At 37.0% G+C, this 104,746-nt stretch carries 72 protein-coding genes and 5 pseudogenes; 30 read left to right on the top strand and 47 right to left on the bottom strand.

Annotation, left to right across the window (positions count from 1 at the left end):
* Positions 1–380: 380 nt before the first annotated feature.
* Positions 381–2,051 (bottom strand): CAP domain-containing protein, encoded by a 1,671-nt coding sequence (locus ACP6PM_RS25420; protein ID WP_426589595.1) that lies wholly within the window; start codon positions 2,049–2,051, stop codon positions 381–383.
* A 917-nt stretch (positions 2,052–2,968) separates the two neighbouring features.
* Positions 2,969–3,493 carry an acetolactate synthase small subunit gene (gene ilvN / locus ACP6PM_RS25415; RefSeq protein WP_426589593.1) on the bottom strand — a complete coding sequence of 175 codons (525 nt, stop codon included), beginning with the start codon at positions 3,491–3,493 and terminating at the stop codon, positions 2,969–2,971.
* A gap of 576 nt (positions 3,494–4,069) precedes the next feature.
* On the opposite strand from ilvN, the gene ACP6PM_RS25410 reads away from it, so the two are divergent.
* Both ACP6PM_RS25410 and ACP6PM_RS25405 read left to right on the top strand, forming a co-directional pair.
* Positions 4,070–5,020: an RluA family pseudouridine synthase gene (locus tag ACP6PM_RS25410; RefSeq protein ID WP_426589591.1), complete on the top strand. Its 951-nt coding sequence runs from the start codon at positions 4,070–4,072 to the stop codon at positions 5,018–5,020.
* 292 nt (positions 5,021–5,312) lie between these two features.
* Entirely contained in the window at positions 5,313–5,459 is a 147-nt protein-coding gene (locus tag ACP6PM_RS25405; protein ID WP_426589589.1) for a hypothetical protein, read from the top strand.
* A 161-nt stretch (positions 5,460–5,620) separates the two neighbouring features.
* Here ACP6PM_RS25405 and ACP6PM_RS25400 read toward each other — a convergent pair whose 3' ends face one another.
* The 6 genes from ACP6PM_RS25400 to larC all read right to left on the bottom strand — a co-directional run bounded on the left by ACP6PM_RS25400 (position 5,621) and on the right by larC (position 13,283).
* On the bottom strand, positions 5,621–5,782 hold the full coding sequence (locus tag ACP6PM_RS25400; protein ID WP_426589588.1) for a hypothetical protein: 162 nt from the start codon (positions 5,780–5,782) through the stop codon (positions 5,621–5,623).
* A 476-nt stretch (positions 5,783–6,258) separates the two neighbouring features.
* A complete protein-coding gene (locus tag ACP6PM_RS25395) occupies positions 6,259–7,194 on the bottom strand; it encodes a phosphoribulokinase (protein ID WP_426589586.1) in 936 nt (311 codons plus the stop codon).
* 629 nt (positions 7,195–7,823) lie between these two features.
* A complete protein-coding gene (locus ACP6PM_RS25390) occupies positions 7,824–8,477 on the bottom strand; it encodes an SH3 domain-containing protein (RefSeq protein WP_426589584.1) in 654 nt (217 codons plus the stop codon).
* Positions 8,478–9,430: 953 nt separating this feature from the next.
* Complete coding sequence (locus ACP6PM_RS25385; protein WP_426589582.1) at positions 9,431–10,648, bottom strand: M20 metallopeptidase family protein; 1,218 nt, start codon at positions 10,646–10,648, stop codon at positions 9,431–9,433.
* 128 nt (positions 10,649–10,776) lie between these two features.
* Positions 10,777–11,469, bottom strand: coding sequence for a dethiobiotin synthase (bioD, locus tag ACP6PM_RS25380; protein WP_426589580.1), 693 nt, complete (start codon positions 11,467–11,469; stop codon positions 10,777–10,779).
* A 449-nt stretch (positions 11,470–11,918) separates the two neighbouring features.
* Positions 11,919–13,283 carry a nickel pincer cofactor biosynthesis protein LarC gene (larC, locus tag ACP6PM_RS25375; RefSeq protein WP_426589578.1) on the bottom strand — a complete coding sequence of 455 codons (1,365 nt, stop codon included), beginning with the start codon at positions 13,281–13,283 and terminating at the stop codon, positions 11,919–11,921.
* 281 nt (positions 13,284–13,564) lie between these two features.
* Here larC and ACP6PM_RS25370 point away from each other — a divergent pair, with 281 nt between their 5' ends.
* The 3 genes from ACP6PM_RS25370 to ACP6PM_RS25360 all read left to right on the top strand — a co-directional run bounded on the left by ACP6PM_RS25370 (position 13,565) and on the right by ACP6PM_RS25360 (position 17,679).
* Positions 13,565–14,230: an L-threonylcarbamoyladenylate synthase gene (locus ACP6PM_RS25370; protein ID WP_426589576.1), complete on the top strand. Its 666-nt coding sequence runs from the start codon at positions 13,565–13,567 to the stop codon at positions 14,228–14,230.
* A gap of 508 nt (positions 14,231–14,738) precedes the next feature.
* Positions 14,739–15,980, top strand: coding sequence for a HetZ-related protein (locus tag ACP6PM_RS25365; protein ID WP_426589574.1), 1,242 nt, complete (start codon positions 14,739–14,741; stop codon positions 15,978–15,980).
* 982 nt (positions 15,981–16,962) lie between these two features.
* Positions 16,963–17,679 (top strand): PHP domain-containing protein, encoded by a 717-nt coding sequence (locus ACP6PM_RS25360; RefSeq protein WP_426589572.1) that lies wholly within the window; start codon positions 16,963–16,965, stop codon positions 17,677–17,679.
* 1,744 nt (positions 17,680–19,423) lie between these two features.
* On the opposite strand, the gene ACP6PM_RS25355 is transcribed toward ACP6PM_RS25360, so the two are convergent.
* The 4 genes and pseudogenes from ACP6PM_RS25355 to ACP6PM_RS25340 form a co-directional block, all read right to left on the bottom strand.
* Positions 19,424–20,305, bottom strand: coding sequence for a 4-hydroxybenzoate solanesyltransferase (locus ACP6PM_RS25355; RefSeq protein WP_426589570.1), 882 nt, complete (start codon positions 20,303–20,305; stop codon positions 19,424–19,426).
* A gap of 664 nt (positions 20,306–20,969) precedes the next feature.
* Positions 20,970–21,941 carry an ExeA family protein gene (locus ACP6PM_RS25350; protein ID WP_426589568.1) on the bottom strand — a complete coding sequence of 324 codons (972 nt, stop codon included), beginning with the start codon at positions 21,939–21,941 and terminating at the stop codon, positions 20,970–20,972.
* Positions 21,931–23,576 (bottom strand): annotated as a pseudogene (locus tag ACP6PM_RS25345) (transposase family protein). Before ACP6PM_RS25345 ends, ACP6PM_RS25350 begins: the two are co-directional and overlap by 11 nt.
* An 11-nt stretch (positions 23,577–23,587) precedes the next feature.
* The gene (locus ACP6PM_RS25340) at positions 23,588–24,151 is read right to left on the bottom strand and encodes a recombinase family protein (RefSeq protein ID WP_426589566.1); all 564 of its coding nucleotides are present in this window, start codon (positions 24,149–24,151) and stop codon (positions 23,588–23,590) included.
* 632 nt (positions 24,152–24,783) lie between these two features.
* On the opposite strand from ACP6PM_RS25340, the gene ACP6PM_RS25335 reads away from it, so the two are divergent.
* Positions 24,784–26,418 carry a Ppx/GppA phosphatase family protein gene (locus ACP6PM_RS25335; protein ID WP_426589564.1) on the top strand — a complete coding sequence of 545 codons (1,635 nt, stop codon included), beginning with the start codon at positions 24,784–24,786 and terminating at the stop codon, positions 26,416–26,418.
* 672 nt (positions 26,419–27,090) lie between these two features.
* Positions 27,091–27,819, top strand: a complete 729-nt coding sequence (locus tag ACP6PM_RS25330) for a PEP-CTERM sorting domain-containing protein (RefSeq protein WP_426589562.1) — start codon at positions 27,091–27,093, stop codon at positions 27,817–27,819.
* 496 nt (positions 27,820–28,315) lie between these two features.
* On the opposite strand, the gene ACP6PM_RS25325 is transcribed toward ACP6PM_RS25330, so the two are convergent.
* Positions 28,316–29,095: a hypothetical protein gene (locus ACP6PM_RS25325; RefSeq protein ID WP_426589560.1), complete on the bottom strand. Its 780-nt coding sequence runs from the start codon at positions 29,093–29,095 to the stop codon at positions 28,316–28,318.
* A gap of 749 nt (positions 29,096–29,844) precedes the next feature.
* Positions 29,845–31,566 (bottom strand): ABC transporter ATP-binding protein/permease, encoded by a 1,722-nt coding sequence (locus ACP6PM_RS25320; RefSeq protein WP_426589558.1) that lies wholly within the window; start codon positions 31,564–31,566, stop codon positions 29,845–29,847.
* 99 nt (positions 31,567–31,665) lie between these two features.
* On the opposite strand from ACP6PM_RS25320, the gene ACP6PM_RS25315 reads away from it, so the two are divergent.
* Positions 31,666–32,499 (top strand): Uma2 family endonuclease, encoded by an 834-nt coding sequence (locus ACP6PM_RS25315; protein WP_426589556.1) that lies wholly within the window; start codon positions 31,666–31,668, stop codon positions 32,497–32,499.
* Positions 32,500–32,641: 142 nt separating this feature from the next.
* Here the strand turns inward: ACP6PM_RS25315 and ACP6PM_RS25310 are convergent, their stop codons facing one another.
* From ACP6PM_RS25310 to ACP6PM_RS36840, 6 genes and pseudogenes are all read right to left on the bottom strand, one after another.
* Entirely contained in the window at positions 32,642–32,857 is a 216-nt protein-coding gene (locus ACP6PM_RS25310; protein ID WP_426589554.1) for a hypothetical protein, read from the bottom strand.
* Positions 32,858–33,258: 401 nt separating this feature from the next.
* A pseudogene (locus ACP6PM_RS25305) lies at positions 33,259–34,420 on the bottom strand (IS630 family transposase).
* A 200-nt stretch (positions 34,421–34,620) separates the two neighbouring features.
* Positions 34,621–34,842, bottom strand: coding sequence for a hypothetical protein (locus tag ACP6PM_RS25300; protein ID WP_426589552.1), 222 nt, complete (start codon positions 34,840–34,842; stop codon positions 34,621–34,623).
* Positions 34,843–34,938: 96 nt separating this feature from the next.
* The gene (locus ACP6PM_RS25295) at positions 34,939–35,580 is read right to left on the bottom strand and encodes a Uma2 family endonuclease (RefSeq protein WP_426589550.1); all 642 of its coding nucleotides are present in this window, start codon (positions 35,578–35,580) and stop codon (positions 34,939–34,941) included.
* A gap of 266 nt (positions 35,581–35,846) precedes the next feature.
* On the bottom strand, positions 35,847–36,746 hold the full coding sequence (locus ACP6PM_RS25290) for a TaqI-like C-terminal specificity domain-containing protein (protein ID WP_426589548.1): 900 nt from the start codon (positions 36,744–36,746) through the stop codon (positions 35,847–35,849).
* A 263-nt stretch (positions 36,747–37,009) separates the two neighbouring features.
* Positions 37,010–39,676 (bottom strand): annotated as a pseudogene (locus ACP6PM_RS36840) (DUF7149 domain-containing protein).
* Positions 39,677–39,863: 187 nt separating this feature from the next.
* Here ACP6PM_RS36840 and ACP6PM_RS25275 point away from each other — a divergent pair.
* Positions 39,864–40,331 (top strand): EVE domain-containing protein, encoded by a 468-nt coding sequence (locus ACP6PM_RS25275; protein ID WP_426589542.1) that lies wholly within the window; start codon positions 39,864–39,866, stop codon positions 40,329–40,331.
* A gap of 810 nt (positions 40,332–41,141) precedes the next feature.
* Positions 41,142–41,297, top strand: a pseudogene (locus ACP6PM_RS25270) (IS630-like element ISMae26 family transposase); the annotation flags it as partial.
* A gap of 31 nt (positions 41,298–41,328) precedes the next feature.
* Here the strand turns inward: ACP6PM_RS25270 and yidD are convergent.
* The 4 genes from yidD to ACP6PM_RS25250 form a co-directional block, all read right to left on the bottom strand.
* A complete protein-coding gene (gene yidD / locus ACP6PM_RS25265; RefSeq protein WP_426589540.1) occupies positions 41,329–41,562 on the bottom strand; it encodes a membrane protein insertion efficiency factor YidD in 234 nt (77 codons plus the stop codon).
* 412 nt (positions 41,563–41,974) lie between these two features.
* On the bottom strand, positions 41,975–42,856 hold the full coding sequence (locus tag ACP6PM_RS25260) for an aspartoacylase (RefSeq protein ID WP_426589538.1): 882 nt from the start codon (positions 42,854–42,856) through the stop codon (positions 41,975–41,977).
* 15 nt (positions 42,857–42,871) lie between these two features.
* On the bottom strand, positions 42,872–43,747 hold the full coding sequence (locus tag ACP6PM_RS25255) for a M15 family metallopeptidase (protein WP_426589536.1): 876 nt from the start codon (positions 43,745–43,747) through the stop codon (positions 42,872–42,874).
* 1,159 nt (positions 43,748–44,906) lie between these two features.
* Positions 44,907–45,539: a GUN4 domain-containing protein gene (locus tag ACP6PM_RS25250; protein ID WP_426589534.1), complete on the bottom strand. Its 633-nt coding sequence runs from the start codon at positions 45,537–45,539 to the stop codon at positions 44,907–44,909.
* Positions 45,540–46,443: 904 nt separating this feature from the next.
* Here ACP6PM_RS25250 and ACP6PM_RS25245 point away from each other — a divergent pair.
* The 5 genes and pseudogenes from ACP6PM_RS25245 (at position 46,444) to ACP6PM_RS36835 (ending at position 50,488) form a co-directional block, all read left to right on the top strand.
* On the top strand, positions 46,444–47,586 hold the full coding sequence (locus ACP6PM_RS25245) for an SGNH/GDSL hydrolase family protein (protein WP_426589533.1): 1,143 nt from the start codon (positions 46,444–46,446) through the stop codon (positions 47,584–47,586).
* A 477-nt stretch (positions 47,587–48,063) separates the two neighbouring features.
* A complete protein-coding gene (locus ACP6PM_RS25240; RefSeq protein ID WP_426589531.1) occupies positions 48,064–48,450 on the top strand; it encodes an SGNH/GDSL hydrolase family protein in 387 nt (128 codons plus the stop codon).
* 115 nt (positions 48,451–48,565) lie between these two features.
* A complete protein-coding gene (locus ACP6PM_RS25235; RefSeq protein WP_426589529.1) occupies positions 48,566–49,639 on the top strand; it encodes an RNA-guided endonuclease InsQ/TnpB family protein in 1,074 nt (357 codons plus the stop codon).
* A 168-nt stretch (positions 49,640–49,807) separates the two neighbouring features.
* A pseudogene (locus ACP6PM_RS25230) lies at positions 49,808–50,311 on the top strand (SGNH/GDSL hydrolase family protein); the annotation flags it as partial.
* Positions 50,312–50,488 carry a PEP-CTERM sorting domain-containing protein gene (locus ACP6PM_RS36835; protein WP_472847523.1) on the top strand — a complete coding sequence of 59 codons (177 nt, stop codon included), beginning with the start codon at positions 50,312–50,314 and terminating at the stop codon, positions 50,486–50,488. It begins immediately after the preceding pseudogene.
* Between the two features lie 156 nt (positions 50,489–50,644).
* Here ACP6PM_RS36835 and ACP6PM_RS25225 read toward each other — a convergent pair whose 3' ends face one another.
* The 6 genes from ACP6PM_RS25225 to ACP6PM_RS25200 all read right to left on the bottom strand — a co-directional run bounded on the left by ACP6PM_RS25225 (position 50,645) and on the right by ACP6PM_RS25200 (position 57,044).
* On the bottom strand, positions 50,645–51,883 hold the full coding sequence (locus ACP6PM_RS25225; RefSeq protein WP_426589527.1) for a glycoside hydrolase: 1,239 nt from the start codon (positions 51,881–51,883) through the stop codon (positions 50,645–50,647).
* 126 nt (positions 51,884–52,009) lie between these two features.
* Complete coding sequence (locus ACP6PM_RS25220) at positions 52,010–52,582, bottom strand: hypothetical protein (protein WP_426589525.1); 573 nt, start codon at positions 52,580–52,582, stop codon at positions 52,010–52,012.
* 883 nt (positions 52,583–53,465) lie between these two features.
* Positions 53,466–53,666, bottom strand: coding sequence for a class I SAM-dependent methyltransferase (locus ACP6PM_RS25215; RefSeq protein WP_426589523.1), 201 nt, complete (start codon positions 53,664–53,666; stop codon positions 53,466–53,468).
* A 257-nt stretch (positions 53,667–53,923) separates the two neighbouring features.
* Complete coding sequence (locus tag ACP6PM_RS25210) at positions 53,924–54,079, bottom strand: hypothetical protein (protein ID WP_426589521.1); 156 nt, start codon at positions 54,077–54,079, stop codon at positions 53,924–53,926.
* A gap of 288 nt (positions 54,080–54,367) precedes the next feature.
* Positions 54,368–54,847 carry a C40 family peptidase gene (locus ACP6PM_RS25205; protein WP_426589519.1) on the bottom strand — a complete coding sequence of 160 codons (480 nt, stop codon included), beginning with the start codon at positions 54,845–54,847 and terminating at the stop codon, positions 54,368–54,370.
* A 910-nt stretch (positions 54,848–55,757) separates the two neighbouring features.
* Positions 55,758–57,044 (bottom strand): valine--pyruvate transaminase, encoded by a 1,287-nt coding sequence (locus ACP6PM_RS25200; protein ID WP_426589603.1) that lies wholly within the window; start codon positions 57,042–57,044, stop codon positions 55,758–55,760.
* 495 nt (positions 57,045–57,539) lie between these two features.
* On the opposite strand from ACP6PM_RS25200, the gene ACP6PM_RS25195 reads away from it, so the two are divergent.
* Entirely contained in the window at positions 57,540–58,376 is an 837-nt protein-coding gene (locus ACP6PM_RS25195) for a Tab2/Atab2 family RNA-binding protein (RefSeq protein WP_426589517.1), read from the top strand.
* Positions 58,377–59,388: 1,012 nt separating this feature from the next.
* Here the strand turns inward: ACP6PM_RS25195 and ACP6PM_RS25190 are convergent.
* Complete coding sequence (locus ACP6PM_RS25190; protein ID WP_426589515.1) at positions 59,389–59,595, bottom strand: hypothetical protein; 207 nt, start codon at positions 59,593–59,595, stop codon at positions 59,389–59,391.
* Between the two features lie 972 nt (positions 59,596–60,567).
* Here ACP6PM_RS25190 and ACP6PM_RS25185 point away from each other — a divergent pair.
* From ACP6PM_RS25185 to ACP6PM_RS25170, 4 genes are all read left to right on the top strand, one after another.
* Positions 60,568–61,440: an S-methyl-5'-thioadenosine phosphorylase gene (locus tag ACP6PM_RS25185; protein ID WP_426589513.1), complete on the top strand. Its 873-nt coding sequence runs from the start codon at positions 60,568–60,570 to the stop codon at positions 61,438–61,440.
* Between the two features lie 108 nt (positions 61,441–61,548).
* Positions 61,549–63,498: a lipoxygenase family protein gene (locus ACP6PM_RS25180; RefSeq protein WP_426589511.1), complete on the top strand. Its 1,950-nt coding sequence runs from the start codon at positions 61,549–61,551 to the stop codon at positions 63,496–63,498.
* 375 nt (positions 63,499–63,873) lie between these two features.
* Positions 63,874–64,179 carry a hypothetical protein gene (locus ACP6PM_RS25175; protein ID WP_426589509.1) on the top strand — a complete coding sequence of 102 codons (306 nt, stop codon included), beginning with the start codon at positions 63,874–63,876 and terminating at the stop codon, positions 64,177–64,179.
* Between the two features lie 2 nt (positions 64,180–64,181).
* A complete protein-coding gene (locus ACP6PM_RS25170) occupies positions 64,182–64,586 on the top strand; it encodes a type II toxin-antitoxin system VapC family toxin (protein ID WP_426589508.1) in 405 nt (134 codons plus the stop codon).
* 156 nt (positions 64,587–64,742) lie between these two features.
* Here ACP6PM_RS25170 and ACP6PM_RS25165 read toward each other — a convergent pair whose 3' ends face one another.
* Positions 64,743–65,732 carry a calcium-binding protein gene (locus ACP6PM_RS25165; protein ID WP_426589506.1) on the bottom strand — a complete coding sequence of 330 codons (990 nt, stop codon included), beginning with the start codon at positions 65,730–65,732 and terminating at the stop codon, positions 64,743–64,745.
* A 512-nt stretch (positions 65,733–66,244) separates the two neighbouring features.
* Here ACP6PM_RS25165 and ACP6PM_RS25160 point away from each other — a divergent pair.
* Positions 66,245–66,685, top strand: coding sequence for a helix-turn-helix domain-containing protein (locus ACP6PM_RS25160; protein ID WP_426589504.1), 441 nt, complete (start codon positions 66,245–66,247; stop codon positions 66,683–66,685).
* A 76-nt stretch (positions 66,686–66,761) separates the two neighbouring features.
* Positions 66,762–67,136: a WD40 repeat domain-containing protein gene (locus ACP6PM_RS25155; RefSeq protein ID WP_426589601.1), complete on the top strand. Its 375-nt coding sequence runs from the start codon at positions 66,762–66,764 to the stop codon at positions 67,134–67,136.
* A 336-nt stretch (positions 67,137–67,472) separates the two neighbouring features.
* Here the strand turns inward: ACP6PM_RS25155 and ACP6PM_RS25150 are convergent, their stop codons facing one another.
* Positions 67,473–68,831 carry a cytochrome P450 family protein gene (locus tag ACP6PM_RS25150; RefSeq protein WP_426589502.1) on the bottom strand — a complete coding sequence of 453 codons (1,359 nt, stop codon included), beginning with the start codon at positions 68,829–68,831 and terminating at the stop codon, positions 67,473–67,475.
* Positions 68,832–70,055: 1,224 nt separating this feature from the next.
* On the opposite strand from ACP6PM_RS25150, the gene ACP6PM_RS25145 reads away from it, so the two are divergent.
* Complete coding sequence (locus tag ACP6PM_RS25145) at positions 70,056–70,313, top strand: hypothetical protein (protein ID WP_426589500.1); 258 nt, start codon at positions 70,056–70,058, stop codon at positions 70,311–70,313.
* A gap of 843 nt (positions 70,314–71,156) precedes the next feature.
* On the opposite strand, the gene ACP6PM_RS25140 is transcribed toward ACP6PM_RS25145, so the two are convergent.
* The 3 genes from ACP6PM_RS25140 to ACP6PM_RS25130 all read right to left on the bottom strand — a co-directional run bounded on the left by ACP6PM_RS25140 (position 71,157) and on the right by ACP6PM_RS25130 (position 73,716).
* Entirely contained in the window at positions 71,157–71,843 is a 687-nt protein-coding gene (locus ACP6PM_RS25140) for a lecithin retinol acyltransferase family protein (protein ID WP_426589498.1), read from the bottom strand.
* A gap of 600 nt (positions 71,844–72,443) precedes the next feature.
* On the bottom strand, positions 72,444–73,235 hold the full coding sequence (locus ACP6PM_RS25135; RefSeq protein WP_426589496.1) for a tryptophan-rich sensory protein: 792 nt from the start codon (positions 73,233–73,235) through the stop codon (positions 72,444–72,446).
* Between the two features lie 106 nt (positions 73,236–73,341).
* Positions 73,342–73,716, bottom strand: a complete 375-nt coding sequence (locus ACP6PM_RS25130) for a hypothetical protein (protein ID WP_426589494.1) — start codon at positions 73,714–73,716, stop codon at positions 73,342–73,344.
* A gap of 881 nt (positions 73,717–74,597) precedes the next feature.
* On the opposite strand from ACP6PM_RS25130, the gene galT reads away from it, so the two are divergent.
* Together galT and ACP6PM_RS25120 are read left to right on the top strand one after the other, a co-directional pair.
* Positions 74,598–75,599 (top strand): galactose-1-phosphate uridylyltransferase, encoded by a 1,002-nt coding sequence (gene galT / locus ACP6PM_RS25125; RefSeq protein WP_426589492.1) that lies wholly within the window; start codon positions 74,598–74,600, stop codon positions 75,597–75,599.
* 247 nt (positions 75,600–75,846) lie between these two features.
* Positions 75,847–76,947, top strand: coding sequence for a D-alanine--D-alanine ligase family protein (locus ACP6PM_RS25120; protein WP_426589490.1), 1,101 nt, complete (start codon positions 75,847–75,849; stop codon positions 76,945–76,947).
* 262 nt (positions 76,948–77,209) lie between these two features.
* Here ACP6PM_RS25120 and ACP6PM_RS25115 read toward each other — a convergent pair whose 3' ends face one another.
* The 4 genes from ACP6PM_RS25115 to ACP6PM_RS25100 form a co-directional block, all read right to left on the bottom strand.
* Positions 77,210–78,850, bottom strand: coding sequence for a mechanosensitive ion channel family protein (locus ACP6PM_RS25115; RefSeq protein WP_426589488.1), 1,641 nt, complete (start codon positions 78,848–78,850; stop codon positions 77,210–77,212).
* A 428-nt stretch (positions 78,851–79,278) separates the two neighbouring features.
* The gene (locus tag ACP6PM_RS25110) at positions 79,279–79,929 is read right to left on the bottom strand and encodes an IS607 family transposase (RefSeq protein ID WP_426589599.1); all 651 of its coding nucleotides are present in this window, start codon (positions 79,927–79,929) and stop codon (positions 79,279–79,281) included.
* A gap of 97 nt (positions 79,930–80,026) precedes the next feature.
* Positions 80,027–80,959, bottom strand: a complete 933-nt coding sequence (locus ACP6PM_RS25105) for a DMT family transporter (protein WP_426589487.1) — start codon at positions 80,957–80,959, stop codon at positions 80,027–80,029.
* A 455-nt stretch (positions 80,960–81,414) separates the two neighbouring features.
* Positions 81,415–81,642 (bottom strand): hypothetical protein, encoded by a 228-nt coding sequence (locus ACP6PM_RS25100; protein ID WP_426589486.1) that lies wholly within the window; start codon positions 81,640–81,642, stop codon positions 81,415–81,417.
* A 1,257-nt stretch (positions 81,643–82,899) separates the two neighbouring features.
* Here ACP6PM_RS25100 and ACP6PM_RS25095 point away from each other — a divergent pair.
* Positions 82,900–83,907: a helix-turn-helix domain-containing protein gene (locus ACP6PM_RS25095; protein WP_426589484.1), complete on the top strand. Its 1,008-nt coding sequence runs from the start codon at positions 82,900–82,902 to the stop codon at positions 83,905–83,907.
* Positions 83,908–84,097: 190 nt separating this feature from the next.
* Here ACP6PM_RS25095 and ACP6PM_RS25090 read toward each other — a convergent pair whose 3' ends face one another.
* The 3 genes from ACP6PM_RS25090 to ACP6PM_RS25080 form a co-directional block, all read right to left on the bottom strand.
* Positions 84,098–85,012 carry a tetratricopeptide repeat protein gene (locus ACP6PM_RS25090; RefSeq protein WP_426589482.1) on the bottom strand — a complete coding sequence of 305 codons (915 nt, stop codon included), beginning with the start codon at positions 85,010–85,012 and terminating at the stop codon, positions 84,098–84,100.
* A 770-nt stretch (positions 85,013–85,782) separates the two neighbouring features.
* Entirely contained in the window at positions 85,783–88,143 is a 2,361-nt protein-coding gene (locus ACP6PM_RS25085; RefSeq protein WP_426589480.1) for a CHAT domain-containing protein, read from the bottom strand.
* Positions 88,144–89,781: 1,638 nt separating this feature from the next.
* Entirely contained in the window at positions 89,782–90,132 is a 351-nt protein-coding gene (locus tag ACP6PM_RS25080) for a winged helix-turn-helix transcriptional regulator (RefSeq protein WP_426589597.1), read from the bottom strand.
* 400 nt (positions 90,133–90,532) lie between these two features.
* Between ACP6PM_RS25080 and ppsA the strand changes: the two genes are divergently transcribed.
* Positions 90,533–93,070 (top strand): phosphoenolpyruvate synthase, encoded by a 2,538-nt coding sequence (gene ppsA / locus ACP6PM_RS25075; protein ID WP_426589478.1) that lies wholly within the window; start codon positions 90,533–90,535, stop codon positions 93,068–93,070.
* Between the two features lie 266 nt (positions 93,071–93,336).
* Here the strand turns inward: ppsA and ACP6PM_RS25070 are convergent, their stop codons facing one another.
* Positions 93,337–93,903, bottom strand: coding sequence for a Uma2 family endonuclease (locus tag ACP6PM_RS25070; RefSeq protein ID WP_426589476.1), 567 nt, complete (start codon positions 93,901–93,903; stop codon positions 93,337–93,339).
* Positions 93,904–94,200: 297 nt separating this feature from the next.
* Between ACP6PM_RS25070 and ACP6PM_RS25065 the strand changes: the two genes are divergently transcribed.
* The gene (locus ACP6PM_RS25065; protein WP_426589474.1) at positions 94,201–94,584 is read left to right on the top strand and encodes an endonuclease domain-containing protein; all 384 of its coding nucleotides are present in this window, start codon (positions 94,201–94,203) and stop codon (positions 94,582–94,584) included.
* Between the two features lie 388 nt (positions 94,585–94,972).
* On the opposite strand, the gene ACP6PM_RS25060 is transcribed toward ACP6PM_RS25065, so the two are convergent.
* Positions 94,973–99,175: a WD40 domain-containing protein gene (locus tag ACP6PM_RS25060; protein ID WP_426589472.1), complete on the bottom strand. Its 4,203-nt coding sequence runs from the start codon at positions 99,173–99,175 to the stop codon at positions 94,973–94,975.
* Positions 99,176–99,463: 288 nt separating this feature from the next.
* Here ACP6PM_RS25060 and ACP6PM_RS25055 point away from each other — a divergent pair, with 288 nt between their 5' ends.
* Entirely contained in the window at positions 99,464–99,763 is a 300-nt protein-coding gene (locus ACP6PM_RS25055) for a hypothetical protein (protein WP_426589470.1), read from the top strand.
* Positions 99,764–99,908: 145 nt separating this feature from the next.
* Here the strand turns inward: ACP6PM_RS25055 and ACP6PM_RS25050 are convergent, their stop codons facing one another.
* Positions 99,909–101,381, bottom strand: a complete 1,473-nt coding sequence (locus ACP6PM_RS25050) for an aldehyde dehydrogenase family protein (RefSeq protein ID WP_426589468.1) — start codon at positions 101,379–101,381, stop codon at positions 99,909–99,911.
* 1,352 nt (positions 101,382–102,733) lie between these two features.
* Here ACP6PM_RS25050 and ACP6PM_RS25045 point away from each other — a divergent pair.
* The gene (locus tag ACP6PM_RS25045; protein ID WP_426589466.1) at positions 102,734–103,873 is read left to right on the top strand and encodes an ISAs1 family transposase; all 1,140 of its coding nucleotides are present in this window, start codon (positions 102,734–102,736) and stop codon (positions 103,871–103,873) included.
* 426 nt (positions 103,874–104,299) lie between these two features.
* On the opposite strand, the gene ACP6PM_RS25040 is transcribed toward ACP6PM_RS25045, so the two are convergent.
* Positions 104,300–104,746: tetratricopeptide repeat protein (locus tag ACP6PM_RS25040; RefSeq protein WP_426589464.1), on the bottom strand; the 447-nt coding region annotated here is incomplete at its 5' end.

Here is a 104,746-nt window from a genome sequence, read left to right as displayed (position 1 = left end):
CTTCATAAATTTAGCAAGGAGTCAGGAGACAGGAGACAGGAGACAGGAGACAGGATTCAGGAGGCAGGAGGCAGGAGGCAGGAGTCAGGAGACAGGAGGTAAGAGGTAAGAGGTAAGAGGGAAGAGAGAAGAAGGAAGATGTGGGGAGAAATAATACAAAAAATTCAACACTCCTTGAGATGATGATTTTTCCTCAAAATTGATGCGCGAAAAGACTTGACTACCATAATTATATAGCTATCAAATGGGTTCTATATATATATGGTAGGGGTGATTCTTGAATCACCCCTACATTTTGGGTTATATAGGAAAATTTGCGTAAGTCCTGATCTATACCGCAAAAATTTTCAATTGATCGTACCCAGGAGAGAAACTAAAGACTATACAAAAGACAAGCCATTTGTATTTGTATTACCCCAATTCATACCTGTAACTCCATCAACAACAGCAATTAGTTCACTACCACTGTTGGTATATATAGCTGTTCCAGCAGGCAACCCAGAAACATTTTCGTTGAAACTATAATCATCAATATTACCATATAGTTGAATCCCATCGCCTTCAGCACCATTGAAAGTAAGGATGAGAGCGTAATCTGCTGTACCACTACCATCATAGTAAACCTGACTATCACCTAAGATAAATAAATCAGCATCGGCACCCCCTTCCAAAGTATCTATCTCATTATTACCGGGTTGAGCAGCAGTTGGATCGACTCCTGTGAGGGTATCCAAACCATCACCACCTTTAACCATGTCGTTACCAGTACCACCAGTAATGACATCGTTACCTTTCCATCCAGTCAGGTAATCATTATCAGCACCACCATCAATAATATCATCACCTTTACCACCTCCGGCAGTGTCATCGCCATCACCACCATTGAGAATGTCGTTACCAGCGTGCCCTTTTAAGGAGTCATTGTCTCCATCACCATTGAGAGTATCAAGACCATCTCCACCTTGGAGGGTATCATTACCGCTACCGCCGTTAATTTGATCGTTACCAGTCCATCCAGTCAGAGAGTCATTGCCGAGTTCACCATTTAAAACATCATCATCTTCTCCACCACCAATACTGTCGCCACCGCTGCTTCCAGTTAGAGTGTCATCGCCTGCTAAACCATAAACTGCTACAGTAGTACCATCTACATTCAGGTTATCGTCACCAGGAGTGGGAACACTAGGAGTAGGAGGAGGAACAGGTAAGTTGTCACTGACTACATCTTGTTTGACGTTTTCGGAACCAACTGTAACTTGATAAGTTGCTGTATCGTCTGCCTGGCCATCCTGATCCAGATCGCCAGAGAAGGTTACATCGTAAGTTGCAGATGGGTTTACATCTAAACTATAACCACCTGCATCCCAAGTAGTGGTTGTGAAAGTATTAGCACTATTTAGTATATCAACTGCTGTAACTGTTATCCCGCTTATTCCTTCACCGACTGTATAGAAGTCGTCATTATTGACTGCATCAGTGTAGGCAACACCTGTGATAAATGGGCCACTCGCCCCAGAAGAAGCAAAATTCTGGGCAGTCATCACTGCGTTGAAAGTTGTACCACTAGGGGTAAACGGGCCTTGTAGTGAAGCAATTCCAACTTCCTGGAAGCTACCATTCATTAGGCTGACACGATGACCTCTACCAGATACACCTGCGTCAATGAACAGGTTTTCGTAGTTTTTCCTGACAAAAGTAGTTAAGTTGGGGGTACCTGTTGTTCCTAACCAAGCAAGATTTTCCCCATTTGGATCAGAATCATCGTCAAATGTATACCCCGCAGCTTCCATACGTTGCCTGGAGTTTGTACCGCCTTCTCCTGAGTGTTGAAATTTGTTGTTATCTAGTAGCCACTGACTGTGGTCTGTCGCAGCAGTATTGAGGTTAAGATTAAATGCTAGAGGTTGTTTGGTATCAGTGGAAATTGTACCTGCGGAAAGTCCTTCATTTAGGTTTCCACTTAGATAAAGATCGGCTGCTGCTTGAGGATCTAAGCGATCTCTGTTTACCAATTCGAGCATGTATTGGTCTTGTGCGCTGGGTTGTGTCATGGTTTTTGTGTGTAAATATAAACGACAGTAATTGACAAAGCAGGAATTATTTTCCTATTGAAGTTAGGTTTTAATTACTAAAAACCTATTCAATATTTGCTTTGATTTATGTAGTTAAAATTCACAATTAATTGTGAATTTATTGACTACTTGATTTGCCCTTTTAGAACAAATCGTTCTTTAATTTTCTATCAAGTTTTACTGGGTAGTTTGTAGAGTTCCGGAAGTATTTTTTAATCTAAAAAAGTTAGTACTTTTGTATTAAGTGAAAACACTAATTATTGATTTTATTGAAGATATAAATAGTATTTATAATTGATTTTAAAGTGGTATTGCCTAACGAAAATAATCTATCTTGTAGTGGTTTTCAGATATATGGAAGAGAAAATAAGAACTAGAGCTCTTGTAGTGTAGAGGCAGATAGATGCAGAATAAGTTAGTTTTATAGAAGTTTTTGTTTGTAGTTGGGCTTTAGCCCTAATATAAGTATTGCAAGGGCTAAAGCCCAACTACGAGCATGATTATAACTATCTAACGCACCCTACTGGACCGACACAGCTAAAATGGTGCGTTAGATGGGAAGATAGGGAGATGGGGAGATAAACACACCTAGAAACAAAAATCTATTGTACAGTTTTAGGTTTGCCACTCCACTACAAGCTTTGCATCATAACTCAGTGAATATAAAAAAAAGCAATTATTCCTAATTAACTGGCGCTAAACAAAGGAGTAATTGCCTAAATCAGATATTTAATTGAGAATAACTTAGCTGAGGATTAAAATTAAATCAGTAAAAATTTAAGGATAGTTAGGTTTTGAGAGAGCGAAATAGTAACCTTTTAACTGATATAAAAGCTCAAATTACCATTTCCCATCCTACATAATGACCCCCTCCTAATTAATATCCCAAAAAATACTTATATCTTGGCTTCCAAAGCTTTAAGTTTAAGGAACTCAGTATTAACACCAGACTCACGAGTTAAAGCTATTTTTCCTGTTCTAGCAATTTCACGGATACCGTATTTAGCAAGCATTTGAACAATAGCTACCATTTTTCCTGGGTCTCCTACTACTTCAATAGTTAGTGAGTCTTCTCCTACGTCTACTACCCGCGCCCGAAAAATATTTGCAATTTCGATCACTTCTGAGCGCATAGCTGTAGTAGCATTAATCTTAAGTAACATTAATTCTCGTTCTACACAGGGAGTCGCTGTAATATCCTGTACTTTTAAAACATTAACCAACTTATATAGTTGTTTGGTCAACTGTTCAATAATCTGATCGTCCCCAGGTACTACCATTGTAATTCGAGAAATACCAGTTTGTTCTGCTGGGCCAACTGCCAGACTTTCAATATTAAAACCACGACGGGCAAATAAACCAGCAATGCGGGTCAAAACTCCCGCTTCATCTTCAACTAAAACAGAAAGAGTATGTTTCATTCTCTAAATCAGTAGCTGCTTCATAAAACTGATACAAAGCGTCACATAACATGACAACTTGAAGTTTACTTCCTGCTTCTACTGAGGCCGTCGGCGGTTACTCATCCACAGGCATTGACGCTTAAGCCAACCGCATCTATTGAGTCTATACTTACATTTAAGTCTTTGTCAATAGACATCAGAAACATTTGATTCTCAAACCCTCACTGCGCCCTTCCCAGTAGCGAGCAGGATTTTTGGAGAGGTCTAATAGATAGACACCCCAGAAATGTTTAAGCAGCGATTAGTGCAGAAGATACAAATTTGACCCTCGTTACTACTTGTGAAGAGAACTATCGTATTATATCGCTAAATTGCGCAAATTGTTAACTAAGTCGAAACTCTATTGGCCAACCTATTTGATATTTAGTGGACTTCTTGCAGAATTAATTCAAAAATAAAATGTCAAAAGTCAGAAAAACTAATGATTTCTGTACTGTAATTTACTTGACTCTCAATTTTGCAAGAGGTCTAGTTATCTTATACTAGAGTGTAGATTGGATAGAGTGCTAATTCCACAAACAATTTTTATAAATTATGACTGATGAAAGTTCAATTATTTTAGAGGTGAATAGTGAGGATGAAATAACTAAACGTTTGGATATTTGGCTGTCTCAACAAATGCTAGACTTATCGCGATCGCATATCCAAAAGTTAATCTCCCAAGGCAATGTGAAAGTAAATGAACAACTCTGCACTTCTAAAAAAGCAATAGTACAAAAGGGCGATAAGATTATTGTAACTATTCCGCCACCAACACCTTTGGCAATAGAAGCTAATGATATTCCTTTAGATATTCTCTATGAAGATGATGCTTTATTAATTATCAACAAACCAGCAGGTTTAGTCGTACATCCAGCACCCGGACATTCTGAAGGTACTTTAGTTAATGCACTTTTAGCTCATTGTGACTCTTTGGCAGGTATTGGTGGAGTACAACGACCAGGTATTGTGCATCGCTTGGATAAGGATACTACTGGCGCAATAATGGTGGCAAAAACAGACCAAGCTTATCAACATTTGCAGGCACAGTTACAGGCGAAAACGGCGAGGCGGGAATATTTAGGAGTGGTTTATGGTAGTCCGAAAACGGATAGTGGTACAATAGACTTACCTATAGGTCGTCATCGGATAGACCGAAAAAAAATGGCGGTGACACCTGTGGAAAGAGGTGGGAAAATTGCTGTTACTCATTGGGAAGTGAAGGAACGTTTGGGAAATTTTTCCATGATGTTATTTCGGTTGGAGACTGGGCGGACTCATCAAATTCGGGTTCATAGCGCTAAAATAGGATATCCTATTGTGGGGGATACTATTTATGGCAAAGGTCGTTCGGTAGGAGTCAACTTAAATGGTCAAGCTCTTCATGCTTGGCGACTAGAGTTAGAACATCCCGTTTCTGGGGAGCTAGTCGAGGCGATCGCTCCTTTGCCAGAAGATTTTCTGACTTTGGTAGAAGTTTTGCGCAGACGTTCTGGGTTAAGCTAGTACCACTAGGCAGAAGTTAAAAGTTAAAAGTTAAAAGTTAAAAATCAAAAATGTTAATTAGTAAAGTTATAATACTGTAGGTTGGGTTAAACGGTAGCGCAACCCAACATATACAGAATATTCCAGGTATATGAAGTACAGATATTAACAATTAAATGTTTATAGCCCGCTCCGGGGTGTACCTCACTCAGGTGGAATTCGCTGTCAAAGGGGTTTGTTGGGTTTCGTTCCTCAACCCAACCTACAAAAAGCTAATTTTTGAATTATTATATAAGTTCAGGAGTAGAAAATTATGGATCGTAGAAAAATTGTGGCTATTATTACTGGGGTAATTTCTATAGGTTTGGCGATCGCCTATTTAATTATTGTGCAACTATTAGACTTGCGAGGTCCTGAAATGATACCCGCCCCCACTTCAATATTACCTTTTGTTTTTTAAACAAAGGTATTTTTTTAGAAGTAGTGATCTTAGTCAGTCTATTCTTTTTCTTGTTAGAAGATAAACTGCAAAAATCACTACTAATTTACAGTTACCTTAGTTTTTTTCAATATAAATCATGCGAGTTCGGATAGGAATACCTTTACTTGAAGAAACCCAACCTATAATAAAATACCTATAATAAAATAATCTTGAATGGCATTTTCAATTACCATTTTTGAATGGTCGTAAACTGGAACAATAAACTTTTTAATATATTCCTCTGTCAGTTCATCAAGGCTTATTAAAATGGCTTGACGAGCAATTCGATAAATATGCTTCATCGCCGTTCCTACATCTTTAACAAAATACGCTGCATATTCCAGGATATTAGCTGAAATATCAATACCTGTATATTCAAAATTTCCCTCTAATAATTAACTGATAAGTCCAGTTCCACAACCAATATCTAAAATACTACCTTGATTATTATTGTGTTGGTGGAATATTTTAACTGCCTCATCGAGATGTTGTGCTTTACACTTACCTTTAATTACATCATCATATTTGACAGCATAATTCTCATAAAATTATGTAGCCGAAATTTTGTTTGACATAGTTTATAGTTCAAAATTTACTTAGATTTATACTCTACCAAAACAACTTTCTTGTCAAATAAAATCTGACGAGGAGAGGATACAATAGCTGATTACTAACTATCAACAATTCTCAATAATCATTCAAAAATCCCAAATAAAATAATAGATAAAAAGGGTGAAATTTTTACCCCTGTTTCCTATTTATAACTTCTACAAGAATTCTATTGATAAATATTAGTTGCCTTAATCATATGATAAGCAACAAGCAACTGAGTCAAAGCTAGAGGATAACTCTGAAGCAACTCCCCAGTTGTACCAACTAACTTACCAAGATCTGGGTCTCCTTTCGGCGAGCAGAAATCTTTTAAGTAAGGCGTGTCCTGACAGAGAATAATCTCTAATTCATTGACCTGTTCCTTAGTAGCATTACTATCAATTTCTAAAACATCCACCGGTTTACCCATATCCCGGTCTAACCCCAAGCGCACAGCTGGCTGAAAACTAGGACTACCTTGACCAATAATCTCTAGAAAATCTGGGTGAGGAATAGTTGGTCTAAGCACCAAGCGTACATGAAGTTGAGAGCTATTTTCATCATTTGAAGGAGGATAGAAAGTAACAACTACATCTGCCCACTTACGTTGGGGACGGATAAACGCCTCCGAGTCTAGTTCCCGCTTTTCCATCTCTTTCAGGACTTGTGCCTCAGTGTAGCCCCTTTTCATAGTGTCCCGTTTTACTTTCCATTTCGCCCTTAAATCCTCTGGTGGTGCAAGGTACACCTTCACATCGTAACAATCCCTTGCCCCCCTAGTCGAATAACCCAGTAGTCCTTCAACAATAACAAATTTGCTAGGCTTAATATATTCTGGGGGGTCAAATTTTCCCGTTGAGTGATTATAAATAGGCTTAAGAATTGGTTGTCCAGTACGCAGCAGAGTCAAATGTTGCTGCATTATATCAAGATGGTTACAATCTGGGTGGAGGGCAGTAATACCTATTTCAGCTCGTTGTTTTCGATCATAGCGATGGTAGTCATCTGTACATATAACAGTGACATTTTCTGGCCCTAATACTTGAGCTATTCCTCTAGTCAAGGTAGTTTTACCCGCAGCACTATCACCCACAATACCTAGGATTATTGGACGATGAGTCATAATTTTATTCTCCCTGTACCGGACAATGGCCTATATGGCACAGCCTTAAATTTTTAGTAATAATTAATTTTATGTTGTATTTGGCACTGGGGGCAAGATTTTTGATAATCAAAGGAGATGGGAAGTATAGCAAAATTTAGAATTTAGAAGTCAGAAGTTAAATTCGCAGCACGGACTACATTTGAGAGTTCATTATTGTAGTGGCGTGACACACCTAAAATGTTGCAATAGTAGGGGCGGGTTCCGCGTTAAGTTAATGGTGTTACAAATGATTGGATGAACCCGCCCCCCAATGATGTAATGCACCAATTTAGCTGTGTCGGTCCAGTAGGGTGCGTATTTACTGCTAAAATTTAGACTGTGAACGTTATTTAGAAATCCCTCCTAACCTACCATTTTAGATGTTTCAGTCTAGTACCAAAGAAACGTAGAAATTGTAGAAAATCAAAAGGAATCTTCACAATTTTCGGTAGTCCTGCATTGTAATGGTGAAGATATATATTTTTTAATTTCTTCTCACACTCCCCGTACTCCATACACCCCCCACACTTCCCACCCTCCCTGGACTCTCTCTACCATTACGCGAGCACCACCACCAATTTTCTATTCTAACTCCTGACTTCTTTAAATTAATTACATTGAATATAAGGCTTCCATACCCAGCCTACTTGTTGAGGATTAGCCGTAGAGCTAACGTAAACCCACTTTGTTTGAGACTGTTGCCCTGCTGGTGGCTGTGTAACTTGTAGTTGAGTACCTTTTTGAAAAACATAGGGCATAGGGTTACTTCGAGGATTGGGAAAATCTTGAACTGGAATATTAGGGGAGTCAGGCCAACCTGTAACTTGACACATTGTGCCAATGGGTATTCCACCTGTCGTACTACCTGTATTGGGTAGTTGTGAAGCAGAGCGTGTATTGCAATTTTGCAGATAGGGAGTATATACCCAACCTTGAGCATTATTAGGTCCTGTCACTTGCGTCCATTCTCCGTCATTCGACCTATTGATGACTGTTACAGGAGTACCATTATTAAAAAAGGCAATATTATTACCACTACCTGGTCGATCTCGAAAATCTACACCCTGACGGTTATCTGCTGGTGAAGACTGAAGTTGACAAACTTCTTGTTGTTGAGCAATTAATATCTCATTTGTACGGTTAATTGGTGGAGTCCACTGGTCTGCCTTAGCAATATTTGGCATTTGGCTTCCTAATAAAGATAGAGAAGCAATTGTTAATATTCTTAGATAATTTGGCCTTTGCTTGATGTTATTTTGCATAAATATTCTGAACTATTTTTAATTACAAGTTTAGCTACCAACTATATAAGTCTAGATTTCGGATATTGTGATTATTCTTAATACTTTATTTAGATAAAAATACCTTTTTTAAAAAAGCAGTATAACCCATAATAATCTTGATATTTTAATCCTCAATTATCTTAATGAAAAGGGAAGTTTAGTGAGTTTAAAAAAATTCTAATTTACATTTTAACATATCTGAAATATGAGATAAGGAAGATAGGGAATATAAAAAAAACTAGAATTTTTGTCTAAGCATACAATTGTATCAATTTAGTTGATCTAAACCTAAGCATTTCCTTTGGAATGCTGTGCAAACAGCGGTCAGCTAGCCTCTTACAGAGGAACTGCGTTAGCCTCCTGCGGAGGAACTGCATTAACAGCTATCAGTTTCATTACCTTTAAAGCAGGAAAAAGCAATTGAGAGATTTCAAAGAATTAAAAATTACGGTAAAAGTCTATCAGTTAACCTTAATAGTCTATCTAGCTACATCATTCATTAAAAAGCTGACTGCTAATAGCTGAATGCTTACTTGTAAACATACAACAATTTCCTACTTCATTAAGTAGGTATGTTGATAGTTTTAGGGAGTAGGGAATAGGTAGGGAAGATGGGTCATACCAAATTGATAAATTTTTGCTACAATTAGGGAGGAGTCAGGAGTCAGGAGGGAGAAGTAGTGGAAAAAAGAATATATCAGGAGAAGGAGGAGAAGGAGAAGAAAGTTTTTTGTTTCGCTGCGCGACATGAAACGCGGATCGGAACGGAGTTATATCGCTAATTAAGCGGACATGATATTAAATAGGATTGCTATAGCTGACGGTTGAATACTTACTAAAAAACTTCCATCTTAAAAATAGAAATAAACTGGATTTTTATAATAAAAACCCAGTTTTAAATAGAAGTTTGCTTTTCCAAAAAAGCAAAAAAATTATCCCTGAATACAAAACTTCTCTACACAACGGACAAACATTTCTACTCCCATTCCCAAAGCTGTTTCATCAAAATCAAATTGAGGATGATGGTGGGGATAAGCTAAACCTTTTTCAGAATTTGCTGAACCTAAAAAGAAATAACAACCAGGTACTTCTCGTAGAAAAAATGACATATCTTCACCTCCCATAGTTTGGCATTCTGGTACAACACCGGCAGGAGTTTCTACTATTGATTCGGCAACACTTTTAACTAAATCTGCAACTTTTGGGTTGTTAATTAATGGGGGATAAAGAGGATTATAATTAAACTCATAATTTGCTCCATAACTTGCGCAAATTCCAGAAATTATTTGCTCAATTCGTTTACTAAAATAATTTTGATAATCCAAACTAAAATAGCGGACAGTTCCACTCATTCTGGCAGTATCAGCAATAACATTAAATGCTCTACCTGCCTTCAACTGCCCCACAGTTACAACTGCTGAATCTATAGGGTCGATATTCCGAGCTACTATTGTTTGTAAAGCATTAACAATTTGTGCTGCTACTACAATAGAATCTACTGTTTGATGTGGCATTCCTCCATGCCCACCTTTGCCCAAAATTGTGCAACTAAATCTTTCAGTAGCTGCCATTAAAGCACCACTCCGGACTCCTAATGTACCAACCGGGAGATTATTCCACAAGTGCAAACCAATGATGGTATCTACATCAGGATTTTTCAGCACTCCTGCTTCAATCATTGGTTTAGCGCCTCCAGGTCCTTCTTCGGCAGGTTGGAAAATGATTTTGACTATACCACTAAAATCTTGACGATGAGTAGCGAGATAGTGGGCAGTACCGAGAGCGATCGCTGTATGTCCATCATGGCCACAAGCGTGCATAATACCATTATGTATGGATCTATATGGCACGTCGTTTAATTCTTGCACTGGTAGCGCATCTAAATCTGCTCTAATACCAAGTACAGGACCTGGTTTACCGCTATTAATAGTTGCAACTATACCTGTTTTAGCAATTCCTGTTTGATGTTCGATGCCCCACTTTTGTAATTTTTCGGAAATAAATTGTCCTGTTAGGTGTTCTTTGAAACCTAATTCGGGTCTTTGATGCAGATGTCGTCGCCACTCAACTAATAAAGGTTGCAGTTTGCTAATGTCTCGGCGCAGTTGAGATTCGATAGCAGAATTTGAGGTCGAAATAGTTGAAACCATATTTTTGATAATGAGAGATTAACTTTTTATAGCAGTCGTCAGGGCGCTTAGGACATTTTCGCGCCTCTCAAATGTAGTCACAGTCAGAATCTAAATTCTGACTTCTGATTTCTGACTTCTGACTTCAGCTATACTTTGGTTGGCAAGGACAGAAATTTTTCTAAATCTAGGTTAGAAGCTGCTTTGGCTAATTTACCTAAGTCAGTAATATCTGCTAAATGTGGTAGAATTCCACAAACTTGTACTTGGGTTAAGGATTCAATTAGCTCAACTGGAGTCCAGTCAGCTATTTCTTGTTCTGAGCAAGGTTTCACACAATTAAGAATAATTCCTAAAAGATTAACCTTCATTTGACGAGCTAGGGCGACATTTGCTACAGTTTGAGCGATCGCGCCTAATTTTACTGGTACAACCAAAACTGTAGGTAAATGCCAATCCCTAGCTATGTCTGCTACTGTGAGTTCATGAGTTACAGGGGAACCGAGTCCTCCTAAACCTTCGACTAATACAAAATCTTTTTGTTGTCGCAAGGTTGTAAAGGTTGACCATACCCGATCTAATTCTACCAGACGACCTTCCCGTTCTGAAGCTACCGGAGGAGCAACGGGTGTTTTATACCATAAAGGATTAATTTCGTCAAGGGATTGGTCAAGGCAAAATAATTTGGTGTAGAGTTCGCGATCGCCGATACCAGTTTGAATAGGTTTAAATAAACCCAAGCGAAGGTCTTTGTAGTAAGTTTGCCAATAGGAAGCAAGAGCGATCGTCAATATTGTTTTGCCAGCGTCTGTATCAGTTGCCGTAATTAACAGTTCTTTCAAGATGTCTATCCTGGAGTTTCATTTATGATTATTTCATTGTAATACTCGATCTTAAAGCACTTACTATTTTTTTGTAAAGAATTTCAGCAGCTTTGCTCCTAATTTTGGCTCTAATTTTCTCGTCGCTGATTTATAAAAAACTTTTGCTATAATAGTTTGAGGCGAAAATAAACTTCTACTATGAGGTAACTATAAATGACTACTCCAAGCTCTCCTCATAACTGTATCATCAAAAACTGGAAATTACTGAGTGCGTCATTTCAGTTATCAGTTATCAGTACCTCTGACTTCAGTCAGAGGTACTGATAACTGAAGTTGATTTTTTTTCATTCCCTTGAAAGGGGAAGCTATTGACCTGATTTTTTGGTCAAAGTTTTAAGCCGATAAAATCTTACTTTGAACTTTTGACTTTTGAGTGTCTTGAGTGTGTCTTACATTCTGAGCAGACCTCAGAATGACACACTCGATGCATGACTTCCGTGAAACGGTATCAGATTTATGACTTTGTACCAACTCTGCAATACCATTTTCTGCACTTCCATCAAAGGCATATTTTCCTGTCTAGCTAATGTAGCACAATCTTCATATTCAGGTTGCACATTAACAATTTTATCCCCCATCTTTGCCACCTTTAACCTTACTGCTCCATACTCTGTTTCCAACTGATGAATTTCTCGCTCCAAAATAGCTCGTTGTTGAATAGACTGACGAATACCCAAAGTCGTAGTTTCCCGAAATATTACTTCTTCACAAGCAGACAACTTTTCTGGTGTACAAATAACAGTCAGTAATACTCCCAAGCGGGATTTTTTCATTGTCACAGGTTGAGTAAAAACATCCAAAGCACCCGCAGCAAACAGAACATCAAAAGTATAGGCGATCGCTTGAGGAGTACAATCATCTATTTGAGTTTCTAAGACTGAGACAGTTTCTAGGTGCGAATGTTGGGCAGTAGTAGCATCAGACTTTTTAACTTGAGAATATTGAGTCTGAACTTTCCCTTCTCCGATCCACAAACGCAGAATATTAGGGATAGCTAAATCCTGGGAACCTGCCCCCAAACCAACACATTGCAAAGACATTGACGGTGGCGAACAAAAACCAGTAGCAATAGTACAAGCGATCGCGCTACCTGTAGGAGTACACAATTCTTTTTTAAGACTATTACTATAAATCGGAACATTATGCAACTCCCAAAGTTTTAGCACTGCTGGTACAGGTACAGGTAATAGACCATGAGCAGTCCTCACAATACCCCCACCAGTAGGCAAAGGCGAACAATACAATTCGTCAATATTCAACCAATCTAACCCCAAACAAGTCCCTACAATATCAATAATGGCATCAGTTGCCCCAACTTCGTGAAAATGTACTTGCTCTGGGGCAAGACCATGTACAGCACCTTCTGCTTCTGCCAACTTGTGAAACACTCCCAAACTCCAAGCTTCAGCACGTTGGGGCAATCCCGCTTTTTTGATTAATGCCTCTATTTCTGGCAAATGGCGGTTATGAGCATGATGGTGTTTTTGTCTGCTGGGGTTATTTTCTGCATCGTGATTATGGTGATGGTGCTTGTCAAAAGTTAAGGGTTCCCCATCTTCAGAATTTGCATGAGTTAGCTTAACATGAAATTTCGTAGCTACTAGACCATTACGATGGACTTTTTCTGTGCTTAACTGATATTCCTGGGAAATACCCAAAAGATTTAGTTTTTCGATTAGATAGTCCAGAGGGACACCAACATGGACTAAAGCACCCAGACACATATCGCCTGCAATACCAGTGGGACATTCAAGGTAAGCTATTTTGTTCATAAACTAGGCAAGTAGGGAATAGGGAACAGGGAACAGGAAATAGAGAACAGTCAATAGAAAATATCAGAATCTCCGAATAGTGCGGATATCCTTTATGCTTAATATTTTAGGACTACCCAAAAATAAAAGTTTCGGTTTAACTTTTAACTTTTAACTTTTGACCAAAAAATAAGGTCTTCTGCACCTTTTAAGGACATGAAAAAAATATTCGATTCAGTATCTCCAGCATAAGGCTTCAGCGGTCGGTACTGATAACTGATATGACTTTTGACTAAAAAAAAATGGCAACTTTTTACGAACTTCATCCTGATACCCCCCAACAAAGACGTGTAGAACAGATTATCAAGGATCTTAAAGATGGGGCAGTGATGCTTTATCCCACGGATACTGTTTATGCAATAGGTTGTGACCTCTCTGTTAAATCTGCTGTGGAGAAAGTTAGGCAAATTAAGCAATTATCTAATGATAAGCCTCTGACATTCCTCTGTTCCTCCCTGTCTAACATTGCCAGTTACGCTATTGTAAGTGACTCAGGCTACCGGATTATCAAACGTTTAATTCCTGGCCCATACACATTTGTGCTACCTGCTACAAAGTTAGTGCCACGACTGGTGATGAGTCCAAAACGTAAAACAACAGGTATTCGGGTTCCAGACAATCAAGTATGCTTGTCTTTATTAGAAACTTTGGGCAATCCCATAATTTCCACATCAGCTCATATTACCAGTGATGCTGAAGGAATGGCCCCGATAAAGATAGAAGCAGTCACTGGTAAAGCAGAATTGTTTGATTGTCTAGAAAATCTAGTGGATATAATTGTGGATGATGGTTCTGACCCAGGATATCAAGTATCCACTATCCTTGACTTAACTGGCCAGCAGCCCAATCTGATTCGGCAAGGTCTTGGAGTTGAAACTCTAACAGCTTTGATAGGGAGTAGGGAGTAGGGAGCAGGGGAAAAAATTTGATGATTTCTGCGCGTTACCTATCTTTGAGACCCCATACTTCTGACACTCCCCATACTTCCCACTCTTCCCACACTTCCTAGACTTTCCCTCCCCAAACTCCCTACCCTTCCCAAACTTCCCACCCTCCTCTATATGTGCCACTTGTGTATCTGTTACACAGGTGGCATTCTCAATTTAATGATTGTCACAGTTCCTCGTTCCTGAGATGGTTTGGTTCCGAAACTCTTGATTTTCAATGTATATTAAGCTTTCGCCCCTTTTTGGTAAGAATCCGGAAAATATATCTTTGGTACTAAGTTCCAGAATTGGCTATTGGCAATAAAACCACATTGGAAAAGTGTAACTCTCCTTTGCTATTAGGTTAGCCAACTTTTCTATAGTTATAAGTGTAGAGGCAAGGAACAAATCACAAAGATTTCAACCAAAACCAAAGACTCTAGATTGTTGTTTCCTACACCTAGCGTGCATTATCCAGAGGTAAAATAAAATGACTGTTAAGACTGCTCACTCCCCCAACTCCCTAACCAACAACTCCACTACCGCTCCAGAAGTTAATAACAGCCAAGTTGAAAATCAAACTACAGCGAATACTGTACTAGAAATGAATACTGAAGCTTTAGCTGCTGTGGTTTTACAAGAATTGCAAACTGCGGCAAAAACTAAGCCGGCAAAAGCTCAAACTGTAGCTATGCGAATAGCTCAAGAAGTAGAAAGGATTTGCTTAAAGAGTAATCGTATTCAAAATTCTGGTGAAGTTCGTTCTTGGCAACTTAGTTTGGCACGTCATCGCTGGCAAAAGTGTTTGCAATACTACAAACTCGGTTCTAAGCAAGGTCGGGTAGAATTACACTCTCTGCTAGCTTCTATGATTTATCGTCATATTGCTTCTTTTGGAACTCAGTTAAATTTCCAAGGTCGCTATAACTTGATTGAGGATTTTCTGCAAGGGTTTTATATTGAGTCTCTACGAGCTTTCCGACGGGAACATGGTTTAGATCAAGACTATACTCCTAAAATGAAGTTAGAATTGGCAGAATATATGGCATTCACTGAACAGTATGCTAAACGTCAAATTGGTTTGCCCGGTCGAAATCGTCAAAGATTAATTGTGCTACGCGCTCAGGGTTTTGCTAAAGGTCAACCTCCTGAAACTGCTATTGATATTGAAATGGCGGTTGAGTCTCCTAAAGGTGAAGATGCCGAAGCTTTTAGTCGTTCTTCTGCTGTACAACAAGTTCGGGAGCAAATGGTTTCTGAAGCTGTTGACCCTGCTGAAGCTGTATTACGTGATCGCGTAATTTCTGAGTTGATTAACTATTTGGAAGCAGCTGGTCAAGACCAATGTATTGATTATCTACGGTTAAAACTACAAGATTATCAAGCATCTGATATTGATAAAGAGTTAGGTTTAACAGCTCGCCAACGGGATTATTTACAGCAGCGTTTTAAGTATCATGTAGAAAAGTTTGCTCGCTCTCAAAATTGGAAGCTAGTGCATCAATGGTTAGGTGCCGATATCGATCAAAAACTAGGTATGACTTCTGAGCAATGGGAAGCTTTCTTAGTCACACTTTCTCCTGAGCAACAGCAAATTTTACAACTTAAGCGAGGTGGTGAAGATGAAAAAGCGATCGCTGCTGGAATCAAATGTACCCCTAAACAGTTACAGAAGCGTTGGGCAAAATTGTTGGATATGGCTTGGGTCTTTCGCAATAGTGACCAAAGTTAGTATGGTATTAAAAATGAAACAAATTATTTTTACTTATCCAATGAAAGTTTGCTATATGGGTAATCCTACTTCTTTCTAGGGTGGGCAATGCCCACTCTATTTTAATTTAGTCCATTTATAATTTTTATGTAATTAAAAATACAAATAAATTGCTACAATAATTATCAATATATTTAATTTTTCTGGTAGAAAATTTTTATAATAAAATTAATACTGTTAGACTAATTCATTAAAAAGTTTGAATATATAGAATTATTCAATAATTTATAATAAAGATTCTGAATTTAAAAATATAGTAGAAAAGATAATCAGTGAGGTAGGGGATCGGTAAATTTGTTGGCGTATAAGAGCGAATGGCATTCACATAGAGTCCCGTAGGAAATAGCTAATCAGAGAAACTAATTAAGTATTTATACTTAATTAAACCTTCTGGTTTGACTATGAGGAAGGTGAATAAAGATAATTTATAGAGTATAAATACGAGGCGATTTAACGATTTTTGTCTACTTAATTAGGGTTTGCTTATGGAAAGTCTTTTGGTAGGGGTAGGAGACACGAGACTGGAGACACGAGACTGGAGAAATGGAGATTATAGAGGAGGTAGTCGTAAAAATTGTCCCAAGATTTTTCTGCCATAATCATCCCAAAATACTAGCATGCATGAGCTTTTTGGACCGAAACAGGCGCACTTTTTTCGACCAAAAAAGGCTCAAAGCAATATCTGTCAGTGCTTTGATATTTAATCAGCAAGCCCTAATTAGATGATAAAGTGACTCGTGGAATATGAGTTATCAAAAGTCCCAAAAATGATAAAAACTCTGAAACTATTATTCCTGTTACTTTCTGGAGCTGTTGCCTAATTCTGTGCATATTTCCTCAACAACTGCACTGAGAACTTTCATATTAGTTAACTGGGACAAACTTGCAGCTTATCAGCCAAATTTTAGATATAGTTGGATAAAGTAACAATTTATGAAGATATATGTCTATCAACATAACTTTGGCTCCTGATTTTACTCAGAAAAGAGTGGTTAATAATTACTCTAAAATTAAGCAAATCTTTGAAACTATTGATGCCTATAGCTGTCCAAATTCTTATAACTTTCATATGCATACAATATACTCCGATGGACAGTTAAGACCTGAGAGTTTAATAGAGCAAGCAATTGCGATCAGTCTCAAAGGTTTGGCCATTACTGACCATCATAGTATTGGTGGTTATCAAATAGCTCAAAGTTGGTTAGAAAACTGGAAATCTATTAATCCAGATCGAGAGCATTTAGCACCTACTCTCTGGAGTGGGGTAGAAATTAATGCCAACTTACTGAATGTTGAGGTACATATTCTCGGATATGGCTTTGATCTAGAACATCCGAGTTTACAACCTTATTTGACAGGAAAAGCGACTAAAGGTCAAGAATATCAAGCTGCTAATGTGATTACTGCTATTCAAGAAGCGGGTGGTTTGGCGGTACTCGCTCATCCTTGTCGTTATAAGCGTTCTGTTACTGATTTAATCAAGGCAGCAGCGAAGTTGGGTATTGATGGCGTCGAGACTTACTATGGTTACACTCATACTAAACCTTGGTCTCCTAGTCCAAAACAAACAGAACAAGTTAAAAAACTTAGTGCTACCTATGGTTTACTTAATACCTGTGGTACTGATACTCATGGTAAAAATCTTTTGGTACGTTTATAGGGTGGGAATGCCACTATCCCACCCTATTCATCAAAACTAAAACTATCTTACAAATTAGACTAACTAGACCTCTCACCCAAGAGGTCTATTATTTTGTTTAACTACCATTTGCTATCATTATAGCTGTCAAAAGCATAATCCCAAGACTCATTAGTAATAAAACAATTCCTAGGGATATTGATTGACCTAGATGTACTGAAGAATTTGATACTTTCATAGTTTGTTTTTAACAGTTTTTTAAATGTTTTCTTAAAATAACAAGTTTTTAAGAGTTCGTGGGGAATTTTAATATTTTGTCATTAAACTTATATTTTCTTTAAAATTAACCTTGCCCATAGGTATAACTTTGACGAAATTGGGTATGAACAAAAGAGAAATAAGACTATTACCAGGCAAAATACCAGTTAAATCATTCGCATATTTTACAGATTTACTGGCAGAATTCACACTATGATGTTGCAAACCTATCAAGAATCAACACATTTTTCAGGTTTAAAATATTTTTATTATGATAATATGGGAAGGTAACTTAATTAAGATGTTTTAACTTCTCATGGATAAGGTAACAAAGCCATTAGTACAATTTTTGATGTGGTTAGTTTCCCTTAACTTGTTTGGAAGATTTCTCAACTTTTTAAAAGGTACGGTAACGATAATAGAAGATTATAAAAAGGAAATATTACTTTAGTTTATTGATCATTTTAACTCTTATTTTTATTGGTTATATTATCTATATATTTATTAAAAATAATGAGGATAAGCTGGGCACTTTATTGATATCTTCAGTAACATATGTAGGAGGAGTTATAGGAGCAATTATTTGCTTTTATAATGTAAGTTAAATGTTCTAATTATCATGAATAAAGAACAAGAAAATAAAATATATTTTTTATCTAGAATTACAGTATTTTTTTTTACTGGTAATAATTACGTCCCTGTCTTAATAGGCAATATAATATAAATCAATATAATAAAGCACTTAATTTAGAAAAAAATAAATATATTCAAAATTTTGAAAAATATCAAGAAGATTTGTTAAGACGTGAATAATTTGTTCAATCTGGAAATTCTTTAAATAAAGATGAATTTATTATCAAGCTGAATGAATACTAAGAAAACTTACTTGAAACTAAAAAGGATGTAGGATATATTAACTCATTTATTGTCACTTTTATAGGAATGTTGATTATTGTAGGGGGGTATGAAACTGTTGTTTTTTTTGTAGGTTTCTTGTTAAAAAAGTTTTTTATAGTATTTTCAAATGGCATCTGAAAAAGCATCATATAGCAATCCTATTTAAGTTGTAATACTTTAGTGGCACTTAGGTGTCAGGAGTCAGAAGTCATAATTTTCAAGGTTTTCAGCTCAAATTAATTATTATAAAAATTGTCACAATCAATTTAGGGTTGCTATAGTTTTTCAGGTTAGGAAAATTAAATAATTTGTGATATAGAATCCGATTGAACAGTCGTCATTGCGACGATAGGAAGCAATTTCTTAAACCCCTGAGATTGCTTCCTTCCACTTCGTTCCAGTCGCAATGACTTAGGTATAGTAATTATCTGGATTTGATATGGCGAGCTAGCATCTCAAATAAACAGTTAATTTTGTATATCGACCAGGTTTCTGCTTCGCACTTACGCAACCAAACAAGAAACCGGGTTTATTGCTATGACTATTGTTTTTCACAGAATTTTTATTAATAAACCAGGTTTATGCGTACTTATAAAAACTATATTTTTGTTCAAAAAATGAAACCTATAATCATGCCAGCTAATAAGATAAAACCAATCCAAACATTTTGTCTGAATATCTGAGCGTAAGGTTTCAAAATATCTTCTTGCCGTAATTTTCCATATTGAGTAAACCAAAAAACTGTAGCAATTCCAAGGGTTATCCAAAAGCCAATATGTAGCTCCATTTCTATTCCTAATAACCCTAAGAAAACAGCAGTTAAAAAGAAAAATATACCCACAGCATTAGTAGCATATTCACCAAAAAATAGAGCGCTAGAATTAACACCTAAAAGTCGATCGTCCTCGCGATCGCTCATGGCATAAACTGTATCAAAACCCAATGTCCAAACAATAGTTGCACCCCACAATATCCAAGTTGCAGTATCTAACTCAGCGACAGCAGCACTCCAACTAATTAACACGGCAAAACCCCAAGCAATAGATAACACTAACTGGGGTACTGGAAAAAACCGTTTTGCCAAGGGATAGCAAATAATTACTGGAACTGCTGCTACAGATAACCAAAAACTTAGGGGGTTGAGATATAGGGCGATAACTCCAGCACAAGCAAAGGCAATAATCGCAATAACAATACCTGTTTGAATGCTCAGAGCGCGGGAAGCAAGGGGGCGATCGCGAGTTCTCTCTACTTCTGGGTCAATATCCCGGTCCCACAAATCATTAATTACACAACCTGCGGCACTGGTAGCAAATGTCCCTACTACTATTACTCCTACTAATGGTATGGGTGGCATGGCGTGGGTAGCTAAAAATACGGCCCATAGGGCAGGAATCATTAAAATAAAACGTCCGGCAGGTTTATTCCATCTCAGAAGTCTGATGACTGTCATCAAGGTTGATTCTGATTGAGTTGGAGCAGATTGGGTCATTTTAGTTATCAGTTATTAATTATCAGTTATTAGAACCTCTGGCTCAACCCGGAGGCTTGAGACCTTATTGTTTGGTCAACTTTTTTAAAGTTTACAGGAGTTACGCATAAAGCGTGTAGTACAGCTACTCTGCTACAAAGATTTTATTATTTGTAGCAGCCAGCAATAAGAAAGCCCCGGACCAGCAATAAGGATCATTTTCAGCCAGGATTAATTGCAACTAGATTATTATTTGAGCCAGAATTAACTGCAACTGAGCCAGAATTAAATGCAACCAGACAGCAATAAATTTTTTGAGCCAGAATTAAATGCAACTAGACGTGTAAAGAAAACGAAGAATTAATTAACTCAGCAGGAGCCAAATTAATATTCTTACCAGCTTACTCTCCAGATTTGTCGCCTATAGAACCCCTAAGTGTAGCAGCCAGCAATAAGAAAGCCCCGGACCAGCAATAAGGAACTTTTTGAGCCAGGATTAACTGCAACTAGATTTATACTTGAGCCAGAATTAACTGCAACTGAGCCAGGATTATTTGCAACTAGCCAGCAATAACTTTTTTCGGCCAGAATTAAATGCAACTAGAACGCTATGATACGGCATTCTTTAAGCCGTAAAGCTGACAGAGCCTCAAAAACTGTTGATGGAGTTTGGAGAAAATAGTCCCTACAAAGGTAGTCCAGCAGCCAACATCTGTTCCTGCAACTCACGGGCGCGACTAGGTTCAAGTTGACCACGAAACAAAGAACGAATCTCCCCTGGTTTAGCATTAAACTGTTCAGACAGACTTTTGACGTTATAGCCATGACGAGTTAAAGTTGGTTCTAACTCATCAATCTGTTTAGAAAGAATTGATTCAATCACCGCTACAGTTACAGGCTTTTCACCCAGACGGTAAGCTTGGTCAAAAGCTAAAGATAAGTGCTGTTGAATTTGTAAAGGCGTTCTCAATTTTTTTGCTAGTTCATCAACAGCTTCAGGAACAATTAATTCAGAAAGGGGTGTATATTCTGCCACACATTCTCCCAAAAGCCATTGGATGTATTCCCCCTGGCAACCACCAATACTATCCAAGGAAAAGACGGCAGTGCGATAGCCGATTTCCTCCATTGTTGGACGACGCAAGTCATTCTTAAGTTTAGGATGACCGCCTAACACAATTGAGAGAGTACCTCCTCCATCTTCTACCACCTCTATCAAACGCTTGAGTCCGGTTAAGGTACTATAGTGTAAGTCATGGGCTTCATCAATAAAGAGTGCAACTGGCTTCTTTCCCTTGCGAAACAGTTCTCGCAGTTCGCGCTCCCGCTTTTCTCCAGAACTAGGAATCTTTACCTGTTTATCTGAAGATAAATCATAGAATAAGGCTGCAATCAAACTCGGTAATGTGGTTCGGTTTTTATCCACTGATAAAGATTGAGATACCCAGATTTTCCCTTCAAGCTTCAAAGCTGCCTGTAAACGTCTCATAGTAACAGTCTTACCACAGCCTACAACCCCTGTGATGGCAATTAATTTTCCCATACGAATTGCAGCAGAAATCTCTGTGAATAAACGGCGCAGGTGTTCTGTTTCATAGTAACCCGCCCGCCGAAATTCCTTGACTAAGCCGAAAAATTGCTGCACTTCAGTCAACATCTTTGTTCCGCCTCCCACTCTGAAAGTAGTGCTGCACCCTTTCCAAAATCACTTGTTTTTCTAAAGTTTCTTTTAACAAGTCGTCGATAAAAGCCCGCTCTCCTTCAGATAAACGAGCTAAGGGCAAAGCTAGGTAGTCAGCAATAGCACCCTTGGCTGCCAATACTGTGGGATAGGTAAATTCTTGGAAGGGGTCGGGGTCAATAAAAGGAACTACAGTTAATCCTGGTGCTGTTTGAGTTTGAGCAAAGAACTGGAATTCCCCGTCTCCTTGCCAGGCAGCAGTCGGCAGAACCAATTTTTTTGAGAGAGCTTCAATTCTATCAGCTCGTTGTTGAGTTTGACTTTTCTTGAATTGGCGATAGCGATGTAGGGGAATAGGGCCATCTACTGGTAAATAGGGGCCATATCTTTTTTCCTCCTTTTCCACATACAACTCGTTGTCGAATAACCCCCACCAGAGAATCACCTTTTCTCCTGCTAAATCTGGGTCAACTTCGTAAGCCACTCCTTCAACAGAGATTCGCGCACAACCATCAACTTTTCTCTGCTCAGGTTCCCTGGCAAAGGTACAAAAGCGTTCCCAGCTACACATTTGCAGTAATCCTGTCTTGGGGAGATGTAGACGCCAGTCTTCAATGCGAGAATGGTTTTCCTGACGGTGAGGCTGACTGTTGTAGTTGAGCAAATACTGATGTAACCAACGGTTGGCTTCAACTTCAGTTTCCGGTTGGTGGAAGTGGTAGAGGGTTTCGTGAGCTTCCTTAATGGTGCGAAAAGGGCGCTCGACTTTCCCTTTAGCTCGTGCTGTAACTCGCCTGCCATCTTTACCGTTCGGTAGGTGAGTTACTACTTTTACTCCCAGACAGTCCATCACATTCTGAAATACTCGACTCTTGGCGATCGGACCATTATCGGTGTAGAGCATTTGTGGGATGCCTTGAAACGAAAAACCTTCAATGGTTTTAGCATTCATGGCGTTAAACAAGAACCGTAAAGCAGTTTCCGCGTCTTCGCCATAAGCACAGCGATATTCTTGATAACAAGCACCACTGCGGTCATCGACAACACTATAGAGCATTAATTGTGGTTTTTCTCGCCCAGACTGCACCCAAGGGGGTTGCAAGAGAAATTTTAAGTCGGAATGGCTCAAGTCAAAGTGCCAGCATTCATTGCACTATCTTCTTCTTGAAAGCGCACTGCTGGTGGCTGTCGGGTGAGTGAAGTGTGGTCATATCCCCAAGCTTTGAGATAATAGTTGACCGTGCTTTTTTTCAGCAGTTCTTTTGGTGGTTGAATGAAACCGTCTGGAGTTTCTATGCCATATTCTTCTAGTAGTTCAATGGCTCGTGCTGTGGAAAGGTGTCGCCCTTTGGAGTTGTTGGTGCGGATTTTCATGGCTGCTACGACTTCGCAGTAGTTCTCCATTTCTGAGCGGGTTAATTTACGAGGTTTTCCTTTGTCGGAACGCTGAATAGCTTTGGGCTTTTGTTGTCTTCGTAAACTACGATATAGAGTATCTACTGACACACCATAGTTAGCAGAAGCTTCTTCAATTAGTTCGCGACGCTCCCGCGAACGCTCTGGTAAGAGTTCCAGTCTAGAGCGTAGTTGAACGAGTGCTTCAGAAGGAATTTGTTTGCGGCTCACGTCGTTCCTCTAGCCTCCGCAATGTAGTGGTAAAGCGTTGGCTTAGAGATGCCCATCATCTGACAGATTTCATCAATGGTGTATTGGCTTTCATCGTAAAGTTTAACTACTAACTGGCGCTGGGCTGGTTTGAGGGTTTTGGGACGACCACCTTTCCGTCCCCTGGCACGAGCTGCTTTTAAGCCTACTTGAGTTCGCTCTCGAATCAGGTTACGCTCAAATTCGGCTAAAGCTGCGAATAAGTGGAAGATAAGTTTACCACTACTAGAGTTTGTAGCAATTACTTCTGTGAGGCTTTGTAGCTCTATACCTCTTTTTGAAAGGGTTTCCACTATCTCTATCAAATTTTTGAGTGATCGCCCCAGTCGGTCTAAACGCCACACAACTAATACATCTCCGGTTCGAGCTACTTCAAGAGCTTTTTGTAAACCAGGTCTGGTTGCTGATGCCCCACTAATACGATCTTCATAAATCCGATGGCATCCCGCAGTCCGCAAGGCATCTCTTTGCAGACTTAAGTTTTGGTCATCTGTGGACACTCGGGCATAACCAATTAACATGGGTGGGCCTCAGTTGTGAGGCAAAAAACTCATTACTCATTATTATATCTTGCCTTAGATAACTTGACTGAGTTTTTTTACTTTTCTAAAGTCCTATTTTCGTTTCTGTCATTGCTCAGAGAAAAGAGTAAAAAAAACGAACGTTTTCTTTACACGTCTAGTTGCAATTAATTCTGGCTCAAAAAAATTATTGCTGTCTGGTTGGAAATAATCCTGGCTCAGTTGCAGTTAATTCTGGCTCAAGTATAAATCTAGTTGCAGTTAATCCTGGCTCAAAAAGTTCGTTATTGCTGGTCCGGGGCTTTCTTATTGCTGGCTGCTACACCTACAGAGTTTTGGTTATGACGCGAGGTTAATCAATCTGAAAGGCACTATAAAGTGGTTATGCGTAAGTCCTGATAGATGATTTTGTCTGAGTCAGATACGCCTGTTACAACTAAGAAACCTGTGCTACAAGTTTTTTTTTGTTACAGGCAAGATGCCTGTTTTACCAGTTTTTTCTCTTAGCCCATACCTTAAGCAGCCTAATTTGTCAATAGTAAAAGTCCATTTTAGTCATTTTTTGTCATAATAAAACAGATGACATTATTTAATCTAAAATTTAACAAACTTGTAAATTAGGACACATTTATATGGTTACATCTGTTCCTCTAGTTAGAATTCCTACTCCACTAGGAAACAAAGACCGTATCTTGGCAGCAATAGATATGGGTACCAACTCGTTACATTTGGTGGTAGTAAAAATTGACCCCAGGTTACCCGCTTTTACCATTATTGACCGAGACAAAGAAACAGTCAGACTGGGAGACTGCGGAACGAAGGGTAATTTAAAACCAGAAGTAATGGATAGAGCGATCGCTACTTTAGAGCGTTTCCAAAAAATTGCCAAAAGTGCTAATGCGGAACAAACTATCACAGTTGCTACCAGTGCTGTACGGGAAGCACCCAACGGCAAAGAATTTCTCAACAGAATAGCTGATGAGTTAAACCTATATGTTAACTTAATCTCCGGTCAAGAAGAAGCACGACGAATTTATCTAGGGGTGCTTTCAGCAATGGAATTTAACAACCAACCCCATATTATTATTGATATTGGTGGAGGTTCGACAGAGTTGATATTAGGTGATAGGGATACACCGAGAACTCTAAGTAGTACAAAAGTAGGTGCAGTACGTCTGACGAAAGAATTTGTTACCACTGACCCCATTAGTAAGAGTCAGTTTGCATATTTGCAAGCATACACTAGAGGTTTATTGGAACGTCCGACAGAAGAATTATTAGCTAACATCAACAAAGGTGAAAAACCTCGGTTAGTGGGAACTGCTGGTACTATTGAAGCTTTAGCAAGTATTCATGCTTATGAAAAATTGGGGAATGTACCAACTCCCCTGGGGGGTTATCAGTTTAGTTTTGCCGAGTTGGAAGAGTTGGTGAATAAGTTGAGGAAGCTATCTATTTCTGAAAGACTAGAGCTTCCTGGAATGTCTGAAAAGCGAGCAGAAATTATTTTGGCGGGTGCTGTGGTGTTACAGGAAGCAATGAGTTTATTGGAGATGGAGTCGATAACTGTCTGTGAAAGAAGTTTGCGGGAGGGGGTAATAGTTGACTGGATGTTGAATCATGGTTTGATAGACAACCGCCTCCGTTTCCAAAGTTCAATTCGCCAACGTAACACCCTAAAAATTGCCCAAAAATATCAGGTCAATATGGAATATAGCGAACGGGTTGCTTCTTGGGCGTTGTATTTATTTGACCAAACTCAGGGACTGCTGCATGAGTGGGGATATGATGAACGAGAATTATTATGGTCAGCCGGAATTTTGCATAACTCTGGTATATATGTCAGTCATTCAGATCACCATAAACATTCTTATTATTTGATTAGAAATGGGGAGTTATTGGGGTATAGTCAGATTGAAATTGAAGTTATTGCTAATTTAGCTCGTTATCACCGCAAGAGTTTACCTAAGAAAAAACACGAGCATTATCAAAATTTACCCAAAAAATATCAACAAGTGGTATCTGAATTGAGTGCATTGTTGCGGTTAGCGATAGCTTTAGATAGGCGACAAAAAGGAGCGATCGCTAATGTGAAATGTTGGTTAAACAAAAATCAACGGGAATTTCATATCTGGTTACGACCTACTGACCCTAAAGATGATTGTGCTTTGGAGTTGTGGAGTTTGGAATATAAGAAGGAGGCGTTTGAAGAAGAGTTTGGTTTAAAATTAATAGTAAAGTTAGAAGCTGCAATGGTATCTGTTTGAAGAAGGATGAACTACCCCGCTGTTTAGAGAGGCGGGGTTTCAGAAACCTCACCAAAAAAATCGGTTTAGTTAATTCTATTATATTCAGGTCTAATATCAAATCCCGTTATGCAATAATCGCAAAATTACTTCCTCTTAACACAGAGATACTATTCAAGACATCATATAATTCAATGGTTCAAGTATTTTTTTTCCTGACTCCTGACTCCTGACTCCTCAACGATAGAATTACTAGGATTCTAAGAGTATTATAGCAACTACTATCATTTACGAAAAATCAATATTTTATAGAGAAGTTTAATCCTTGAAATACTTATCCAAAAATATAGCAATCGAAGTAAAAGTTAAGACATTTCTAAATTATCGCGCCTCAGTTAGATAAAATCCGGTAGCATTAGTGTAATTAGATATAGAGGGTGGGGAGATGGGGAGAGCTAGAAAGACTTGGCAATAGCTGAAGATGGAACATTTTTTTACACCGAACCCGAGCGGATTTGATATCAGAGATAATTTTTGACGTTTGCATTTTGGACTTTTGGCAAAAATTAAGTCAAAATACTTAGTTTTTATGAAGTTTTTGTAAATATCAAGTAGAAATACTTGCTTTCTTTAAAGGGAATTGTTATAAAGTAACTAATAAAACAAACACAAATCCAAAACATAATCAATAACATGATTAACTCTAAATTCCTTGCTGGTTTAACTGCTACAGTTGCATTTACTGGTGTAATGGCTAATGCTGGTATTGCTAATGCTCTGACTAAAACTTATACGGACACTGTTGATCTAGCACCAACAGATATTACGGATGCCCTCTTATCACTTGAAAAATTCGATGGTAGTCTTGGTACACTTCAAAGTGTCACAGTTGGCTTTGATGGACAAATCGTTGGCGATTCCCAAATAGAGAGTCTGGATGCACAAGCTCAAACTATAACTTTTAGTCTTGAAGGTATTTTGCAGTTACTTGAGTCTACTGATAGTCTCAATAACCCGACTTTTGAAGAAGAAGTGACTGCATCAGATTCATTTGATGCAACTGCTTTTGATGGTGATATAGATTTTGCAGGTACTTCTGGTAGCACCTTTGAGGGACTAATAGCTTCATTAAGTGGAGAGAACTTTTATAATGACCAAGCTGTATTAGATTTCTTCACTGGTGATGATAATGTAGAGTTTTTATTCTCTACTTTAACTTCTTCAGAAGTAACAGGTGCAGCTAACATTGCTTCTATTATTTCTACACAGTCTGGAGCAAGTGTTACAGTGACATACGAATATGAAGAATTCGATGATGAAGTTTCATCTGAGAGAGTACCTGAACCTTCTTCTATACTTGCTTTAAGTTTATTTGCTGGTGCAGGTATTTTATCCAAAAAGAAATCAGCCAATAAGGCTTAAATCAAATCAATTGCTAAATTAAAATCCTGATAATTTCCCACCTCTTCAAAATTAGATCGCGACAGAGCTTCTTGGTTATGAGAAGCTCTTGTGGTTATTTTTAAAATATTATGATAAATAATAATACCGTTTCATGGAAGTTAAAAGTCATGCATTAATCCATTCATGCATTAAGATTTTATATAGAATCTGGTTATATAATATATGTTGATAATTCTATAAATTACTTCAATATTGAATAGAACCACCTCCCCATCTCCCCATATCCCCATCTCCCCCAACCATATAATAAGTATTCAACCGGATTTGATATTATAGGCTCAAAATTTTGACCTACAGTAATCTCCGGAAATTATTTCAAGTTTCAGTAAGATAAGTAGTGTAGCCTAAGTTGATGAAATTGGTATAAAAAGTCTTTAAAGCAAGGGAACAAGAGGAAAAACAAAAATAGAACTTTAATCCTTGAAGCCCTTAATTTTTATGTTGGAGATATCTATTATCTATTAATTGGGAATTTTTGCTTCAAGTTTCTTAGCTCATCAAGTATTGCCATATCTTTCAAAGGTTCATCAATACAATGAGTTTTGGTATACTCCAAAATAGCACTGGAGAATTCTGTGAAAATCTCAAAGACCTCTTTAACAACTTTATCAAGATTTTTATGCAATTTGACTGGAATTTGGAGATGTCTAATGAATTTTTCTTGCTCTTGCGAGTGCATCTGATAATTATAATCTACCAAGAAGTAATACCGATCAAAGTGATAGTATGTCTGTTGAGAAATTTCCCGTAAATCAATTACTGCTTTTGCCGTTGCACTGAGAAAAATATTGGCGATCGCTTCAATTGCTTTGATCATAACCAATTTTTGAATAGGATGCGCTTGATAGGCAAGTCGATACAGTCTATAAGTAGTCCAGCGAGAGAAATTAGTTTTTTTACTCCAAAGGTATCTGAGAGTCTTACTAAATTGAAGTGAGTAGTCTATTCCGAGTTTTTCTAAATCCTCTAAAAAACAAATCCAATGTTTGTTATCTTCATAAGTATACTGATTAATTAAATCTTGAATTGGATCATCTGTTAGGATGTCTCGAAAAACACAAGTATTCAGTTCTCCAAAACCCATGACGAAAAAGGCAAAGCAAGGTGCAAAAGCTAGTCTTTTTTGAGGAGCAATAGCCTCGTTTCTGAGGAATTTATATAGGGAATGCTGACTGAACTCCACCTGCTTGTGTTCAATCAAACTCAATATCTCTTTCATACTAATCTTTTTCATACTAAAAAATTTTTCCGTAGTTTTACTCACATAAATATATACAGAAAATATACAAATGTTTACTAAATATAAATAATTGTATATCAAATCTAAAAAAATCTAAAAAAATATAAAAATATATTAAAAGTTTGAATTTAAGTATAAATTAATACATATTTATTGGCAATAAGATAAATTTTTCATTTTCAAATACTAAAAGTAGTATGAATGCCTGTAATGTAATAAGTGTTTATACTTAAAAAAATCATTTTTAAATTGGCTTTGTATTTATTTATCCAATTGGCAGTGTCCATTGAATCCTGACTTTTGACTCGCCATGTATAAAACTACATTTTGAAATACGAAATGTAGGTATTCTTATTATCTAATTTAATGAGTAATTATACTTAACAAAATCTAGATACTTTGCATAAAAGGTTATGCTTCAATTTGAAGTTCGGAATATCAGACAATAACTTTGAATAGCAATATTACTCACAAATTTTATTCCCTGACCAGCGAGATTGACGAGATTGACTAGTTAGACGACCACCTCGTCTTTGTAAAGCAGTTCCCTAGAGAGTTGGGAACGAAAGTTTCCCAGAAAGTTCTAGCCATTATTGAATTAGGCGATCGCGAAAACAACTGAATCACTTGATTGGGATATGCTTGATTTCTCTAAGAGAAGTGAATGCACATATTTCTTTATCACTCCAAATTCTCGTGGTCTGTTCTGCTTCATCACACATTAGGAGAATTCGAGGGTGTAATTAACCACTTGCTAAAAATTTGTAATCTTGGGCACTACTCACTCGCCAAGTTTCATCGCCAACCACTTCTAAAACTTGTTGGTGATATTGCAATAAAGTCGGGCGGTGCCCCACACTAATATAAGTAGTTGATAGACTTTGCAAATGTTTGTAGAGATTTTGTTCATTTTTAACATCCAGAGCGCTAGTCGCTTCGTCTAAAATTGCATAACGAGGTTGAGTCAGCAACAAACGAGCAAAAGCAACCCGTTGTTGTTCTCCCATAGAAAAAACACGCTCCCAATCTTCAATTGCATCTAAACCTCCAAATCTTTCGGCTAAGTCTGGTAGGTTAACTTCTTCTAACACTTGATAAATTTCTGCATCAGAAATATTTAGGTCAGTCCGTGGATAGAGTAATTGATCGCGCAGGGAACCAAAAATCAGATAAGGGTTTTGTGGTAAAAACAGAATTTCCTCTAATTTTGGTCGGTAAATTTTCCCACTTCCTGAATTCCACAAACTAGCGATCGCTCGTAAAATTGAACTTTTGCCACCACCACTTGCTCCGGCAATTAATACTCCCTCCCCTGCTTTTACTTCTACAGATACATCCTTGACTAAAGTTCGTTGGTAGTTAGGAGTTTGTAAAGTCAGATGCTCCAAATGTAAACGTGAATCTTCAACGACCTCAATTGTCGGTGTTTCTTCTGTTGGTAATGTTTGTGGTTCATCTAGAACTTTTTCAAAACTCTCCAAACGTTCGATCGCTGCCACAAAATTAGTCATTCGCTCAAACTGTCTGATAATAACAATTAGAGAATTAAATACATTGATAAAAGCACCTCCCGCTTCTGTCAAAACTCCTACCTCAGTATCGCCAGCTAAAATTCTTGGTCCGAGAATTAAAGCAGGTAATACCCAAGTAATTGCCTGATATCCATTGCTAAAAATCTCTAAGTTTCTCTCCCAGGCAATAATTTTATTGTAATTACTTAAAACTCTATTGAATATCTGTTTCAGATTATTCAACTCACGAACTGCACCTCTGTAAAAAGCTATAGATTCAGCATTTTCACGAATCCGTACCAAACCAAATCTGAAGTTAGCTTCTCGTTTCAGTTGCTCTGCTTTCAGAGGAATTAAAATACTACCAAATCCAACTGTTGTTATTAACGTTCCCACAGAAGCGTATACAATTAGTAAAATCACAAGGTTGTGAGAAATTGACCAGAGAACAATTCCAAAAGCAAAGATATTAAAAAAAGCTCTACTAAAGTGCATAAACAAAGTCAAAGCCATGTGGCAAAAATTTTCAATATCTTCAGAAATACGCTGATCCGGATTATCAATTTTTCCCGTCCAAGAACCTAGCTCATAAAACTTTTGATTTTTCATGTATTTTTGTAGATAAAAATTCGTTAGCCAACCTCTCCAAAACCAACGAATTTTATCTTCTAAATAGTGACCATAAGCTAGAATTAGCATATATATCAAAACAGCTCCAAGATACATGAGGACAGCCTGCCAAAATCTTCCCGCATCTTGATTTGCCAATGCGGAGATAAATTCCCCTCTTTGTGAATTTTGCAGAACATTCATTCGGGCATGGAAAATTAATAAAAATATGAGAAATAAGAGTAAACCAATGGCTTTCCATTTTTCTTCCGACTCCCACCAGTAAGATTTTGCAACTGCCCAAAAACGCTGGAATCCACTAAAATTAAGGTTAATTTTTTTCATCGTTTTGATTTTTGTCGGACTTATAATTATTTAATTTTAGTATATAATACAATCAATCCTTGTAAATATTTTATTCTTAAGTAAATTAGCAAGCTGAATATGATATCTAAAATCAAAACAGATGAAATAGCAGTAGAAATAGAAGAAATAGCTGCTCCCGATATTAGCCATTTAATCATAGAGGATGACACTCCAGTGGATAATTTTCAATCAGAAAAGCAACAATGTCTGCTGACAAACTGTTTATATGATTCATGGTTGGGTGTAGATGGTAGTAGTCGGTTTTTGGCGGCAGCGAATGTGGGAGTATTTTATGCTGTCAACAAACCAGCTTTAGTGCCTGATGTTTTCCTGAGTCTAGATGTGACAATACCTGACGATTGGCGGGAAAGAGAAAACCGCAGCTATTATACTTGGGAATTTGGTAAAGCACCAGATGTGGTAGTGGAAATAGTTTCTAACAAAGTGGGGAACGAGTTGGGTAGTAAACTTGCAGGTTATGCACGAATAGGAGTCTGGTATTATGCGGTTTTCGATCCATTGCAAAAATTAGGAGAGTCTCTGCTGCAAGTATATGAGTTGAGGGCAAACGGTTATCAGCAAATGACGGAAACTTGGTTAGAAAAAGTCGGGTTGGGGTTAACTTTATGGTCAGGAGAATTTGAAGGCAAGCAGGATACTTGGTTACGTTGGTGCGATGTTGAGGGAAATGTGATTCCTACTGGTGCTGAACGTGCGAACCAAGAGAAACTGGACAAGAAGTTAGCCTTACAACGCGCTGAACAGGAAAAGCAGGAAAAGGAGTCTGCTTTACAACGTGCTGAACAGGAAAAGCAGGAAAAGGAGTCTGCTTTACAACGCGCTGAACAAGCGGAGCAGAAGTTAGCAGAACTTGAGGCCAGGTTGCGGGAATTGGGTATCGATCCCAATTAAGTGTCTGTAGGGTGGGCAAAGATTTAATCACAGAAACTTGGAATAAATCAAATAGTATTTGCCCATCTGAACTTTTGGTTGTAGCTTCCGATCTGAATATTTGCGAGCAAGATGTTCGCACTATTTCTTTTCCGACTACAACCTAAATATTAAAGTTACAATTTGCCTCTCCTTCATCAGAATCAGGATTAGGAAAAAACTCTAATTCTTCCACTTTATCTCTGAGGTTGCTATTAGTTACCCCAACATCATATTCAACATTAACTAACCGATTTTTTAGAGTGATAACTGTTTCCTCTAGGTATTCTATTCTGCTGGATAATTCTGATATTTTTTTACTGTCTAGAAATTGCTGCATTTTGTTTAAGTTATCTTCAAAATTAATCTAGTTGTTTAAGCAAAATTTGTAGTGGACCGACACAGCTAAAATGGTGCATTAGAATAGCCAGCTAAAAGTTACTATTGCCTAGACAAGCGATATAGCTGCCGCACTTGCTCCGCCAACGCTAAAAATAGATAATCAAAAACAAGCGATATAGCTGCCGCACTTGCTCCGCCAACGCTAAAAATAGATAATCAAAAACAAGCGATATAGCTGCCGCACTTGCTCCGCCAACGCTAAAAATAGATAATCAAAAACAAGCGATATAGCTGCCGCACTTGCTCCGCCAACGCTAAAAATAGATAATCAAAAACAAGCGATATAGCTGCCGCACTTGCTCCGCCAACGCTAAAAATAGATAATCAAAAATAGGTAATTTATCGCTGTTCGGGAGTTTCAAACATAGGATAAAGATGTTGCAGTTTGACTCTGGCATCGTCAGTGGAGAAATGCCAAATGACCTTACTAGCAGTTTGATTACGCTCTTGATTCCATGCTGATAACTCTTTGTGCAGCTCCTCAGTAGTAGGAATGCGTCTGTCTAAACACTGTTTACTGAAAATGCTCAGTTCAATCTCGGCCACATTTAACCAACTGCCATTACGGGGAGTATGATAGATTTCTAAACGTCTCGCCAAGCGATGAGCTTCGGGAGCAGGAAATGCTGCGTACAATGAAGCAATGTTATGAGTGTTGAGATGATCACAAACTAACTTGATTTTTCGAGCCTGGGGATAATCTACATCTAAAAGCTGACGAATTTCCTGTGCCCAGTCATAACGAGTACGACTCCATACGATTGCTCACCCTCCGCCATCCTCTATTCGGGTCAAAAAACATGAATAAAGCTTGCACCCCTTGACGAGTGTAATGATAGTCCTGTTTTTTGTCTTGATGGGGTTTCATTTCTATGGGTGGGTATAGATGTCCTTGTAACTGTATTGCAGCTTCATCCATAGTAATTAAAGGTTCATCATGGTCATGAATACTACAGTAAAGGTCTAAGATTACTTCCATTTGAGATACAAATCTCGCCAAATCTCTTTCGGGGATACAAAACCTCTGAGTTCTCCAAGGCCGTAATTGGTTTTTTTTAAAGTACGACGTACAGTTTCACGGGAAATTTCGGTGACAATTTGTCGCTGTTGGAGTTCTGAAGTTAATAATCTGATGGTCCAGGAGGCTCTGGCTTCGGGTGGCTCAGAGCAACACAGAGCAATGATTTGTGCGTAACTTTGCCCCATCTACTTTTGGGGGGGTGGGTGGAGCGTTTCGAGGGTATCGATTGAGGGCAGGTTTTTCCCCTTTGGTGAGGAATCTTTGGCGAACCCGTCTAACTGTGTTTCTATGTACATTTAAAGCTTCTGCTATTTCTTCATCTGTCCAGATGCTCGTGGTCTGTTCTGCTTCGTCACACATTAGCAAAATTCGAGCGTGTAGAATTTTTTTAGCTGGTGCATGGCCATTTCGAGGGATTTTTTCTAGATTATCCTTCTGTTCTACCCTCAGAATTACTTGATCGCGCCGACCTCTTCCCATAGTCTTATTCTCCGTTGCTGACTATATCTAATGCACCATTTTAGCTGTGGCTCCCGACTGTCTATTTTTAGCGTTGGCGGAGCAAGTGCGGCAGCTATATCGCTTGTCTAGGCAATAGTAACTTTGAGCTGGCTATTCTAATGCACCATTTTAGCTGTGTCGGTCCACTACTTATTTTTTGGGGTTTGGAGACCAAACCCCTACGATTGAAACTCATTTAATAAAGAAATGTCTAAACCAGGCAAAACTTGAGAGCGATCGATTTTTCTACTACCACCGTCAGCAACAGCAAAAGCAATAATTTCTACATTCTGCACATCAACTATCCAATATTCAGCAACATTAACTGCTTCATAAAGCAAACCTTTTTCCCCTTTATCATCAGCAAGATATGTGGGTAGTTGGGTTTGGGTTTGGTTCATGTTTTTGTGAGAAAAGGTATAGTGTGTAAGTCCTGATAATTATAACCTTGTAGAGAGGTTGCATGCAACCTCTCTACTCCGCTACTTCTTTATTCTCTATGACTGAAACTGATTTAATAACCAAATATAAACTTGAGTTTCATTTGTTTGACGAGTGCGCTGAAGTACCTCATTTAATAAAGAAATGTCTAAACCAGGCAAAACTTGAGAGCGATCGATTTTTCTACTACCACCGTCAGCAACAGCAAAAGCAATAATTTCTACATTCTGCACATCAACTATCCAATATTCAGCAACATTAACTGCTTCATAAACCAAACGTTTTTGTCCTATATCATCAGGAAGAGAAGTATTAGCAACTTCGATAACTAGAGTTGGTGGAGGATAAATATCCAGGTCAATAAAAGAAGTTCCCCGAGGAATGACATCAGCATTTTCCCCAATGTAATAGGAAGCATCAGGTTGAACTGCCCGAAATCCAGTTTTGCGGTAGGTACAGTTATCTCTACTACTCAGGGCAATATTTTTAGTCGTAGCAAATAAAACAATTGCACCCATAATAACTGCATGGTCTTTAGCGTGGTCATTTCCTAATGGTGACATTTCTATTCTGAGTTTTCCTTTGTGGTAGTAAACTTTGGCTTTTTCATAACTTGGGTCTTCAAAAATTTGGATATATTCTGACCAAGTTGCTGTTATCCAAGTGTCTGTGGGTAGTTGGGTTTGGGTTTGGTTCATGGTATTTCAGTTATTAGTTATTGGTTGTCAGAAAATTTTAGTTTTTTATATCGAGCGCTCGTTATTTAAACAATCTATTTTTCTTGACTTTAGACAACTCGTTAAACAAGTTGAAAAAGTCTACTTTTTAGTATAGCCAAAACTGGCGATCGCTATCTAATATTTTTAGGTAAATATTTTGAGCTAGGTTGTTTTTTCTTCCACAATTTTAATTTCCTCTTCTGTTAATTTATAGAGTTGATAAACTAATTGGTCTATTTCTGTTTCTAATTCTGTTGTATCAGCATTAGGGTTGGATTTTTTTTTGTGAGTATTTTATCAACTATTTCTACAAAAGGAATTTGCTCCTGTAAATCAATTGGGTAAAAGGGTAACATTCCTAAATGAAATGCTTTTACTTGTGCTAGAGCTTCGCCTTTTTCCGGATTAATTCCAGTATAAAAAAAATCTATTAACTTAGAGTTTAAAATACCTAGTAAGTATTTCAGGTTAAATGTTTCATTTTTTTTAAGAATAATATGGGTATTATCTCGTATAATAAACCCAGATTGAATCCATGTACCAATTATTCGATCGCTAGTCTGTCTAAAAATTAGTTTTTCATCAGCTTTGAATATTGATTCTTCTCTTGGAGCTGCAAGCCATTTCCCATAACTAATCCAAAAATTCTTATTCCATAAAATGACATACTTGTTAAAGTAACGACCACCTATTAATGGCTGAAATGTTGAGTCGAATTTAACTTCACTGGTATAAGGCTTTTGATTCAGTATTTTTTGAGTTTGTGGTGGAAAACCTTTACCTACTTCATAGGGTTTGACGCCATTTTTTATTTCAAAATAATCCTTGATTAAAAAGGAATTTGAGCCGATTTTATCTAAAATTAATAGCTCCTTTTGACTAAGAGAAAAATTGAAGAAGTATTGTTTAGACAAACTTACATTTGAGATAGTAATTGTTCTTTGAATCAAATCTTTACTTCTCTGGTTAGCTTGCAATATATAGCTTTGAATTTTATTTTTCTGTATAAGCAGAACGTCACAATCTACCGTTGCTTCATCAAATACTTTTGTTTTAAACTCATCTATACATATCAAATAAAATTCCCCGATTAAGCTCTGCCTGAAATCATAGGCTGAATAAATTAATTTCCAAGTATTGGGCACTATATAAGAGATTGTTTGTAAAGGAAATATAAAAAGGAGATAGGGAACAGGGAACAGGGAACAGGGAACAGGGAACAGGGAATAGGGAATAGGGAATAGGGAATAAGGAGGAAGAAATCAAGACAAATATTTGTCGCTTAAAAATCTAGGAATATATGTACTGAATACTTCTCTACCTACCAAATTTCAATCTCTTGAAGTATTACCGCTTTTAGATTTTAGTCACTCGCATGTTCTCTTAATACTTATTTTACAAACAGTCTCTAAGATAGATAACCATAAGGCTTTAAAATATCTTTTAAACCTAACAAACAAAATGTAAAGTAACTGTATTTTAATAAATTATTAATGCCTAGTGTTTTGTATTTATTAAGCAAAATAGCCCACTGAAATTTTGAAGGTAATACTCCATAAGGTGGATTACCAATAACCACATCAAACCCGACAAAATCACCATTATCATTCAATACTTCGGGAAACTCAAATCGCCATTCTAAAGAATTCTCATAAACCTTACGACTTTCTATTTCTTCAATTTCAGCTCTTAATTTATCAATCTGATTATTTAACTTAACAATCTTTTTCTCTCTAGCTTTTTTTTCAGCTTTTGTTTCCTCAAATAATGACAATTGATTTTGATTCACTAAATCATCAACTTCATACTCTAAATTTCTTAACTTTTTCTTCTTGGGGTCTGTTCCTTGAAGTGTTGTTCTAAAATTACCTTTAATATCCTGAATCAACCTTTCCATTTCTCGCTTTTGCTGTTTACTTTCAGCACTGCGATAAGTTTGTACAGCATTCCGATAAATCTCAATATTCCATTTATTTTTCTTTAAAGCTAGTCGTAAATCAGAATCTAAACCATAACGACTAATCAAAGAATTACCGCACTTGATATTAATATCAATATTCGGCAAAGTTTCCAACTCAGTATAATCAGTTTCTGGTTGATAATAAGCATTTTTCAAAAGCTCTATCCATAACCGTAACTGACAAATTTTGACAGAATTAGGATTAATATCTACCCCAAATAAACAATTTTCAATAATTGTCTGTTTTTCGTGAAAAATAGCTTCTTGTACTCGTTGACATTCTTGATTATTCGGATAATACTCAAACAATTCTCCATCATCATCAGTAACTATTAACTCATCATTAACTACAGCGACTTGATAATCTCTTAAAGTTCTTCCTTTTCTGTCTAATAAAATTTTCAATTCGCTTTTTATAGCAATAATTTCATTGAGAACGGAAACTAAAAAATGTCCTGAACCAACTGCGGGGTCGCAAATTTTCAAACTATTAATAATTTGATTAGCTTCCTTTTTATCTGTAATTTTGTCATAAAAAAGTTGTTCAAGATTTTGACAATTCCAACTTTTCAGATCGTTAAACTTCTGTACAACTGCTTTACTAATTGTTTCACGACACATATACATAGTAATAAAACCAGGAGTAAAATATGAGCCGTCTTTATAACCATTAATTTTCTCAAAAATTAACCCCAATACAGAAGCATTAATTAGAGTCTTATTATCTTCTTGAATTGCTTCCGAACCTTCACTACTGAAATCGTAAGCGTTGAGAAATTCAAATAAATATTGTAGAGAATTAAGTTCACCTTGACGTTTTTTACCCTGACTATCTTTAAAAACTGTTTCCGAAAATATAGGTAGTTTTTCCTCCGTTAGATTACTAATAAATATGGTTTCTTGTTCCATTTATGTTGGTTAAAATAGGGAACTATTTAAATAAGGAACCTTAGCAAAAATATCTTTTCCCTTGCCCTGGCGATCGCTATATTTTCGAGCCAATACATTAAAGAAAAGATTGTTTAATTCCTGATAGCTTGGTACTTTTTCCAAATTCAAAAACGCAAAACAGCGATCGCCTTTATGATAATTAATTAATTGAGCTTCCAGTAACTTAATAAAAAGAATTCTGTTAATCCAAGTTATCACTAACTCTAAACTTATATTGAAAAGTTGCTCTTCAGAATTTTCCCCATATTGCTCTGGTTTTTCTAGTCTAGAAATTTTATCTAAACTATCAAGCTGAAAAATTGCTTTTTCTATAAGTGAACCTCGGTTTCGTTTATTTTCCGTTGAACGCTGAATCAGCTTTTTATTAGCTTTTTTAATTTCAGTGAGACCGATAATATGAAGTAGTTCGCCGTAAAATTTTTTGTCAAGACTATTACTATCATTAGCAAAAGGTAATTTTAATAGATGCTCTGGAGAAAGTAGTTTATATAAAACTATTAATCGTTTGTCATCTTTAATTTCTGTACTTTGTAAATAGGTTTGATATTCTCTAATATCAAAGTAAGTAAACGTAATTTCACCTTTAATACTTTCAATAGCTGGTTGAGCAATTTCTCCGTAGAAAAACTCAGTTTTTTTACCTGTTAATCTTCCTGCCTCAAAGTCATGGAATTGTTTAACTAAATTTTTGTCTTGAATAAAGTATTTCTCAAATTCCTGCGCATCAAAAATAAACCATTCATAAACATTAGTAGCTACCAAATGTTTTATTTCTAGGTTATTATTTTCTTGTAAACGTTCGCGCAAAAAGTATAATACCAACTCTTGAAATGCTTTAGTATTCAGGTTATCGACTTTGAGCATTTCTTTTGTATTAGTTGGCTTCTTAATTTCTAGTATTACATTAACATTACTTTTCTGGTCTTTGCTATTGTGAATTACTAGGTCATTGCGCCCTTTTGTATTGATGAAATGTTTGGGTTTATAGTAAGTATCTTGTAAAAATTGGGAAATTAGATTTTTATGAAATTCCTCTGATTCTGCTTCGTTGATTTGCTCTAAAAGTAACTTCAGATTGTCTTTAAATTTTTCAATATCTTTCCTACTGGGTCTTACCTTTAAATATGCTTTATTTAATGCTTTTCTGGGTGAAATTGAGTTCATTTTTTGAATATAAATTTATATAGCACTATGAAATGATTTGTAAAAAAATTATAACCTTGTAGGGACGTTGCATGCAACGTCCCTACTCCCTATTCCCTATTCCCTATTCCCTACTCCCTACTCCCTATTCCCTACTCCCTACTCTCCCATTCCCTATTCCCTACCCCCTACTCTCTATTCCCTAATTATGAAATATTGGCTAATAAAATCAGAACCAAAAACTTACAGTATCTCAGATATGAAACAAGAAAAAACTTGTATTTGGGATGGAGTCAGAAATTATCAAGCACGCAATTTTTTGCGACAAATGAATTCTGGAGATTTAGCATTTTTCTATCATTCTAATACCACACCTCCTGGAATTATTGGGTTAGTAAAAATCTTGGAAAGTGGTATTGCTGACCCTACTCAATTTGACCCAAAAAGCAAATATTACGATCCGAAATCTACTCCTAATTCCCCTCGATGGCAAACTGTTTCTGTAGAATTTGTAGAAGAATTTTCTAAGTTAATATCTTTAGCTAATTTGAAACAACAATTTACTGGGGATGAATTATTAGTTGTGAGGAAAGGAAATAGATTATCTGTAATGCCTCTTGCTGAAAATGTGGCAGAGAAAATTTTAGCTATGAAAGATAATTTTTCACCAAATTAAAAAAATGTGGAACAGCAATAACTCTCACGGAAAGATACTAACTATTAAACCAGACTAATATCATTTATGACTCAATATAGCAATCCTAAATAGGTTGCGGGTGATTAAAAAGTAAATAAAAAGGTTGAAACTCTTACCTGTTCCCTGTTCCCTGTTGCCTGTTCCCTAAAAAGCAGTAAGATTTTTGCCACGAATAAAATAGGATTGCTATAGTTATACTGTTTCACGGAAGTCATAAGTGAAAGTCGATAGACTTAAAGTAATGGTTATACAGTAATTTTAGCTTATTATTTCACATCATCAGTTCCCAACTATTTGTGATATCTTTAAAGTGAATTAGTATTACTATGAGAAATAGGCTAGTGGCGCAGTAGGGGAGTAGGGGGAGAACGAAAAATCGGAAGATTTGCTCTTAAAGAAAAAATTCCTTTTAGCCAATCTTATTCTTTTTAAGAAGAGGTAATTATTATACTCACATTCCGCACTTCAAATTGTAACATTAAAAGTAGTATAAAAAAACGGTAACTTGGTAGGTATTTATACTATATAGCTCCTATTCATTGACCTTTCTCAGCAGTCAGATTCTCAGGAAAATATTAAGTATAAATACTCAATTACTTACTCCTATTGACCACTATAATTGTCTCCTGTCTCCTGTCTCCTGTCTCCTGTCTCCTGTCTCCTATTTTTCATGCTACATTTTGTCGTGCGGAATGTAGGATTATAGCATTTCCCAGAGTCATAAGGTACAGTAAGAGGGATAATATTTATAGCGATTGCTGACGCAAAGCTCCACTAACGCCTAAATTGATGAAACCTTATTCTATAGACTTTAGAAAAAAAATTGTAGAAATTTGGGATTATGAAAAAATTTCTATAAGAAAACTAACTCAAAGGTTTGAAGTAAGCAAAAGTTTTATTCAAAAATTAATCAAAAAATATCAAGAAACTGGAGATATTAGACCTTACCTCATAACTATGAGAATTGCTATAATTATTAATTATTAATTGTTGAATCTTTCGGAGGTACCGGGTCATAACCACCTGGATGAAAAGGATGACAACGTAAAATTCGCATAACTGCCATTCTACTACCTTTAAAAATTCCAAATCTTTCGATCGCCTCCATCGCATATTCTGAACAAGTCGGTTGAAAACGACATGATGGAGGTAACATTGGCGAAATTAAAATTTTGTAGCCTTTAATTAATTTAATTAATAATACTTTCATATCCAAATCCAAAGTAAAAAATTGTTCTTAATGTTCTATAATACCAAATCTAATACCAAATCTCAAAACTCTTGCTATATCTTCTTGAGAATAGGGAGTAGGCAATAGGATTTTACCGAATAAGATATCTTCGCTTAATGCCTAGAATATTTAAAAAAATTCCTGATTTATGACTTAATAACTGAAGTCTTGAGGAACTATAGCATTATTATAGCTTCAGGATTTGGTATCATCTCTGCTTAAACAAGCGAGCGTCAGAGCAAAACTGTATGAAAAAACTACTTTTTTTTCTCTTTCCAAAGTCAAATTATCTGGTTATATTTCATCTTTAGGAGATACAGTATTTAGTTTTGAAAGCAAAACAGAATTATCGAAACAAAAAAGCTAATAGATAAGTGCTAGTTCTGATATATTAAACTGTGATACTCTCTTGTTTTGTCAAACACATAGCAATTGCTTTTTCATAATAAGCCGCCTCATTAATAAAAACTGGCCAGACAGGAGTTTCTTCCTGATAATAAATTGTTTTGCCATCAAAAGTTAAAAACAGTGGCTCACCTGGACTTAATTTTTGATAATCTCTCCCTTGTAATTCAGGATGAATCATTGCTGCTATTTCTCCATCTTCAGTTTTAGGATAATCCACAACTTTCAAATGTTTATAAACGACAATATCCCCATTTATATGATGTAGCTTACCTTCATTAAAATGTTCAATGAAATCCAAACTTATCTGAACTAATTTTTCTGTTTTCTGAAATAAATCTGCCTGGAGAATTCCTTGAGCGATCGGACCTACTTCAATGCCAATATTACGTTCACAAATAGAATTTAAAAAAGAATTTTCCACTCCTGGATTAATCCAACTATACACTTTTACATCTGGTTCAACCGAACTTAAATAAGCAGCCATTTTTAAATTAAAAGGATGATTATTTACCAAAACAATTGTTAATCCCATGTTGGCAGTAGTACTATGCAAATCCAAAAGAAAATCAAATTTAGGATTCCCTTTCGGTCCTAGCATTTGATTAATAAATTTTGCTCTACTTTCTTCATAGTTAAGGTTTGTACTATTTTCTAAATCCTCAACTTTAAAACAACGGTTTAAATCTGTATCAATGTATCTTGTAACTAATTCAAATGCTAGAGGATTAGCCAATAATGTTTTAGTCTCAAAATTTGTTCTGCTAATCAAATCTGGAAACTTTTCAAATTTTTTGACAAGATATATCCCTGTAAATTCATTCCCGTGTGTTCCTCCAACAATTGCTAATTTATTAATTTTTTCCATTATCCTAAATTCCAATTATTCACCGCTACTTAATTCTTGATTTTCTCGAACTAACTCTGATTCTTCAGAGATGATATTAGGTAAATTTTTATAAAATGTTTCTAGACTGTGGCGATCGCCTACATAACGCCAATGCCAAGGTTCATAACCAACACCTTTCTCATCATCAACAGGTATCATTTCAAAGCTAAAGTAAGCAGCATTATTTTTTAGCCACTGAAAAGCTGCCGTATTTTCAAATGCCACATTTTGGTAAGTTTCAGGTACATTTTTATCCCCAATATCAACAGCATAACCTGTTATATATTCCCCATAACTTAGAGGCGAAAAATTTTCCGTATAATTTGAATTAATAGTATTAGTATTACTTACCAAAGCTTCCAAGTCAGACTTAGACTGAAATCCTCTCAAAGCTACTAAATTAATCCCATCATTTCTAGCAGCATAAAGCATTTCCTGAAACTTTTTTGCTGCATTTATTTGCAATCGAATATCACTATCAGCAACTATATATGCTAATTCTATTTCTGCTATTTGTGAGTAAGGCAAATCTGCAAGGGGATTTTTCTCTGGCTCAATTATAGGAGTTTCTGTGTCAGCAGAACTAGCTACCTTAATACTATCAGTTTCAGTTTGAGATGATGAAGCATTAACTTGGTTGAGATTAGATTGAACTTGTAACCCTAGAATAACTACTCCCACCAAAACAACTATTCCCATCCAACTCCAAATCCATTTTTTATTGTTAGGTTGAGTTGGGATAATTTCTTCATCCTTTTGAGGGTCTCGCACTGCTTCGGGAATCTCATCTACAACAGTTTCCTGGACTAATGATAAATTTTCTGACAGACTTTCGTTATTCAAAGCTTCACTCCTGCTGATGAATTTCAAAATCGTTTTTTATTCTATAAGTAAATCTTGATAAGTCAACATTCCAGCTATAAAAGAACTATCAGGCCATCCAATGTCCGAATTTACTCGACTTTTGTAGATTTTAGATGATTTTTTTTCTGATGGCCTTTTTTTTTGAGATTTTGACTTATACTAAATTAATAAATGTTTATTACAAATAGTATCAGCAATAAATAGGGAAAAAGGAAAAAGGAAGAAATAAAGACAATAAATCATATATATAGGTATCTTATAGGATTATAAAAGCTCCTTTTCTGTATAAATTTAGAGCCTTTTTTTGTATAGCATTCTTTTTTTAAATTAGTATTATAGCAAGCGCGGTCAAATAATATTACCAAATAATTAAAATTTAAAGCCTCTCTTAATAGGAGAAAAAGCCATCCTTTAGCTAGGACACAACTACGTTTTTCATGTTGCTTCGCGTTAACGCGCGTTGTGCGAAGCAAAACGACGATAGCCGAAACACCATATCCAATCTCCCCCTTGATCAGAAAAAAAATTCTTTTTAGTCAATCCTCTTCTTTTTCAGGAAAGGTAATTATTAATTATTAATTATTAATTATTGAACTATAGCAATCAGGAATGATTTTAATAGATATTTAAGAACAATTAAGATCGATCAAAATCCTTTTATATTCTAACTCCTGACTCCTGAGTTCTTTATCGAATAATTAAGGTAAAAAGCCTCTCCTTTAAAGGAGAAACAAGCGGTCGTTTGCGCAGCATTCCGTCAGGATGGGATGGCGAAGTCTCCCGCTCTTGCAGAGCCGCTCCGCTTTTCATGTCGGCTCTTAGCCGAAACGCCATATCCAATCGACCAAGAGAGCGGTCGTTTGCGGAGCATTCCCTTAGGATGGGATGCTGAGGAAACCTAGCCATATCCAATCTCCCCTTGATCAGAAAAAATTTTCACGCTCCACGTCAATCCAATCCGTTTTAGGGAGAGGTAATTATCCATTGTCCATTATCCATTAATGAAGTCGCCCTACCGACGGCTCCCCTATCTGACTCCTAATTACCACTAAAATCTTACAACTGAAATATGATTGCTATACTACTTAAAAGCTAAAATTTATCACCTGTAAGGGTTTCATAACCAAACCCCTACCCTAACAATATTTTTTCCATAAGGTATTAATTATAGTCCACATTCTTTAACCCTAGAATATAGTACCCGACGCAAACGTTTAGTAATCATAAATTCTGGAATATTCACAGTAACTTCTGGTTCTCTTAAAGCTACTGGTAAATGACCTTTAGGAGCATCTTGGGAGAAATTTAAATGCTCATATTTTTTCCATTTTCTGGATTTTCTCCAACCTACTCGATCGCCGAATATTTGGTAACTTTGTGGGTTATACCCTTCCAATTTATTGCCAGTTTCTAAGTAGATTGATATTTGGATACTCAGACCAAATTTATCTGCAGAATATTCCCGCCAGAGTTGGTCAATATTGCCAATTTCTTCACAAGAAATTTTTTCTTTTATTGCTCTTGTATTCATGCCTCCTGCTCTAGTCCTTTGAGTTAATTTTAAAATTAAATCGTATGTTTCTTCGTCTGCTTCTTGCCATTTATTCTCTGCTAATAAGTTTTCTAACTGAATGTAAGGGGAGGTATCTGGAGCTTGTGAAGTTATAATTTTAGATTGATATATATCTGATTCTTTTGGGGTAAATATTCCGAAATTATTACCATTGGCTAATGATGGAAATGCTACTAAAATCATCCCTAAAAAAACAATTAAAATTTTCGGTTTAGAGTGAATCATAAATTAATACCTAGATTATTGCCAATAAGATTCTATAATTTATTGAATATTTTCGACAATAGATCATATCATTTGAGGTTAATTAGTACAAAACATCAATAAGGATATATAGCAATCCGCGCTTATGTTGCGGGTAATCAAAAAGTAGATAAAAAAACTGAAACTCCCGCCTGTTCACAGTTAAGTAGTTGTGCAAAATAAATTTCCTAGTTGAGAGAGACAACAGCTCATCTGGCAACAGGCAAGAGAGAGTCAGCAGAATGTGTAATTAATTTTGCATACTTAAGATTTTTATACACAAATAAAATAGGATTGCTATATTTATTTTGATGATAAAATGGCTTAACCCACCTCCTGGTTCTTATCTCCCTATGCAGCGAATATTTATCCAATTAGTATCTCCAGAAAATCAACTTGCCCTTTATTTAACATAAACAAGAGAAGTAAAAGTCACTTCACTTTCATTTTTCGTACCTTTTTCCTAAAAATCTTTTCCCTGTTGCCTTTTACCGGATAATTAATAATTAAATAATTAAATAATTAAACAGTTTAGGTTAAAAGCCTCCCCTTTCAAGGGGAAAACAAAGACAATATTCCTTATATTCAATTCCCGTACGGTTAAAACCCGAGGTAATTATCAATTATCGATTATCCATTATCCATTATTGAACATCCCCTCTTAGGGGGACACAGGGGGGGGTTAGCGCAAAAAGTATGTATCTTTTTCACGCCTATGTTTAATTGGTATTACTGATACTACGAGGGGAGACTGGGAAAATAGAATTGAGTATAATTTAGTACCCCTACGAAATTTTACTGATGATGATTAAACCTAGTTTGACATTCCTAGGGAATGTGGGTTATATTTAAAAGTAAATTTATTACATTAATCAGGGTTAAATAAATGAATAATGTTGTGTCACTAAGCATTGCTTTAACTACATCTGCTCTAACTATAGGCACTGTACCAGTTTACGCTGCAAATTCCCATTTAGACTTTTCCCAAATGTTTGTTTTTGGGGATAGTCTTTCAGATACAGGAAATTTTCTTGGTATCATAGAAGAACAATTGCCAGACTTACCATTTTCTCCCCTATCTTTTAAAGGCAGAGCTTCTAACGGACCTGTTTGGATAGAATCTCTAGCATCATCCTTAGACTTAGATCCAGACTTAATAAACCCTACAGCTTTTTTGAATAGTGATGTCTTTGTAGATGGAGCTAACTATGCTATAATTGGAGCCCAGAGTGGAAACCAAAACAATATTACTGGTTTACCAGGTTTAAAACAACAACTTGAGAGTTTTATTGCTCCTCTTTTAGATACAAATCAGTCAGCAAACTCGGACGCACTATATACTATTTGGGTGGGATCCAATGATTATCTTGCAACTCCTCTATCTGAAATAGGCTTGATACCAACACCGCCGGAACCAAATCCAGATACAACTGTTAATAATATTATCAATGGTATTGAAGCTCTATATGATGTAGGCGCTCGCAACTTCCTAATCCCTAACTTGACACCATCATTAGAACTTACAGCTTTAGCTCCATTATTAGGTACATCTACATCTGACATATTTAATGAATTAGCAAATGAGCATAATCAAAAACTGGAGTTAGCGATCGCTGAGTTAGAACAATCTTTGTCTGAAGCTACTATTACCTTATTCAATTTTGACCCTATTTTACCTCAGTTCGCTGATAACCCTAGTCAGTTTGGTTTGACCAATGTAACAGACAGTTGGTCAGATACAGTTTTAGCTGTTTGCCCAGATGCCTTTTTAGGAGCAGATGGTTCAGTAAAATCCTGTGATGAGAATATTCCCGATCCAGATGAATACTTATTCTGGGATATAGTTCATCCTACAGAAGCAGGTCATCAGGTAATAGCGAATGAAGCTCTATATGCTCTGAAATCTGAATATAATCAGACTGTTCCTGAACCTACTTCTATATTGAGTTTGTTGGGATTAGGTATCGGTTTTCTGGGTATATCAGCTTTCAAACAGAACGATAAACAAAAGCAGAAACAGAAAGTATAATCAATATCTTTGAATATATGTGAAAAAGACTGTAGTGGATTGACACATATTCAATGGTGCGTTACGACTGACTGTTAAATGTCTTTCATAGTCAAAGTTTTGGCTGTCTAACGCACCCTACTGGACTGACACAGCTAAAACTGTGCATTAGAAAAATGACTTAATCTCTGATACATTCAGACTTTTCCTAAAAATTTATTGCACCATTTAAGGTGTGTCAGTCCACTACCAATTTTGTGCTGAATGATTAAGCCTAACTTGACATTCCTTATAAATTTTACTTACACTTTAAAGATAACTGATAACTCGATATACACCAAAACCCCCCCCTCATGTCAATAAAAAAATGCCTACTTCATCAAATATTCATATAAACAGTGAAATTATCCCCAATCTTTACTGAATTTTCATAAAACACTAACAATTCTTATTTATACTTAACAGAGTATATTTATTATAATAATAAAACTTAAATCAATGAATAAATTGGTGTCACTCAGCATGGCTCTAACTGCGTCTACCCTAACTATAGGCACTGCACCAGTTTACGCTGCAAATTGCAATTTAGACTTTTCCCAAATGTTTGTTTTTGGGGATAGCCTTTCAGACCCAGGAAATACAAACGGAGTTACTATTAAAAAACCCGATCTTTATTTTGAGGGTAGAGCTTCTAACGGATATGTTTTTACAGATATTCTAGCATCATCGTGTTTAGATTTAGATCCTGTAACTTTTTATAAGCCTGGTCGTGGTGGTGTGTCTTCAGATGGAGCTAATTTTGCTAAAGGTGGAAATAGTAGTGGAGATAGTGGCTTAGGAAAACAACTTAACTCTTTTCTGGGGCTAACTACTGAAGCCAAATAATTGGACAAAGTTAGACAAATATTAAGAAATATTGAAAATTTGCTGAGTAGCTGCTATCATACATTAAAATTGTTATCAATAATCAAAGACTTTTTTTCATGGTGTGCGTGTTCAAATGCAATCAATCAAGACCAAGTTAAAAGTTAACAATTACCAAAAAACAATACTTGCCAAACACGCAGGTGTAGCTCGTCATGCTTATAACTGGGGATTAGCAACTTGTATAACTGAGTACAAATCAACCAAGAAACGCCCTAGTGCTATCACTTTGCATAAACGTTTGGTAGCTGAAGTGAAAAGCCAAAATCCTTGGTACTATCAAGTATCAAAGTGTGCCCCTCAACAAGCCTTAAGAGACTTAGAAAAGGCATTTAAAAACTTTTTAAGCATTCCTCAAAGTGGATTTCCCAAGTTTAAGAAAAAAGGGAAAAAAGACAGTTTCTATTTAGAAGGCAGTATTCAGATTCTTCAAGGAAATTATATAAAACTACCTAGAATAGGAATAGTAAAAACTTATGAAATCTTACCATCTTACAGAGTAAAAAACGTCACAATATCTAAAAGAGCAGGTGATTGGTATATCAGTTTCAAATATGATTTGGAGCAAGAAGCAAATCCGACTCCAAAACAACGAGATATTATTGGTGTAGATGTAGGCATAAATGCTCTAGCAACTTGTAGTGATGGAACAGTATTTGCCAACGTCAAACCATACAAACAAGCTAAAAAACGATTAACTCGTTATCAACGGCGTGTCAAGAAAAAAGAGCCTGGTTCAAAAAACAGAGCCAAAGCCATAAAAAGACTATCAAAAGCTCATAAAAGAGTAGCTGACATCCGAGCTGACACACTTCATAAACTAACAACATGGCTAGCTAAAAACCACAGCACCATAGTCATAGAGGATTTGAATGTAAGTGGAATGCTCAAGAATCATAAACTGGCAAGTGCGATAGCAGACTGTGGCTTTTATGAGTTCAGGCGTCAACTAACATACAAATGTGAATGGTATGGCAGTGAATTAGTAATAGCAGATAGGTTTTATCCAAGTTCTCAAATCTGCTCTGAGTGCGGGCAGAAACAAAAAATGCCATTGAGTGCCAGGACATATAAATGCAGCAACTGTGGATTTGAAGCTGACAGAGACTTTAATGCTGCTGTCAACCTAGAAAACTATGTGAAGAAGTAGCTTGAGTTCCAAGCGATTTTAAGCCTGTGGAGAAGATAAGTTACAGACTGCGGTCAGTGGTCTTCTGGGAAACAGGAAGCTAGCTCCAAAGCTCATGCAATCATTCATGGGTAAGTTTGGGTAAGTTTAGTAGAACGGGATCTTGAAGGTCAGCCAGCTAACTCTAATGCACTGTATACTCTCTGGATAGGTTCTATTGATTATCTTTTCGGTACAGAAGATTATATTGCAGGTAACTCTCCTGATATTGTAGATACAACTGTTGAGAATGTGATCGATGGTATTGAAAATTTATATGATGTAGGCGCTCGTAACTTCCTGATCCCTAACTTGCTATCATTCACAAACTCAGATTTTCATAAAATCCAAGGTATAGATGAAAACATATTCAATCAATTAACAGATCATCATAACCAAAAATTGGAGTTAGAGATCGCTGAGTTAGAGGAAGAGTTGTCTGAAGTTACCATCACATTATTAGATGTTAACTCTACTTTCGATAATATACTTGAGAATCCCGGTGAGTTCGGTTTTACTAATGTAACAGACAGTTGGTTAGAATGCGACGACAAATTTAGGTGTGCTGTTAATCTTGCAGATCCAGATGGAAACTTATCAGATGGATACTTATACTGGGATTACATTCATCCTACAACAAAATTTTATCAGTTAATAGCAAATGAAGCTATATCTGTTCTAAACTCTGAATATAATCAAGCTGTTCCTGAATATAATCAAGCTGTTCCTGAACCTACTTCTACATTGAGTTTGTTGGGATTAGGTTTAAGTTTCCTGGGGATGTCAGCTTTCAAACAGAAAGATAAACAAAAGCAGAAACAGAAAGTATAATCAATATCTTTGAATATCTATGAATAATACTCTAGTAGACTGACACACCTTAAATGCTGCAATAGTAGGGGCGGGTTTTAGTGCAAATTTTCATGCTTACCCTAAGATTTAGATAAACCCGCCCTCATGCACAAAATTATATGTGTCGTTCTACTTCTATAACATCTCTCTTGCCCACTCAATAAATAACTTTGCCTGTTGCGCCCAAAAATCAGAACCCCAATAAACAAAACAACTGGTTTCACACAACAACAAAGCTCTACTTTTTTCAGCAGAACCCTTGCCAGACTCTACAACCTTGGCATAATCTTGACTCAACTGTTCAACCGCTGCCAATACCTGTTGTCGCAAATCTCCCTCTTGCCATTGTTGATGACCTCCTATCCACGAACCCCCTGTAGACTTTAACCTCACCTCTGTTGCAACTCCATCTGATAAATAAGTATCAATATATTCACTCACCGTCATAAAACCCACATCCGACCAGCGATCCCTCTCCTGAAACAAAGGAGCAAAAGAATTCTTAAAATATTCAAACATCATCACATTACCATTCTCCCCATCAGAAGTCGGCACAACCAAAGCAGGTGGTTTCATTCCCACTTCTCCACCACGATATCGCACATCATTAATACAACCCTCAGCATTTTGACCGCTTTGTTGTCGAATCCCCATATCCGTATCCCTCACCACACATAGAATACGTTCCGACTCACCCTCTGATTCCACTACCAACCAATGCACCCGGTTTTCTAACTCTGGCGTACTCCAACCTTCAGGATGTTCCAATGCTGCATTCGGTAAAATAATCCATTCATAACCACACTTTTTCAACAGACGCACAAATCTCAATGCTTCCGCAGGGTCCCCAGTCATTCCCATCTCTGGAGGCCAAAACCCTCGCACCCGTGATAGTGCCTTTTCCCCAAACAAATCTGCAAACACCTTTCGCCATTCCATAATTTGAGCTTCATGGTCTCGTTCGGGAGTAGCAGGAAAATAACAATGACTATATGCACTACCAGTAAATTCTATTGTGTCTGAATATTCTGTGAGAACTTCTCGCCAGAGACTAATTACATCTCCTACTGCTTCCCCATCAACATAAAGATTAGAGAAAATGCCATTGGTCGAAAGTTTTGCCATCTCTTCGAGCAATACTCCCGAATAATCTACCATCATCCGGGGTTGATGACCTTCTTCAGATAGTTCTTTGGCATAACGGGCAGGATTTTTGTATGCTTGGGCAAACCATTGAGCATTCCAATGCTCTTCTGAGTTAGGTTCACCATTGAGCATTTTTTCTAAGTTGCCCTGTAATTGGCCATTATTCCAAATCGGAGGTTGGTGAAAATGTAACCAGGGGACAAATAAGACTTGAGGATTGTTTAACACTTCGGGAACTCCCTGGTACAAGACCACTAATTTATTTATTTGTTCTTTATACCACAGAAAATAAAAATTGATTTAAAATTAATTTGCCAAAATTCTAAATTCTAAATTCTAAATTTTAAATTCTAGTTAAAACCCAAAGCTCAAATCTATAACTATAAGCTGGCCGTCAAAAGCATAGAAACTAACTTTGTAAATATTCTCAGCATTCACGGTTAGTTTAGCATTAGGAGGAATAATTGAATCAGAGTCAAGCAAGTTTGAAGCGGGCATTTCGTCTTCAGCTAAGAGTTCTTCATTTTGATTATAGGCTGACAAAACAGTTCGGCGGGAACTCGTTACCAGTCCACTGACAAACTTGACTGGAGATGTAAAGTTCATTTCTATTAGGCCACTTTTTGGCGCTCCCATTAATACTCTAATACCTGAAGGAATTGCAAAAGCTGGGTTTGATGGTTCGATGGCGATCGCATTAGAGAAAGTTATGCCCCAATTTAGAAATTGATTGTCTACTACTTCAAAGGATTTTAAATCTTCTAGGCCAAGGCGAATACAACTGGGCATAGTTGAAAGTTTTAATAATTCTGATTCAGTCTGGTCATACTCAGGAGTAGCTACAAATTTATATCCATTTTTGACCCTGAAGTTATCGGTTAGAGGATTTATCTTGTGGGTTGTATCAATCTCAAAACTCTGTACCATTGGACCTCCTTAATCAACTTACTATTTGAGGGGTAATACCCCTCACCTCTTATTACTTTATAGCTTATTCTTTTGATCTCCGCTTTAACCAGGACAATTTTCGTTTTTATTAAGAATTTTTGATAATTCTTAATTTTGATTTTATTAAAGTTACCAATAAAAATAATTTTGTGAAAATACTATACAAACACGATCAATGTTTTTTACAAATATTTTGACTGTTTTTAGTATTTAATCTTCAGTCGTCATTAACCACTTTTAAGCAGCTATTATTATCATTTTAAACATTAAATAATTATATTTTAGCAAATACACATCCGACTTAAATCATTTTATATTCTTTATTTTTAATGTATAGTTTTTTTATAAAAAACAAGTTTTTTGATTGAATATAAAATAAAAAAATGTAGCAATCAAAAATTAAAATTGACAATAACAACACACAAAAAATTAACCGAGTCTCCAACTAAAACAGTGTGAGAAACTCGGTATCTGGAATTTTTCAGCAAATTATAGTAATTTTGATTGTATTCAACTTCTCTAAAGGCCTTATGTAGAAGTGCCCTACAAGAATTATAGTTTTTATCTGAAAACTACCAAATTGAATATCAAAATTAAATTGATATAAAGCCAATTTCACCTTCAATGCGAAATTCTTTTTGAGGAAATTCTTTTAAAAATTGCTCCACACCTTGACGCACTTCTTGCCCCCAATCATCTAAACCCATATCGTGAAGAAAGCTCGCTCCTCCGGGTCTAATAGATCTCTCCAGAAAATAAACTTGCTCTTTATTTAAGACAAACTAGAGTTGTAAAATTCACTCTCCGAAATCATTTTTCGTATCTTTTTCGTGAAAATATATTCCCTGTTAAGTCTTAAGTGTTAAGTGTTCCCTACTAGCCGCAAAAAATCTATATCTTTTTCACGCCTATGTCTAATATAACGAGATAGTAATATTAGGTCTTGTTTTACAGCTTCCTTTCTATGGTCTCCATCTAGAAATGCTATATCGAATGGTCTATATTTTTCACAAATTTCTAGACCGATAATTTCCCTGTCTTCAAGTTTAATCCCATAATTCACAACTCTATCTAAATCTTCTTTGTTAGGAAAACAACAAGAAAAAAACCTCGGTTTAGGGTGAATATTGTCAAAATTTCTAACTGGTGTAAAACTTTTTCCACAAAATATAAATTAGTCTTTTCATTGTTAATTTAAAATTATTTAACACAGAGAAGATTTTGAAGTGTTACAGGAATATCGGCATCAATACAAAAAATTTCTATTTCTGGTAAACACAATCCTAATACAGCAGTAGAGAATCCAACAAAAGTACCAATTTATAATATTTTTTGAGGCTGTTTTTGACGGCTTATATTAATCAATTTTTCTGCATCATCAAGTTTGACTGAAACATTTTCAATAAATTCTCGTTCAAGTCCTGGTTCGCTAAGAAAAGATACTGCTTTTTCTCTTGCTTCTTTGACAGTTATCATCTTTAAATAGTTTTTTTTCTATTTGTAGGATCTTGACGTATTTAGCATACTCTACAGGAGGAGAATTTTCAACTTCAAAAGTTAAATCCTGAAAGGTAAGTATTCAGCTATTAGCTATCAGCAGTTAGTATTAATATTAGGGTATGAAAGTTAGGGGATGACGAATAGAAAATTTTAGGGATTTGTAGTCAAGTTATTTTTGCTCAATCTGTGAATAGTACCTCTTAAAAAGACAATTAGCTGATAGCCGAAAGCTAAATTATTACAGGAATTAACTTACTATCAAATCTAGTTTTCCTTAGCATCTCTTTTTTTCCAAAAATCATCACGCATTGCTTGCTCTGATTTTAACCGAACAAGTTTTGCTTTTTCTAGGTCTTCATTAAATTTACGAACTATTGCTTGTTCATACTGATGATTAACTATTTCTCTAGCTGTCAAAACAGGTTGTACAAGAGAAACCATTTTAGCTCCAATTGCAGTCTGAAATTTTTCTTTAATTTGCCCAGAATAATGTTTTCCAGTAATCACATACCAAGCAAACATTTCACAATTATTAGTATGAATATTATACTTGCCAAATTTGTGTAAATATTCACAAGCTCGTTGTTCTTCTTCAACCGTTAATTCTGCCCCTTTTCCCTGATATTCAATTCCTTGAGGACCCCATCCAATTGAATTTTCAAACATTTCGTCAGACGAAATAAAATAATGTCTAGCAATTCCCACAGTCGATTCAATAGAAATACTATAAATTGAGGCGCTCATATATTTTATACTCCTTTTATGTATATTGTTTAAAGTCTATTAGGAGTGACGCAAAGAAACCCAGTTTTTATAATAAATCTTACAGCGGATTCCATTTTGTGAGGTACACTCATAGCGGGCAAGGTGCCCACACTGGGAAAATTTAATTGTTAATATCTCTACTTCATATACTTGGAATATGCTGTATATTTTAACAACAGATATTTACAAAAATCAGGTTTCTGAGTTCCTTGTGTCTAAATCCTAGTCTATACTATTACAACTTCCTTAATGTATTCAACAAACTGATAAGTTTCTTTTCAACCTTGATAAATAACAGAAGCTTTCAAGTAAACCTTATCAGGAATAGCCAGACTACTAGAAAAATCGCCCCAATTGTAACATTATTGTTGACTCTAAATTTAGTAATATAGCAAACCTAAGCAGGTAAACAAAATTAATTACACATTTATACAAGCTGAATTCTTTGCTTTCTAAAGATTCCAGAGAATCAGAATAGGTAAATAATTTTGTTTAGGTACTTAAATATCTTGTAAGTTGTAATATTTTATCAAAAAAATTGGGTCACGCCAGCCCACCTTGATGGGCGAAATGTTTTTGGAGGCTTGCTCAAATCGCCTTTACAAAAACAACTTCTGACTTCGTTAACCTAGGGGTTTTGTCTCCAAATCCCAGCGAAAATTGGATTAAAAGACTAAACCCCTACAGTTTTTTTTCACAAATCATTTAGGATTTATATAGCTGTATTAGACATCTTCAATAATCAAGAATAAAATCATAGTTTATTTACATAAATCATTAATTTCCCCCCCCCCCTATTTCCTAGTTCCTACTCCCTCTTTTCTGACATGTCTGTTGGGTTGAGGAACGAAACCCAACCTACGCTTATTGCACTTTGGTAATAGCTATATTAACTAAAGTTAGCTGAGGCACTTTCAAAAATAGAAATTATCGTCTTCGCCAAACGTTTCATTCCCTCTTCAATATCCTCATCAGAAGCCGTCAAACTAATCCGAATACACTCTTGTTTATGAACCCATTCTTCCCGTAAACCAGGGAAAAATGAACTACCAGGCACAACAATAACCCCCACTTCCTTCAACTTTTGGTAAAGATCCCAGTCAGTCATCGGTAAATCTTTCAACCACAACCAAGCAAAAATAGCTCCCTCAAAACGATGAAGAAACCAGGGCAAATTTTTTGGTAAAGCTTTTTCTAAAGTTGATTCTAAAATCGAAAATTTATTTTGATAAAAAGGCCGAATCACTTGAGTAGAAATTTCTGCCAGAGCGCCAGAATTAATTGCATCCGTAGCGATCGCCTGTCCATAACGAGGAGAATGGATACACATATTAGTCTGAAACGCCTGCAAAACCTCAATTATTCCTTCATCGCCAATAGCAATACCAATTCTTTCCCCAGGAAGTCCAGCTTTTGATAAACTCATACAATGAACAATATTTTCCCCAAAAACAGGTTCCATCTCGACAAAATTTAACCCTGGATACGGAGGAGCATAAGCAGCATCCACAAATACTGGCACATCATAAACAGCAGCTTGATGGGCAATTTTCTTTACCTCATCAACACTAATAACATTGCCAGTAGGGTTACAGGGGCGTGAGAAAATGACACAACCAGTATTTTCATCAATGACCAGTTGACTAAAGTCAGGACAATATTTGAAGCGATGACCCTCAGTATCAATTTCCAGAGTTGGTTTATATGCAACTACTGCCTCTGGGACTAAACTAACTCCACCATAACCAGTATAATCTGGACTAAGGGGTAAGACAATTTTTTTCAGAGTTTGGCTGTCAGTATATCCTCCAAAAGCATTGGCAGCATAGAAATATATAGACTGAGAACCTGGAGTAATCAAAACGTTGCGATTGCTCAAACTCAATCCATAGCGAGAATTAAAATCATTAACAACTGCATCAATAAACGGTTGATAACCCTGAGACGAACCGTAACGCCCTACTACTTCCCCATATTCTGGAGTTGCCAATAATTTTGTGGTACAACTCTTCCACAATTTTTCTACCTCTGGCAAAACTAGAGGATTTCCAGAACTGAAGTTAAGAAATTCCTGACCTTGACCCGCTCGTAAAGTGGCAATAATATCCGCCATAATAGCTCGCACACCTGTAAGGCGAGACATTGTTGTACCAAATTGACTCAAAGCAGGATTAATCATAGGATTCAATTAAAAATAGATTGACATTTGGTTAATTTTAGCTAAAATCCTTAAAGAGTTAAGGTCTAGTAAGTTCAGAAAATAAATTGATTATTGCTCTTAAGGCAATAGTCGGAAAATTTTACGATTCATCTCCTCTGGCGGGATGCTTCATAAAATGAATTAACTATTGCGTATAGAGCAATAGTCGGAAAATTTCACTACCCATCTCTTCTGGCGGAGTGCTTCATAAAATGAATTAACTATTGCGTATAGAGCAATAGTCGGAAAATTTCACTACCCATCTCCTCTGGCGGAGTGCTTCATAAAATGAATTAACTATTGCGATATACGCAATAGTATTGGATTGACACAGCTAAAACTGTGCAGAGCGCTTTTTTCGTATAATTCTTGTTATGGGAAGATTTGACTATTTTTTTTAATGCGCCATTTAAGGTGTGTCAGTCCACTACTGGATTTCCCTCTTCCCTCTTCCCTCTTCCTTCAAAATAAATGGACACTACAACTATTTGGCAAGTAGATTATTACCGCCGTCCCCTTAAAGATAAACAAGACCAACAATTATGGGAATTATTAATTTGCACTCCCACTCGTAGCTTAGAATTTATTGCTATGTGTCCTCAGTCAGAAGTTAACGCTAATTGGCTCGTGGCACAACTGCAAAAAGTAGGTCAAGACCAGAATTTACCAGATATAATTCAAGTATTTCGACCTCAGTCTTTGGGGTTAATAGAAACTGCAGCTCAAATATTAGGGTTAAAAGTCCAACCGACCAGACGCACAATAGCTTTAAAACAATGGTTAGTGGAGAGGGTGCAACAATATCAGGATATGGAAACATACACTGGGGAATTTTACGACCCCTTAGTATTAGACGCTCCTCCACCTGTACCATTAGCCGAAAATTTGTGGGGCGATCGCTGGAGATTTGCTTCATTACCCGCTAGTAATATTGAGGATATTATTGAACGCCCCATACCTATTTTAGAAGCACCAAAATTTCTTTTACCGTTAAATTTAGGATTATCTTCAACACTGCCAATACCAGGGGTAGTTATAGATGGTGGTCGTCAGTCTATGAGATTAGCTAGGTGGTTAGAAGTAGCGCGACCATACCTTTTAAAGTATATTCCTGGCGATCCTGATGGATTAATCTTAGAGGCAGGTTTAGTAGATCGGTGGGTAGTTGCTACTTTCTCAGACAAGGAAGTATCAGGAGCAGCTCAAGTTTATGAACAGAGAAAACAACAGAGTCAGGGGTTACATTTCTTGTTAGTGCAACCTGATGATTCTGGAATGACTTATAGTGGGTTTTGGCTTTTGCGGTAGAACTAAGGAATGAAAATTAATTAATTAAAATTCTTCATAACTTATATCATTTACCGAAAAATTAAGGTTTAAAGCCTCTCCTACATAGGAGAAAAAAGCGGTCGGCAAGCGAAGCATGACCTTAGGATGGGATGGATAGGTTACCTAACCATATCCAATCGACCAAGAGAGCGGTCCTTTGCGGAGCATGACCTAGGATGGGATGCATCAGAAACCTAACCATATTCAATCTCCCCTTGAGAACAAAAAAATTCCTTTTAACCAATCCTCAATGCTTTAAGAAGAGGTAATTATTAATTATTAATTATTAATTATTGAACCCCTTCGGGGGTAGCTCCGCTTAAGGATAATTAATTATAAAAAAGTCTTTGTTTCTAGTTGCGCTAACCGCACCCTAAATATATGTCTGGCACTACAGCGTAACTACAAACCTAATTATAATTGTTTTATTGAACTTCAGTTATTAAGTAATAAGTAAGCTTCAGTAATGTTTTTAAAGATTATAGAGATGAAGTGAATATATCTATCTTATTCTTAATTTTCCTGCTTTCTGCTCTGTGCTGCCTACTCCCTGCTCTGAAGAAGATGTAGCAAAAATGGCTGAGATTTGGCATTAGGCATCTAGCACGAAAGTATTGACTTGAGATTACTTTCCTGACGGACAACTCCGCAAATGCTTTCACTTGTAATAATAGAAATACCTTGTTTTCTGTAAATCCTAATTGTTAAAATCTCGATCAATAAATTATTCAGTGTTCTTTGTTCTTTTCCTAAAATGCGGCCATTAAAGCTGATATTATCAAAGTTATGAAAATTATTAAATCTGATAACTAATAATAAGTGATTAACTTCGGAGCAACTTGATGACTAACTGAAATGTTGAGCAAACATAAATATGTTTGATGGAGCAAAAGTAAGGGAAAAGGATAAAATTCTCAAAAATTAATTCTCTACTCTGAACTAATACTCAATGCTCATAACCAATAAATTTGGTAGAAATTTCAAACTTCCATTACTTTATCAGACTAATTCGTCCGGCTTCTAATTCTTCATAAACTTGTTGAATCTGGTCTTGTTCTGTAACAGTTAAAGAATGAAGCGAGAATAAAGCTAATCTTAAAACCTGGCGATCGCTGGCAGAAATTTTCCGAACTGCCAAAATATTTTTTACAACTGATTCTAGGGGAGTTGTTCTGGCTTCAACTTTGAGATTATTCATATTTCCTAATTAAATTTAGATAAATTTGAGACAAACAAAAAATATTCGATCAATCCTAGATACCCCCAGAAAGATGAAAAAATCTGTGGGCCAGAGAAAAAGAAAGGATATAATTATGATATTGATAAAAACTATCAATAGATATTTCACTACATTACGATAAAAATCCGGTAGTTTTTATAAAGATTTAGTAAAGATTACAGATAATTACTGATCTAATCAGGATATAGGTTTTTTTGATGTTTTGTAACAATTAGTATCACTAAACAGTCAGTTGGCGCGAAATAATACGAACTTATATCCCGTAATATCAAGTCTACTGGATTGATCGTAATCAAAATGTTCTCCTCTCTACTCCTGCAAAATATCTTAAATATTCCCCTGTGATACCTATTTCATACAAATGTTGCTACATTAAGTTTGTTATTATGTGGTAAGTGTTAGAAGGTGCGCAAATATCTGAATAGTTATAGTTTTGCAGAGAATTTTACGGAAAAATTAAGGTATAAAGCCTCTCCATTCATGGAAAAAAAGCGGTCGGAAAGCGGAGCATTCCGTCACGATGGGATGGCGAGGTTTCCCGCTATTGACAGAGCCGCTCCTCTGTAAGAGGAGCTTCGCTAACGCTAACGCTTTTCATGTCGCGGAGCGAAACGCCATATCCAATCGACCAAGACAGCGGTCCTTTGCGGAGCATGACCTAGGATGGGATGGCGAGGTTTCGTCGCCATATCCAATCGACCAAGAGAAGAAAAAAAATTCCTTTTAGGCAATCCTATCTGTTATCAGAAGAGGTAATTATTAATTATTAATTATTAATTATTAATTGTTGAATGTAGCGATATTTTTTAAATTTGGTATTATCTGTTGCCTATTTCCAATTCTCTGTTCCCTATTACCGATTATTTGTGGGTATTCAACCAGACATAATATAAAATATTTGGAGTAAGAGGAATATTAGGTAATCAAAGTATGACTGAAGTAAAGATTGGCATTATTGGCGGTAGTGGTTTATACAAAATGGCAGAACTTAAAGATGTAGAAGAGATAAAGGTAGATACTCCTTTTGGCTCTCCCTCTGATGCTTTCATTGTTGGTACTTTAGAAGGAACAAGAGTAGCGTTTCTCTCCAGACACGATCGCAACCACAGATTATTACCATCTGAATTACCATTTCGTGCCAATATCTATGGTATGAAAAGTTTGGGTGTGGAATATTTAATCTCTGCTTCTGCAGTAGGTTCTCTCAAAGAAGAAGTCAAACCACTAGACTTAGTAGTAGTAGACCAGTTCATTGACCGGACAAAAGGTCGGGTATCTACATTTTTTGGTGAAGGAATAGTAGCACATATTACTTTTGAAAATCCTACTTGTCCTCAACTAGCAAAAATGCTGGCGGATGCTGCAGAAAGTTTGAACTTGCCAGATGTAAATGTGCATCGCAGTGGCACTTATTTATGTATGGAGGGTCCTGCTTTTTCTACCAAGGCGGAGTCGAATTTATATCGTAGTTGGGGTGCAACAGTTATCGGGATGACAAACTTGCCAGAGGCAAAGTTAGCAAGGGAAGCGGAAATAGCTTATGCAACTCTAGCTTTATCTACAGATTATGATTGTTGGCATGACGAGCATGATAGCGTGAGTGTAGAAATGGTGATTGATAATTTAAAGAAGAATGCTGTGAATGCCCAAAAAGTTATTCAGGAAACCGTGCGGAGGTTGAATGAACATCAGTTTGTTTCTGATTCTCATTCAGCTTTGAAAAATGCCATTTTGACTCCTTTGGATAAAGTACCTGCTACAACTAAGGAAAAGTTGGGATTATTATTACAAAAGTATATTTGATGTTGAAAAAACAAGTGTGTAGGAGTTTGCTGACCAAAACCCTACCTGACTCATTACTCATTTCTTGATAAACTATACCTAATTCTGAGCAAAAGACATTTATTCAACATGACTAACTCATCGACGGATACTACAAGTTCATCAGTCAATCATAATTTAGAAGTAGCCAAACAAGAATATCAATATAACTATAACCACATTCCTCCTGTGGCAATGGTGGATAAATTACCAGATCGAGAACAGCCTTCTAAAGAATGGTATTTATTATTGGTAAAGAATATACGTCTTCTGTTTCTAAATACCCTAATTACAAACCGAGGAAACCGAGGAAATAGAGGGGTAAGAGACGATGTAATTAAATATATTTTAGAAGTAATCTATAAGGAGATAAAATCAATAAAAATTGAAGAGGATAGTAAAACTATACCATTTTTTCTCCAATTATTGTTGAGTCAAAATTTATTAATAACTCAACAATTTTTGAATCAAGGAATACCTAACGATTTTCGTGAAATAGATGACCTTTTTGTCTCCCTCCTGAAGGAAAATGGTCTGTCAATATTGAATGTTATTTTGGAGAAAGCTACAGAAGTATTAAAAGAAGGAAGTCCAGAAGGTCATGCAACGAGTCTTGAGGATTATCAAAAGCTCTTCTCCTATAAAGAGCTATTTCCAGAAACAGGAGGGATACCAAGCGTCGCTTATACTTTTGAAAAAGATGAAGTATTCGCTTATATGCGAGTAGCAGGTTATAACCCCCTAATGATTGAGCAGATATCAACTCTTGACGAACGTTTTCCGGTGACGGAAACTCAATATCAGGAAATTATGGGTAATGATGATTCATTAGCAGCAGCAGGAGAAGAAGGGCGACTCTATTTAGCAGACTATAAAATTTTGGAAGGTGCTCTTAATGGTACTTATCCTAAATACCAAAAGTATATTTATGCTCCTCTAGCTTTATTCGCAGTGCCAAAAGGTTCAGACCCAAACCGTAAATTACGTCCTGTAGCTATTCAATGCGGTCAAACTCCAGGAGCAGATAACCCCATCTTTACTCCCAACTCTTCTGAGTATGCTTGGTTATTTGCTAAAACAATTGTAGAGATAGTAGATGCTAACTTTCACGAAGCTGTAAGTCACTTAGGAAGAACTCATTTATTTGTGGGAGCATTTATTCCACCGACCCATCGGCAACTCCCGCAAAATCATTGCTTAAGTCTGCTGTTGCGTCCTCACTTTGAAGGTACTTTAGCAATTAATGATGCTGCTCAGGAGAAATTAATTGCTCCTAAGAGTGGAGTGGATGGTTTACTCTCATCTACTATTGATAATGCTCGTGTTTTAACAGTATTAGGGTTGCAAAGTTATGGTTTTAATGGAGCTATGTTACCGGAGCAACTGAAGCAGCGCGGCGTTGACGATCCTAATTTGCTTCCTGTTTATCCTTACCGGGATGATGCTTTGTTGGTTTGGGATGCTATTCATCAATGGGTTTCAGATTATCTGAATCTTTACTATTCTAGAGATGAAGACGTTCAGGCAGATCGGCGACTACAAGCTTGGGCAACTGAAGCTATGGCTTTTGACGGTGGTCGTGTACCTGATTTTGGTGAGGATGGAAGTATTAGGACGCTAGAATATTTGATTAATGCTATAACGTTAATTATTTTTACTGCTAGTGCTCAACACGCTGCCGTTAACTTCCCGCAAAAAGATATAATGTCTTATGCTCCAGCGGTTCCATTAGCTGGTTATTTGCCTAGTTCAATTCTCAAAAAAGATCAAGTGAGCGAGCAAGATTATTTGGATTTGCTGCCTCCTTTTGAGCAGGCACAAACACAACTGAATCTTGTGTATTTATTAGGATCTGTTTATTACACGAAATTAGGTGAATATCCGAAAAATCATTTTACTGATTCCAAGGTAAAACCTCTACTGGAGAAGTTTCAGGCAAATCTGAATCAGGTTCAAGCTACTATTGAGCAGCGCAATTTGAATCGCGCACCATACAAATATTTGCTGCCTTCTCAAATTCCCCAGAGTATTAATATCTAAAATGTAGCGTTTGCGAGTTTGTCAACTAGGAAAAATATCTCTGTTAAAGAATGTAGGAATGTTATATGAAACGTTCCTAATTCAATAGTTGTAAAAGAGACTTATAGCACTTTGCTTGGGTGTATTTATACTAATTTGATTGAAGAACATTTGTATCAGTATGGTATAAGATTATGTCCGGATAATTAGTGATAAAAGTCCGTTCCGCTTACGGGAAAAAACAACTTTCTCTTCCTTTTCCTCTTGATACTTTATTTTGGTGAAATTTTTAAAGTGAATTGGTATAACTTTTAGCAAAAACTTTCCCAAGCAAAACTACGCCAACGCAAATAAAATGCTAAACTTAAAGATGTAAAAATTAAATAGGAGAAAATTATGTCTAAAGTTTCTGTTAGTATCAATAATATTTTTCACAATAGAGTAATTCCAATTGTAGAAAATTTTCTAGCTACCGATCGCTTGTTAGAACATTTAGATAGAGATGAAATGGTTGGAATTATAGTTGATGTTTTGATGAGAAATTATTCCCCAGAACAATTGCAAAAAATGACGGATGAAACACTTACTGGTAAAATTAGACGCATATTAGGAGGGCAAGTAATGTTTGGACTACTGAGTGATTTAACAGCTAGAGAAATAGAAGAGTTTGATGCAGCAGTTAGAGGCTTAAGGAAAAGCTAGTAATGGAATATTTATTAGATACAAATATTTTAACTGCCATTCTGAAAAAAGATTCTAGACTATTCGATAAATTTAATGATGTTAATGCTAGAGGAGAGCAACTTTTTATCAGTTGTATTACTTATTTTGAAAGTGAGGGAGGTTTATTGGCAATTAAATCCCAGAAAAAGTTAGCTATTCTGGAGAATTTGTGTAAGAAGGAGCTAAAAATTTTGTTTTTAGACCGGATAGAAATAATTAATATTGCCTCTAGCATTTATGCAGATTTAAGAAGTAAGGGAACACCAATACAATTTCCTGATATTTTGATTGCAGCTACGGCAATTTATCATAATCTGGTTTTGGTTTCTAATGATTCAGATATGTCGAGAATTGAAGGCTTAATTTTGGAAAATTGGCTGCAATAGTTGAATGATAATTGTATTGAGAAGAGAAAGTGATCGCTTCTGGTGAGTGGTAGGGCGATCGCTCTGAATATGTTGAACTTATGTCTTGAGTAAAGTTAAAGATACGTATTTAACTCCCCCTTTTTTTGTGAGGGAGCTTTGTCTCAAGGGGTTGTGTTACACATATTGAAAAGAATTGCTGTTCAAATCAAGATCATTATTACCCTTAACAATTGCAATTAGCTCTTGTTGGGAACCATCTTCTAGAAAAATTCGAGTGTTAGAGTCTGATACCCTTAAGCTATAATCACTGGCTTCTCCTTTTAATTGTATCGTATCTAAAGAACCAAAATCTTGCAACACAGCATGGTCTTGTCCCTGATTGTAGAAAACAAAACTTTGGCCCAACACAAATAAATCGGCACCAGGTCCCCCTTTTAACCGATCGATTTCTCCTGCTGTAGAGTTACCAATGGTAATGGTACTAGAGCCAAATGTAACTCCAATGCCACTACTAGAACCAATTAGAACGTCGTCTCCTGCTCCACCAATTAAATAATCGCTGCCAGAGCCACCTGTTAGGGTATCATTACCCCCTCCACCATTTAGCCTATCGGTACCAGAGTTTCCGTTAATAATATCAAAACCAGAATTTCCTTTGAGAGTATCATCTCCTGAATTTCCGTTGAGAACGTCGTTGCCTGAATTCCCTTTGAGAATGTCATTGCCAGAACTTCCATTGAGAGTATCATCACCTGAACCACCTGCTAAATTATCATTGCCGGAACTTCCATTAAGAGTATCATTGCCCCCTAAACCGTTTAATGTGTCATCACCGGAACTTCCATTGATGGTATTACTACTGTTGTTACCATCGATAACATCTGGGCCATCAGTGCCATTGAAAGGGTTTGTTGATGAATTGCCACCAATAGTAATGTTAATAGGAGGACGTGAAGGAGGATCGATCACTCCTATTTGAGTTATACCTTGAGAAGATGTGTTTGAAAAGATATTCATTGATGAACTGCCATTGTTCATCTCCGTACTTTGAAAAATTGAAGACATATTCATTGATGAATTGCCACCAATAGTAATGTTAATAGGAGGATCGAGCACTCCTATTTGATTTATACTTTGAGAAGATATGTTTGAAGACATATTCATTGATAAACTCCTGTTAAAAGGACTATTCATCACGGCACTTTGAAAAATTGAAGACATAAGGTTTATCGTTTGAGAACTACACCTGTAGTGTAAATTGAGTCTAGAGTGACAAAGTAGCAAATATAGTGAAGTTATAAAGTACCAAAAAGTGAAAAAGTGAAACAAGAATGCCTTGAATAGGATGATTTGTCTAACTATGTCGGTTCAAACTGGAATTTGTCATTCAATACTATAAACTTATATCCAGATAAAAGCTAATTACAAATACTTCTATATTGTTTATCTAAATCAATATCTCAACATCTTCTGAAAATAAAAAAAGAAGTAAAAGGCGAACTAAGGTGTAAAATAAGGTTATGGAAAGTAAAACTAAGAACCTACATGGTCAAGATGTAGGGTTTAAACTGGTTGATGAGTTACGGCGCTAATAAATGATAAGCTCCCAAAGTTATCAACTCCTAATCTATCCTCAATCTATAAAGCAATTATTTATTAATTATAAATATGTAATTATGAATGTGGAAAAACTAATTAAATTTGCTCAACAAACTATTGAGCAATATAACGGTATATCTCTCAATGAGAATCAAGTAAAGATTCTGATAGGAGCATTAAAAGGAGATATCTATGCGAATATTGCTAATACAATATATACAAATGAAACCAATACTAAAAAACAAGGCTCTTCGATCTGGAAATTATTAAGTGCACCATTGGGTATAAAAGTTACTAAGACAAATGTTAAAGAAGTTTTAGAGCGATCGCTAAAATCACAAAAAAATCAACAACTTCTAAAATCCGAAGAAAACAAACAACAGAATAAAAGCACCTATCAAGACTGGGGAGATGCGCCAGATATTCCTACTTTTTTTGGCAGAGAAACAGAATTAAACACACTTAAAGAATGGATTCTCCAAGACCGCTGCCGACTTATTGCTATTAATCGCTTTTAGTCCGGACGGGCAGTTTTTAGTGAGTGGCAGTGAGGATAGTACGTTAAAGCTTTGGGATGTGAGGAAGGGAGCGTGTATGAAAACCCTTCACAAACATCAGGGTTTGGTGTGGCCTGTGAAATTTGCTGCTAATGGTAAATTTGTTGTCAGTGGTGGTCAGGATGGCACTTTAAGGTTGTGGGATGTTGTGACTGGAGAATGCCTGAAAATTATCAAGGCGCATAACGATCATATCTCATCATTAGATTGTAGTAGAGATAGTCAAATGGTAATTACTGGTAGTTTAGATGAAACTATTAAATGTTGGGATGTTGAGAGTGGTGAATGTTTGAGAACTTTGCGAGTACCTAGACCTTATGAGGGTATGGATATTACTGGGGTAAAAGGATTAACTGATGCTCATTTGGAGATGTTGAAAACTTTGGGTGCAGTATTGAAGCAAGAGAATTAATTGTTGTCAGGAAGCGATCGCCACCGATAATCTCTAGTAGAGACGTTTCATGGAACCTCCCTACAACGGTCGCACTTTATGGGAGAAAATTTTTTGACGATTATAGGACTTACGCAAAATATTCAATACACCATTTGTAGTGGTTGACGCCCCTTAACCACTACTAGATACGGTGGTTCTGCGTAAGTCATAGATGAATTAAACTAACTTGTCTTATATCAAATCTGCTTGCAATGGAAGTGTTATAACAAACCTGGTTTATGGGAGGAAGCATTTAACACAAACCCGGTTTCTAGACTTTTTTATAACGATACCACCTGATTTGATATTATCACCTCAAATAGAACGTCGCGCCTTACCTACAGTAATAATGACATCCATAAGCATATTCATAGCAATATCTTTACCAGGACAAATACGCCCCGCACTACGATCGCCTACAGAATGGAAACCCATGTGATAAGGGCAAAGGTTCTCTCGGTTAGCATCAAACTCATAGGTTGTAGGACCCCAAAAGCTCTCGTCTAATAACCCTAAACTCATAGGAATTAATATTTTTGTACCAGCAGGAAAAGTTTGCTCTCGACCAGTTATTGTCACAGTGAAACCATCTGTTGCTATTTTATGAGAAGCACTAACAGGCGCCCAGAGACGAGAACATTCCAAAAGGTATAGTCGTACAGACTCTCGGTCGTCCAGGTCAAGTCCATCCCAATAGTCAGTAGGTTGAATGTTAGATGTATTTCGCCCTTCGTAAGCAGGGAGTGGGCGATCGCCCATTGCAGTTTGACCGAGATGTAGTGGTCCTTGTAAAGCAGCAATACTCATAATAGATGTTGTCAACTTTGCTAGTTCCCGTCTGGTCATACCGTTGTATTGGTCGCTCTGCTCATCAAAGTTAGCGAGAGCAGGGGAATTTTCATAAATTGTTGCTGTGCGCTCGATCAGTTCTGGAATTTTTTTATGCCCTTGTATATTTAACTTTTCTAGGAAATTACTAACAACTGCAAAGTAACGCAGGGTACCAAGGCGAGTGTAGTGTAAATCTGTGAGCAAGTCCATTTTATCTTTGTCATTGGGGTTTAAGCCAAATAAGACATAGTGGAGATATCTAATCAGAAACTCCTTCCAACCCCGCCCATCGTCACTAAAGAAAGCACCACCGAGACCATGAGGCATATCTATATAATCTGCTGCTAACTGGTCGAGAAGTTCTCTGGCGGTCGCGTCTTGCTGACGTGCTATTGCAGAGTCATTTGTAATGTAATCTTGTAAACATCTGCGGAAAGCTTCGTGGTCATTACTACCTCCTGCTTCCACATCTGAGAGTGCCAGTAAAAAAACGTTTCTTTCGCCTATATCCTGATTAGGCAAGTGATTTTTTGCTAGTATAGTAGTGCCTAGACGCCATGTTCTTGCTTGGGGTGAAGTCAGTGCCGTTTCTATTGCTGTAAATTCTCCCATAACTACTTGTCCAGCACAGCAAAAATTTGGTCCTAAAACAAGGCGTTTGTAGTCTAGATATGTGGGAGTGTTTGCGACTAAGCCTTCTATAAAGTTAATTATGGGAAGTAAAGTTTTGCTGAATGTTTTTTCTGGGTTCTGCAATGCCCAGATTTGAAAATTATTTAATCCAGTATCTATAAATGATCCTGTTTTGGTTGGTTGTTGTCTTGGCGGGGTAGTTGAAGTCATACTGTTTGTTTCTGTATTATTGGTTTAGTGTTATTGACATCCTCCCGACGCTGCTCTCACGAGACAGCGCGGGATTCCCTAGCATTGCTGTTAGGGGCTTTCTGCTGCCTCTTGACAGAGGAGCTTAACAATGCACCTGCCTTCCGAGATTTACTCCTTTCAGGTCTTACGGTTGCTCCACAGACAAGCCAGCGCGGTCTTGGGGGTTCCCCCCATGAGCGACTGGCGCTGACACTGCGAGTCCCGCAGCCTTCTTGGTGGACGTTCCCTCTCTTTGGTCAGCATTCCCTCTCTTGGTGCCCATTCCCTTGCATCTTACGCCGACGCGGGGTCTGATATCAAATCTGGTTGAATACTTATTATATAGTTCGGGGAGTAAGGGGGGTGGGAAGTGTGGGAAGTGTGGGGGTGTGGGAAGTGTGGTCCGTGAAGTTATAGATATAAACATATAGTATATAACCGGATTCTATATGACCGCTTGCGTCTTGCGCCGACGCGGGTTCCCATCCGCAAAATGTTTATAGAACCCCTAAGCGTATCTTTTACGTCCAAGGTTATAATAAGTAGCGATATAGCTGCCGCTAGGCTCCGCCAACACCAATTATTTAACCAAGAGGTGGCTAAATGCCATATTCAAGTAGTTTAACAGATGAAGAATGGGTTCTGATTGAACCATTGTTGCCAAAAAAAAAGAAAACTTGTCCCACGATCGGGGAGTAAAAGACAAATATTGGACGGTGTACTCTATCAACTGAAGAACGGTTGTAATTGGTCTGATTTACCGTGCATATTTACCTCCTTACTCCACAGTATAAAAAGTGGCGAGAATCAGGGATAACCCTTGCAAATTAGAGATGTATTGCACTCTCAAGTACGTCAACAGGTTAAAAAAAAGCAAAATGGACAACTTTAATAATTATTGATTCACTTATCTGTAAAAAATACTTGTAATGCTAGTGTCAAGTCCAAGGGATTCTGTTTCTACAAAGCTACTAATGGAATTAAGAGACACTTAGCAGTAGATAGTCTAGGCTTTCCTTTTTTTGCTCATTGCACATGCATCATCAGAAACTGATGATGACGGATTAATTGAAATGTTGTCAGACAATATTGACTACTTTAAGTCCAAACCTGTAAACCCATACTAAAATCACTATTTTACTTGATAATGGATACCACCCCGAAAAAATCATACAGGAGTTAAAAAAAATTTATCCTGCGATTATGACCAAAATTCGGTTGAAACTATCACCAAAACCATCAAAGGCTCAGAAAAAACAGGAAGGAAAAACAGGGTTTGTTCCTGTCAAAGCCTGGTGGGTCATTGAAAGAACCAATTCCTGGATGGAGAGGTGTAAAAACTTGACCAAAAATTTTGAAAGAACCCTGGAAAATGCTACTGCTAAGATTAATCTTTGTTTTATTCGACTGATGCTTAAGAGGTTAGCGTTGGCGGAGCCTAGCGGCAGCTATACCGCCTAATTTTTTAGAGATACCTTCAGGGGTTCTATAGTGCTACGCGCTAGGGAATAGGGAATAGGGAATAGTAAACTAAAGGGTTTGAGGATTTAGAAATGTCCTAACCTCAATGCGTAGCGCTATATGTACCTTTCCACCTCTGGCCTCTACCAAATTTCAATCTCTTGAAGTACTACCGCTTTTAGATTTTAGTCACTATTTGCTCTCTTAAGACTTATTTGACAAACAGTCTCTTAATAATAATTAATTATTAATTATTAATTACATCTTCTTATAAAAAAGAGGATTGGCTAAAATAATTTTTTTTAATAAAAAGTAATTATTATTTATGTAGGCTATATTTCTGAGAAGTGCTATAATTTTTTTTGATAATATAACTACTTCTACATTACTATCTTTATTGATAACTATTAATAACTCATACTAATAGACATCTCCAAAAATAAAAAATTACATCAATTATCGAGCAGAAACAGTCAATTTTTTCCCGAAAAATTAAGGTTTAAAGCCTCTCCTTTCAAGTAGAAAAAAGCGGTCGTTAGCGTTAGCGTTAGCGAAGCTCCTGTGTTAGCGTAGCTCCTCCGGAGGAGGCAAGAGGCAGCATTCCGTAGGATGGCATGGCGAGGTTTCCCAAAGAGTGCAGAGCAGCTCCGCTTTTCATGTCGCGCAGCGTTTCATGTCGGATCTTAGCCGTTAGCGAAGCTTTGCGCCAGCAAAAACGCCATATCCAATCGACCAAGAGAACAAAAAAAATCTTTTTAACCAATCCTATTCTTAAAAAGAAGAGGTAATTATTAATTATTAATTATTAATTATTGAACCCTACTCCCTCTTTTCTAGAGATGTCTAATTTTTACCAATTAAATTTTGGCTCCGTAAAAGTGTTTCTGTCATAGTTGCCAATTTCTGCAAACTAGCTGCTAATTCATCAGCACGTTCTTGATGTTTTCGCTTACGAATTAAGGCAGCACGAGCTAAATCTTCCCGGTCTTTTTTAAGCGCTGCAACCGCAACTTTTTGCCAGTTATCTATTTCCTGTAAAGTTTGTTTATATTCAGGTTGAATATTTTCCCAAGCTACTTTAATATCTGCTAAAGCTTTACTTACTAATTCAGCAGTACCCAGTTCAGTTTTTACGCCTAAAATTGCCTGCTTAATTGGTTCTGATATTTGCTCGACATTAATATGATAAAGTAGAGGAATAAAGTTTTTTACTTGTTGACTATGGCTAACTCCAGTGATGCACCAACTCGCAAAGTGTTCACAATTATTAAAAAGAATATTATATTTTCTTTCTCCTAGTCTACTTTCTGCTCTTTGAATGACTGTATCGGCAATATAACGAAGTGGGTAACGTTTAACATAAACTTTTCTCCTATCAGTAAAATATGCTTTAGAAGTTCGTTCAATAGTTTCTGTTCCTTTGCGATAATGGATAACTGTTCCATCGCCATAGTCAATTCCATGATGTTCGTAAACACCATCCATATTTAGAAATTCTCTAAGAGTGTATATTTGTTCTCCGCGTGCCATATTATTTTTTCAAGTTTTCCCTAATTTTACCTAATTTTACTTAATTCTATTTTAATTTAAAAAGATATTAGCTACTTTCGTATTTAGAGAAATATTTTGAGAGGGTGTTTATGTTTATAAAATAAACATACATATAGATGAGAAAAATGGTGATACTTTTTCTTGACGAAGCTCCACTTATAAAACCTTGCCTGGCGGAGCAAGGTTTAAATAAAAATATAGTCTCCGACTTCAAGTCGGGTTTATTTATTTCCATCAAATATTTATGGTATGTTCCTCATAAACCAGACTTCTGAGGGTTCAAATTGCACTTAAATATTTAGGATAAATCTGCTTTATAGATACAAAACAGTACATGAATTTATTGTTTCTCCAGCATTTTTTTTGGTAGTAAATCTATTGAGCTATAGCAATCATATTTCAGTTGTAAAATTTTAGTGGTAATTAGGAGTCAGGAGTCGTAGGGGCGATTCGCAAATCGCCCGTACAGGAGTCAGAATATAAAAGTATTTTGATCGATCTTAATTGTTCTTAAATATCTATCAAAATCATTCCTGATTGCTATATATCTAAAAATCTCATCCTAATTTCGCAATATGTCTAAATTTTGAGCCTAAAACCTTTTGATAAAAGTTTGAGAAAAACTAAAACTGCTAATCCTAAAGCTAATATTCCAGCAGTAACATAAAGAAATGGAATATCTAAATGACGAACTGCAATTGCTGTAAATGCCCAAATAAATACCAAAGTATAAGCAATATCTTGTTTTTGAATATTAATAATTGCTGCAATAACTGCTCCAATTATTAACATAATTATTGTCCAAACAATAGCAACTTGCTCTGAACTATTCCAGCCTAAATTATCTAGAGCGCAGGCTACATTTACGATTGTTGCTACACTAATCCAAGCAAAATATATACTGATAGGATGATGAACTAGCCATTTATCCTTTTTTGAGACTCTTTCAGAACTAATTCCTAAATTTAGATATAGGCAAATCAAACAGCCTAAAATTCCTAACATTGCCAAGACTGAAAGAGTAAACAGTTGATATTGAAATAAAAATATCCAAATAATTTGTGATAGACTTGCACCTACTAAAAAATATTGACATCTGCGTAAAATTTGATTTTCTCGTTGTGCTGGCAAGAGTTGATAAATTCCGAAGCTAATTAAACCTAAATAAATTAATCCCCAAATAGCAAAAGCATAACTGGCAGGAGTAATTAAAACATCCTTAAATACAGTGTTAGAAATTTCACCTATAGTTTGACCACTAGGGGGAGCAATATTCACATAAACATTCAGAAAAAAAGCAGTTAAAATAGCAATTAAATTAGCCCACTGTCGAATAATATCTGAGTTAAATTTCCCTGTATTAGTTTCCATAATCATCGTTGCTATTGTGCATAAATATTATTCAGAAAAATTAGAACTTAGCCCGGAAGTTGTTGTTGATAAAAACGACCGGGCTACCCAATCAAATAATACAGAATTAATCTTGAATTACTTCTAGTCCACAAGCTTCTGCGAGTTGTTGTGCTATACTTTTATATTGACGAGGTGGGGTCCGAGTATCGACATCTAAATTAAAACCCTCTACAACACGCTGAATTAATTTTGAACGCCATATAGCTTCTATTTCATAATCTGAACTAAGACTACCTTCTGATAATGCTGCCATTAATTTATCTAATATTTGATATTGCCCGACTAAAATTGCTGCTTTAGTAACATCACCAGAATCAGTATCCAGAGCGTCGAGTTGTCTACTAACTCGATTCCATTCAGTATCAATTATTTTGATCAAAACTGTAGCTAGTTTAGCATCACGTTGCTGTTTCAATATTTGGAATTCCCTATTAGTCATTATTATTAGCTCCTAAATATATTATTATAAGCTATTTAATTTTATATATCACATCTATCTAGTTTTTCCTGTGAATATAATCTTAAATTCATGATGTACCTAATTTAACTATTTTTATTCTTTGTTATTTTTGCTTGAAAAACCATTGCTCATCAAAATAAATGATGCCCAATAATCACGATAACTTCAATAATTGATAATTACCTCTCCCTAAAACGGATTGGATTGACGCGGAGCGTGAAAATTTTTTCTTTTTTCTCCTTTAAAGGAGAGGCTTTTTACCTTAATTATTCGGTAATTATTTAACTATTTCTCAAGACAAATCTTTTTTGAGGTTCGTTTGTATTGCTAAAGCTGCTCACTGTTGGCAGTCCTATTTACCAGTAATTATAGAAATTTGTGGTTGTCGCAATGCTTCTGCTAAGAGACTGTTTGTAAAGGAAATATAAAAAGGATATAGGGAACAGGGAACAGGGAACAGGGAATAGGGAATAGGTATGGAGGGAGGAAGAAATCAAGACAACTATTTGTAAGTTAAAAATCTGGGAATATATGTACCTTTAAACCTCTGGTATCTAGGAAATTTCAATCTCTTGAAGTACTACCGCTTTTAGATTTTAGTCATTATTTGCTCTGTTAAGACTTATTTTACAAACAGTCTCTAAGGAACATAACGCAACTGACCATTGGGTGGATCAATTATTATTTCCACATCTGCTATAGTTAAATCATGTTCCAAAGGTTTAGTCAACAACTTATATAATTGAGTTATAATTGAGTTGCAGACTCTTTGACAAATTAAATATTCCGTTTATGACTTAAATTGTTAATCATAAAAACACGATTATAGTTAGATAAATCAAATAATTTAAAAAATACAAATGACTGAACTAAGACAAAACTTAATTACCAGAGATTGGGTTATTATTGCCACAGAAAGAGCCAAAAGACCTGATGATTTTACTAAACCCCAAAAATCGCAAATTGTCATCCCATCATATCAACCAGATTGTCCATTTTGTCTGGGCAACGAACATCTCACAGGACCAGAATCATTTCGACTAAAAGATAATAATAGTTGGAGAGTTAGGGCAGTACCTAATAAATATCCAGCTCTAACTCCCATTGGTGAAAAAGTTAGAAATATAGAGAAAACTTTTCGTTCTATGGCAGGAGTGGGATTCCATGAAGTGATTATCGAACATCCACGCCATGATGTGATAATACCATTTCTAGAACTTAAAGATATAGTCAATATTCTCAGAGTTTATCGCCTTCGATACGCAGAGATAAAACAAGATAAACGAATTCAAACTATCCTAATTTTTAAGAATCATGGCAAAGGTGCAGGTACATCATTAGAACATCCTCATTCTCAATTAGCAGCTACACCAATTGTACCTTATCAATTAAGGATTCGGATACAGGAAGCAATGCGATATTTTGATGATACTGGAGAATGTTTATTTTGCCGAACTTTAGCAGATGAACTAGCTGCTGAAGAGAGAATAATTTATGCCAGTAAACATTTTGTAGCATTTATTCCTTATGCTGCACTTTCACCATTTCATACTTGGATTTTTCCCCGGCGTCATTCATCATCTTTTGATGAAATTACTGAGTCAGAAATGTTAGATTTGGCTGATAATTTAAAAACTGTTTTAGGGAAACTTTATTATGGCTTAAATAACCCAGATTATAATTATATTATTCGTTCAATTCCTACTGATGAACAACGTACAGATTATTTTCATTGGTATTTAGCAATTGTCCCTAGGGTTTCCCTTACCGCAGGATTTGAAATGGGAAGTGGAATGTTTATTAATACTGCTGTGCCAGAAGAAAATGCTGCTTTTTTACGTTCTGTGGAAATTCCTGAGTAGCTAAGTAAAATAACCACAAAAGAAAGATGATATAATCATTAGTTGTATTGTCACATTTTGTCTAATACAAATTCACTTTAAAGATGTCATAAATACTTTCAAACTTTAGATGTGAAATAGTTTCCTAAAATTACTGCAACATCAAAGTTTTAATCCTATAAAATCTTACTTTTGACTTTTGACTTTTGACTTTTGACTTCAGTATGATAATCTATCTAAAATAAAATTCTGTTAAAGGAATCTGATAATGACAAAATTACGAGTAGGTTTATTATTCGGTGGTTGCTCTGGCGAACATGAAGTATCCATTCGTTCCGCAAAAGCGATCGCTACTGCTTTAAGTAAGGGAAAAAATACAGGCAAATACGAATTGATGCCAATTTACATTCAAAAAGATGGTCGTTGGCAACCAAGTGATTTTTCTCAACAAGTGCTAGACTCTGGCAACCCACCATCATTGCCACTAACAGATGAAAATAATAATAATTCCAATACATCCCTAACTCAGCAAACCTCTTCTAATCTCTGGCAAACTCCTCCCCAAGCAGCACAGGTAGATGTGTGGTTTCCAGTTCTCCACGGTCCGAATGGGGAAGATGGCACCATACAGGGTTTACTAAAATTAATGCAGGTTCCGTTTGTGGGGTCTGGAGTTTTGGGTTCCGCAATGGGTATGGATAAAATAGCGATGAAAATAGCTTTCGACCATGCAGGGTTGCCCCAGGTCAAATATCAAGCAGTGACACGATCGCAAATTTGGTCCAATCCTTGTGTATTCCCCAAACTGTGTGATGATATTGAAGCAGCTTTAGGATATCCCTGTTTTGTTAAACCTGCCAACTTAGGATCGTCAGTGGGTATTGCTAAGGTGCGCTCTCGTTCGGAATTAGAAACTGCCTTGGATAATGCTGCCAGTTATGACCGTCGCATTATTGTTGAAGCTGGTGTGGAAGCAAGAGAGTTAGAATGTGCGGTATTGGGAAATGATGTGCCGAAAGCTTCTGTAGTTGGTGAGATTAGTTTTGAGAGTGATTTTTATGATTATGAAACCAAGTATACAGAGGGAAAAGCAGATTTATTTATTCCAGCGCGGGTGAGTGAGGCGATCGCCACTAAAATAAAAGAAATGGCAACCCAGGCATTTTTAGCAGTGGATGCAGCAGGTTTAGCGAGGGTAGACTTTTTCTATGTGGAAAAAACAGGAGAAATTTTTATCAATGAAATTAATACCATGCCTGGTTTTACTGCAACCAGTATGTATCCCATGCTTTGGGAAGCTAGCGGTATTCCTTTTGATGAGTTAGTAGATATTTTGATTCAGTTAGCATTAGAAAGACATTCTAAATAACGAACAATTGTCTGTAGGTTGGGTAGAGCGACAGCGAAACCCAACATTTATCTTTTTTAAATATCTTTCTTAGTCAGGACTTATGCAGAACCACCAACCACCATATCTAGTAGGAGCGATTTCCTACGGAATGATCCGCAAACGCAATTCGCCCCTACAAATGGTGTATAACTTCATTCTTTGCGTAAGTCATGTTAGTATTTTGCGTAAGTCCTGTTAAGCAAAATTTACTAGAAAAAATCCCTTTTCCGATGTTTTGATATTATCTGTAGAAATAAGCTTGTCTGAGTCGCCGAACAATTTCCCCATGAACTTCACTGCGGATACGGTTGCCACGCTGACATTGTTCCAATTTAACATTATCAACAAAAAACTTCACAGCCATATTAATAGTACCAAGACCGCCACCCATCGACATATCTTGCATCCAAATTTTAGGGGACTGCCACAAAGCATAAGTTTGGAATCTCTCTTCTATCCATTTCCATAATTCTAAGACATAATCATCCAATTTTGTTTCTGAAAAACCCTGACCAGAATTAACAATTTGCTGTAATAATTTGTTCATTCTCTTTGTTAAAAAATATATTTTTCTTTCCCACTCATTTTCTAAAACTTCATCATCTGCATCACGTAAATCTGGGTCTTCTTGCCAGTTTTTATACCAACTTCTTAGCAAACTAATCAAAGCATCTTCATCCATATTCTGTGATTCTTGCAAAAATAATGACTTTTGCCCTTTTTGCTTTTCTGATACTGTTTCTAACCCTACCAATCTAACTATATCTAAATAATAACCTTGAATTTCCCTAACTTCTCCCGAGTCCAATCCCTCCATTTCCATCAACTTAATTTTATCAACTAACCTTGTAATTTCTGTCTTAATTTTTTCTAGCTTAACTTTAACTTTTTCCTCTGCGATAAGACGTTGACGACCAGCTTCTTTTTTAGATAAAAGATTATCCTCAACTTCTAATAATTGATCTGTTACCCTGTAAAAATTTTCTATAGCTACCAACTTGTTATTTAGATCTCCTAGTACATCTGGATGACTCAAAACCACTTCTTCGATAATTTTGATAGCTTGATTAGGGTCGCTGTCGGCTCTGATTGGTACAATAATTGTATAATAATAGCTAGAATTAGGACGACTAAAATTAACCAACTTTTGACTTTCTAAAGCAGCATTAGGCACTAACAAATCACAATGACTTTCAATTAAATATAAAGTTGTCAACCTAATTCCAATAGATTTAATTATAGCGACTGAGCCATCTTCTAAAGCCACAACATCACCAAATTGAAATGGTGTATCTACTAATAATACCAAACCACTAAAGAAGTTAGATAAAATATCTCTTAGTGCAAAACCGAGTACAAATGTCATACCACCAAATGCCACCCATAACCCACTTAAATCTATTCCTAATGTTTGGATGAATAAAAAACCTCCTATCAAGTAGATGAGAATTGGTAGGGTATTTTTAATCAAGGGAATTAAGACATCATCCCAGTCTGCTTCTGTTTTTTCTGCATATTTGCTGAGAGAATAAGCAATTACTTGAGTAAATAACCGATCGAGCAAATAAGTTATTACAGCAACAATTCCTGCTGTTAATAATCTTTGAATGAAAGGTAAATTTTCTAACAACCCTAAACTATAAATTAATACTTTCAGAACAATTATGACAAAAAGTATTAGTAGAGGAGTTTGCAAAATGTTTAGAGTTAAAATACCTATTTCATTGCTGGAACGGCGAAAGAAAGACTTGAGCGTCGAGAATAGTATTAGATATAAAAAGAATCCTAGAACTATTCCTATCACTAAAAGTCCTAATCCCTGTTGGAGCCAGGGGGGTAAATATATGTCTGAAGAGTTTGATGTTTGTAAAAGTGTCAACATAGTCTAAATTAATTTCTATAGTATAGCTTCTGCTCTTCACAAGGCTAGTTTTACTACTGATACTTTCAATAGAAAATAGCATATTTAGGTGAGAATACTTGAGGTTAATTCCTCATAATTTGATAGCTGATTATATGTAGGGTTTCGGTTATCACCGACATGAAAGGGGGAGCATGACCTCAGGAAAAGGCGGAGCCTAGCGGTAGCTAGATTGCCTAGACAATAATTTTTAAATTTTTCAGCAGAAAAAACTTAATATTTTCAGGATTAATTTCAATAACTAATCATTAATTTAAGTTTACTATCAGGATTGTTGGAATTGTGAGTAAGGATGTTTTTAGTTAACCACAAGCCCCAATTGTAAGCATGACGCGCTACAAAGTGCGTGTTTAGCCAGCAAGGTTTTTTGCTGGTTATTTCGGGACAGTTCAGTTTTGAATCCGAGATGCATTATTATCAATGTTCCTTACAACTTGATCTACTTCCTCTTGTAATCCAAGTAATAATTTTTTGTGTTTTTTTGATCTTGAACCGTAAAGCCTAGCTGAAAAAACTGTGATGATTTCTAGTACGTCTTGAGCTAATTCTTCTTCAAAACTTGGTTGTTCTCCTTTGTTAATAATAACTATCTCAATCCCCTGGAGTTCGCAAAAAGAAAAAACCAACTCAGCACCAAACCTTAACAATCTATCTTTATGAGTTAATACTAATCGCTTAGTTTGCTTCCTCAAGATTTTCTCTAATAATTTTTGCAACCCTTTTTTGTGGTAGTTCATACCAGAGCCTAAGTCTTTAATGATCTCAAATTTCCATCCTTTGGCAGCACAATAAGCCTCTAACATTGCTTGTTGCCTGTCTAAATCTGCCTTTTGGTCGTGGCTAGTGACTCTGGCATAACAAATAGTAGAACTGTCTGCATCTCTATCATTGATAAGTTTAGAAGAATCATAGAATCTAGTACCAGCCTGGCTTTTTCGGTCTGGTATCAGTTCTCCAGACAATTCCCATTTACGGAGCGTATCAATCGACACTCCTAATAGTTCTGCTGCTGCACCTATTTTGATGAATTTGTCAGTCATAATCATAGACTATACGAGATAATCATAGATTATACTAGATAATCATAAATTTTGTCAAACTGTTATTAACCCTATTTTGCACGTATTTCTTAACTCCTTATTTACTAACTTCCTGACGAGGACTCGATACAGCTAAATAAATACCGAATAAGATAATGAAAAAAGATATAAATTCGGAAATACTCAATTTTTCAGCGAAGAAAAACCGGGCTTCTATTGAAATTAGAAACGGTTCTATGAGTAAAACAATGGCTACAATACTGGATGAAAATATTTTGAGAATATTAGCCATAATCCCATGACCGATTACAAATGTAAGGGCAAGACAAATAATAGCAAGCCATCCGGAACGAGAATCCGGAAAGATTGGCTCTCCACTCATCAGAAGAACGGGGAGTAATAAGAAAATACTAAACAAGCAACACCACAATAGAATATTGCTAACGCTAAGATATTGTCGCAGTTGCTCTACGATTAATAAGTAACCACCCAATAAGATTGCTGAGAATAAAGACAACAAGTCACCTTGTAATTGTGTTGTGGCTATCTGTAAATCTCCAATTCCAATTGCGATAGATGCGCTCAGTGCAATCGCCATACCGATCAGAAATTGACGATCAAAACTTCGATTTAAAAATATCCATGCAAATAGAGTTAAAAATAATGGCGTTAAACTGTGTATGAGTGCAGAAGTAGCCACTTTTGTTTGAGTCAGCGACCAAGCCCACAATAGTTGAGTGCTCGACGAAAAAATCCCAGTGCCCACAAGCAGTAATAATATTTTTCGGGAAGAAAGTCTAGCAAGAATGGGTTGTTCGCTATTATTTTTAGCTTGGAAAAAATCCCAAATACTTCTGATTGACAAAATGATGGCGGCGAATAAATAACGGTCTAAGATAGTCGCACCTGGGCTAATTTCTTGTTCACTCCATCTGACACTAATAGGGCTAAAAGATAAAACAAAACAAGCAATTAGTAAATAAAGTAAAGCTAAAAACTGGGTGGGAGATATCTTAAAACGCTCTATCATCTTGAGAATTTATGTAGTTAGTGTAAAATTTACGAAACGTTAATCTACAGCCCATAGGCTTGAAGAAAAACTGGGTTGATTATCGGAGTTCCATACTATCCTCTGAAAACCTTGACTCTCATTGAGTTGGTGATTCAGGGCTTTAGCCTTATTCATTGCTACTTACACCTCTATCATCTGTCTTATCGGGTGTCCGTCTGCTTATCTTTCCCATTACGGGGGTCGAGTAGCAATTGTACAGATTCTGACGCTAAGGCTATAATCCATTCACAGCAATGGTTTCAGACATCGGATTTTGTGAAGTTTTGTATCTTTCAAAGTGTACCAGCAAAACTAAGGTCTATTTGGTACGGATAATTTGAACGAGATTTCAATGGTTTCAGGGGTCTAATTTTCAGAGGGTTTAATTGGTACAGTCCTTAGCGTAACTTTCTGCACGGTTGCTACTCATAGGCCTATGATTCCAAGCGCACACCTGTATTCGCAAGCTCGTCGATATTCGGTGTCAGGATCTCGCTGCCGCGATAGCCTAGATCGGCATTACCCAGGTCATCTGCCAAAATCACAATGATGTTAGGCTTGGCCACTGTGGTGGCAGCAAGAGCATTGGGGACAAAAGGAGGCAAGGTCATAATGGCTAAAGCCATGACTGCCAAAATAAAACGTCGTAAGATCCAGTTCATAGTGTTTTGAATCCCATAGATAAAATTTAATTGTTTGAATTGAAAAAAGCAGAACATTTTTGAAGTTGATAGAGCGATCGCCTGACAATACCTCTAGGCGAAACTCAAAACTCAATTGAGAATGCCAACTCGCCAGTGCGAGATACCAGTATCTGTCAGTCGGGAGCAATTGATAATTTGAGTTAGCCCAAACTTTTGATGATTTGTAGCAACTTCTTCCTCCCAGAGTCGATCGGTGTACTGAATTTCCGAATCGGTTCAGATTTCTTCAGCTAGTGCTAAGGATAGCATTGAGACTAAGAAACTGTTTGTAAACTTATAAAAACCTCTCTCCAAACCTCTCTCCTACCAGGAGAGAGGCTTTGAAACCCCCATTCCCTATCTCCCCCTTTGAAAGCTATCCATTACCCACATCTTTACTTAATATAAAGCTTGACAAAATTTACAAGTTATGTGTAAGCCTTGAAAAAGCTCTTGTTGGAGAAAAAATGTATTAAAAATTACATTTTTGTGAGATAACTTAAGTAGTTTTACTTAGCTAGCATGACTCTTTCTCCCTTCTCCCCTGCTCCCTCTCTTGGTGCGCGTTCCCTTGCGTCTGACGCCGACGCGGGGTCGCACCGCTGCTCCCCTGCTCCCTACAAGGTTTTCAGGAGTTATGGGTAAGGGATAGCTTTGAAAGGGGGGCAGGGGGGTTAGGTTTTTAGGATTTATCGGTTCCATGCAGCACTTCTCAAACAGCTTCTAATAAACAAACCACCGTTAAGGCGAGAATTGCCTAATGTCTTTTTGTGAGAGTAAACCCAATAGTTTGGTGAAGAAGGGAGAAGTGGCGATGGCAAATACCGCTAATACTCTACAAATCTGGTTCAACATACCGTTGAAAAACATAGCTAAAACTTCGTAAAAGGGGTTAATAACATTTCAGACCACCTCGCAAAACCCAATCTGGATAGCCTTGGGATGTTATGTAAAGTCCCATTCGCTTACTCGGAACCGTATCACCTTCACTCAATTGGACACCCTTGAATTCATCAATCGAATTAAGATGGGTCATACCCACTCCGTACCACAACAGAGTAATCCGAAGACTTAAAAATTTAGTTTAGTGGTAATCTATCTCTTTGAATAATCAAAAATTCTAACTTTTTGAATTATAAGAAATAAATATATAATTTAGATATAAAATAAATTATATTTATAAATAGTTGGTTTGATTATTTTTTATAAGTGCTTATGTAAACAGGAAGTTTATTGATGGATATAAACAACAGTAAAATTACCCAAACTCAAGATAATTATGGGACAAGCAATCTGAAGATTGTCTCCAAATCCTTTACAGATGTGGATGCTTTCAAAGAGTTTTTTGCCCATCGACGGAGAGAAGTAATACAAATAAGTTCCGGTTCTCTTGAAGCTGAGGTTTTGTCAATTCAGGTTGGTGAGATATATTTCGTATATAATCAGACGAACCAAGGAATTCAATTATCGGGCGATCCTCCGAGAAAGGGCAATATAGGTTTTTCGATAATTTGGTCTGAGAATGAAAAGGAATATTACTCTTTTCGTCACCCTATCGATCCTCAAAGGACTATTTTTGGTTTCAATGGTAGGGGAGCAGACTTCATTAGTCCCCAGGGTGGAAGGTTGACACAAATTTTTATGCCTGTTCAAATTTTTAATGCTTATGCAAACCAACTACAACGCCACGATCTAGACGATAATTTCCGGAGAAGAAATCATGTAAATTTGTTACCCACTGGGATGACAGAAATTAAAGATTATCTGAAACAACTATTTTGGTTAGCAGTACACCAACCGAGTTGGTTTCAAAACCCTCACATTGAGAAACTGGTTGCTGATGATTTCATTCCTTTGTTGATTAGTCAGATTCCTATCAAGTTGAATTCCAAGTGTTTCTTCAAACCTTCCCGAAGAGCAAAGTTGATTGCCCAAGCTGAAACAGAAATACTAGCAAACTTGGAAAAACCTCTGACCTTAAAACAACTCGCTCAAAATTTAGGGTCTAGCAGTGCTGCATTATCTTTTGGTTTTAAAGACTTATTTGGCGTGAGTCCGATGCGCTATCTGAAGGTACGACGACTTAATGCAGTGCGACAACACCTGAAAGCAAGGGAACCGGAAAATTGTACCATCGCCATCCTTGCTAGTGAATTTGGGTTTTACAGTCCGTGTCATTTTACTAAAGATTACAAAACCATGTTTGGGGAATTGCCTTCAGAGACGTTGGGAAAGAAGAAATAGGAGGTAATTGCGAACGAACTGAATCAATTTCATTTGATCAGGACTTACGCATGAGGTAGGAAAAACTAGGGTTTGAGATTGCTTCCCTGTCGGTCGCAATGACGAAAATAGGTTGTATTGCGTAAGTCCTATTGATGTCAAGCGCTCACTATCCTCAACAAGCTCGACTTCAGTTTAAAACGCCATTCCACTACCTTTTTTTCCTCAAAATATTCCAATCTGTTCTCATCAGAAAATCCCAATCTCGTAGCGCCACTCGCGACCATAACCAGTTTTGTCGAAGTTGGGGAATATGATATTCTCTCGCAGCTTCATTCATTACTTTTGTCCGATACTGGAGCGCTCTCAACCAGCGTTCTCTTTGCTCATTTTCCTGAGAAGTTTGAGCAGATTTCATCATTACTAATCCAATCCCTGCATAGGCATTAATAGCATCTTTTTGTTCAACTTCTGGAGTCGTAATAGCCTCTGTTGAAATGTTCCGCAATGTTTCTGTTTCTGGTAAAACTTCTCCTGATAATTTTAATACTTTGAACCAAGCATCATAAGCTTTTTTCAAGTCTCCTTTCGTATAGTAAGCAAAACCTATAGCATTTTGATATAGAACAGAATCAGGACTTTGAGAAACTGCTTTTTTCCAGAAAAATAAGGCTTCATCTACAGTATAATTTCTATTTCCATCTTGGGCTAGCTCCCAAACCAATCGACCGTATAAAAAATTTATTTCTGGGTCAATATTTTGGTTATTATTAGGTGATTTTAGCACAATATTAATTGCTTCTTTTGCCTCGAGAAAAGCACCTCGATTTAGCAGAGATTCTATAGCCTTTTTTCCAGCTTCAATATCATTCTTACTAAATTGTTCAATAGCTATTTTTTTTTCTGCTTCAATTGTATTAGCACTATAATTAATAGGTTGTTCTTTGTTATATCTTTCAAGGTTAATTGGGTCTGGAGTTAAAGGTATAGTTTTTGAATAATTTACTGGTCGATTTTGAAAGAACCAAACACCACCTAGAGTTAAAAAAACAGCAATGAGGTGTGTAAATATTCTGCCAGAAACGGAGTTAAAAAATTTGACGGTATTTTCCTGTTTTTGTGTCATGGCGATCTTTTCTATAATTAGATTAGTTATTTGAGAAATAAAATTTCAATACATCTAACCTAATCTACTTTAATTAGGTAAGCTATTCAGAATTCTTATTATATTCAGCTAGCTATTTATATGATGTCCGGTTGAATACTTACACTTTGGAGTAATAGCAATTCAATAAATCTTTATTAGAAATGGTATGGACGTTACATGAAACGTCCGTAGGTCATATAGAATCCGGGTAATTAGTTATCGTATCGCCGAGTAGTCAGAATTTATAGCGCTACGCATTAAGGTATTTGACATTTATAAATCCTCAAATCCTTTGATAGTCTCCTGTTCCCAGTTAAGTGTTCCCTATTCCCGATTCAAGTAGCGCTATATAATTCAAAAGAAAGAAAGAATTTTAATAGCATAAATTTTTAAATTCGTATTCATTCAATAGAACATCTGTATTAAGAGGAAGTTATATTAAATGAGGTTAATTGCATATAGATAGAGATGATTACGATATATTTTTATAATATAGAATCCGGTTATATAGTATATGTTTATAATTCCATAATTACTTCAATACCCCCATCTCCCCATCCTTACAGGAGTAGGTTTTTAACAAAGGAGCGATCGCTCCATTTGATTCAGTTAAAAATTCTCAAAAAAATGTACTTTTTTATACAATAAATAGCTATAAACTCCCCCCTCCTCCCCCTCTCTCCACACTTCTTTTAGATCAAAGGTAAAAAACCTACCCCTGTGAAATCTCCGAATCTCCCTCACTATAACTAAGCCAGCTCTTCTGAGTTTTTATTACCTTTCAATGGCTGCCGCTCTCGAAGTTTCAATAATAAATCCCAATCTTGGCGTGTTTTGGGAGACCACAACCAATTTTTTTGCAATTGTAAGATGTGAAATTCTTGACCAGCTTCTCTCATAACTTTACTAGCATATTTGAAAGCTTGAAAGGGAATTTTTTGTAAATTTTGAGCTGATTTAAGTGTCACTAATCCTAGACCTGCATAAGCATTCAGAGCTTCTCTATTCTTGACTGATAAATTTTTCTGGTAGTTATAAGAAACAGGGCGAATTTTTTCGATTTCTGGGGCAATTTCTCCAGACAAATGTAACACTTTTAACCAAGCTGTATAAGCTTTTTCTATGTCTCCTTTGGTGTAATAAGCAAAACCTAAAGCATTTTGATATTGAATATTATCTGGTTTTTTGGCAGCAGCTTTTTCCCAATAACTTATAGCTTCATCTATTAGGTTATTTTGATTTCTGTCTTGGAACAATTCCCAAGCTAATCTACCTTTGAGAAAATTGATTTCTGGAGCGTTGCTGAGTTTTTCTGGCACAGCACTTATTGCTGCTGCAGCTTTTATTAATTCACCTCTTTCTAGTAATGTTTCTACTACCAATTTACCTGCCCGAATATCATTTTGGTTAAACTGTTGAATCGCCAGAATCTCTACTTCTGGGGTACTATTAATTGTCTCATTAATAAGTCGAACTCTTTTATATTCATAGTTGATACCTGGAGCAGGTGCTTTTGGCAATTTAACACTCATTTGTAATTGTCGATTACAAGTAATTAGATTAGTGCCAAATAATAACAGCATTCCTGACACAGCATATCCTAATGTTTTTTTCCAGGAAAATTTATGAGACTTTTTCTGAGGTTTTGATGGCTTTAATATTGACAGAGGTTCTTCACTATTTTGTTTTGCTGTTATTGATTGATTATCTAGCTCCTTTTCTATTTCTCTTTCTTGCAATATCTCCTCAAGTGTCATCACTCGATCTTTACTGTCTTTAAGCTGCCAATTCAAATTATCAGTTTCAGGTTCAGTAGGATACTCCTCCAGGTTCCCCAGTTCCATATCTGGTTGTACGCGAGTTGAATCTTCTGGGTACTTAGGAGATTCAATCTTTTCATCAATAGATGTGAGAAAAGATTCCTCTTCTATTTCATTTTTAGAATCGTTTTGTTGTTCAATTAGATATCCACCAAACTCCTGATGTAGATAAACAACAGGCAATGCCCAATAAAGTTCATGTGAACCGTAGGCAGAAATCAAACCTTGTCTTGCTCTATTTAAACTTAAGTCTATTGGATAACCTTGGTTAAGGTTGCGATAAAACAAGCGTGTCAGGATGAGAGAAACTTCATCTGGAATACGTTCCGCCATTGCCAGCACTCCCGGTATTCCCCGTTTTACCATCGCTTCTGCTAAGTTGATTTCCGCTCCCTCATCGGTGGGGTGCACAACATGGTTGTAAGCACCTCGACATGAGTTGAAGACCGCCATTTGAATGCCATTGTTAACTAGCAAACCTGCTAGATCCTTGCCACTCAGACTTTCTGTTAAACCTGTTATATTACTCACAAGAGATATTTCACCACCCGAAATACCCCAGTTGCTATGACCTGCATAGTGGAAAACTTGATATTTATCTTGTTCTAAAGCTTGGGTAAGTTGTTCTCGCCCTGGTTGTCGGAGAATATCTAGGTGAATCTGAGTTTGCCCACTATTTTTTTCCAGTTCTTGTTGTAATGCCTCGTATTCTTTTTCTAGTTGTAGACTGTCCTTATCAGTAGGAGCAGCGATCACCATTAAGATTTTTAATGGTTCTTCAGGTGTTAATATCCGGGTAGATTTAGGTAAGCAGGTATTAGGTTGATAGCGAGAGAAGACAATATCAGTACCAGTGGCCAGGGGACGATCGCCTACATGGAGTACCTCCCAAGGCAAACTGGATATACGTCTGTCTTTAGTACCTAGACGTAACTGTAAGACCTCGCCTCGATTATGGGCTATTCCTTGGGCACAACTCCAACTATCTCTCAGGGTATCTTTGAATAGTTCTTGATACATTTCTTGGCCTAATGCTACTAAACTTGGACTTACTACTTCCCCAGACCTGGCCACAATCTGATTAGGAATCACTACCTGAGAATTGGACTTTCCTTCTAGGAGATCGATTAATGGATCGCGAAATAGGTCACGGGCTTGGGCTAGCCATTGTTCTACAGGCCATTCGACTATTTCTTCAGCCACTGGGCCACCAACAGGTACTTTTTCTGTGCGGACAAAATATTCGTCTTCTCCCAGGGGAGTAATTGAAATATGAAATTCTTGAGTCACTTATTTTCTATCCTTCTGCTCAAATTATTCCGCCAAAACTCCCGATCTTCGCTTTTGACTGTGAATAGATGGGAAAGAAATGACAGTTGTGGTTTTGGTACTAGTCTAAATAAGGTTACAGTAGTGCTGGTTATGATTTCCCAGACTTATCAATTTGCACACTTAGTTTTAGCGTTATCTATTACTAACTTGACTGTTGGGATTAGTACAGACTGGTTGGTTAGATAATTATAACGCTCATTTTTTGGCCTCTTCATCTATGTTAGTCTCAAGTTTCTGAGGCTTTATCTTTAACTTTCCTCTACAACTACTTATTAACTAATTCAGGAGTGCTTTGTGGATAATTTGACCATCAGCACTAAAATATTAATCTAGGTATTAATTCGGTTAAATACCTACATTTTAATTTCCGGCCCAACATCTAAAAATAGTCAAGATTGGGCAGCAAGTAGCAATAGTAATTATTAATCTGGTTAAGCTGACCAGATGACAGATTAACTTATTTTTTCCCTTGACAATATTATATGTAAAAAGTTTCTTTTTTGTCTGGTTTATGGACTATATTTTTTTTTATGCTTAACAGAACTGTATTTGTTTTTAGTCATTAAATAACCTTTTTTCGATTTATATAATCCAAAATTATCAAATAGCTGATTAACTCCGGTAGCTTAAACCATCTATTTTTTTTATATATTAGAAAGCTAGAAAGCTCTTGATTTAGGATAATCTAGATATAGGAAAATTTCGCTGTAGAATTGGTATAGTGCTACACGCAAAGCAAAAGTCAAAAATAATCTATCTATGACTGAGGCGTGATAATTTAGAAATGTCTGAACCTTTGGTTCAATTGCTATATGGAACCCATTTGGTATCTTTGTCAGCGAACCGTGTTTTTTACCAGGAGTCAGGAGTCAGGAGTCAGGAGTCAGAAGATGGAGGGGAAGGAATATTGGGAAAAAGGAGGTCTTAATTATCCTCGCTCCTTACCCACATTCTAAAGCTAGACACCCTAGTAGAGTTAATCTAGGGAATTTGCCTTTGGTTAGTGAGTAAGATTACAGCAGGTTTTATCTTCGTGAGCTATACTCTTCGCGACCAAGATGTCCGCACTACAAACATCCGTTAGCGTTTGCGATAGGATTCCGTAAGCAATCCTTTGCGTTAGCAAACGTTAATATTTGTACCTCATATACTTGGAATTTGCTGTAATTTGAAGACAATTTTCTCACTTGAGAATATGAGCGATCTCTCCGTTGAACAAAAGCTTACAAACAATCTCTCAGGTCAGCACTCCTCAATTCACTCAGCAAACACCCCAACCTCAGCGATCGCTTCCGCTCCCAATTCACCTTAAAGATGTCACAAATATTTTCAAACTATATATGTGAAATAATTTCCTGAAATTAGTCTATGGTCAAAGTTTTAATCCTATAAAATCTTTCTTTTGACTTTTGATATCAAATCCGCTTGATTCGGTATAAAAAAATGTTCACTTCACGAGCGCTATTGCTAAATCTTTTTAGCTCTCCCCATCTCCCCACACGGACCACCCTTCCCACACTCTTATTATCTAATTACACTAATGCTACCGGATTTGATATGACTTCCGTAAAACGGTATGAGCATCCCCAAAAATCCCTACTTATCCATCGAACAACTACAATTTTTCTCACCCAACCATTTCTCCCCTAACTGTTTGAGAGCTATCATTACTGGTTGCACTTCTAATCCTTTCTCTGTCAGAGAATATTCAACATGGGGAGGCACCTCTGGATACACTCGTCTTGCTAACAAACCATACTTTTCTAACTCCCTCAGTCTTGATGTCAGGGTTTTAGAGCTAATTCCCGGTAGAGCTTCTAATAATTCGTGAGTTCGGCGATCGCCACTCAACAGCTCTCGCAAAATCAACACTGACCACTTACTCCCTAATATTCCTAACACAAATTGAATTGGACAACTGTTGTTTAAACACAATATATCCCTCATTATTTTAACATCCGATTTGACATTCTTATTTTTAACTTTCATTTTCTTCTAACTCTTAAAAATTTATCTTTCTTTAATAATAACCTTTACCACTGAAAAAACAAAATTTTTTACTTTTTGTAACTAAAGAATTTTCCAGACCCTATATTGCAATTAAACTATAAAGTATTAGGATGTAGATGGAGGGAAAAAATCCTCCTCTAGTTAAAAAACTAGAATCTATATAGAAATAATCCAACTTACTTATGGAGTTTAACAGTTAGGGATCGATAAGTTTGTTTTTCTTAACATCCCACAAATCAATCATTATATTTAACAATTTGAAAAAAAAAGAAACAAAACTAAATAAATAAATACTGCCTCGCAACACGGCAGAAATAAAACATTGGAGGATAAAATTATGGTGAACCTATTAGGTCAAAAAAGTCGAACAAAAGTAGATGTAACAGCTTTTGTCCTATGGTTTGAAGAAGTAGGAATTGCAGATATTCCATTAGTGGGAGGAAAAAACGCATCCCTCGGAGAAATGATTCAACAGTTAACTCTCAAAGGCGTAAATGTTCCCAATGGATTCGCCACCACTGCTTACGCATATCGGTATTTTATCCAAAAAGCTGGATTAGAGAAAAAACTGCGAGAACTATTTGCTGACCTAGACGTAGAAGATGTCAGGAATCTCCGTAAACGGGGAAAACAAGCTCGCACCCTGATCCTAGACACCCCATTCCCAGAAGATTTAGAAAAAGCCATAGTCGAAGCATATCATCAAATGTGCAATCGCTACGGAACCTCCGCCGAGTATTGTGAAAAACTAGAGGGGAACTCCAAACAAGAATGCGAACGCTACACCAAAGAAGTAGATGTAGCAGTACGTTCCAGCGCAACTGCTGAAGACCTTCCGGATGCAAGTTTTGCCGGACAACAGGAAACGTACCTCAACATTTACGGTGATGAAGCAGTATTAGAAGCTTGCCATAAATGTTTCGCCTCCATATTCACAGACCGCGCCATTTCCTACCGTACTATCAAAGGTTTCGACCACTTTGACGTTGCCTTGTCAGTGGGAGTACAAAAAATGGTACGTTCTGACCTCGCATCCTCAGGCGTCATGTTTTCCATCGACACTGAAACCGGATTCAAAAATGCTGCCTTGGTAACAGCCGCTTACGGTTTAGGTGAAAATGTTGTGCAAGGAGCAGTCAACCCAGACGAATACTTCGTTTTCAAACCCACCCTCAAACAAGGTTTCCGCCCCATCCTGGAAAAACGTCTCGGTACAAAAGAACTGAAGATGATTTACGACATCGGCGGTTCCAAACTTACCAAAAATGTGCCAGTGCCAGTTTCCGAACGGGAAAAATATTGCATCAATGACGACGAAATCTTGCAACTGGCAAAATGGGCCTGTATTATTGAAGAACATTATTCTCAAGTGCGTGACCATTACACCCCAATGGATATTGAATGGGCAAAAGACGGTCTCACTGGTGAACTATTTATTGTGCAAGCGCGTCCAGAAACAGTACAATCTCAAAAATCTGGTAGTATTCTCCGTAACTTCAAACTCAAAGGTAGCAGTGATGTATTAGTTCGCGGTCGCGCTGTGGGAGAAATGATTGGGCAAGGTGCAGTTCGTGTTATTCTTGACGTGCACAAAATTGACGAGTTTATGCCAGGGGAAGTTTTAGTAACTAACAAAACTGACCCTGACTGGGAACCAATTATGAAAAAGGCTAGCGCTATAGTTACTAACCAAGGTGGGCGTACTTGTCATGCTGCTATTATTGCGCGGGAAATGGGTATTCCAGCAATAGTTGGTTGTGGTGATGCTACTAAAGTGTTGATAACTGGTCAGGAAGTGACTGTTTGTTGTGCTGAGGGTGAAGAAGGCAAGGTTTATGAAGGTATGGTGCCCTTTGAGGTGCAGGAAACTTTGTTAGGTGACTTACCTAAGACTCGCACCAAGATTTTGATGAATGTTGGCAACCCAGAGGAAGCTTTTGGTTTGTCTTCTATTCCTTGTGATGGTGTGGGGTTGGCACGGTTGGAATTTATTATTGCCAATCATATAAAAGCTCACCCATTAGCTTTAATTCACTATGACGAGTTGGAAGATCCGTTAGTGAAACGGGAAATTGGTAACTTGACTACATTGTACGAACACAAACCAGATTTCTTTGTAGATAAACTGGCGCAAGGTGTAGGTACGATCGCTGCTGCTTTTTATCCAAATCCTGTAGTGGTAAGGATGAGCGATTTTAAGAGTAATGAATATGCGAATTTGTTAGGCGGTCGTCAGTTTGAACCTGGGGAAGAAAACCCCATGATTGGTTGGCGGGGTGCGTCTCGTTATTACGATCCAAAATATCGTGATGCTTACGCTTTGGAGTGTAAGGCGTTGAAGCGGGTGCGGGATGAAATGGGTTTGACTAATGTAATTCCAATGATTCCTTTCTGTCGTACTCCTGATGAAGGTCGCAAGGTATTGGCAGAGATGGAGAAAAACGGTTTGAAACGGGGCGAGAATGGGTTGCAAGTCTATGTGATGTGTGAGTTGCCCAGCAATGTGATTTTTGCCGACGAGTTTGCCCAAGTATTTGATGGTTTTTCTATCGGTTCAAATGATTTGACTCAGTTGACTTTGGGTTTAGACCGAGATTCGGCGTTAGTGGCACATATTTTTGACGAACGGAATGAGGCAGTACGTCGGATGGTGAAAATTGCCATTAAAGCAGCTAAGAAATACGATCGCAAGATTGGTATTTGCGGTCAGGCGCCTAGTGACTATCCAGAATTTGCCCGGTTTTTGGTTGAGCAAGGTATTGACTCGTTGAGTTTAAATCCGGATTCGTTGTTGAAGACACTTTTGGATATTGGAAAGATGGAGGAGTCAGGTTCGGTGATGGATGATATTATGGATGTCGCCAGGGCGAAATAGTTAAAGGTTGTTGATGATTTCTATATTTGTGTAGAAACTAGCGATCGCTCCTTTTGTCAAAAATAGATTCTATGCGATAATATAGAATTCGATTGAATAGTCGTCATTGCGAGCGACAGCGTTTGCGAAGCAGTCCGTCAGGATAGCAATCTCCTAAACCCCTGAGATTGCTTCCTTCCACTCCGTTCCAGTCGCAATGACTTGGCTATAAGTAATTATCCGGATTCTATATAAAAAGGAGCAATATTGCTTCTTTTCACCTACTCCTACTCTTCCTCATCAAAGACTGGCGGCCAAAGTTCAGAAATAGATATTTCCCAACCAGGGAATAGTTCGGGAATTCTCAATATGTCATCCCCTGTGAGTTCAATGGGTTCTCCTGTGGGGCGATAAATTATTACTGTTTCTTCATCAGGATCGATTAATATTGCGACTTGCACCCCCAGTTCGATATATTTTAGGAGTTTCTTTTTCAGAGGGGGAACTCTATCGCTTTGAGACTTGATTTCCACTGCTAGATCGGGTACCATTTCTGCAAAATAGCGGATGCTTCGTGGCAAGCGATCGGCTTTGACAAAAGAAACATCTGGGGCTTTGAGGTTGCTATCAGGTAATATAAAACCACCGGCAGAGTCAAACACTCGCCCCAGACGACGAGGGTTTATCCAAGCATAAAGAGAAGAAATTAAGCGAACTCCTACTTCGCTCGAAACGATATCTGATGGCCCCATAACTGATATTTTTCCACCTTCTAATTCTAATTGATAATCTAAACCAGCTTCGTTGAATAGGGTTTGTACTATTTCTAAGTCTTTGATAGTGACATCCGACATACTTCCTCAGCAATTATATGATTATAGGTTGATTTGTATTTTAGCATATTTGCCAGCAAGCGATCGCCAAAAAGATATTACAATTATGTCTATATCACTTCCTACCACTCTAGTGCCTCTTTTTTCAAAGACCACTCCAGTCCCCCTCTTTCCAAGGGGGGTTAGGGGGGATCGAACCTTGAGCCAAGCGGGATTAGGAGGGCTCTAAAAGCTAGGAAGGCCAGAGACAACCCTTATCCAAACGAGGTTAAGGGGGATCGACAGACAACTCAAACCAACCAACCGCAAACACCAATCATGCCAAAACTCAATAACTCTAATTTTCACCTTCCCTACAACCGCCAACTTGTCCCTATCGCCAAACAACTCCGCAAAAACCCTACTCCCGCAGAAAAAAAACTCTGGCAGGATTTCCTCACAAGCTTTCCCCTGCGTGTATTGAGACAGCGACCCATCGATAATTTTATTGTTGATTTCTATTGTGCTGCTCTGAGGTTGGTCATTGAAATTGATGGGGATAGCCACTTTACGGAGCAGGGAAAGGCTTATGATGCTGAAAGAACTTGTGTTTTGGAGGGTTATGGGTTACTGGTGGTGAGGTTTACTAATGTTGAGGTTTTGCAAGATTTTGAGGGGGTTTGTTGGCGGTTGGAGTGTTTAGTTGGTGAGTTGAGAGGTTGATAATCACTTTAGATCCCAGGATTCGATCCCCCCTAACCCCCCTTGGAAAGGGGGGGACCGGAGTGAGAGAGAATCATAATTTGTGGGCAGGTGGGCGATAGTGCTATACACCCCTTCGCGATACTGCTGAGGCAACGCTCCGCGAACGTGGCAGCAGACTGGAGGTCTATCGCTATAGGAAAAGCAAAACTAAATCTACTCTTGTCCCCCCTTTCTTAAGGGGGGCTAGGGGGGATCTACTTGATACCGACTAAGCACTCATTAAGGAACTTACTCTTGTCCCCCCCTTTCTTAAGGGGGGCTAGGGGGGATCTACTTGATACCGACTAACCGCTCATTACTGAAACAATACACTACAGTCTGTTACCTCTCTCATCGATTCTAATATTCAATATTCCACTGCTCCCAATGCTTTAAGGCTGGCTTTTTGGGCGTTGCTTAATCCTTTAACTCCCCTAATGTTGGCGTTTTCATAAGGTCTGGGTACTCTCAGGGTTTTGATGCAGTCTCCTGTTTTGATGTTCCAAAGTTTAATTGTTCCGTCGGCACTACTACTGGCAAGAATTTCACCGTTGGGGTGGAATGCTACTTCTAATACCCAACTCTGATGTCCGCTAAAGGTGGCATAGGGTTCGTGAGTGTTGACATCCCACAAGCGCACGGTGTTGTTGTTTCCTCCATTTGCTAATAATTGACCGTCTGGACTGAAGGCAACTGAATAAGTCCAGATTTGTTGCCCTTCTAGAATGGCAATACATTCTTGGATGCTGACATCCCACAAACGGACTGTTTTGTCATAGCTGCTAGTTGCTAATAGCTTACCATCAGGACTGAAAGTAACTGACATGATATCTGCTTGATGTCCTTGGAAACTGGTTAGATTTTCATTTGTCTCAATATCCCACAATTGAACAATAGGCTCAACTCCACCAACAGCTATTTTTTTACTATCAGGACTGATAGCAATTGCATAAACTTCTGATTTACAGTGGGTTAGTGAAGTTTTCCGTTGCTGCTTTGTCTTGACATTCCAGAATATCAAAGAGCGAACATCTCCAGCACTAATCAATAAGCTATTGTCAGGAGTAAAAGCAACAGAATGCACTTGATTTGTATGTCCGTCCAAAGTTGCCAAACATTCACTGGTAATCACATTCCATAATTGAACTGTCCAATCAAAACTTCCACTAGCTAGAGTTTGACCATCAGGACTAAAAGCAACTGATTGCACACGCTCCTGATGTTTTTGGAAAGTTGCCACTACTTTTCCTTCTTTTATATTCCAAAGTCTCACAGCACAGTCATCGCTACCACTAGCTAAAGTCTTGCCATCAGGACTAAAAGCAATTGAGCGAATCCAACTTCCCCAACCTTCTAATGTATTTTGGAGTTTTAGATTATCAATATTCTCAATGTTCCACAAATTTACTTTTCTATCACCGGCACTACTGGCTAAAATTTTGCCATCAGGACTAAAAGCTACCTGAAACAACCAAGAGGTATGTCCTCGTAAAGTCTTCAGTAGTTGTGGGCGATCGCTATAGCTGACATCCCACAATTTTACAGTTAAATCGCCACTTCCACTGGCAAGCATTCTTCCATCTGCGGAAAAAACTAGCCCTCTAACTTCATTATCATGTGCAGGAATAGTAGCAGCTAGCGAAATATTTTTGATATCTCTAATATCCCAAAGTTTAATGGTAAAGTCCAAACTACCACTTGCCAATATTTTACCATCGGGTTTAAAAGCAATAGTGCGGACTGCTTCTTGATGTCCTGATAAAGTGGCTAAACATTTTCCATTATTCACACTCCATAGCTTGATATTTCTATCTTGGCTAGCAGTTGCTAAAATTTCTCCATTTGGACTAAACACTAATTCGTTTATCCAACTTGTGTGTTCTTGTAAGATAGCTAGATGTTTGCTATTGCTAAGATTCCATAATTTGATTGTCCCATCTATACTACCAGTAGCTAAGAGTTGCATATTTGGACTCAAGGTAGTAGCTTTTATAGATTCAGAATCTATTAGTAAACTTCTCAAACATTTACTGCTTGCCAAATTCCAAAACTTTACTGTTTTGTCAGAACTAGCGCTAACTAGAGTTTGACCGTCCGCAGCAAATTTTACGGTTCTGACTTTATCGGTATGACCTTCCCAAGTCAAAAGTTTTTTACCATCTGCAGCTTGCCACAAATGAATTCTACCAAAGTCATCCCCCGTTGCTAAGAGCTTACTATCGGGAGCAAAAGCTAAAGACCTAACTATACTCATAGACTCCATAAAAATACAGTCAGCCAAATTTGCCTCAGCAAAATTAACACCCTGCAAACTAGCACAAGTAAATGTAGCTCCCAAAATAACAGACCTACTCAGATCGGAACCTGCCAAACCAAAACGATCGCTCTTAACCAACAAAGTCGCCGCATTTCCTCCAACATAACCCACTTCTGCCACAGTTTTTCCCCTAGTCTCTTTCACAACTTCCCGCAACCTACCACAAACATTCTGCTTTTCCTCCTTCCCTTCCCCTAGACGCAACATCGGCAATAACAAATCCAAAACCGCCTTTGTCAACCGCATTTCTCCCAGAGTGGAACGTAAATTTTCCAGACATTCCCGAGAAAAATTCTTCAGAGGAGGAATAGAAATAACCCCTCCCTTAGCATCCACCTCCCGACGGAAATATTCAGACCAAGTACAAATTTCACCCATTGCCTCCAAATTAACATGAGACTGCATCCGCGCCACCTCCACAAAATCATCAACCAATACCCCCAACTCCGCAGCAAACTTATAAGCAACAAAAAATTCCAACATGGAACGATGAGCAGGAGAATAGTCACCATACTCATTTCTAATCAATATTGTCTGACCCATCATGTCATAATGCCAATGATCTAAATCTTTTTGTTCCTGCACCCTTGACCCAAACAAACGCCGAATGCGGTCTGGAAATTCCCGATAATTCAGACTCATCTGGTCATTAGATAACATTTCCCAGGAAAGTTCGCACAGAAAATAAAGCTTATCTGCAAGAGAAGTAAAAGTCCGCTCTTCCTTGATATCCCCTTCCATTTTATGTGTAACCGCATACAAATATATCCGTGCCAAGTCGATCGCTTTCCCTTTCTCTATCTCTGGCAACGCTGCCAAAATTAACTCACTCATTACCGGGCGTCGCGCTAAGTCTAAAAGTTGGGAATTATTCATCACTTTTTCTACCGTAGAAGGTTCAGAATTGAAAGAAAGTACCTGACGAATTTGCTCGTCGTTAAATTTTTTCAAGTCCAACACTTCAAATTGTGGCGGTTCCCCAGTCAGGTTAGCAACAGAAGCTTGTAATTCAGCATTCAACAGAGCGCGACCTTCCTGTGCTTCGGGAAAATGTTCCGTCCGACAAGTGAGAATAACCTTCGCCCCCGGTACCACCGTTTGAGCTAACTCCCAAAAATTATTAATCATCTTTTGTCGGTCTACCCTCGCTGCCATCTCGTCAAAACCATCAAAAATTACCAACAACTTACCCATACGGTTGAGTAATTCAAAAGCAGAATAACCGGGTAGAGGAATTTCATGTTGTCGGAAAAAGAATTCGGAAAATAGAGATTCCATATTAACCGCTTTAGCATAGTCGCGCAGCAAAATAATTATGGGCAAACGCGGGCGCTCCACACCTCGTTTTTTAGCATCCAAATATTTTTGTAACTGCTGCCAAGCATAATGAAAAACAAACCAAGTTTTGCCAGTACCAAACTCCCCCAAAACCGAGAGATGCTTTTTCACCGGGTCATCGAGCCACTTATCAATGTAACCATCTATCCAACCGTCCGCTGCCTCGTAGTCACTCACCCCTATTTTTTGTTTAGTATGGGGGTCAACTTCCTCCTTCCGACAAGCAAGAGGTACATATTTTTTGTCAATACCTCGCAATTTTACCTGTGACTCCAGCCATTTAAAATAACGTTCAAAGTCAGCCTCTTGGTCTAAAAGTTCGTCAAAAGTATAGCAGAACAGATTTTGATTTTCCTCCTTTTCAACCTCATGGCGAGCAAATTTACTAATACGACGCACTGCCACCAACCAACCCTCATCAGTTTTTTCCTTTACCACCGACCGACGCAAAGCATTGAGGTCGCAAATTGTTGCCTCCCCTTCAACACCTCTGACAAGAATGCGGTCATACCCCCGACGAGCTTTAACTTTTATTATCCATTCAAAAAATCTTTTACCGTGAATTTTATCCCCAACTTTGTAGTTTTCTGCAAATTGATAACCCAGAATTTTAAACCATTCTTTCATCTGTTCTGGTAGAGGAAATTTTAGGCGATCGCTCTGTGTTTGTTCTACCACTCCACGAAAATTAGTTTTGGAGACTTGTTGCTCAAATAAATCTCCCAATATTCCCCATAACTCAGCTGCTTTCTGTCTAATATATACCAGGTCGTAACGAGTTTCTTCCGCAATTTCTCCATATTTTTTACCCTCCCAACTTAGACAAAAAATATCATTTTGTAAATCGCTCAAGCTTTGACCTGTTTGGTTAAGATATTGATTGTTGACGAATTCAAAAGCTGTTTCTGGATTCATTTTATTTCTAGACAGTAATTTATTGGCAACTCAAATATTATTTTATTTTCTTCTACTATCAAATGCAAGCTCTCTATCGAAGTCCTAACTTTTTCTAACTTTTTTAAGAATTTGAAGTGGCTGACTAAAACTAACTAGAACCTACAACATTTTCTCACCATTAAAACCAAATTATTCCGTAAAGTAGAGATAACAAGATAAATCACCAAGCAAGACTAACGCTTAAAGATTCAACTAATTATTAAATTGAATCTGAATGTCTAATAAAAGTAATATGGAGACCCAAAAATGAAGAATAAAGATATGAAGAATATAGACATAAAAAAAAAGCTGTTAGCAGCTTCTTTTTTATCTATTTTGTTGCTAACTTGTGAATTAGCTCAACTGGATCGGTCTAATGATACTGTAGGTTGCGGAACGCGAAGCGCTAATGAAGAAATAGAAAGTCAAGTAAGTTTAAATCATTCAATAACTAATACCGATCGTGAAAAGTCCTGGAAAGACCACACTCACCATCTGGGAAAAGTTTGTCAAGCATCTTCGTTACAGTACTTGGTTAAGATATGGTTGTCATTCTTGCTACGATGATTATGCTTTCAAAAGAATTCTAACTTCGGTTATAAAGCCAGTTTTTGTTCCATCAGGATAGAACGCTAAATATTGTTGTAGGGACGTTCCATGGAACGTCCCTACTTTCTTTCGGAGATGTCTAGTAGAAATAATTAATCGCCAACTACATCTTCATAGTCACCGTCTTAACCTCTGTATACTGCTGTAAACCATACTCACCTAACTCCCGACCAATACCAGACTGTTTAAAACCACCAAACGGTGCAGCAGCATCAAACACATGATAACAATTTATCCAAACAGTTCCAGCACGAACAGCATGAGCCACAGCATGAGCTTTTCCAATATCCCGCGTCCATACTCCTGCAGCCAGACCATATATCGTATCATTCGCCCGTTGCACCAGTTCATCAATATCCTTAAACTTAATGATGCTCATCACCGGACCAAAAATCTCTTCGCGGGCAATTTTCATCCCATCCTGCACATCAGCAAATACAGTGGGTGCAATAAAATAACCGCGATCGCCAACTCTTGCCCCACCACATAACATCTGGGCACCATCCTGTTGACCAGACTCAATATAACTCATTACTTTATTAAACTGTTCTTCATCTACCTGGGGTCCCTGTTCAGTTCTAGTGGCAAATGGGTCGCCCACCATCCGGCGTTTTGCCCGCTCTACACTCTTAGCAACAAACTCATCATAACATTTCTCTTCCACAAATAAACGAGAACCCGCATTGCAACACTGACCTTGGTTAAAGAACAAACCAAAATGCGCTCCTTCAATAGCAGCATCCATATCCGCATCTGCAAACACTATATTCGGACTCTTACCACCGAGTTCCAAAGTCACCCGCTTTAAGTTACTCTTAGCAGCAGCTTCCATGATTAAATGACCAACTTCTGTCGAACCAGTGAAAGCAACTTTATCAATATCGTGATGGTGGGAAATGGCAGCACCAGCAGTTGGGCCATAACCAGACAAAATATTGACTACACCAGGAGGAAAACCAGCTTCCACCGCTAACTCTCCTACCCGAAAAGCTGACAATGGTGTTTGTTCGGCTGTTTTCATTACTAATGTATTACCCATTGCCAATGCTGGAGCAAGTTTCCAAGCTTGCATTAATAATGGGAAGTTCCAGGGAATGATTTGACCGACTACTCCTACTGGTTCGTGGCGGGTGTAACAGAAATAGGAGCCATTGATAGGAATAGTTTTGCCTTGAACTTTATCTGCCCAACCAGCATAATAGCGATAACAGGCGATCGCTAAACGTAAGTCTGTATTGAGGGAGTCACTGAGTGGTTTACCATTATCTAGGGTTTCGAGTCTTGCCAACTCTTCTATATTTTCTTCCATCAAATCTGCTAACTTGTATAGAAGTTCCCCTCGTTTAGTAGCGGACATTTTTGGCCAATCGCCACTGGTAAATGCTTTGCGAGCTGCTATTACAGCTTTGTCTACATCAGGTGCATCTGCTTCCGCAACATCACAAATAACTTCTCCTGTTGCAGGGTTAATAGTTTCAAACCGTTTGCCAGAGGCACTTTCTACCCACTCGTTATTAATTAGAAGTTTAGTGGGGCCAATTTTTACGTTTTGTTCTGGTCTTGTAGCAATTACCATAAATTTTTCTCTCACTTTGTCGTGAATATAACCTTTTTACCTCTTAGTAGTCTTTGATCTAAAAAACTTTAGATATTTTTAATAATGCTCAGGATATCAACTTAAATTAAGATCTATTTATCAAAATAATTCGGTCTAAAACCCTGCCTTTTAAGGCAAAATGTTTTTGGAGGGTTGCTCAAAATCCCTTTTATACCAATTTCATAAATGTTTGCTACAGTTTCTTGAGTAGGTAGGGACGTTGCATGCAACGTCCGAGAGCGAGAAGTAAACATAAGAATAATTAACACGCTCCTAGCGTAATTATCAAAAAGGTCATTCCACCTGTGTGAATTACTTAATAATTGAAGTTTCACCTAAGTTAAGCATTCTTTTTTCACGCTTGGTATTATATGATATCCGAATAATAAGTGATAAAAAAGTTCTTGTTTGTAGTAGGGCTTTAATGATAATATCAAATCCGGGGGAATTGGACATAAACAAATTCTCCAATCGTCATAACTACGCTCATCTTTGTAATTCTCTCTCCTCCTGACTCAGTTCGACTGACTTCCCCTCCCAGGAGCAGGGCTGTTTCATTCTCACTTTAGGTGTAGAATTATAGAGTAAGGAGCAGATTCTGACCCAGATTTTGGCCAATATTAGCTTAATTGGTTACTTATAGTTATGTAAAGCAGCGCGTTCGCGGAGCGTTGCGTCAGCAGTATCGCCACAATCTACTGGCCTCCAACTCTGTTTTACCAACTGTAATATTAGTGCGATCGCACTGCGGAAAGCAACTTCTATTTATTCTGCCCCTAAAATAGATTTTATTTCACACCTAACTACAAACAGAAAGTATATATTTGAGGTCATTACTTAAGTGTGATATCCCTGCTTTAATTCCAGCAAAACCATGTATTCTTAGTAGGGTCAACACCCAGGGAAAACGCATCTAATTTTTTTGACAAATGACCAAAAATAAAATTTTAGAATAGAATATGCGATATAGCTGCCGCTAGGCTCCGCCAACGCGTTTGCATAGCATTCCGTAGGAAAGCGGACTGGCAGTCTATCGCTTCTCAAATCACTGTCAAAAAATACCAAAAATTTCAAGAGTTAAAAGTCTCAAATCAATTCAATAATTAATACTTAAAAAATCCTAATTAAGTGTGGAATATTAGATATTTATGAAGGATAATTATTGTAGTAATAATAGTAATAGAGTTGTTGGGAAATAAAAATTTAACAATGCTCAAAAGCTTACTATATAAGGTTTTCAGGATTTGATGGTTGAAAATGCTATAAACTTTGACTGATAAGGGTTTTAGGCATTTTTTTAGGTTAATTCCCAACAACTCTAATATTTAACAATGAAACTCCAGCCAAAAAAGAGTATTTATGAGTATTTTAGCGAACTAGAAGACCCGAGGGTAGATAGAACTAAACGTCATAAATTAATTGATATTATTATAATTACGATTTGTGCTGTGATTTGTAGCGCGGATACATGGGTGGATATAGAAGCTTATGGTGAGTCTAAATATGAATGGCTAAAAAGTTTTTTAGAACTGCCTAATGGTATTCCATCTCATGATACATTTGCGCGAGTTTTTGCAGGTCTAGACCCCGAACAATTACAACAATGTTTTTTGTCATGGATTAAGTCAGTAAGTCAAATAACTGAAGGAGAAATAATAGCAATAGATGGTAAAACTCTCAGAGGTTCTTATGACCAGAAAAAATCTCAAAAACCTATTCACATGGTCAGTGCCTGGGCAACGGCAAATCGCCTGGTTTTAGGTCAAGTAAAAGTAGATAAAAAATCAAACGAAATTACTGCAATTCCTAAACTTCTCAAGGTTTTATCTATTTCTGTTTGTTTAGTGACCATTGATGCGATGGGATGTCAAAAAGAAATTGTTAAACAAATTATAGAACAACAAGCTGACTATGTAATTACTTTGAAAAAAAATCAAGGCTATTTTTATCAAAGGGTCGAAAAATTGCTGAATAAATTATCTAAAAATGAAGGAAAAAAAAGCCCACAAAGTGATTATTGTAAATCTGAGTTAACTCATGGTCGTATCGAAGGTCGATACTATTCTATGGTGAGTAATATTGCAGATGAAGTCGATCCATTTGGCGAATGGAAAAATCTCAAATCAATTGGCTTTGTGGATTATTTTCGGTCTGAAAAAGATGGAAAAATTACTTGTGAACGAAGATATTACATTAGTAGTTTATCAAATAATGCAGAAATTTTAGCTGAAGCTATACGAGGCCATTGGGGAATTGAAAATCAATTAAATTGGGTTCTGGATGTTCAATTCCAAGAAGATAATTCTAGAATCAGAACAGATAATGCTCCCGAAAATTTGGCAGTAATTAGACAAATAGCATTGAATTTATTAAACCAAGAAAAAACTGTAAAAACTGGAATAAAAAATAAACGAAAAAGAGCAGGATGGAACAACAATTACCTTCTTAAAATTTTATTCAGCTCACAATAAATTCTAAGTTAAAGTCTTGAAAAGTATCTGGCAATATAATTTTATTGTACTGTGAAGTAGCAGAGCCATTATTTATTTTGCTTTGATTATTTAAAACTGATTGCAGATAGTAATATCGACAATAAAAGTTAAATGATAACCTTGTATATCCCTCAAAAAATAAAGTGATTGCAGAGTGTAGTTTTTAGTAACAAAAGAAAAAATAAAGAATGAATAAATCAAACTGATTGCAGATAGCAAGAGCAACCATAAAGATTTCTATATCATTCCGGCGAAATTCAAGCTGAGAATGCGTTCGCGGAGTGTGGCGTTACTCTGTATTGCGCAGCGGAACGGACATTCGATCGCGCAGCGCGAAAATAGCTTTTTTTTTGTAGAGCGTGGAGTCAAAGGTATCACAGACCACTTTCTCCCAGCGTATCTTGGTCATTTGTCAAAAAAATTAGATGCGTTTTCCCTGCCTAGATTCCCGTAAACTGCACCAATATTCTGGAGATTAGCCCCTTCCCCAGAGCAGTTGCCTATTTCTCGCTCAATCTTCAAAGATTTTTGATAGTAATTGACTGCTTCCTCATACTTACCTAGATTATAGTAAACTAAACCAATCTCGTTGAAATAAGCCCCCTCCCCAGAGCGGTTGCCTATTTTTTTGCTAACCTTCAAAGATTCTTGAAGGTAATTGAGTGCTTCCTCATACTTACCTAGACTCCGGTAAACTGCACCAATATTCTGGAGAGTATTCCCTTCCCCAGAGCGGTCGCCTATTTCTTGTCTAATTTTCAAAGATTCTTGAAGGTAATTGAGTGCTCCCTCATACTTACCTAGTGCCGTGTCAAGCTTAAAATGGTGTATTAGCTTCAGAGGAAAGAAGTT

It is taken from the genome of Dapis brunnea BLCC-M229 (assembly GCF_050015995.1).
Classification (GTDB): domain Bacteria; phylum Cyanobacteriota; class Cyanobacteriia; order Cyanobacteriales; family Microcoleaceae; genus Trichodesmium.
This window is presented reverse-complemented; position numbering and strand designations above follow the sequence as displayed.

Coding starts and splice junctions, on each gene's coding strand:
- ACP6PM_RS25420 (WP_426589595.1), bottom strand. CDS start 2,051: ATGACACAACCCAGCGCACAAGACCAATACATGCTCGAATTGGTAAAC.
- ilvN (WP_426589593.1), bottom strand. CDS start 3,493: ATGAAACATACTCTTTCTGTTTTAGTTGAAGATGAAGCGGGAGTTTTG.
- ACP6PM_RS25410 (WP_426589591.1), top strand. CDS start 4,070: ATGACTGATGAAAGTTCAATTATTTTAGAGGTGAATAGTGAGGATGAA.
- ACP6PM_RS25405 (WP_426589589.1), top strand. CDS start 5,313: ATGGATCGTAGAAAAATTGTGGCTATTATTACTGGGGTAATTTCTATA.
- ACP6PM_RS25400 (WP_426589588.1), bottom strand. CDS start 5,782: ATGAAGCATATTTATCGAATTGCTCGTCAAGCCATTTTAATAAGCCTT.
- ACP6PM_RS25395 (WP_426589586.1), bottom strand. CDS start 7,194: ATGACTCATCGTCCAATAATCCTAGGTATTGTGGGTGATAGTGCTGCG.
- ACP6PM_RS25390 (WP_426589584.1), bottom strand. CDS start 8,477: ATGCAAAATAACATCAAGCAAAGGCCAAATTATCTAAGAATATTAACA.
- ACP6PM_RS25385 (WP_426589582.1), bottom strand. CDS start 10,648: ATGGTTTCAACTATTTCGACCTCAAATTCTGCTATCGAATCTCAACTG.
- larC (WP_426589578.1), bottom strand. CDS start 13,283: ATGAACAAAATAGCTTACCTTGAATGTCCCACTGGTATTGCAGGCGAT.
- ACP6PM_RS25370 (WP_426589576.1), top strand. CDS start 13,565: ATGGCAACTTTTTACGAACTTCATCCTGATACCCCCCAACAAAGACGT.
- ACP6PM_RS25365 (WP_426589574.1), top strand. CDS start 14,739: ATGACTGTTAAGACTGCTCACTCCCCCAACTCCCTAACCAACAACTCC.
- ACP6PM_RS25360 (WP_426589572.1), top strand. CDS start 16,963: ATGTCTATCAACATAACTTTGGCTCCTGATTTTACTCAGAAAAGAGTG.
- ACP6PM_RS25355 (WP_426589570.1), bottom strand. CDS start 20,305: ATGACCCAATCTGCTCCAACTCAATCAGAATCAACCTTGATGACAGTC.
- ACP6PM_RS25350 (WP_426589568.1), bottom strand. CDS start 21,941: ATGTTGACTGAAGTGCAGCAATTTTTCGGCTTAGTCAAGGAATTTCGG.
- ACP6PM_RS25340 (WP_426589566.1), bottom strand. CDS start 24,151: ATGTTAATTGGTTATGCCCGAGTGTCCACAGATGACCAAAACTTAAGT.
- ACP6PM_RS25335 (WP_426589564.1), top strand. CDS start 24,784: ATGGTTACATCTGTTCCTCTAGTTAGAATTCCTACTCCACTAGGAAAC.
- ACP6PM_RS25330 (WP_426589562.1), top strand. CDS start 27,091: ATGATTAACTCTAAATTCCTTGCTGGTTTAACTGCTACAGTTGCATTT.
- ACP6PM_RS25325 (WP_426589560.1), bottom strand. CDS start 29,095: ATGAAAAAGATTAGTATGAAAGAGATATTGAGTTTGATTGAACACAAG.
- ACP6PM_RS25320 (WP_426589558.1), bottom strand. CDS start 31,566: ATGAAAAAAATTAACCTTAATTTTAGTGGATTCCAGCGTTTTTGGGCA.
- ACP6PM_RS25315 (WP_426589556.1), top strand. CDS start 31,666: ATGATATCTAAAATCAAAACAGATGAAATAGCAGTAGAAATAGAAGAA.
- ACP6PM_RS25310 (WP_426589554.1), bottom strand. CDS start 32,857: ATGCAGCAATTTCTAGACAGTAAAAAAATATCAGAATTATCCAGCAGA.
- ACP6PM_RS25300 (WP_426589552.1), bottom strand. CDS start 34,842: ATGAACCAAACCCAAACCCAACTACCCACATATCTTGCTGATGATAAA.
- ACP6PM_RS25295 (WP_426589550.1), bottom strand. CDS start 35,580: ATGAACCAAACCCAAACCCAACTACCCACAGACACTTGGATAACAGCA.
- ACP6PM_RS25275 (WP_426589542.1), top strand. CDS start 39,864: ATGAAATATTGGCTAATAAAATCAGAACCAAAAACTTACAGTATCTCA.
- yidD (WP_426589540.1), bottom strand. CDS start 41,562: ATGAAAGTATTATTAATTAAATTAATTAAAGGCTACAAAATTTTAATT.
- ACP6PM_RS25260 (WP_426589538.1), bottom strand. CDS start 42,856: ATGGAAAAAATTAATAAATTAGCAATTGTTGGAGGAACACACGGGAAT.
- ACP6PM_RS25250 (WP_426589534.1), bottom strand. CDS start 45,539: ATGATTCACTCTAAACCGAAAATTTTAATTGTTTTTTTAGGGATGATT.
- ACP6PM_RS25245 (WP_426589533.1), top strand. CDS start 46,444: ATGAATAATGTTGTGTCACTAAGCATTGCTTTAACTACATCTGCTCTA.
- ACP6PM_RS25240 (WP_426589531.1), top strand. CDS start 48,064: ATGAATAAATTGGTGTCACTCAGCATGGCTCTAACTGCGTCTACCCTA.
- ACP6PM_RS25235 (WP_426589529.1), top strand. CDS start 48,566: ATGCAATCAATCAAGACCAAGTTAAAAGTTAACAATTACCAAAAAACA.
- ACP6PM_RS25220 (WP_426589525.1), bottom strand. CDS start 52,582: ATGGTACAGAGTTTTGAGATTGATACAACCCACAAGATAAATCCTCTA.
- ACP6PM_RS25210 (WP_426589521.1), bottom strand. CDS start 54,079: ATGATAACTGTCAAAGAAGCAAGAGAAAAAGCAGTATCTTTTCTTAGC.
- ACP6PM_RS25205 (WP_426589519.1), bottom strand. CDS start 54,847: ATGAGCGCCTCAATTTATAGTATTTCTATTGAATCGACTGTGGGAATT.
- ACP6PM_RS25195 (WP_426589517.1), top strand. CDS start 57,540: ATGGACACTACAACTATTTGGCAAGTAGATTATTACCGCCGTCCCCTT.
- ACP6PM_RS25190 (WP_426589515.1), bottom strand. CDS start 59,595: ATGAATAATCTCAAAGTTGAAGCCAGAACAACTCCCCTAGAATCAGTT.
- ACP6PM_RS25185 (WP_426589513.1), top strand. CDS start 60,568: ATGACTGAAGTAAAGATTGGCATTATTGGCGGTAGTGGTTTATACAAA.
- ACP6PM_RS25180 (WP_426589511.1), top strand. CDS start 61,549: ATGACTAACTCATCGACGGATACTACAAGTTCATCAGTCAATCATAAT.
- ACP6PM_RS25175 (WP_426589509.1), top strand. CDS start 63,874: ATGTCTAAAGTTTCTGTTAGTATCAATAATATTTTTCACAATAGAGTA.
- ACP6PM_RS25170 (WP_426589508.1), top strand. CDS start 64,182: ATGGAATATTTATTAGATACAAATATTTTAACTGCCATTCTGAAAAAA.
- ACP6PM_RS25165 (WP_426589506.1), bottom strand. CDS start 65,732: ATGAATATGTCTTCAAACATATCTTCTCAAAGTATAAATCAAATAGGA.
- ACP6PM_RS25160 (WP_426589504.1), top strand. CDS start 66,245: ATGAATGTGGAAAAACTAATTAAATTTGCTCAACAAACTATTGAGCAA.
- ACP6PM_RS25155 (WP_426589601.1), top strand. CDS start 66,762: ATGAAAACCCTTCACAAACATCAGGGTTTGGTGTGGCCTGTGAAATTT.
- ACP6PM_RS25150 (WP_426589502.1), bottom strand. CDS start 68,831: ATGACTTCAACTACCCCGCCAAGACAACAACCAACCAAAACAGGATCA.
- ACP6PM_RS25145 (WP_426589500.1), top strand. CDS start 70,056: ATGACCAAAATTCGGTTGAAACTATCACCAAAACCATCAAAGGCTCAG.
- ACP6PM_RS25140 (WP_426589498.1), bottom strand. CDS start 71,843: ATGGCACGCGGAGAACAAATATACACTCTTAGAGAATTTCTAAATATG.
- ACP6PM_RS25135 (WP_426589496.1), bottom strand. CDS start 73,235: ATGGAAACTAATACAGGGAAATTTAACTCAGATATTATTCGACAGTGG.
- ACP6PM_RS25130 (WP_426589494.1), bottom strand. CDS start 73,716: ATGACTAATAGGGAATTCCAAATATTGAAACAGCAACGTGATGCTAAA.
- galT (WP_426589492.1), top strand. CDS start 74,598: ATGACTGAACTAAGACAAAACTTAATTACCAGAGATTGGGTTATTATT.
- ACP6PM_RS25120 (WP_426589490.1), top strand. CDS start 75,847: ATGACAAAATTACGAGTAGGTTTATTATTCGGTGGTTGCTCTGGCGAA.
- ACP6PM_RS25115 (WP_426589488.1), bottom strand. CDS start 78,850: ATGTTGACACTTTTACAAACATCAAACTCTTCAGACATATATTTACCC.
- ACP6PM_RS25110 (WP_426589599.1), bottom strand. CDS start 79,929: ATGACTGACAAATTCATCAAAATAGGTGCAGCAGCAGAACTATTAGGA.
- ACP6PM_RS25105 (WP_426589487.1), bottom strand. CDS start 80,959: ATGATAGAGCGTTTTAAGATATCTCCCACCCAGTTTTTAGCTTTACTT.
- ACP6PM_RS25100 (WP_426589486.1), bottom strand. CDS start 81,642: ATGAACTGGATCTTACGACGTTTTATTTTGGCAGTCATGGCTTTAGCC.
- ACP6PM_RS25095 (WP_426589484.1), top strand. CDS start 82,900: ATGGATATAAACAACAGTAAAATTACCCAAACTCAAGATAATTATGGG.
- ACP6PM_RS25090 (WP_426589482.1), bottom strand. CDS start 85,012: ATGACACAAAAACAGGAAAATACCGTCAAATTTTTTAACTCCGTTTCT.
- ACP6PM_RS25080 (WP_426589597.1), bottom strand. CDS start 90,132: ATGAGGGATATATTGTGTTTAAACAACAGTTGTCCAATTCAATTTGTG.
- ppsA (WP_426589478.1), top strand. CDS start 90,533: ATGGTGAACCTATTAGGTCAAAAAAGTCGAACAAAAGTAGATGTAACA.
- ACP6PM_RS25070 (WP_426589476.1), bottom strand. CDS start 93,903: ATGTCGGATGTCACTATCAAAGACTTAGAAATAGTACAAACCCTATTC.
- ACP6PM_RS25065 (WP_426589474.1), top strand. CDS start 94,201: ATGCCAAAACTCAATAACTCTAATTTTCACCTTCCCTACAACCGCCAA.
- ACP6PM_RS25060 (WP_426589472.1), bottom strand. CDS start 99,175: ATGAATCCAGAAACAGCTTTTGAATTCGTCAACAATCAATATCTTAAC.
- ACP6PM_RS25055 (WP_426589470.1), top strand. CDS start 99,464: ATGAAGAATAAAGATATGAAGAATATAGACATAAAAAAAAAGCTGTTA.
- ACP6PM_RS25050 (WP_426589468.1), bottom strand. CDS start 101,381: ATGGTAATTGCTACAAGACCAGAACAAAACGTAAAAATTGGCCCCACT.
- ACP6PM_RS25045 (WP_426589466.1), top strand. CDS start 102,734: ATGAAACTCCAGCCAAAAAAGAGTATTTATGAGTATTTTAGCGAACTA.